Consider the following 115,343-nt stretch of genomic DNA (forward strand, 5'->3'; position numbering starts at 1 on the left):
GCCCCGCAGGGCCGGATCAGCCGCTCGGGCGACACGTGGACCTTCACGAGCGGCGTCGACCTGTCCCCGGGCGCGTCGGTGCCGCTGCGGTTCCACTTCGACCAGACGCGGGCCACCCGCCCGACGACCTGCACCGTCGACGGGGCCGGCTGCTCGGGCCTGCGCTGACCGACCCCTTCGATCGTCACCGGCCGTGGCCGGCTCCTTCCTGTGCCGTGCGCACGCGGCTGCCCGTCCCCCAGGGCCCGCGTGCGCATTGCCGTGCGCAGGTGCTTGCAAGATGACTGCTTTGTTGCGACTCCGTTTGCAAGGTATTGCAGAACGTTTCGGCAAGGGCTAGCGTGCGGGCCAATCACGACCAGAGGAAGGCCGTCGATGAAACCCCCGCCTATGCCCCGTAAGGCGCTGCTCGCCTTGGTCTCCACCCTCACCCTCGCCCTCGTCGGCGCCCCCGTCGCCGTGCGCCAGCTCGGCGGCGACGCCGCCGACGGCGGCACCCGCACCGACCCCCTCGCCGCCGCCGGCGCGGTGCAGTGGCGCGCCGAGCCCTCCGCCGAGGCCCTGCTCGCCGCCGGCAACGACGACGCCCGGGCCGAGCAGTTCTACTTCGTCCTGCCCGACCGGTTCGCCAACGGCGACCCCCGCAACGACGCCGGCGGTCTCACCGGCGACCGGCTGTCCACCGGCCTCGACCCCACCGACAAGGGCTTCTACCACGGCGGCGACCTCAAGGGTCTCATCGACAAGCTCGACTACATCCAGGGGCTGGGCACGACGGCCATCTGGCTCGCCCCGGTCTTCAAGAACCGGCCCGTGCAGGGCACCGGCGACGACGTCTCCGCCGGCTACCACGGCTACTGGATTACCGACTTCACCCAGGTCGACCCGCACTTCGGCACCAACGAGGAGCTGAAGAAGCTGGTGCAGCTGTCGCACCGGCGGGGCATCAAGGTCTACCTCGACGTCATCGTCAACCACACCGCCGACGTCATCAAGTACGCCGAGGACAAGTACGCCTACATCGACAAGAAGACCGCGCCGTACACCGACGCGCAGGGGCGGGCCTTCGAGGACCGCAACTACGCCGACGGCACCCGGGGCTTCCCCAAGGTGAACGCCGACTCGTTCCCGTACACCCCGACCTTCGACAGCCCGGCCGACGCGAAGGTCAAGGTCCCGGCGTGGCTCAACGACGCCACCATGTACCACAACCGGGGCGACTCGACCTTCGCCGGCGAGAACAGCGAGTACGGCGACTTCTTCGGCCTGGACGACCTGTGGACCGAGCGCCCCGAGGTCGTCGCGGGCCTCACCAAGGTCTACGGCGACTGGCTCGGCGCGACCGGCGTCGACGGGTTCCGGCTCGACACCGTCAAGCACGCCAACCTGGAGTTCTGGCCGCAGTTCAGCCGGGGCATCGAGCGCGCGGCCGAGAAGGCGGGCAAGAAGGACTTCTTCATGTTCGGCGAGGTCTACAGCGCCGACCCGGAGATCACCTCCACCTACGTGCGGCGCGGCGGCCTGCCCGCCACCCTCGACTTCGCCTTCCAGGAGGCCGCGCGCGGCTACACCGCCGCCGGCGGCTCCGCGAAGGCCCTCGCCGACGTGTACGCCCGCGACGACCTGTACGCCGCCCGCGACACCGACGCCAACCGGCTGACCACCTTCCTCGGCAACCACGACATGGGCCGGATCGGCTCCTTCGTCGCCGCGGCCGGCGGGGACGACGCCGCGCAGCTGCGCCGCACCACGCTCGCCCACGAGCTGATGTTCCTCACCCGGGGGCAGCCGGTGGTCTACTCCGGCGACGAGCAGGGCTTCACCGGCCCCGGCGGCGACAAGGACGCCCGGCAGGACATGTTCGCCTCGCGCACGGCCGACTACCTCGACGACGACCTGATCGGCACCGACCGCACCCACGCCGCCGACCAGTACGACCCGGCGCACCCGCTCTACCGCACCATCGCCGGGCTGGGCGCGCTGCGCCAGGCCCACCCGGCGCTGCGCGACGGCGTGCAGGTCACCCGGTACGCCGCCGACGGCCCTGGCGTCTTCGCGTTCTCCCGCGTCGACCCCCGCCAGCGCGTCGAGTACGTCGTCGCCGTCAACAACGCCGACACCGCGCAGACCGTCACCGTGGACACCTGGTCGCCCGGCACCGCCTTCGCCGGCATTTACGGCGGCACCGCCAGGCCGACCGCCGGGGCGGACGGCAAGCTCACCCTCACCGTGCCGGCCATGTCCGCCGTGGTGCACCGGGCCGCCAAGGCCATCCCGCAGGCCGCCGCGAAGCCGACGATCACCATCACCGCCCCCGCCCCGGGCACGCCCGTCGCCACCCGGGCCGCCGTCACCGCCCAGGTCACCGGCGATCCCCTCGCCACCGTCACCGTCGCCGCCCGGGTCGCCGGCGGCCGGTGGACCCTGCTGGGCAGCGCGCACACCGCCCCGTACACCGTGCACCACGACCTGACCGGCCTGGCCGGCGGCACGAAGGTCGAGTACAAGGCCGTCGTCCGCGACGGCCGGGGCCGCGTCGCCGCCACCCGCTCCACCGCCACGGTCGGCACCCCCGCCCAGAGCGCGTCGCGGGACTGGGTGGTGGTGCACTACCAGCGCCCGGCCGGCGGCTACGCCGACTGGGGCCTGTACGCCTGGGGCGACATCGACCCCGCGTACGTCACCGAGTGGCCCAAGGGGCAGCCGTTCGCGGGTGAGGACTCGTACGGCCGGTTCGCCTGGGTGAAGCTGAAGCCCGGCGCGAAGTCCGTCGGTTTCCTCGTGGTGGACTCCGCCGGCAACAAGGACGTCGCCACCGACCGCACCGTCGACGTGACGCAGACCGGCGAGGTGTGGGTGAAGCAGGGTGACGCCGCGCTCTACCCGAGCCGGCAGGCCGCCACCGGCGAGCCCGACCCGCCCGCCGCCGAGGACACCGCGCTGATCCACTACCGCCGCGCCGACGACAACTACGACGGCTGGGGCCTGCACCTGTGGGACGGCGCGGCCAACCCCACCGACTGGTCCAGCCCGCTCAGGCCGGAGAAGGTCGACTCCTTCGGCGCGGTCTTCCGGGTGCCGCTGGCCGCCGGGGCGACCGGCCTGAGCTACATCGTCCACAACGGCGACACCAAGGACCTGCCGGACGACCAGCGGCTCGACTTCGCCACCGCCGGCCGTCAGGTGTGGCTGCTCGCCGCCACGCCGGGCCGGCTACTGCCGACGACCTCGTCCGGGGTATCCAGGGACGTGGACATCACCAAGCAGCGGGCGCAGTGGATCGACCGGTCCACCGTCGCCTGGCAGACTCCCGACACCGACGGCCGGACGTACGCCCTGGTCACCGCCCCGGCCGGCGGGGTGAGCGTCGTCGACGGGGAGCTGTCCGGGACGTACACCTCGCTGCCGCTGCGGGCGCAGCGCAACGGGCTCACCGAGGCCCAGCGCGCGCGGTTCCCGCACCTGTGGGCCCACCGGGCCTTCACCCTCGACCGGGGCGACCTGGCGAAGGTGCCGGCGGCGCTGCGCGGGCAGCTCGTGGTCACCGAGCGGGACGCCGAGGGGAAGCTGCTCGGCGCGACCGGCGTGCAGATCCCGGGCGTGCTCGACGACGTGTACGCCGCCGCGACCGGCGCGAGGCTCGGCCCCACCTTCGCCGGCCGGGTGCCCACCCTGTCGGTCTGGGCGCCCACCGCCCGCACGGTGTCGCTGGAGCTGTCCGACGCCCCGACCGCCGCGCCGCGGGTCGTGGCGATGCGCCGCGACGACCGCACCGGCGTGTGGTCGGTGCGCGGCGAGCCGGGCTGGACCGGAAAGTTCTACCGGTACCGGGTGTCCGCGTGGCAGCCGGCCGCCCAGCGGATGGTCACCGCCTCGGTGACCGACCCGTACTCGCTGGCCCTCGCCCCGGACTCCACGCACAGCCAGCTCGTCGACCTGGCCGACCCGGCGCTCGCGCCGGCCGGCTGGGCGGGCCTGCGCAAGCCGGCGGCCGTGCCCCCGGCGAAGGCGCAGATCCAGGAGGTCTCCGTGCGGGACTTCTCCGTCGCCGACGCAGGCGTGCCGGCCGAGCGGCGCGGCACCTACCTCGCCTTCACCGACCCCGACACGGCCGGCATGAAGCACCTGCGGTCGCTCGCCGACGCCGGCGTCGACTACCTGCACCTGCTGCCCGCGTTCGACTTCGCCACCATCCCCGAGCGGCGGGCCGACCAGCAGCAGCCGGCCTGCGACCTGGCCAAGCTGCCCCCGGACTCCGCCGAGCAGCAGCGCTGCGTCGCGGCCGTCGCCGACACCGACGGCTACAACTGGGGGTACGACCCGCTGCACTACACCGTGCCGGAGGGCGGCTACGCCGTCGACCCGGCCGGGGCGGCGCGCACCGTCGAGTTCCGCCGGATGGTCGCCGGGATCAACGGCGCGGGCCTGCGGGTCGTCATGGACGTCGTCTACAACCACACCTCGGCCGCCGGCACCGACGCGAAGTCGGTGCTCGACCAGGTGGTGCCCGGCTACTACCACCGGCTGCTCGACGACGGGGCCGTCGCCAACTCCACGTGCTGCGCCAACACCGCCCCCGAGCACGCCATGATGGGCAAGCTCGTGGTCGACTCGCTGGTCACCTGGGCCAAGGCGTACAAGGTGGACGGCTTCCGGTTTGACCTGATGGGCCACCACCCCAAGGCGAACATCCTGGCCGTGCGTGCCGCCCTGGACCAGCTCACCGTCGCCCGCGACGGCGTCGACGGTCGCAGGATCCTGCTCTACGGCGAGGGCTGGAACTTCGGCGAGGTCGCCGACGACGCCCGGTTCACGCAGGCCACCCAGGCCAACATGGCCGGCACCGGCGTCGGCACCTTCAACGACCGGCTGCGCGACGCGGTGCGCGGCGGCGGCCCGTTCGACGCCAACCCGCGCGTGCAGGGCTTCGCCTCCGGCCTGTTCACCGACCCCAACGGCGACCCCGTCAACGGCTCGGCCGCCGAGCAGAAGGCCCGGCTGCTGCACGCCCACGACCTGATCAAGGTGGGGCTCACCGGCAACCTGCGCGGCTACCGGTTCACCGACTCGTCGGGCAGGCAGGTCACCGGCGGCCAGGTCGACTACAACGGCTCCCCGGCCGGCTACACGGCCGCGCCGGGCGAGGCGGTCACCTACGTCGACGCGCACGACAACGAGATCCTGTACGACGCGCTGGCGTACAAGCTGCCGCAGGCCACCTCGGCGACGGACCGGGCCCGGATGCAGGTGCTCGCCCTCGCCACGGTGGTGCTGGGGCAGGGCACCGGGTTCGTGACGGCCGGCTCGGAGCGGCTGCGGTCGAAGTCGCTGGACCGCAACTCCTACAACTCCGGCGACTGGTTCAACCAGATCCGCTGGGACTGCGCCCAGGGCAACGGGTTCGGCGCGGGCCTGCCCCCGGCGCAGGACAACCAGGACAAGTGGCCGTACGCGAAGCCGCTGCTGGCGGATCCGAAGCTGGTGCCGGACTGCGCGGCGATCGACCTGGCCGACGCCCGGTACGCGGAGCTGCTGCGCGTGCGCGAGTCGTCGCCGGTGTTCGGGCTGGACACCGCCGAGCAGGTGCAGAAGCGGGTGGCGTTCCCGCTGTCCGGCGTCGCCGAGACGCCGGGCGTGCTCACGATGACCCTCGACGCCCGGGGGTTCGGCGGGCAGTGGCGGTCGGTGACCGTCGTGTTCAACGCGACCCCGCAGGCGGCGAAGCAGACCGTGCCCGGCCTGCGCGGGTCGGACGTCGCACTGCATCCGGTGCTGCGTGCCTCCGCCGATCCGGTGCTGCGCACCGCCTCGTTCGACCGGGGCAGCGGCACGTTCACGGTGCCGGCGCGCAGCGTGGCGGTCTTCGTGCAGCGCTGACCCGGGGTGTACGGGGCCGGCCCCGCAGAGCGCGACTTGAGGTCGCGCCCGGCGGGGCCGGCTTCTTCGTTGTGGTGGAGCGGTTGCTCCGTGGTGGCCCGATCAGCCCTGGCAGTTGGTGATGGCGATGCCGCCGCAGTTGTTCGGGTTGTTGCGGAAGACCAGCGTCTTGACGTCGATGCTGGCGTTGCCCGCGTTGAAGATGCCGCCGCCGCCGTTGGTGGCGCCGGCCTGGTTCTCGGTGATCACGCTGCGCTGGACGACGAGCGCCCCACCGGCGGCGTTGTTGATGCCGCCGCCGGTGTTGGCGGCCTGGTTGCGCAGCACCACGCTGTCGGACATCGTGAGGACGCCGCCGTTGTTGATGGCCCCGCCGTTGGTGCCGGCGACGTTGCCGAAGAACGTGGTGCCGTTGTAGCGGTCCACCTTCTTCTCGTACTCCGCGCCGTCGCCGCCGGGCTGGGGGCCGTCGGGCTGCGGCTCGGCCATTCCGCCCTTGCCGCCCTTGTCCTCGCTGCCCTTGGCCCTGGTGCCATGGTCCGGGGCGCTCCCGCCGCGGTACTGCTCGGCCAGCTCGGACGTCCACTTGTCGTCGCCCGGCAGGATCGTGGTGGTGGAGCCGGCGAAGGTGTAGAGCCCGCCACCCGCGCCGAGCGTCGTGTTCTCCACGAACTTGACGTCGCGCAACTGCACGTTGCCCCCGGTGACGGCGATGCCGCCGCCGTTGGTCAGCGCGACGTTGAGCCGGAAGGTGCTGTCGGCGACGTCGGCGGAGCCGCCGGCCACCAGGAGGCCGCCGCCGCTGCCGGCGGTCTGGTTGCCGACGAAGGTGCTCTTGCGGATGGTCACCGCACCCGCGGTGCTGGCGATCGCGCCACCACCGGACACGGGCGGTTGGGTGTTCGTGCCGCTGGCCTTGTTCGCCTCGAAGTGGGAGTCGTGCACCGTCAGCGTGCCGCTGTTGAAGACCGCGCCCCCGCTGTTCCCCGCGTTGTTGAGGGTGAACTTGGTGTCCTTCAGCACGGTGGTGCCCAGGTTGGTGATCGCCCCACCGTTGACCCCGGTGGTGGAGGCGTTGTTCTGGGTCAGCTTCACGCCCTTCAGCTCGGCCCGGCCGCCGGCCTGCACCAGCATGGCCCCGCCGCCGGGGGCGGCGACGACCAGGCCGTTGCGCAGCGTGACGTCACTCAGCCGCAGGTTGCCCCCGGCGTTGACCTGGAAGATGCGGAACAGGGTCGGCGACGCGCTCGCCAGGTCCCAGGCCCGCTCCAGGACCGAGTGCTCCCCCAGGATGGTGATGTCGGTGGTGATCGGCGGCAGCGCATTGCTGCCGGTCGCCGTCGCGGTGCCGGTGCGCAGCTCGTACGTGCAGCCGCGGGCCAGCTTCAGGGTGCCCCCCAGGTGCTGGTTGGCCCGGTTGATGGCGGCGAACAGGGCGGTGACGTTGCACGGCACGGGCGTGATGCGCCGCGCGTCCTCTCCGGGGCGGCCGCCTTCGTGTCCGTCCCAGCCCTCGCCCCGGCCCGAACCGTCCTTCTGGCTCTGGTGTCCGCCGGAGTCATCGAGACGGGTGACCGCGCTGGCGTTGGTGGCGGCCATCATGCCCAGACCGACCACGCCCGCCATGCCGGCGATGCCGGCGGCGAGCCACTTCTTGCGGCGGTTCCTCGGCACCGGGTTGGCGGCGCCGCTCTGCTTAAGGTGATTGGACATCGGAGCTCTCTGCCCTCTCCTTGCATCAGACAAGGCCACTTCGCCGTGGCGAGGCGTCCTTGGCTACAAATCGGTTGTAGCTACTGAAAGTCACCGTAGGAGAGCTTTCTTCGCTTCGTGGGCTTATCCGAGGAAACCCCACATTTGATAACCGATGCCTCAGGCCAGATCAGACGGGACTCGGGGCGCGCGCCGCACGGTGCTGGAGGAAGGGTGCGTGCGGCCCTCGTGCGGCCTCCGTGCGGCAGATGCCGAACTGCGGGGCCACGGGCGGGCAGCCCCGGGGCACGCGTCGGGGCCTGTGTCCGGACTCGTCGTCCGTGGCGCAGGCCCCGCGCTATGTGGATCAGTCGAGCACCGGAGGTGGTGCCGACCTGGCTCGCCGGTTTGTGCCGACGACTGCGACCAGTGGATGGAATGGCGCCAACGGGATGTCGGCCCTGAACCCCACCGTAGCGGTCGAACCGCCCTCAGTCGGACGTATCCGAAGAAACCCCGTGTTCGGTGCCTTCCCGTCCGTCACCAGGACGAGCAGGAAGGCATGTCACAGTCAGCCGGGCAGGCGGAAGCCCACCTCGCGCTGCTCGGCGAGCCAGCTCTCCACCTCGTCGGCCCGGCGCGGCAGCCCCGCCGACAGGTTGACCGCGCCGGTCGCCGTGACCAGCACGTCGTCCTCGATCCGGATGCCGATGCCGCGCAGCTCCTCCGGGACCAGGTCGTCCTCGGGCTGGAAGTAGAGCCCCGGCTCCACGGTGAGCACGTAGCCCTCGCCGAGCGCGCCGTCGCGGTACGCCTCCTTGCGGGCGTTCGAGCAGTCGTGCACGTCGATGCCGAGCATGTGCCCGAAGCCGTGCAGCGTCCAGCGGCGGTAGACCGTCGACTTCTCGTCCATTGCCTCGTCCACGCTCACCGGCAGCAGGCCCAGCTCGTGCAGCCCCTCCGCGAGCACCCGCATGCAGGTCAGATGGACGTCCTTGAACTTCACTCCCGGCTTGATGAAGTCGATGCCGGCCTGCTGCGAGGCGTACACGATGTCGTAGACCTGGCGTTGCAGCGGGGTGAACCGGCCGCCGACCGGCAGCACCCGGGTGACGTCGGCGGTGTAGAGGTTGCGGTTCTCCACGCCCATGTCCATCAGCAGCAGCTCGCCCGGCCGGGTGGTGCCGTGGTTGTGCACCCAGTGCAGGATCGTGGCGTGCTCGCCGGCTCCGACGATCGAGCCGTAGCCGACGTCGTTGCCGTCGTGCCGGGCCCGCAGCGCGAAGACGCCCTCCAGCAGCCGCTCCGAGACGCCCCGGTCGGCCGGCAGCACCCGGGCCACGTCCTCGAAGCCGCGCACGGTGGCGTCGATCGCGTCCTGGAGCTGGGCGATCTCCCACTCGTCCTTGACGAGCTTCAGCTCGGAGATCGCGATGGCCAGCTCCCGGTCGCGGGCCGGCTGGCCCTCCTCCCGGGGCCCGTCGTACGGGCGCACGGCCGCGTCGACGCGGGCGTCGAAGCCGCGCAGCACCCGCGTGCGCCCCGGGGCCAGGTCGGCCAGCGCCGCGTCCAGCTCGGCCAGGTCGGCCGTGGGCAGGCCCAGCTCCGTCGACTTCTCCGCAAGGGTGTGCCGCCGGCCCACCCACAGCTCGCCGTGCCGGCTGCGGAAGAACTCGTCGTTGTCCCGCGAGGAGCGGGGCCGCATGTAGAGCACGGGGTCGTGCCCCGAGCCGTTCGGGCGCAGCACGAGCACGCTGTCCGGGTCGTGGTCGCCGGTCAGGTACGCGAAGTCGCTGCCCGGCCGGAACCGGTATTCGGTGTCGTTGGCGCGTGTCTTCTCCCCGCCCGTGGGGATGACCAGCGTCTCGCCCGGGAACGCCGCGGAGAGCGCGGCCCGCCGCTTGGCGTGGTTGGGCACCTCCACCCGGGGGCCCACCGGCAGGGTCGTGTCCCGCCAGCCCTGGCGCATGAACGACAGGAACGCCTCCGGGAAATCCGGGTCGTGCGACTCCGTGCCGTCCGCCGGCTGGCCGTCCGTCCGGTCCTCGCTCATGCTCCGCTCCCTCCGCCTCGTCGCTGGTCCAGACGGTACCCCGGCGCAGGCACGGGCGGAGACCCTGCGGTGCCCGCGACGGCCGCCCGCGCCGCGTGGAAAGATGACCACCATGTGCGGACTTCTGGCCTTCTTCAGCGCTAACGGCAACGCCGCCGCCCACCGCGAACACATCGCGGGGGCGTTGGAATGCCTGCACCACCGCGGACCGGACGAGACCGGGGTCGAGGTGGTCGGCGACGCGAGCGGCCAGTACGCCGACGGGGTCTTCGCGCACAAGCGCCTGGCGATCATCGACGTGGCGTCCAGCCACGAGCCGCTGCCGTACGCGGGCGGGCGCTACCTGCTGACCTTCAACGGCGAGATCTACAACTACATCGAGCTGCGCGACGAGCTGGTGCGCAACTTCGGCGCGCAGTTCGCCACCGCCGGCGACGGCGAGGTGATCGTCGCCGGCTACCACTACTGGGGCGAGCAGGTGCTCACCCGGCTGCGCGGCATGTTCGCCTTCGTCATCTGGGACCGGCAGGAGCGCCGCGCGTTCGGCGCGCGCGACAACTTCGGCATCAAGCCGCTGCACTACCTGGAGACCGCCGACGGGCTCTACCTCGCCTCCGAGAAGAAGGCGCTGCTGCCGTTCGCCCAGTCGGCGTACGCCGGGGACGCCGGCATCGACACGGCCAACCTCAGCCACTACCTGACCCTGCAGTACGTCCCGGAGCCCGGCACCCTGCACCAGGGGATCAGCCGCATCGGGTCGGGGGAATACCTCACCTGGACCCCGGGCGGCCGGATCGACGTGCGCCGGTGGTACCGCCCGGTGTTCCGGCCCACCCCGGTCGCCGACGAACAGCGGCTCTACCACCACATCCGGGAGACGCTGCGGGAGAGCGTCCGGATGCACATGCGCTCGGACGTGCCGGTCGGCTCGTTCCTGTCCAGCGGCATCGACTCCACCGCCGTGGTGGCCCTGGCCCGCGAGTTCAACCCGCACATCCTCACCTTCACCGTCGGCTACGACGTCCCCGGCTACTCGGAGATCGACGTCGCCCAGGACTCGGCCCGGCACCTCGACGTGACCACGATCCCGACCAAGATCGGGCCGCAGGACATGATCGACGCGCTGCCGAAGATCGTCTGGCACCTCGACGACCCGGTGGCCGACCCGGCGCTCGTGCCGCTGTACTTCGTGGCGAAGAAGGCCGCCGAGCACGTCACCGTGGTCCTCTCCGGCGAGGGCGCCGACGAGTTCTTCGGCGGCTACACCATCTACCGGGAGCCGCTGTCCCTCGGCGCGGTCAACGGCCTGCCCGGCGGGGTGCAGAAGGGGCTGCGCGCGGTCTCCAAGGCCATCCCGCAGGGCGTCAAGGGCAAGAGCTTCCTGGAGCGCGGCACCACCCCGATCGAGCAGCGCTACTACGGCAACGCCCGGATGTTCACCGAGGAGGAGAAGCAGCACCTGCTGCGCCGCTACGACCCCTCGGTGCGCTACACCGACGTCACCGCCCCGATCTACGCCGAGTGCACCGAGCTCGACGACGTCACCAAGATGCAGTACGTCGACCTCTACACCTGGCTGCGCGGCGACATCCTGGTCAAGGCCGACCGGATCTCGATGGCGCATTCGCTGGAGGTCCGGGTGCCGTTCCTCGACAAGGAGGTGTTCGACGTGGCGGCCACCATCCCGGTGGACCTGAAGCTCCCGCCGCGCTCCGACGCCACCAAGTACGCCATGCGCCAGGCGCTGCAGGGCGTCGTGCCGCCGGCCATCGTCAACCGCAGGAAGCTGGGCTTCCCCACCCCGACGCGGGTGTGGCTGCGCGGCGAGATGTACGAGTGGGCCCGCTGGGTGCTGTCCAACTCCGGCGCGGGCGAGCTGATCGACCTGTCGTACGCGATGCGGCTCCTGGAGGAGCACAAGCGGGAGGAGGCCGACCACTCCCGCAAGGTGTGGACGGTGCTGATCTTCTGCATCTGGCACGCGATCTTCGTGGCCAAGACGCTCGACCCGGGCATCCAGCGCAACCAGTCGGCGCTGCTGACGAAGCCGGTCGTCGGCTCCATGGTCCGCTAGGCCGGGCAGCGCAGACCGGGAAAGGGCCCCCGCCGTCGGCGGGGGCCCTTTCGTGCACCGCGCGTCGGCGGAGCCGACGCGCGGTCAGGTCACGCGCGGGTGCAGCTCACCGTCGGCAGCGAGCTTGTGCCGCTGGCGACGAAGCCGAAGGCGGTGGTCCCCTCCGGCGCGACCGTCCCGTTGTAGGGGCTGTTGGTGACCGTCACCGTCGACCCGGACGTGGTGTACGTGCCGTTCCACAGGCTGTTGATGGTCTGGCCGGTCGACCAGGTCAGGGTCGCCTTCCAGCCGGTGAACGGCGTCGAGCCGTGGTTCATGATGGCCACCTCGCCCTGGAACCCGCCGGACCAGGAGCTGACCACCTTGTAGGTCGCCATGCAGTCACCGCCGGCCGGCGGCGGCGTCGTCGACCCGGGCGTGGTCGGGGTCGGCCCCGGCGTGGTCGGGGTCGGCCCGGGGGTGGTCGGGGTCGGCGCCGGGGTGGTCGGGTTCGGGGTGCCGCCGATGCCGGTCACCTGGCCGTTGCCGCCGTCGAAGGTGACGTCCGAGCAGCCGAAGAAGTTCTCCTGGCTGTCCGAGCGGACCCAGCGCGAGTAGATGATGTGCCGGCCGCTCTTGCCCGACGGCATGTTGCCGCTGAAGTAGTAGTGCCCCTCGTTGGTGCCCACCGGGCCGTTCTGCGGCGGGTTGGTCACCGTGAGGAAGGGCTGCTCCTCCAGGTCGCTCCAGGCCAGGGCCCGGGTCGGGCTCCAGCTGTCCTTCGTCACGTAGAAGTAGAAGGTGCCCGGGTGGTGGGCCCAGTTGCTGTACTTGAAGTCGAACCGGGCGCCGGCGGTCAGGTGGGTCAGCGGCCAGTCGGTGCGGGGCGCGTCGTAGCCGCTGAAGCCGGGGTTGCCGCCGCTGCACAGCTTGCCGTCGGGGATGAAGCCGACGGTGCGGCCGCCGGCGTCCGAGCGCAGCACGCTGAACCAGTTGTACAGCGAGTTGGCCCCGTTCTCGGCGACCGCGGCCGAGCAGGCCGGGTTGATCGGCTTGATCTCACCCGTGGGGGTGAGGCCGTCCTTCCAGCACAGGTAGGTCCGGGCACCGGGGGTCATCGATGCGCCGTGGGCGGCGGCCGGGTCGGGGCTTGCCACGATGGTGGCGGCACCCGCGGCGAGGGTGGCGGCCGCGATGAGCAGCGCGGCCGTGCGGGAACGGGTCACGGGGTTCTCCTGACTCGCGGAACGACCGCACCGGCCGTTCCGCTGCGACGAGCGGATGTCACGATCGCGGTGCCGCGCCCCTGCCCGTGGGCCGACGGCGCGCGTCACCGACGGTCCGCCTCGGCGGACCGGTGTGCCCCTCGCGCTGGCTCTCTCCCGATGCCGGCGGACGCGACAGCCCCTCGCATCGACCGGCAGCGTCATCTCACCACGCCGATGCCGACCGCCGCAATAGTCGACCGTCGATGATATCCGGGCGTCGCCCGGGCCGTGGCCCCGTCAGGTGGGGGTTCGGTGCTGGCGTCGTCGCCAGGTAGGACAGGATCGGGGTACGGCAGCGGAGGCGACGGAAGGGCCACGATGGGATACGCGGTGGTGCTCGGCGAGGCACTGATCGACCTGCTCGACGCGGAGTGCGACGGGCAGCCCGTCTTCCGCCAGGCGATCGGCGGCGGCCCGCTCAACGTCGCCGTCGGGGTGGCCCGGCTCGGCGGGTCGGTGCAGTTCGTCGGCTCGCTCGGCGACGACGCGCTCGCCGCCCGGATCCGCGCCTTCCTGACCGACGCGGGCGTCGGGCTGGCCGGGGCGGTCACCGTGCCCGCGCCGACCACCCTGGCGGTGGCCACCCACACCGGCGCCGAGCCGGACTTCCGCTTCTACGGCGAACCGCCGTCCTACGGGCTGCTCACCGCCGACGCCCTGGACGCGGACCTGGTCGGGGGCGCCGACGTGCTCTACTGCGGCTCGATCGTGCTGCTGTCGCCGACCGTCCTGGCCGCCGCGCGCCGGGCCTGGTCCCTCGCGGGCGGGCTGCGCGTGTTCGACCCGAACGTCCGACCCCGGCTGCTCGACGGCCCCGCCGCGCTGGCCGCCCTGCGCCAGACGGTCGCGGAGTTCGCCGCCTCCGCCCACCTGGTCAAGCTCAGCGCCGCCGACGCGGAGCTGCTCTATCCCGGCGAGCCGGTCGAGGGGGTCGCGGCGTACCTGCGGGAGCTGGGGGCGGCCACCGTCGTGGTCACCCTCGGCGCGGCGGGCGCGGTCGTCGCCGCCGCCAACGCCGATCCGGTACGCGTGCCCGCGCCGAAGGTGCGCGCGGTGGACGCCACGGGCGCGGGCGACTCGGTGATGGGGGCGCTCGTCGCCGAGCTGCTGGTCGACGGGGAGCCCACCGATCCCGCCGACTGGCACCGCCGGGTCGCCTTCGCGCTGCGGGTGGCCGGCCTGGTCTGCGAGTCGCCGGGCGGCGCGGTCGCCATGCCCACCCGCCCCGAGGTCCTGACCCGCTTCCCCGCCTGACCCGGCGCGGGGCGGCCCGTGCCGGCGGGCGGAACGTCAGCCGGTGCCGTCCAGTTCGGCGTAGCCGCGGCGGGCGGCGGTGAGGGCGGCGCGGGCACCGAAGGGCGCCTCGGCGGCCACCCGCTCCGGCGGGGCCCCGCCGGTGTGGCCGGCCCGGATCAGCCAGGACAGCTCGGCCAGCTGCCCGTGCTGGACCCGGACGAACTCCGCGTCGACCAGCTCGCCGTGCCCCGGCACGACCACCGTGCCCGGAGTGGTGAGCCGGAGCACCTCGGCCAGCGCGTCCGGCCACTGCAACGGGTACGACTCCTCGAACGCCGGCGGACCGCTCTGCTCCACCAGGTCTCCGGCGACCAGCACGTCCGCGTCCGGCACGTGCACCACCAGGTCGGCGTCGGTGTGCCCGTGGCCCGGGTGGCGCAGCACCACCCGCCGTCCGCCCACGTCCAGCACCGTCTCCCCGCGTACGACGTGGGTCGGGGCCAGCAGCCGGGTGGTGGCCAGCTCGGCGGCCAGCTCCGGCCGGGCGGCGCGCATCTCCTCGTACGCGGCCCGGCGCACCTCGTCGGGGCGGTCCCGCAGCGCCACGGCGGCGACCTCGTGCGCGTAGACGGGGGCGGCCGGGTCACCGGCGACGACGGCGTTGCCGAAGCAGTGGTCGAAGTGGTGGTGGGTGTTCACCACCGTCCACGGGTGCGGGGTGACCGCGCGGGCGGCGGCGACCAGTTCGGCGGCCTGCCCGGCGGTGGAGAGCGTGTCCACCACCAGCGCCGCGCCGTCGCCGACGACCAGCGTGACGTTGACGTCGAGCAGCGGCTCGCGCAGCACGTACACCCGGTCGGCGACCTCGACGAACCGCGGCGTCACGGCGTGCCCGCCCCGGCCGGCGCGCCGGTGGCCCGCGCGGCGAAACGCCGCCGGTCGACCAGCACCCGCTCCACCCGTCCCCGCGCCACGCTCTGGCCGGCGTCGTCGGTGACCGTCACCTCGAAGCCCAGCCGCCGCCCGTCGACGTCGGTGAGCCGGGCCTGCGCGACCACCGTCCGCCCGACCGGCGTGGGGGCGAGGTGGTCCAGCTCGACCCGGGTCCCGACCGTCGTGCCGTCGGGCGGCAGCGCCCCGGCGGTCGCCGCCACCGTGGCCGCCTCGGCCAGCGCGACCACCCGGGGGGTGCCCAGCACCGCGACGTCGCCGGAGCCGACGGCCAGCGCCGTGTCGGCGTCGGTCACGGTCAGCTCGACGCGGGCGGCCCGGCCCGGCGCGAGGGAATGCTCCGACTGCTCCTGCATGGGCACAGCCTAGGTGGTCGACGTCCGCCGTTCCGGCCGCCGCCGCGCATCCGGCGAGGCCGCCGCCACGACCCGAGGGGGCCGCCGTCGCGCATCCGGCGAGGCCGTCGTCGACCGGCGAGGCCGCCGTCGGCGGGGAGGGCGCCGCCGCTAACCTGGACGGCGATGGCCGTCGTGACTGACCCCCAGCCCCCCGCCCCCACCGGACCACCGGAGCCCTCCGACGGCGGTCGTCGCCGTGTGGTCGCCATGGCGGCCTGGGCGGTCGCCTTCGTGGCCGGTTGGTTCGTCATCGGCCTGCCCACCGACCCGGCCTACGCGTTCCTGTGGATCTGGGCGGCCACCATCGCCTGGAACTCCCGCCGCCCGTGGCGCAGCCACCTGCGCTTCGCCCGCGACTGGGTGCCCGTGGTGCTGCTGCTCGCCGTCTACAACCTGTCCCGGGGGTTCGCCGACAACGGGGCCACCCCGCACGCGATGGAGCTGATCGTCGCCGACCGGTTCATGTTCGGCTGGGCCACCGGCGGCCAGGTGCCGACCGTCTGGTTGCAGGAGCACCTCTACCGCCCCGAGGTGCGCTGGTGGGACGTGGCGGCGAGCTGGGTGTACTTCTCGCACTTCGTGGTGGCGCTCGCCGCCGCCGCCGTGCTCTGGCTGCGCGACCGGCACCGCTGGGCGGCGTTCATGCGCCGCTGGGGGTTCCTGTGCGCGTCGGGGCTGGTCACCTACTTCCTCTACCCGGCGGCCCCGCCCTGGTGGGCGGCGCAGAACGGCCTGCTCACCGAGGTGGCGCGGATCTCCACCCGGGGCTGGAAGGCATTCGGCATGCACGGCGCCGGCAACCTGCTCAACGCCGGGCAGATCGCGTCCAACCCGGTGGCCGCGATGCCGTCGCTGCACACCGCGTTCGCCCTGTTCGTGGTGGTGTTCTTCCTCCGCTCGACCCGCCGCCGCTGGTGGCCGCTGCTGCTGGCGTACCCGCTGGCGATGACGTTCACCCTGGTCTACTCCGGCGAGCACTACGTCATCGACGTGCTGGTCGGCTGGGCGTACGTGGGGCTGACCTTCCTGGTCGTCGGCCTGGGCGAGCGCTGGTGGGCGGCGCGCCGGGCCCGCCGTACCCCCGGCTCGGAGCCGGCCGACGGCGGGCCGCGCGGCGCGGAGCCGGCCGACCCGGTCGCCGGACCGCCGGCGGTGCCGGCGACCCGCTGAGCCGCGCCCCCGCATCCGACCCGGCCGCGTTGCGGCTCAGCGGGCGCGGTGGGCGGCGTGTGCCCGGGCCGTCAGCTCCGCCGCCAGCCACCACGCCTCGTCGAGGTCGCGGTCGAGGGCGGCGGCGCCCGCGCCGCCCGCCGTGTCCGCGTGCACGGTGGCCAGCCGCAACCGCCGCTGCGCCGGGCCCTGGGTCACCCGCACGCTCTGGATCCGGGCGTACGGCACGACGGTGAGCTGCCGGGTGATCAGGCCGGACCGGGCGGCGAAGACCCGCTCGTCGAGCCCGGCGCCGACCGCGCGCCAGCCCAGCGGGCGCAGCCACCGGGCCCGGGCCGGCGGGAGGCCGGTCGCCAGCCCGCTCAGCCGCACCCCCGGCAGCACCTCGGCGACGATCCGCTCGCCGGTCTCCTGGTCGCCCACCGGCAGCAGCCGGTCCGGCCGGTTGCGGTCGTCGGCCTCGCCGCCGGAGTAGCCGGCGACCTCCAGGCGCAGCCGCAGCCAGCCCTTGGCCCGCCAGAGCAGCGGCCAGGTCACCCCGACGGTCTGCACCCGGTTCAGCGGCACCGTCTGCGCCCGGGTCTCCAACAGCCCGTTGCGGACCCGCAGGGTGCCCTCGTCGCGGGCCAGCCGGAAGTTCCAGTCGTCGAGCACCCGGCGGATCGGTTGCAGCAGCACGCCGGCCATCGCGGTGATCGTGCTCGCCACCGCGATGAACGACCACGAGCCCTCGGAGAGGAACTGCGCCACGACGAAGGCCACGCCGAAGGGGAGCAGGAACGCCTGCGGGGTGAGCAGCTGGCTGACCAGCAGGTCCCGGTTCGCCACGGCGTGCAGGGCCCGCCCGGGCGGCACGGGCGCGACCGTCGGCCCGGCCGAGGCGGACGGCTGCGGCGGGGCCGTCCCCGGGTGCGGCGCGGGGCCGGCGAGCGCGAGCAGCCGCTGTCGCAGGGCGGCGGCCTCGGCCACCCCCAGGTACGCCAGCGGCGCCTCGGTCTTGCCGCCGCCGACCACCTCCAGCCGCAGCTCGGCCAGGCCGGTGAGCTGGGCGAGCAGCGGGCGGACCACCTCGACGGCCTGGAGGCGCTCCAGCGGGATGGCCCGGGTGCGCCGCCACAGCAGCCCCTCGTACACGCGCAGCTCCCGGCCGACCACGTGGTAGCCGGTGTTGTACCAGCTCACCACCGCGAGCACCGTCGCGCCGAGGGCGAGCACGGTCGCCATCGCCGCGAACCAGCCGAAGCCGACCCGCGACAGCGTCGACCAGGACAGGCCCGCGACGACCACGACCAGCGACTTGGCCCCGTGCAGGGCCGGGCTCAACGGGTGCAGCCGCCGCCGGGGTTCCACGCCGCCGACCGCGTGGTCGTGCGGTGCGGGTGGCGCGTCAGAGGGTGGGCCGTCGTGCGGTGCGGGTGGCGCGTGGTCGTCCTGGGGTGCCGGCGGCGCGTCGGTGGCCGGGCGGGGCAGCTCGGGGCCGGGGTGGGTCACAGGCCCTCCGCGCGGTCCTCGCCGAGGGCGGTGAGCCGGTCGCGCAGCCGCGCCGCCTCCGCCGGGCGCAGGCCCGGCACGCGGGCGTCGCTGGCCGCCGCGGCCGTGTGCAACTGCACCGTCGCCAGGTCGAACGCCCGCTCCAGGGGGCCGGCGCTGACGTCGACGAACTGCATCCGCGAGTACGGCACGATGGACAGCCGGCGGACCAGCAGCCCGTGCCGGACGAGCAGGTCGTTCTCGCGCTCGGCGTACCCCCAGACGTGCACCGCCCGGACGGTCGTGACGACCCGCCACGCCCCGGCCAGCACGACCGCGCCGAGGGCTGCCCCGAACAGCCAGTGCCCGCTCACCGCCCAGCCGACCGCCAGCCCCAGCAGCACCACCCCGACCAGCGCCGCCAGGCGCAGCAGCTCGACCCAGATCAGGTCGGTGGAGACCGACTGCCAGCGCACGGTCGCCGGCCACGGCTCCAGGGGCCCGGGCGGGTACGCCGCCAGCGGCCCGGACGCCGGGTGACCCGCCACGGCGGGCGGGCCCGGCGGGGGCGCGGTGGGGGGTGGCCCGACCGGGTGCGGCCCGACCGGGTGCGGTGGGGGGCCGCCGGGGGGCTCGCCGGTCACCGGGGACGTCCGCTGCGCGCGCTCACCCGTCGAGCGTAGGCGATCCGGCCAGTGGCGCGACTTCCCGGAGGAAGCCCCGTGCGTCGAGGAAGTCGCCGAGCGAGGCACGGTGGTCGGCGCAGGCGAGCCAGGTCTTGCGCCGGTCGGCGGTGTGCAGGCGGGGATTGTTCCAGCGCAACGCCCACTGCGCCGGGGCGCGGCAGCCCCGTGCCGAACAGATCGGCGCGTCACCGGGGGGACGGGGGATGCTCATCCGGGCCAGTCTAGGGGCGCGGGGCGGAGATTGAGCGCCGGGCGGCCACGGGGGGAGCCGCCCGGCGACGGGGTGAATGGTACACACGCCGGACCCCCTGCTGTAAACCCGTGACCGGCGATTCTCCAACCCTAGGACGGCGTGGCGAAAAACGGCTTCTCCCCGCCTCGGCACTCAGCCGGGCATGCGAGTCTTGATACGCACCACGCACCACGCCGTGACGATCGACCAATGCTGTGGAGGACCGGTGGCCCAGCCGACCACGCCCGACGCCCCGACGCCGAACGGCAGCGCGCCGCCCCCGCCCCCGTCCGCCGCCGCGCCGCCGACGAGCACACCCGCGCAGGACGCGACGCTGCTGGAGAAGGCGCTGTTCGAGATCAAGCGGGTGATCGTCGGGCAGGACCGGATGGTCGAGCGGATGTTCGTGGCGCTGCTCGCCCGGGGCCACTGCCTGCTGGAGGGCGTCCCCGGGGTGGCGAAGACCCTGGCCGTGGAGACCCTCGCCCGGGTGGTCGGCGGGTCGTTCGCCCGGGTGCAGTTCACCCCGGACCTGGTGCCCGCCGACATCATGGGCACCCGGATCTACCGGCAGTCCAGCGAGAAGTTCGACGTCGAGCTGGGCCCGGTGTTCGTCAACTTCCTGCTCGCGGACGAGATCAACCGTGCCCCGGCGAAGGTGCAGTCCGCCCTGCTGGAGGTGATGAGCGAGCGGCAGGTGTCCATCGGCGGGCAGACCCACCGGGTGCCCGACCCGTTCCTCGTGATGGCCACGCAGAACCCGATCGAGCAGGAGGGCGTCTACCCGCTGCCCGAGGCGCAGCGGGACCGCTTCCTCATGAAGATCGTCGTCGGGTACCCGACCGACGCCGAGGAGCGGGAGATCGTCTACCGGATGGGCGTGGCCCCGCCGGAGCCGGCGCGGGTCTTCGACACCGCCGACCTGATCGCCCTGCAACGCAAGGCCGACCAGGTCTTCGTGCACAACGCGCTGGTCGACTACGCGGTGCGGCTGGTGCTGGCCACGCGTACCCCCGCGGAGCACGGCATGCCCGACGTCGCGCAACTGATCCAGTACGGCGCCAGCCCCCGCGCCTCGCTCGGCCTGGTGCGGGCGACCCGGGCGCTGGCGCTGCTGCGCGGCCGCGACTACGCCCTGCCGCAGGACGTGCAGGACATCGCGCCGGACATCCTGCGCCACCGGCTGGTGCTCAGCTACGACGCGCTCGCCGACGACGTGCCGGCCGACCACGTCGTGCACCGGGTGATGTCGACCATCCCGCTGCCGTCGGTGGCCCCGCGCCAGCAGGCCACCCCGGGCGGCGCGCCGCCGGCCGCCGCCGGGTGGCCCGGGCAGCGGCCGTGACCCCAGCCGACCCCCACCCCTCATCGGGTACGCGAACCCCGATCTCGCCCGCCGCCGCGCCCCGCAGCGAGGCGGTGCTGTCCCGACTCCAGTTGCTGGTCACCCGCAAGCTCGACGGCCTGCTCCAGGGCGACTACGCCGGCCTGCTGCCCGGCCCCGGCAGCGAGGCGGGGGAGTCGCGCGAGTACCGCCCCGGCGACGACGTACGCCGGATGGACTGGCCGGTGACCGCCCGCACGACGATGCCGCACGTGCGCCGCACGGTGGCCGACCGGGAGCTGGAGACGTGGCTCGCCGTGGACCTGTCGGCGAGCCTCGACTTCGGCACCGGCCGGTGGCTCAAGCGGGACGTCGTGGTGGCCGCCGCCGCCGCGCTGGCCCACCTGACCGTGCGCGGCGGCAACCGGATCGGGGCGGTGGTCGGCAGCGGCGCGGACCCGCAGGCCCCGACCGGCCGCCGTGGCGCGGCGCCCCCGCCCGGCCCGGGGCGGCTGGTGCGGCTGCCCGCCCGGGGCGGGCGCCGGGAGACGCAGGGCCTGCTGCGGGCGATCGCCGGCACCGAGATCCGGCCCGGGCGCAGCGACCTGGGCGCGCTGGTCGACGCGCTGAACCGGCCGCCCCGCCGCCGCGGCGTCGCGGTGGTGATCTCCGACTTCCTCGCGCCGCCGCAGCAGTGGGCGCGGCCCCTGCGCAAGCTGCGGGTCCGGCACGACGTGCTGGCGATCGAGGTGGTCGACCCGCGCGAGCTGGAGCTGCCCGACGTGGGCGTGCTGCCGGTGGTCGACCCGGAGACCGGCGAGCTGCACGAGGTGCAGACCGCCGACCCCCGGCTGCGCCGCCGGTACGCCGACGCCGCCGCCGCCCAGCGGGCGGAGATCGCCGCGCAGCTGCGCGGGGCCGGCGCGGCCCACCTGCGACTTCGCACCGACACCGACTGGCTGCTCGACATGGTGCGCTTCGTCGCCGCGCAGCGGCACGCCCGCACCCGGGGGACGACACGATGATCCGTTTTCTGCAACCGTGGTGGCTGCTGGCCGTGCTGCCGGCGCTCGCCCTCGCCGCGCTGTACGTGTGGCGGCAGCGCCGCCGCCGGGCGTACGCGATGCGGTTCACCAACGTGGACCTGCTGCGCACCCTCGCGCCAAAGGGGCTGGGCTGGCGGCGGCACGTGCCGGCGGTGGCGTTCCTGCTCTGCCTGCTGGTGCTGGCCACGGCGCTGGCCCGGCCGGCGATCGACACCCGGGAGCCGCTGGAGCGGGCCACCGTCATGCTGGCGATCGACGTGTCGCTGTCGATGCAGGCCGACGACGTCGCGCCGAACCGGCTGGAGGCCGCCCAGGAGGCGGCCAAGCAGTTCGTCGGCGAGCTGCCGCAGACCTACAACCTCGGTCTCGTCTCGTTCGCGAAGGCGGCGAACGTGCTGGTCCCGCCGACGAAGGACCGCGACGCGGTGACCGCCGCGATCGACGGGCTGGTGCTGGCCGAGGCGACCGCGACCGGCGAGGCGGTCTTCACCTGCCTGGAGGCGATCCGGTCGGTGCCGGCCGACGGCGCGGCGGGCATCCCGCCGGCCCGGATCGTGCTGCTCTCCGACGGGTTCCGCACCTCGGGGCGCTCGGTGGAGGAGGCGGCGGCGGCCGCGCAGGCGGCCAACGTGCCGGTCTCCACCATCGCGTTCGGCACCGACGACGGGCAGGTCGACATCGGCGGTCAGTTGCAGCGGGTGCCGGTGGACCGGATGGCGCTGGCCGAGCTGGCCGAGACGACCGAGGGCTACTTCTACGAGGCCGCCTCGGTGAGCGAGCTGAAGCAGGTCTACCAGGACATGGGCAGCTCGATCGGGTTCCGCACCGAGCCGCGCGAGATCACCCAGTGGTACGCCGGTCTGGCCCTGTTGCTGGCGCTGTGCGCGGGCGCCACCAGCCTGCTCTGGACGTCCCGGCTGATCTGAGGTCGGGCGGGCCGTAGCCCGCCCGGGACGGCCCCGGCGCGACCGCCGCGCCGGGGCTGCCGGCCCGGTGGCCGGTGCGTGGCCCTGAGCGCGGTGGCCTGGTGCGCGGCCACCGCCGCCGGGCGGGGTTTCCGTGGCGGCGGGGTTTCCGTGGCGGCGCGGTCAGTGGCCGGCGCTGGCCAGCACGAAGACGACGGCCACCCAGACGGCGGCGAGGGTGAAGCCCAGCGGTGCGACGTAACGGCTCATGGGAAGGCTCCGGTGGCGACTGGACGGTCCACGCTGCGTGGTGGACCGCGAGGGAAGACGGGGCGCGCACACGAAGTCGTGACCGGGGTGCCCCCTCCCCGTCCTGGGCGGACGGCGCTGCCCGGTCGCCGCCTTCGGCCGAGGGCCGTAGGCGCCACCCTCGGCTCTCGGCTGAGGGGCGGGCGGTGCGGAAGGAGCGGAGCTGGGTCAGCTCACCTGCTGAGTCGTGGCTCAGCGGGGCTGACGTTCGGCCCGGCCACGACTGGGAGGATCGCTATCTCGCACAGCGATCACCTCCTGCGGTCGGCCTGGCCCGGAACGCGGATCATCGTACATCCGCTCACGGCACGGCCCGCACTCGGCCGGACGGTCGGCGGATCCCGGAAACCGTTCCCCCGCAAGGGCTGCGGCCGTCCGCCGATCCGCCGCTGTTAAGCGGGGCACCTTTTACCTCGGAAAGCGTTAACAGGGGGCCCTTCCTTGCACCAGGTCCGCGTGGCGCGGGGGTGCGTTAGCGCTTACCTGCCGGTAACGCCTAGGCTCCGGACCGACGTGGATCAGCTGAGCAAGAGGGGGACCCGTGGCCCGTACCGTGCTGGTGACCGGCGGCAACCGGGGGATCGGCCTGGCCATCGCGCAGGCGTTCGCCAAGCAGGGTGACCGGGTGGCGATCACGCACCGTAGCGGCGACGCGCCCGAGGGGCTGTTCGGCGTCGTCTGCGACGTGACCGACTCCGCCTCCGTCGACGCCGCCTTCACCGCCGTCGAGGCCGAGCTGGGCCCGGTGGAGGTGCTGGTCGCCAACGCCGGCATCACCGACGACACGCTGATCATGCGCATGTCGGAGGAGCAGTTCACCCGGGTGCTGGACACCAACCTCACCGGCGCGTTCCGCTGCGCCAGCCGGGCGTCCAAGAAGATGCTCCGCGCCCGGTGGGGTCGCATGATCTTCATCTCCTCGGTCGTCGGCCTCTACGGCGGCCCCGGGCAGGTCAACTATGCGGCGAGCAAGGCCGGCCTGGTCGGCGTGGCCCGCTCGATCACCCGGGAGCTGGGCGGGCGCAACATCACCGCCAACGTCGTCGCGCCCGGCTTCATCGACACCGACATGACGGCCGCCCTGCCCGAGGAGCGGCGGGCGGAGTACGTGAAGGCCATCCCGGCCGGCCGGCTCGCCGCGCCCGAGGAGGTGGCCGCGGTGGTCACCTGGCTGGCCTCCGACGCCGCCGGCTACGTCACCGGCGCCGTGATCCCGGTCGACGGCGGCCTCGGCATGGGCCACTGACCGGCCCCGCCCGGGTCGTCGACGTCGCCACCGCGCCCACCGCACGAATCCCAACGGAGGAACTCGCACATGTCCGGACTGCTGGCCGGTAAGCGGCTGCTGGTCACCGGCGTCATCACCGACGCCTCGATCGCCTTCTCCGTGGCGAAGATCGCCCAGGAGAACGGCGCGCAGGTCGTGCTGACCGGCTTCGGCCGGCTCTCCCTGGTCGAGCGGATCGCCCGGCGGCTGCCCGAGCCGGCCCCGGTGATCGAGCTGGACGTGACCAACCCCGAGCACCTCGCCGGCCTGGCCGACAAGGTCCGGGAGCACGTCGACGGCCTCGACGGGGTGGTGCACTCGATCGGGTTCGCGCCGCAGAGCTGCCTCGGCGGCGGCTTCCTCGACGCGCCGTGGGAGGACGTGGCCACCGCCCTGCACGTCTCGACGTACTCCTACAAGTCGCTGGCGATGGCGGCGCTGCCGCTGATGTCGCCGGGCGGCGCGGTGGTCGGGCTCACCTTCGACGCCACCAAGGCGTGGCCGGTCTACGACTGGATGGGCGTGGCCAAGGCCGGGCTGGAGTCGGCGTCGCGCTACCTGGCGCTGCACCTGGGCAAGCAGGGCATCCGCAGCAACCTGGTCGCCGCCGGGCCGCTGCGCACCATGGCCGCGAAGTCGATTCCCGGCTTCGTCCAGTTCGAGGACGCCTGGTCCGCGCGGGCGCCGCTGGGCTGGGACCTCACCGACCAGGCGCCGGCGGCGCGCGCCTGCCTGGCGCTGCTGTCGGACTGGTTCCCGGCGACCACCGGCGAGATCGTCCACGTCGACGGCGGCTACCACGCCCTCGGCGCCGCCTGAGCCGAAGGAAGGGCCCCCTGTTAACGCATTCGGTATAGCAGGGGCCCCTTCTTAACGCCGGAGACCGGGGGACCTTACCGCCGGGACCAGGGGGCGTCGCAGGGCCGTCGCCGGGCGCGGGGAAGAATGGGCCCATGGTGTACGACGCGTTGGTGCTGGTCTCCTTCGGCGGACCCGAGCGGCCCGAGGACGTGCTGCCCTTCCTGCAGAACGTGACGCGGGGGCGCGGCGTGCCCCCGGAGCGGCTGGCGGAGGTCGCCGAGCACTACCTGCACTTCGGCGGGGTCTCCCCGATCAACCAGCAGTGCCGGGAGCTGCTCGCGGCGATCCGGGCGGACTTCGCCGCCCACGGCGTCGACCTGCCCGTCTACTGGGGCAACCGCAACTGGGACCCGATGCTCGCCGACACCGTGGCGCGGATGCGCGACGACGGTGTCACCCGGGCCCTGGCGTTCGTGACCAGCGCGTACGGCGGCTACTCGTCCTGCCGGCAATACCAGGAGGACATCGCCGCCGCCCGGGCCGCCGTCGGCCCCGACGCCCCCGTGATCGAGAAGCTGCGCCAGTTCTGGGATCATCCCGGCTTCGTCGAGCCGCACGCCGACGCGGTGCGCGCGGCGCTGGGCCAGCTCGACCCGGCGAAGCGGGCCACCACCCGGCTGGTGTTCACCGCCCACTCGATCCCCACCTCGGCGGCTGCGAACGCCGGCCCGCACGGCGGCCGGTACGAGGCGCAGCTCGCCGAGACCGCCCGCCTGGTGCACGCGTCCGCCGCGCCCGACCTGCCGTACGACCTGGTGTGGCAGAGCCGGTCGGGCCCGCCGCACGTGCCGTGGCTGGAGCCGGACGTCAACGACCACCTCGCCGCCCTCGCCGAGGCCGGGACCACGGGCGTGGTGGTGAGCCCGATCGGGTTCGTCTCCGACCACCTGGAGGTGGTCTGGGACCTCGACACCGAGGCGCTGGAGACCGCCAAGCGGCTCGGCCTGGAGTTCGCCCGGGCCGGCACCCCGGGCACCGACCCGCGCTTCGTGGCGATGGTGCGCGAGCTGGTCGCCGAGCGCACGGAGCCCGGCGGCGAGCGGCTGCGCCGCCGCCTCGGCGAGCTGCCGCTGTGGGACACCTGCCCCACGGTGTGCTGCGTGCCGGCCCGCCGCCCCTGACCCCGGGTCCCCCCGGTCCTGCCCCGCCACCCGACACCCCCTGGGACGACGAATGCACGAACGCAAGCCGGTGCAGAGCTGGCTGACAGACATGGACGGCGTGCTGGTGCACGAGGGCCAGCCGGTGCCCGGCGCGCCGGAGTTCATCAACAAGCTGCGCTCCTCCGGCAAGCCGTTCCTGATCCTCACCAACAACTCGATCTACACGCCGCGCGACCTGCAGGCGCGGCTGACCCGGATGGGCTTCGAGGTGCCCGAGCACGCGCTGTGGACGGCGGCGCTGGCCACCGCCCAGTTCCTCGCCGACCAGCGGCCGGGCGGCACCGCGTACGTGATCGGGGAGGCCGGGCTGACCACGGCCCTGCACGCCGTCGGGTACGTGCTGACCGACTTCGCCCCGGACTACGTGGTGCTGGGGGAGACCCGCACGTACAGCTTCGAGGCGATCACCAAGGCGGTCCGCCTGATCAACGACGGGGCCCGGTTCATCTGCACCAACCCGGACGTGACCGGCCCGTCGGTGGAGGGGGCGCTGCCGGCGGCCGGCTCGGTCGCGGCGATGATCTCGAAGGCGACCGGGGTCGAGCCGTACTTCGTCGGCAAGCCGAACCCGATGATGATGCGGTCGGCGCTCAACACGATCAACGCGCACTCCGAGTCGACGGCGATGATCGGCGACCGGATGGACACCGATGTCCTGTGCGGCCTGGAGGCCGGGCTGGAGACGATCCTCGTGCTGACCGGGATCAGCACCCGCACGGAGGCGGAGCGGTACCCGTACCGGCCGTCGCGGATCGTCGGCTCGGTGGCGGACCTGATGGACGAGATCTGACCCGAGCCCGCCCGACGGGGGCGGGACCGGTCAGGGGCGCAGCGGGGCGTTGCAGGCGGCGACGAGGGCCTGCCGGCAGGCCGTGGTGAGCGGGCGCAGCGCCGCGTCGCGCTGCTGGGCCTCGTGGTTGTTGACCGCCCCGCCGGGCGCGCTGTGCCCGGCCAACGCCAGCACCCGGTCCAGCACGGCGGCGCGGGCGAACAGCCGGCGCGCCCGCGGGTCGAAGCCCGGCGGCAGGTCGGTGGTGCCGTCGGGGCGGCGCAGCGCCTCCAGCGCCCCGGCCAGCTCGGGCCGCCACTGGGCGACGTCGAGCCGGGTCAGCGCGGCGGTGGTCTCGGCGAGCGCGGTGGCCAGCTCCGCCTCCGCCTCGGCGGCGCCGGGCGAGCCGAGCGACGCGGCGGGGGCGTCGGCGGGCAGCGGGTAGCACCGCCACAGCACCGTCTCCCAGGTCATGCCCGAGCCGGAGGTGTGCGTGCGGACCTCCGGGATCACCCCGATTCCCCCGGCGACGACCGCCTCGCCGGTGAGCAGCGCCGCGCCGGTGAAGTCGCCCGGGCCGGGCAGCCCCCGGGGGTCGCCGGGCACGGGCAGCACCAGCCGGATCTCGTCCGGCGAGAGCTTCGCCAGGGCGGGCAGCGCGTCGCGCAGCGGGACGTCGGTCCAGGTGCCGGGGGCGTCGGCGACGAGGTGCTCCTCGTCGCCGGCGATCTCCTCGGCGACCTCGTCGTACGGCACGAGCCCGGCGCGCCACGCGCGTACCCAGGCAACGAACCGGCTCGACCGGCGCGGCGCAACCTTGACCGCGCCCGTGGCGGGGGAGGACATGCAAGAGAGGGTACGTGGTGCGCGCCGTCCGTGTCTCGACTGCGGCTTGCCCGGCGCCCCCTGCCCCCGCCTACCCCCTACCGCCCGGCGCGTACCGCCGCCGGCGCGTCCGTCCGTTTTCCCTGCCCACTCCGGTGATCGGCGCGCCCCGTTGCCATGATCGGCGCGGCTGCCGCGCCGCCGGGCGCGGCGGGGGTTAGCGTGGCGGGCATGGTGGGGCGCTACGGCGAGGACGTGTTGGCGGGCGACTGGCGGCGGCGTCGGGTCGTGCCCGAGGTGGACGCGGAGGCCGACCTCGTGGTCGAGGACGCCGACTCCGGGTTCTGCGGGGCGGTGGTCGGCTTCGAGTCCGGCGCGGTGGTGCTGGAGGACCGGCACGGCCGGCGGCGTAACTTCCCGCTGCTGCCGGCGGCGTTCCTGCTCGACGGGAAGCCGGTGACGCTGCGCCGCCCGGCCCGGTCGCCGGTGCCGGCCGCCCGGCGGCGCACCGCGTCGGGCTCGATCGCCGTGGCCGGCGTGCGGGCGCAGGTCGCCAAGGCCAGCCGGATCTGGGTCGAGGGCGTGCACGACGCCGCCCTGGTGGAGCGGATCTGGGGCGACGACCTGCGGATAGAGGGCGTGGTGGTGGAGCCGCTGGACGGCATCGACGACCTGGAGTCGCGGGTCCGCGACTTCGGGCCGGGGCCGACCCGGCGGCTCGGGGTGCTCGTCGACCACCTGGTGCCCGGCTCGAAGGAGAGCCGGATCGTGGCCGGGGTGACGTCCGCGCACGTGCTGGTCACCGGGCACCCGTACGTCGACGTGTGGCAGGCGGTGAAGCCGGCCGCGCTGGGCATCGCGGCGTGGCCGGTGGTGCCACGGGGACGGCCGTGGAAGGAGGGGGTCTGCGCCGCCCTCGGGGTGGCCGCGCCCGCCGACATGTGGCGGCACATCCTGTCCCGGGTGGACAGCTTCGCCGACGTGGAGACCCCGCTGATCAACGCGATGGAACGGCTGATCGACTTCGTCACCGAACCCTCGGCCTGAGGCCGGGTCACCGCTCCCTTGGCCTGAGCCCGCCCGCCGGCCTGAGCCCGCCCGCCGGTCGGGGCGGGCCCGGGCCGGTGCGTCGGGTCAGGGCTCCTCGTCGGGGGTGCGGGTCAGCAGGAACGTGCCCATGTCGAGGGCGACCGGCCGCCCCGCGTCGTCGCGGACCACGGCGAGGATCTCGCCGTCCTGCTCGCCCGAGCGGCCCCGCCAGCGGTCCGGGTCCTGCGGGGTGAACCGCAGCACCGGCTCGCCGGCCGGCGGGCTGGCCCACAGGTCGCCGGTGGCCGGGTCGGCGCGGAACTCGAACTCCCCGCCCATCCACCACCAGCGGCCGGTCAGCTCCGCCACGTCGGCCGGGGGCGGGGCATCGGCCGGCAGCCACGGCGCGGCGGGCTCGGGCAGTTCGTCGAGCACGGTGGTGAGCACCTCCCGGGCGAGCGCGCCGAGGTGGCCGACGCGCAGCCCGTACGAGTTGGCGAAGCCGACGACGGCGGTGCGGGCGGGCCGGTGCACGGCCAGCGCGGCGACGTACCCGGGCATGGAGCCCCCGTGCCCGACGTGCACCCGCTCGCCGACGCGGTACAGCTCCAGCCCGAGGCCGTGCCCGCTGGTCCAGCCCTGCGGGTCGCTCATCGTCACCGTCGCACACATCTCGGTGAGCGTGTCCGGGTGCAGCAGCGCCGGGTCGGGGTCGGCCAGGAACGCGGCCCAGCGGCCGAGGTCGGTGACGGTGGACCAGAGCTGCCCGGCCGGCGCCATCGCCCCGGTGTCGGTGCGTGGCTCCTCGCGCAGCGTGTCGTGCCACGGGTGCACCACGTACCCCCGGGCGAACGGCTCGACGGGGTCGTAGGTGGTGCGGGTCATGCCCAGCGGCTCCAGCAGTCGCGCCCGCAGCAGGTCGCGCCAGGGCGTGCCGGTGACGGCCTCCAGCGCGCCGCCGAGCAGCCCGTACGCCAGGTTGGAGTAGTGGTAGACCCGGTGCGGCGGGTACGCGATCTTGTGCCCGTCCACCCCGGCCAGCACGGACGCCAGGTCGCCGACGCCGGCCCGTTCCCACCACGGCCCGTCGGGCTCGCGTTGCAGGCCGCTGGCGTGGCCGAGGAGCTGGCGCAGGGTGAGCCGCCCGACGCCGGTGCCCGGCAGGTGCCGCTCCAGGGGGTCGTCGAGGGCGAGCGCGCCGGCGTCGCGCTGCTGCATGATCAGCACGGCGGTCATGGTCTTGGTGATCGAGCCGAGCCGGTACTGCCGGTCGGCGTCCGGGCGGGGGCGCTCCCCGGCGGCGGCGACGTGGGTCAGCTCACCGTCGCGCACCACGCCGAGCACGAGCGAGGGGGCGCGCCCCTCGGACTGGGCGCGGGCGACCCGGGCATCGATGCGGCGGGCGGTCTCGGGCGGCAGCGACACGGGATCCTCCAGCTCTCGGGGCGGTTCCGCCGGGCTTCGCGGGGGCGGCCCCGCCGAGCCTACTGATCTTGCCGACGGGCCGCGCGTGCTTTGACGTGTCACCCTTGGGGGGTGGACGCGGTGTTCTGGGTCGTACTGGGTGTGGTGTTGGCGGTCGCCGAGATCTTCACGACGACGCTGTTCCTGATCATGTTCGCGGTCGGCGCGTTCGCCGCCGCGGGCGCGGCGGCCCTGGGCGCCCCGACCGCCGTGCAGGCCGTGGTCTTCGCGGTGGTCTCCGCGCTCACGGTGGCGGTGGCGCGGCCGGCGATCCGCCGGCACGCCCGCTCCACGTCCGACGGCGCCGAGCCGATCGGCCTGGCGGCGATCGAGGGCTCCACCGCGCTGGTGCTGGAACGGGTCGACGCCGAGCAGGGCCTCGTCAAGATCGACGGCGAGCTGTGGAGCGCCCGGTCGTACGACGCGACGCAGAGCTTCGACCCCGGCCGGCGGGTACGGGTGATCAAGGTCCAGGGGGCGACGGCCCTGGTGTGGGATGACGACGTTTCCACCTCGGGCGAGCTGCCCGAAGCGAGAGGGTGAAGGGTATGGAGTTTGTGTCGGTGCTGTTGATCGCCGTGGCGTTGATCGCCATGGTGACCCTGATCAAGGCGGTGCGGATCGTGCCGCAGCAGCGCCAGGACGTGGTGGAGCGGCTCGGCAGGTACAAGCGCACCCTCAACCCGGGCCTGAACCTGCTGGTGCCGTTCATCGACGCGGTGCGCACCAAGGTCGACATGCGCGAGCAGGTGGTCAGCTTCCCGCCCCAGCCGGTGATCACCTCCGACAACCTGGTGGTCTCGATCGACACGGTGCTCTACTTCAAGGTCGTCGACTCGGTCCGGGCCACGTACGAGATCTCGAACTTCCTCCAGGCCATCGAGCAGCTCACCGTCACGACGCTGCGTAACGTGATCGGCTCGCTGGACCTGGAGCGGGCGCTGACCAGCCGGGAGGAGATCAACCGGCACCTGTCGGGCGTGCTGGACGAGACGACCGGCCGGTGGGGCATCAAGGTGACCCGGGTGGAGATCAAGGCGATCGAGCCGCCGCCGAGCATCCGCGACTCGATGGAGAAGCAGATGCGCGCCGAGCGGGACCGCCGCGCCGCGATCCTGAACGCCGAGGGGCACAAGCAGTCGCAGATCCTCACCGCCGAGGGTGAGAAGCAGGCGGCGGTGCTGCGGGCCGACGGTGACCGGCAGGCCCGCATCCTGCAGGCGGAGGGCCAGGCGAAGGCGATCCGCACGGTCTTCGACGCGATCCACCAGGCCAACCCGAGCCAGAAGGTGCTCGCCTACCAATACCTCCAGGCCCTCCCGCAGATCGCCAACGGCACGGCGAACAAGGTCTGGATCGTCCCGGCGGAGCTGACCAAGGCCCTGGAGGGGATGGGCGGCGCGCTGGGCGGGCTGAGCCAGATGGTCGGCGACGCGCCGTCGCCGGAGGCCGCCGACGGGGCGAGCGCCGTCGAGCGCGAGGCCGCCGAGGCCGCGCAGGCGGCGGCGGCCGCGGCCCAGCAGATCCACGACGAGGTACGCGTCGCCGAGGCGCAGGCCACCGGTGGCACCGCCCCGCAGGGCCTGCCGGCCCCGGAGCCGGTCTCCCCGGCGAGCCTGCTGACCGACCCGGCCGACCAGCGCGAACGGGGCTGACGCCCGGCGCTCGCGTCGCCCGCCCGCCGGCCGGGAATGCGAATAATCCTCATGCGGCGCTCCGGTGCCTGACACGATCGGTCCGACAGGACGGGTCGTGACCAGGACCGGGGCGCCGCGGCGCGTCCCGCCCCGCCGACGAGCGCAGCGAGGTGTCGCATGAAGGATCCGCTGGACAAGTTCCTTTCCCGGCCGCCGGTGCCCGGCGCGCACGACCCGGCCGGTCCGCTCGGCACCCGCCGCACGGGCGGCGGGTTCGGGGTGCTGCCGTTCGTCACCGAGCCGGGCCCGGCCGCCCCCGCCACCAACGCCACCTGGGCCTGGTCGCTGCGCCGCTTCGGCCGCGCGTCGGTCTGGCTCCTGCCGGCGTACGCGCTGCTCTACGGCGCCGTCGCGATGGCCAGCGACGGCGGCGTCGGCAACGACCCGTACCCGGCCGACGGCGGTCAGCTCTACCTCGTCGGCTGGGTCGCCGCCGTCTGGCTCGGCCTGCTGGCCCTGCTGGCCCTGACCGGGTTGCTCGCCGCCACCCGCAGCCGCCGGGTGGCCGCCGCGGGCCTGCTGGCCAGCATCGCCGGCACCGTGCTCATGCTGCCCTTCGCCGGGCTGGCCGAGCAGGCCCCCGTCTTCGGCACCACCGCCCGCACGCTCGTCCTGGTCGGTGCCACCTGCTACACGGCGGGCTGGTTCCTCACCGGCTGGGCGGTGGCCCGCTCCGGCATGTTCAGCCTCGGCGACGGCACGATGATGATGATCGCCGCCCCGCTGCTCGGCATCGGTGGCGCGCTGGTCGGCTCGGTGCAGACCTTCGGGGCGATCTTCGTGCTGGTCGCGGGGATCGGCATCGGCTACCGGTCCGGCCGGCTCGTGCCCGCCGCCATCGCCCGGGACGCCGCTAGCGCCAGCGTCGCGACGGCGACCGGCCCTGGGCTGGGGCCGGCGGGCGGCCCGGCCTCCGGCGCCGGGTCGGCCGGCGGCCCGCTCGCCGCCGGCTGACCGATCGTCGGCTGCCAGCCAGCTAGCGCCAGCTCCACCGCTGGTTGTCGGCGGAGCCGCACGTCCAGAGGACGATCTTCGTGCCGTTTGCCGTGGCGGCTCCCGACGCGTCGACGCACAGGCCGGACTGCGCACCCCGGATCGTCCCGTCGGCGTTGACGGTCCACTGCTGGTTGGCCTGGCCGTTGCAGTCCCAGATCACCACCCGCGTGCCGTTGGCGGTGCCCGCGTTGTACGCGTCCAGGCACTTCGTTGTTAGCGCTAACATTGTTGAAAGTCAATGTCCCGTTCCGGATCGCGAAGCCGGACAGGGCCACCGAGCAGGGACGATCCGCACCCAGAACGCCGGCGGCCGCCGGTGAAATAGCCGACAACCCGCCGCCGGAGGTGGTCGGATCGCGGCTTTCGTGGCAACCCTTGGCTGCATGCCGCCACCCCGGTCGCCGCTGTCGCGGCTGTTCACCGTGCTGCTCGCCGGACTGCTCGCCGGCCTCGCGCTGGCCGCCGCCGCGCTGCCGGCCAACCTGCTGCTCGGCTACGCCGCCAAGTCGGCCGTCGGGTCCTACGCGGCCCTGCCCGAGGCGCTGCGCACCCCGACCACCCCGCAGCGGTCGTACCTGTACGCCAACGACGGCAAGACGCTGATCACCACGTTCTACGACGTCAACCGCACCGACGTGCCGCTGGCCGACATCGCCCCGGTGATGCGCGAGGCCATCGTGGCCGCCGAGGACCGGCGCTTCTACTCCCACGGGGGCACCGACCTGCGCGGCATCGCCCGCGCCCTGGTCGCCAACGTCACCGGCGGCGGCACCGAGCAGGGCGGCTCCACGCTGACCATGCAGTACGTGCGCAACGTGCTCAAGACCGACCCGAACCGCACCGCCGAGGAGCGGGCCGCGGCCACCGAGCAGACCGTCGGGCGCAAGCTCCAGGAGATCCGGTACGCCACGGCGCTGGAGCAGCGGCTCAGCAAGGACGAGATCCTCAACCGCTACCTCAACATCGCGTACTTCGGCTCCGGCGCGTACGGCATCGCGGCGGCCAGTCAGCGCTACTTCGCCAAGTCCCCGGCCGAGCTGACCCTGCCCGAGGCGGCGCTGCTCGCCGGCCTGGTGCAGTCGCCCGACGCGTACAGCCCGATCGACGGGGACGCCGACGCGGCCCTGGCCCGGCGGGCGTACGTGCTCGACGCGATGGCCGCCACCGGCAGGATCACCGCCGAGCAGGCGACTGCCGCGAAGACCGCGAAGGTGACCCTGCGCCCCACCCAGCAGCCCAACGGCTGCACCGCCGTCGCCGACGGCCACGACGACTGGGGCTTCTTCTGCGACTACCTGCGCCAGTGGTGGCTCACCCAGCCCGCGTTCGGCGAGACCGTCGCCGAGCGGGAGCAGGCGCTGCGCCGGGGCGGCTACACCGTCGTCACCTCGCTGGACCCGAAGCTCCAGCAGACCGCGCAGCAGCAGGCCACGGCCGTCTACGGGTACGACGACAAGCGTGCCCTGCCCATCGCGGCCGTGCAGCCCGGCACCGGCCGGGTGCTCGCCATGGCGGTCAACCGGCACTACGGCCTCGACGCCAACCCCGACGGGCAGACCAACCACCCCAACACCGTCAACCCGCTGATCTCCGGCGGCGGTGGCGTCGACGGATACCAGGCGGGGTCGACGTTCAAGCTGTTCACCATGCTCGCCGCGCTCGAGAACGGCAAGCAGCTCGCCACCGGCTTCGACGCGCCCAGCCGGCTGCCCACCCGGTACGCCGCCGAGGGGGAGGCCAGCTGCGGCGGCAAGTGGTGCCCCGCCAACGCCAACCCGCAGTGGATGGACGGCTACCGCACCATGTGGGACGGCTTCGGCCGCTCCGTGAACACGTACTTCGTGTGGCTGTCGGAGCAGGTCGGCCCGGCGAAGGTGGTGGAGATGGCCCAGCGCCTCGGCATCACCTTCCGCGCCGAGGCCGACGCCGCCTTCGCCCGCGACAACGCCGCCAACTGGGGATCATTCACCCTCGGGGTGGCGGCCACCACCCCCCTCGACCTCGCCAACGCCTACGCCACCGTGGCCGCCGAGGGGACGTACTGCACGCCCTTGCCCGTGGTGTCGGTGACCGCCGCCGACGGCGACGAGGTCGACGTCGGCGAGCCGTCCTGCCGCCGGGTGCTCGACGCCGACGTGGCCCGGGCGGCCACCGACGCGGCCCGCTGCCCGGTCGGCCAGCAGACCACCTACGGCCAGTGCGACGGCGGCACCGCCACCGCCGTGGACACGATCGTCGGGCGACCGGTCGCCGGCAAGACCGGCAGCTCGGAGGGGGCCGCCACGGAGACGTTCGTCGGCTTCACCCCGCAGGTCGCCGTCGCCGGCATCGCCGCCAACCCCGACGACCCGGGCGACGCGGTCGGCTCGGCCGTGCAGGCGAAGGTCATCGCCGCGGTGGCCCGGACGATCCGCGCCGCCGTGGACGGCCAGCCGGTGCGCGACTTCACCCCGCCCAGCCGGGAACTGGCCGGCGAGGTGCACCGCCCCGCCCCGCAGCCGACGCCCACCCCGAGCCCGCAGGAGACCCTCCCGCCGGACGTGCTGCGCTGGCTCAACCGCGCCCGCGGCTGAGGTGCAAGGAAGGGCCCCCTGTTAACGCTTTCTGTAGAGCAGGGGCCCCTTCTTAACCAGCCGCCGCAGCATCCGGGCCGGAGGAGCCCGCCGCCGCGCCCTGCCCGTCGACCAGCGGCGCGACCACCCCGTCCAGCGCGGCGGCCACCTCGTCGGGGTCGCCGTCGCCGGGCAGCACGACGAATCCGCCGAACTCCGGCAGCGCCCGGTAGGCGGCGTCCAGCGCGCGCAGGTGCGTCAGCTCCTCAGTGTCGATGCCGCGGGCCAGCACCCGCCGCTGGGCGACCTCCGGCGCGACGGCCAGGAAGCAGACCACCGTCGGCGCGGGAAACATCCGGTACGCCGCGCGCACCGCCCGCCCGAACCGGTCGCCCCGGGCCCGCATGATCACGTACTGGCAGTAGGTCCACCGGTCCAGCACCGCCGTGCGCCCGGTCGCCCACGACCAGAGCAGGGTGCGGGCCATCGCGGCCGCGCGCACCGCCGCCTCGACGACCGGATAGCAGGTACGCCCGAACAGCGCCACCCCGTCCGGCCGTCCGACCGCCCGGGCCAGCCTGTTCCACAGCGGCCGACCACCGGCGTTCTCGAAGTACGCGGCCGGTACGCCCCGCGCGGTCAGCCGCCGCGCCAGCGCCCGCGCCTGGGTGGTCTTGCCGGAGCCGTCGACGCCGACGAGCGCGATCAGCACGGGGCGTCTCATGCCCCGCCACCCTACCCACCGCGCGCGACCCGGCCCCCGCCTCACCCGCCCCGCGCGACGCCCCGCGCACCGCGCGACGGGCCGGCCGTCGCGCGGTGCGCGGGTGTGAGAAGGGAACCCTTCTCTACCGTATGCGTTAAGAAGGGGCCCTTCCTTTCACCGCAGGCGGGGGCGCCAGGTGGACACGGCGGCCGGCAGGCCGCGGCGGACGATGCCCGCCCGGTCGGGGTCGCGCAGCACCGCCGCCGCCGTCTTGCGCGCCTGCGCGGCGGTGAAGTGCGGCGGCAGCATCAGCTCGGCCGGGTCCACCATCGCGTTGATCACCGTCGGGCGGTCGGAGGCCAGGGCGCGCCGCCAGGCGTCCGGCACCTGGTCGGGGGAGTCGACCAGGATGCCGTGCAGGCCGAGCACCTCCGCCCACCGGTGGTACGCCACGTCGGGCAGGTCCTGGCTGGCCGGGAACATCGGCGTGCCCTCGCCGGAGCGCTGCTCCCAGCTGACGAACGCCAGGTCCCGGTTGTTGAGCACCAGCACCACGAACCGGGGGTCCGGCCAGCTCCGCCAGTGCTTCGCCACGGTGATCAGCTCGTTGACGCCGTTCATCTGCATCGCCCCGTCGCCGAGCAGGGCGATCAGCGGCCGGTCCGGGTGGGCGAGCTTCGCGGCGATCCCGTACGGCATGGCCCCACCCATCGACAGCAGGGTGCCCGAGAGGCTGGCCAGCATCCCGGGGCGCAGCCGCAGGTGCCGGGCGTACCAGGCGGTGCAGGTGCCGCAGTCCACCGCGAGCATGACGTCACCGGGGAGCTGGTCGTCCAGCGCTGCGAACAGCGCCTGCGGGTTCACCGGGTCGGCGGACTGGCCGGCGATCTCCCGCTGGGCGCGGTGCCAGCCGGCGGTGGCGTCGGCGATGCGCTGCCGCCAGGCGGTCGGGGCGGTGCCGGGGCCCAGCTCGCGCAGCAGCGCCCGCAGGGTGGGGCCGGCGTCGCCGGTGAGGTTGACCTCGGTGGGGTAGCGCAGCCCCAGCCGGGAGCCGTCCACGTCGATCTGCACGCCCCGGGCCTGCCCCTGCGGCGGGTAGAACTCCGAGTACGGCATGTTGCTGCCGACGATCAGCAGCCGGTCGCAGTCGCGCATGAGCTGCCAGCTCGGCCGGGTGCCGAGCAGCCCGATCGCGCCGGTGACCCACGGCTCGCGGTGGTCCACGGCGGTGAAGCCGAGCAGGGCGGTGGCCACGCCCGCACCGAGCCGGTCCGCGACCTGCCGCACCTCGGCCTCCGCGCCCAGGGCGCCCTGGCCGACCAGCATCGCCACCCGCTCGCCGCCGCGCAGCACCTCCGCCGCCCGGCGGACGTCCGCCTCCGGCGGCACGGTCGTGGCGCTGCTCGGCACAGCCGACGTGTGGTAGTAGCCGTGCGCGTGCGGCGGGTCCGGGACGGCCGGCTCGTCCTGCACGTCGGAGGGGAGGACCAGCGCGGTGACCGTGCGCCGGGCCAGCGCCGTCCGGCAGGCCCGGTCCACCAGGTGCCGCACCTGGGACGGGTCGTCGAGCTGGGCCAGGAACGCCGAGGCGACGTCCTTGTAGAGGGCGAGCAGGTCGACCTCCTGGTAGTAGCCGCCCCCCTCGGCGGTCAGCGCGGTGTGCCCCACCAGGGCCACCACCGGCTGGTGGTCGAGCTTCGCGTCGTACAGGCCGTTGAGCAGGTGGATCGCGCCCGGCCCGCTGGTGGCCAGGGCGCAGCCGAGCGGCCCGCCGCCGTACTTGACGTGCGCCGACGCGGCGAAGCCGGCGGTCTCCTCGTGGCGCACCTGGACGAACTCCGCCCGGTCGCCGGCGCGTTGCAGCGCCGAGGTCATCCCGTTGATGCCGTCGCCGGGGTAGCCGAAGTAGCGGCGTACGCCCCACTGGGCCAGCCGGGCCACGATGTGGTCGGCGACGGTGGCGTCCCTGGGCAGCCCGCCGTGCCCGTCCGGTGCCGGCTCGCCGGCCTGGTTCGCGTTCACCCGCAGGGTCCCTCCGGTCGCGTCCGCTGTCCCGGATCACCGTTCCCCGTCGTACGCCGGGAAAACGCCGACCGGCGACCGGCGCTCGGGGCCGGCGGCGCGGTCCGGCAGAATCGCCGGATGCCCGTGCAGCAGATCACCGACCCCGACGACGACCGGATCGCCGACTACCGCGCCCTCACCGACGTGGAGCTGCGCACCCGGTGGGAGCCGCCGCACGGCCTGTTCATCGCCGAGGGGGAGCTGGTGCTGCGCCGGGCGCTGCGGGCCGGCTATCCGGCGCGGTCGTTCCTGGTGGACGCGAAGCGGGTCGACCAGCTGGCCGACCTCGACACCGGCGACGCCCCCGTGTACGCGGCCACCCCGGACGTGCTGGAGAAGGCGACCGGCTTCCACGTGCACCGGGGGGTGCTCGCCTCGTTCCGGCGCAGGCCGCTGCCGGACGTCGCCGGGGTGCTCGCCGCCGCGCGGCGGGTGGCGATCCTGGAGGACGTCAACAACCACACCAACCTCGGCGCGATCTTCCGGGGGGCCGCCGCGCTCGGCGTCGATGCGGTGCTGCTGTCGCCCACCTGCGCCGACCCGCTCTACCGGCGCAGCGTGCGGGTCAGCATGGGCGAGGTCTTCGCGGTGCCGTACGCCAAGTTCGAGCGCTGGCCGGACGGCCTGGACCAGGTGCGCCAGGCGGGGTTCACGGTGCTGGCCCTGACGCCGGCGGTGGACGCGGTGCCGATCCAGCGGTTGACCCCGGCGCAGCGCGCCCGGGCGGCGCTGCTGCTGGGTGCGGAGGGGCCCGGCCTCACGGCGGCGGCCCAGGCCGCCAGCGACGTGCGGGTGGTCGTCCCGATGCGGCGCGGGGTGGACTCGTTGAACGTGGCCGCCGCCGCGGCGGTGGCGTTCTGGGAGCTGGGCCGCGACGACCCGCCGTTCGGCGGGTAGCCACGGGCGGGGAGTGACGCCCGTCGCGTCGGGCGCGTCCGCTTGCATGACCATGCGGCGTGATGAATAATCTTCCCCGTGTCCAAGGTTCTCACCTCCCTGCCCATCGGCGAACGTGTCGGCATCGCCTTCTCCGGCGGCCTCGACACCTCGGTCGCGGTCGCGTGGATGCGCGACAAGGGCGCCGTCCCCTGCGCCTACACGGCCGACATCGGCCAGTACGACGAGCCCGACATCGCCTCGGTGCCCGGCCGCGCGCTCAGCTACGGCGCCGAGGTCGCCCGGCTGGTCGACTGCCGCGCCGCCCTCGTCGAGGAGGGCCTGGCGGCGCTGACCTGCGGCGCGTTCCACATCCGCTCGGGCGGGCGGGCCTACTTCAACACCACGCCGCTGGGCCGGGCCGTGACGGGGACCCTGCTGGTGCGGGCGATGATCTCCGACGACGTGCAGATCTGGGGCGACGGCTCGACGTTCAAGGGCAACGACATCGAGCGGTTCTACCGCTACGGCCTGCTGGCCAACCCGCAGCTGCGCATCTACAAGCCGTGGCTCGACACCGACTTCGTCACCGAGCTGGGCGGGCGCAAGGAGATGTCGGAGTGGCTGCTGGAGCGCGGCCTGCCCTACCGGGACAGCACCGAGAAGGCATACTCGACCGACGCCAACATCTGGGGCGCCACGCACGAGGCCAAGACGCTCGAACACCTGGACACCGGCATCGAGACCGTCGAGCCGATCATGGGCGTCAAGTTCTGGGACCCGGCCGTGGAGATCCCCACCGAGGACGTCACGATCGGCTTCGACCAGGGCCGCCCGGTGACCATCAACGGCAAGGAGTTCGGCAGCCCCGTCGACCTGGTGCTGGAGGCCAACGCCATCGGCGGCCGGCACGGCCTGGGCATGTCCGACCAGATCGAGAACCGGATCATCGAGGCCAAGAGCCGGGGCATCTACGAGGCGCCCGGCATGGCGCTGCTGCACGCCGCGTACGAGCGGCTGGTCAACGCCATCCACAACGAGGACACCCTGGCCAACTACCACAACGAGGGCCGCCGCCTCGGCCGGCTCATGTACGAGGGGCGCTGGCTGGACCCGCAGGCGCTGATGCTGCGCGAGTCGTTGCAGCGCTGGGTCGGCGCAGCGGTCTCCGGCGAGGTGACCCTGCGGCTACGCCGGGGCGAGGACTACTCGATCCTCGACACGACCGGCCCGGCGTTCAGCTACCACCCCGACAAGCTGTCGATGGAGCGCACCGAGGACTCGGCGTTCGGCCCCTCGGACCGCATCGGCCAGCTCACCATGCGCAACCTCGACATCGCCGACTCGCGGGCGAAGCTGGAGCAGTACGCCTCCCTCGGCCTGGTCGGCGGCGCGGCCCCCCAGCGGATGATCGGCGCGGCGCAGGCGGCCTCGACGGGGCTGATCGGCGCGATGCCGCAGGGCGGCGCGGAGGCCATCGCCTCGCGGGGCGTCTCCTCCGCCGACGACGCGGCACTCGACCGCGCCGCGATGGAGCTCGGCGTCGACTGAGCCCCGTCGCGGCGGGGCCGGCGGGTCGCCCGGCATCGGCGGCCCGTACCCCGTCGCGGCCTGTTCAGGATCGGAGTCACGGACGGTAGCGTGTCGCCCGTGTTCCCTACCGTCCGTGAGATCCTCGCGCTCGACCCGATCCGCCACGGCGCGCCCCGCCTGGTGGCCGGGGAGGCCGGCCTGGACCGGCCGGTGCGCTGGGTGCACGTGGCGGAGGTGCCCGACATCGCGTCCCTGCTGCGCGGCGGTGAGCTGGTGCTCACCACCGGCATCGGGCTGCCCGGCGAGGACGCCGGGTTGCGCGCGTTCATCGGCGAGCTGGCCGACGTCGGCGTCTCCGGCCTCGTCGTCGAGCTGGGCCGCCGGTATGTCAGCGGCGTGCCCCGGGTGATGGCCGCCGCCGCGGCCCGGCGCGGGCTGCCCCTGGTCGAGCTGCGCCGGGCCACCCCGTTCGTGCGGGTCACCGAGGCCGTGCACGCGCTGATCGTCGACGCCCAGCTCACCGAGCTGCGGGCGACCGAGGAGATCCACCAGCGGTTCACCGAGCTGTCGGTCGAGGGCGCCGGCCCGGCCGAGGTGGTCCGGCAGGCCGCCGAGCTGTCCGGCTGCCCGGTGGTGCTGGAGAACCTGTCGCGGCAGGTGCTCGCGTACGACCCGGCGGGGCAGAGCGCCGAGCTGCTGCTGGACGGCTGGGAGCAGCACTCCCGGCGGATCAGCCCGCCGGGGCGGACCGCGTACGACGCGGACCGGGGCTGGCTGGTGACCACCGTCGGGGCCCGCGGGCAGGACTGGGGGCGGCTGCTGCTGCGCTGGCCGGGCGGCGGGGAGCTGACCACCGGCGCGCCAGTGCGCGACGGGGCGCCGGAGCCGGGCCCCGCCGACGTCGCCCCGCCGCCGCAGGCCCCGCCGACCCGGCTGACGATCCTCGTCGAGCGGGCCGCCTCCGCGCTCGCGCTGGGCCGGCTGATTTGGCGCGACGCCGAGGGGCTGGAGCGGCAGATCCACCGGACGCTGCTCACCGCCCTCCTGGACCACTCCCGCCCGGTCGACGAGGTGGCCCTGCGCGCGCGGGCGCTGGGGGTGGTGCTGGAGCGCCGGCACCTCGTCGGCGTGGTGGTGCGCTACCGCGGCGACGAGCCGGCCGCCGACGGGACCCCGCCGGAGGGGCCCGCACCGGTGGACCCGGAGGCGGGGCCGGCCCGGCTGCGGGACCTGTCGGAGGCGGTCGGGCAGGCCCTGCGCGAGGCGAAGCTGACCGGGCTGAGCAGCGCCGTCGACGACCAGTCGGTGGGCGTGCTGCTCGCCCTGCCCGACCCGGCGGCGGAGGAACGGGCGCTGGCCGGCTTCGCCGCCGCGCTGCGCCGCAACCGGGTCGACGCCGCCGGGCCGAGGGCCGCCGAGCCCGCACCGGCCCGGACGCCCGAGCCCGCCCGGGGGAACGGTGCGGGCGCGGTGATCGTCGCCGCCGGCTCCGGGGTGGGCAGCCTGCGGGAGGCGCGCCGCTCGCTGGTCGAGGCGCGGCAGGTCGCCGACGCGGCCCGCCGGGACCGCCGGGACCTGCCGATCTTCCGGCTGCCGCACGTCGGGCTGGCCGGCCTGCTGCACCTGCTGCGCGACGAGCCGCGCCTGCAGACGTTCGTTGAGCGCGAGCTGGGTGCCCTGCTGGCGTACGACGCCCGGCACCCCCGCGAGCAGCTGCTCGGCACCCTGCGGGCGTACCTGGAGCAGGGGCGCAACAAGTCGGCGGCGGCCGCCGCCGCGCACCTGTCCCGGCCGGCGTTCTACGAGCGGCTGGCCCGCATCGCCCGGATCCTCGACGCCGACCTCGACTCGGTGGAGGTGTGCCTGTCCCTGCACGTGGCCCTGCTGGCCCTGGACGCCGTCCGCGCCCCCTGATCAGCCGGGCAGGAGGGCCTTCGCGTAGGCGGAGGGGACGAAGTGGGGGCCGCCGGGGGTGAAGACGTCCGAGGTGGCCGCCGCCGACCAGGCCGTCTCCGGCACCGCGTCGACCAGGGCCCGCACGACCGGGGCGGCGCGCCACTGCTCCTGCTCGGCGAGGAGGCCCAGCGCCACCACCGACTCCTCGACCTCGCCGACGCACTCGAACGGCTTGTGCCCGTCCACGCCGAGCAGCTCCCGGTAGCCGGGGAGCTGGGACTCGTCGGCCAGCAGGTCGCCGCCGAAGATCCGCACGACCCGCTCGCGCGGCATGAACGGGGCCATGGCCAGGAACACGAACCGGCACTTCGGGCAGTCGCGGCACCAGCGCTCGCTCGCGTCGCGCAGCTTGAACGCGGCGTTGCAGCTGGTCACCACGTCGTCGTACCGGTCGATCTCGGCGAAGAGCCGGGCGATGTGCAGCTCGGACAGCGAGCGCAGCAGCGAGAAGTAGGGCTCGGTGAGCCCGGCGTGCTCGGCCAGCGCCGCCCGCAGCAGCCCCTCGGCCTCCACCCCCTTGGACCACTGGTGGTTGATCTCGTGGCCGTTCCAGACCAGGTTGGGGTCGGACGCGGACCGCTCGTTGGACATCACCACCGGGCCGAGCCCGTTGAGCACGGCCGTGGCGACCGCGATCAGCGAGTTGATCGCGGTGACCGGGATGTGCCCGTTGCGGGCCCCGGCGGCGTTGAGGTCGAACAGCACCGGGTCGATGCGCCGCCGCGCCGCGAGGGCGGCCAGCCCGGACGCCTCGTTGACCGCGACGATGACGTGGTTCGGGTTGACCGAGAACGGCACCGGGTCGAGTCCGGCGCGGCGCAGCGCCTCCAGGCTGACGATGGAGTCCTTGCCCCCGCCGACGGCCGACAGGGGGCGCAGGTCGGAGTTGTCGTACGCCCGCGCGGGCGACACCGAGCCCGCGGGGATCTCCGGGGTCAGCTCCAGCACGTGCGGGAGCTGGTTGCGGTAGGCGTACTCGGCGAGGCCCTTGGTGTAGACGGCCGTGACCAGCGCGGCGGCGGCCCCGCCCAGCGGCGCCGGCAGCACCAGCCGGCGGGGCGCGGCGGCCTTGTAGTAGCTGACGCCGGCGACGACGTGCAGCAGCTCCAGCACCCGGCCGAGGATGGCGACCGTCGCGTCGGACGGCGGTTCGGCCGGCAGGGGGAGGGTGATCGCCTCGGTGAACCGCTGCTCGCCGCCGGGGCCGGTGAGGGCGTAGTCGAACAACGCCTCGCCGGTGGCGAGGTCGATCGAGTAGGACGGGAAGGTGAAGGCGTCCATCCGCCGGAGCTGCTCGTTGGGCACACGCCATACTAGGCCCTGGTTCGTCCGGCCGTGCCCGGCTGCGTCGGACCGGCCCGCCGACGTGCCCGACCGTGGAGGAGATCCCCCGTGCGCCTGTCTGACCTGCGCGGACGTACCGTCGCCGTCTGGGGCGCCGGCCGGGAGGGCCGGGCGGCGGTGATCGCGATCGCCGCGCACGGCCCGGCGGGCCTGGTCGCGGTCGACGACAGCGCCAACTTCCTGGCCCTGCCCTGGGAGGGGCCGCTGGCCGAGGCGGCCCCGCTGGTCACCGGCGAGGAGGGCTTCGCCCGGCTGGCCGCCGCCGAGGTGGTGGTCCGCTCGCCCGGGGTGCCGAACACCCACCCGTGGCTGGTGGAGCTGCGCCGCCGGGGGGTCACCGTCACCCAGGGCAGTGCGTTGTGGATGGCCGACCACGCCCGGCGGACCGTCGGGGTGACCGGCAGCAAGGGCAAGTCCACCACGTCCAGCCTGATCAGTCACCTGCTCACGGCGGTCGACCGGCCGAACGTCTTCGGCGGCAACATCGGGGTGCCGCTGCTCGACCTGCCCGACGCCGACCTGTACGTGCTGGAGCTGTCCAGCTACCAGTGCGCCGACCTGACCGACTCGCCGCGCGTGGCGGTGGTCACCGCGCTCTTCCCCGAGCACCTGGACGCGCACGGCGGCGAGCGGGAATATTACCGGGACAAGCTCAACCTGCTGGCGCACGGGCCACAGACGATCGTGGTCAACGGGGCCGACCCGAGGCTCGCCGCCGAGCTGGGCGGCCGGCCGGCCGTGCGCGCCGGCTCCCCGGACACCACGCACGTGGCCCCGGGCCCGGACGGCACGCCCTGGTTCCACCTCGGCGACCGGCCCCTGTTCGCGCGCGCGGTGTTGCCCCTGGTGGGCCGGCACAACGAGGGCAACCTCTGCGTCGCCCTCGCCGTGCTCGACGCGCTGGGCGTGGACGTGGCGGCCCGCGCCGACACCCTCGCGGTCGCGGTGGCCGGGTTCCAGGGCCTGGCCCACCGGCTCACCGAGATCGCCGACCCGTCCGGGCTCACCTTCGTCGACGACACCCTGGCCACGAGCCCGTACGCGGCGATGCACGCCATCGACGCGTACGAGGGGCGGCCGTTGACGGTGATCGTCGGCGGCACCGACCGGGGGCTGGACTACGCCCCGCTGCGCGAGCACCTGGCCGAGCGGGAGATCACCGTGCTCGGCATCCCCGACAGCGGGGAGCGGATCGTGGCCGCCCTGGCCGGGCTGCCGAAGGTGCGGGCCGAGGTGGTGGACGGCCTGGTGGCCGCCGTGGGCCGGGCCCGGGAGGTGACCCCGGCCGGCGGGGTGGTGCTGCTCTCGCCGGCCGCGCCCAGCTACGGCCGGTTCCGCAACTTCGAGCACCGGTCCGAGGTGTTCGCCGAGGCGGTCCGGGACACCGCCGCCCACCCCGCCCGCTAACCGCTGCGGGCGGCCCCGGCCGGGCGGCGGTGCGCCTTGACCGGCGTCCAGGCGAACGCGAGGCAGCCGCCGACCAGCGCGAGCAGCATCCCGACGAAGAAGCCGCCCAGGTTGGACGTCAGCCAGGAGACCAGGGCGAGCACCAGGGAGACCAGCGCGTAGAACAGCCGCTGCGGCGGGTGGGCCAGCAGCAGCACGCCGCACAGCAGCAGGATGACCGGCACCAGGTAGCCGGCCAGCCCCTGCGGCCCGACGTGCAGGATCACCGGCAGCGGCGCGCGCAGCGTCACGAGGATCTCGGCGCCGCCGAGGGCGACGAGCAGGCCGCCCCAGAAGGGACGGCTGCGCCGCCAGGCCCGCCACCGGCCGGCCCAGCCGGCGGCCGACCCCCCGGCGGCCATGGGCGTCGCGTCACCGCCGGCCATGGGCGTCGCGTCACCGCCGGCCATCTCAGCAGCCTTCGGAGGAGAAGCTCATCCGCAGGTTCGGCAGGGTGAACACCGCGGCCGTGGTGGCGTAGTTGTTCTGCCGCAGACCGGTGATGGTCACCTTGTCGGCCTGCTGGCCGAAGACGCCCGGGTTGCCGCGCACCCCGGGCACCTTGTCCAGCGTGCTGGCGTCCTGGCCGATGTCGATCGACTGGAACGACGCGTTGCCGGAGATCTCGTCGGAGTCGACGACCATCGTGCGGGCGGTCACCGGCTTCCCGCCGGTGCCGGCGGTGAGCTTCATGTACATGCCGCCGAGGTTGATGCTCTGGCACAGGTTGGTCAGCTCGGCCTTGTCGATCGCCGAGACGAGCACGACGACCTGGCCGCCGGTGTCGCCCTGGTTGGGGCTGTCCTCGATCATCTGGTCGAGCGTGGCGAACTGCTCGAACCCGGTCCCGTCGAGCTTGTCGGCGGTGACGACGAAGGGCATTCCGGAGATCGCGAACTGCGCGCCGAGCACCCCCTGCGCGGTGAGCAGCACCATTCCGGCGGCGCCCACCCCGGCGGCGGCCAGGCTGACCGCGAACCGCCGCCAGCGCACGCCGCCGGAGGGCGGGACCGGCTCGGTGGATACGGTGTCGTCCGACATGACGGCTCCTCTTCGAGATCGATTCGTCCGCGACAATGCGGGGGCGCTGTGCGGAGCGGGGCGATGATCTGAATTGGTTCGCGTACGGCGTGTCGAGCCCGCCGCAGGGCGAAGTTACCGCTGAGTAAAGGGTGGGTCAAGATTGATGCCCAGTGGAGCCGGTCGATCTGCGAAAAATTGCCGATAGTGAGAAACCGCGACGGTTTCTGATCGCGCTGCGGCCCGGCGGCCCGCTCAGCCGTCCCCCCGGGCCGGGCGCGCCGGGTCGACCGCGCAGGGGGCGGTGACACCCGGGCCGCCCGCGTCGGCCGCCCGCGCCGCCCGGTCGCCGGCCCCGGGGCCGAGGAACGGCGCGGTCATCGCGTACGTCAGGACCGGCAGCAGCCGGGGCAGTTCGGCCGTGCGGCCCTGGCTCACCCGCAGCCGCAGGGTGCCGTAGATGCCGGCGACCACCGTCGTCACCAGCAGGTCGTCCTCCTCGGGCGACAGGGGTGACCGGGGCCGGGCGGGGTGGAAGAACCGGTGGAACCGCGACAGCAGCAGGTCGCGCTCGTCGCGGGCCGCCGGGCCGGCCGCGTCGATCTCCACGAGCGCCATCCGGGCGAACGCGGGCACGCTCGCCAGCACCTCCAGCAGGGTCCGCAGGGCGGCCCGGGCGGCGGTGGTCCAGTCCGGCCCCGCCGCGGCGTAGGCGTCGTCCATCAGGTGCAGCAGGACGGCCGTGCCGTGCCGGTAGGTGGCCAGGAAGGCGTCCTCCTTGCCGGCGAAGAGGGCGTAGAAGGCGGGGCGGGTCACGCCGGCCGCGCCGCAGATGTCGGTGACCCGGGCGTTGTCGTAGCCTCTGGCCGCCACCTCGTGCACGAGCCCGTCGAAGAGCCGGTCGCGCTGGGTCGCCGCGACCGCCTCGGCCGACTGGCGGCGTGGGCCCCGCTTGATCGCCCGCTCGGGGTCGCGCCCCGGCCGGGCCCCCGGCAGGGGCGTGGAGTCGGGCCGGGGCTCCGGCGGCGGGGGTGCGGATCCGGTCTCCGGGTGGGGCGCCAGCGACATTGACATCGACCTCCCTGAATCAACGATTGACTTTGCGACCCTCCGGGGTTTATAACTTCACCACGTTGGGTTCCGGTCGGGTCACTGATGGTCATCTGCGCCGGATGGCCGCACCGAGCAGCGCCGAAGGGGGGCTCGATGGTCGCCATTATCGCCGACCGCGCGGGTGCCCCCAAGGCCGGAAAGGTGCGGGTGACGCGGCTGCGCCGCAGTGCCCCACCCGGCACCGGCCGCTGACCGGCCGGACCCCGAGGGCCGCTCCGCCGGGTCACCGGTGACCGACCCGCACACCCCGCCCCGCCGCCGCCCGGCGGCGTCCGTCCCCGCCGCCGACCGTCCACCGGTGGCGGGCCCACGGCCACGGCGTCCCTCCGTGGCCACCCCCGCGGCCGCCCGGCCGCGCCCGGCCCGCCGGGCGCGGTGACCCGCCGGTCCGGCCGCCGCCGTCGCACCACCACCCGTCGAAAGGACCCACCATGCCCAGGTACGGACGCGCCGCCGTCGGCCTCGCCGCCGTCGCGCTGCTCGGCTCCCTCGTCGCGGCGGCCCCCGCCTCCGCCGCCGGCCCGGCCGCCCTCGCCAACACGGTGCTCACCACCGGCAGCGCCGGCGGGACCGCCGTCGCCGTCGGCGACACCCTCCAGGCCAGCCTCCAGACCGGGACCACCGCCAACTTCTACTCGTCGGCCACCGGCACGACCGGCGTCAAGTGCGCCGCGTCCACCTTCACCGCCAAGGCGGTCACCAACCCGGTCGCCCCGGGCACCGCCACCGAGAGCCTCACCGGGCAGACCTTCACCAGCTGCACCAGCAACGTGGTCGGCACCCTCGGGGTCAACAGCGTGACGGTCGACAACCTGCCCTACGCCGTCTCCGTCACCAGCGCCGGCGCGGTCACCCTCACCGGGTCGATCCAGAGCACCGTCTCGCTGCGCACCCTGCTGGGCAACGTCACCTGCGTCTACAAGGCCAACGGCGGCGTCGTGCGGGGGACGGCGTCCAACGCCACCACCTCCATCGCCTTCGCCAACCAGCCGTTCACCAAGTCCGCCGGCCCGGGTACCTGCTTCGCCTCGGCGTACTTCAGCGCGACGTACGCCCCGGTCCGGGACACCACCCAGGGCGGCGCGACGGTCTACGTGAACTGATCCTCCACCGGCCCGGGCGGCGTCCGATCTCCCCGTCGGACGCCGGCCGGGCCGCCCCCGGGTCTCCCGGCCCCGGCCGCTCAACCGTCCGCGACGGCGGCGTGCAGGGCGCGCATCGACCGGATCGCCGAGCGGATCTCCTGGAGGTAGCGCCCCGGCGTCGGGACCGGCTCGGGCAGCCGCGCCAGGCCGGGCAGGGCCGGGTCGACGCCGACGGTCTCGACCCCGCACCCGTACGGCACGGCCAGCGTGCGCAGCGCGTCGCAGTGCTGGAACGGCACGTAGACCGGCGCGGTGACCATCAGCACCGGGTCGCCCGGCGCGAGCCGGACGTGCTCGGCCCAGAACCGCTGCGTGTCGGCGGTGTGCGCGCGCCGCCGCCCGGGATCGCCGGACGGGGCGGCGAGCACCCGCACCGGCGGTGCTCCCGCCGGCCGCCAGGTGCGCGAGGACCAGGAGCGGTGCGGGTGGCCGCCGTCCACGCCGTCCTCCTCGGCCGGCCCGGTCACCCCGAAGGCGAGCCGGACCGCCGCGTCGAGGGCGTCCACCTCGGTGTCGCCGGCCACGACGCCCGCGTCGGCCAGCGTCCGGCGCTCCGCCACCGACAGCGGGCGGAAACTGCCCAGCACGGCCACCTCGCCGGCCACCGCCGTGCCCGAGCGCACCAGGTGCGCGGCGTACGCCACCCGGCGCAGGCAGGCGTGCGCGAGCCCGCCGAGGACGACCAGGTGCGCGTACGCCCGGCGGGCCGGTGGGACCGGGCGGGCCAGGCCCAGCGCGGACGCCGCGGCGAGCACCAGTCCCGCCGTGCGGGGATCGAACGCCGGCTCGGCGGCCTCGGGGCGTTCCCGGCCGCCCCGGAAGTCCCAGTGCCGGGCGGAGAAGTCGTCCAGCCAGGCCAGCGCCGCCGCCAGATCGCCGGAGAACGGGTCGCCGGAGAACGGGTCGCGGCCAAGCCGGTCGCCGGAGGGCGGATCGCCCGGGGGATCGTCGCCGCCGAACCGCGCGACGAGGTCCCGCAGCGGCGGCGAGGTCACCCACGCGCGCACCCCGTCGACGATCCGTGCCGGGGGAGCGCCCGCCGCCCCGTCGGGCAGCGGCACGTCCCGCATGATCCGCACGCCCCGGATCGTACCGTGCGGATCGCGTCGCCTCCGGAGCCCCGGGCGACGGGAAACGCGCGCCGAACGCGCCGGACGCCCCGGAAACCGCAGCCGATCGGTTGACGTGCTGTCAGCCGAAGGCCGCCGGTCCGCTACACAGTGGCAGTTGTCCCCGCCGCCGGTGGGTGGGAGCGTGCGGTGACCGCCAACGCGCTGGAGGGTGCGACGAATGACCGACGACCTGCTGGCCCGGCACCGGGCCGTGCTGCCGTCCTGGATGCCGCTCTACTACGCCGAGCCGATCGAGCTGGTCTCCGGCTCCGGTCGCCGGGTCACCGACGCGCAGGGCCGCACCTACCTGGACTTCTTCGGCGGCGTGCTGACCAACATGATCGGCTACGACATCCCCGAGATCCGCGAGGCCGTGCAGCGGCAGCTCGCCACGGGCCTCGTGCACACCTCGACGCTCTACCTGATCCGCCAGCAGGTCGAGCTGGCCGAGAAGATCGCCCGGCACTCCGGCATCCCCGACGCCCGGGTCTTCTTCACCAACTCCGGCACCGAGGCCAACGAGGCCGCCCTGCTGGCCGCCACCAACCACCGCCGCTCCCACCAGATCCTCGCCGTGCGCAACAGCTACCACGGCCGCACGTACGCGACGATGGGCGTCACCGGCAACCGGGGCTGGTCGGCCAGCGCCCTCAACCCGCTCCAGGTGGCCTGGCTGCACTCCGGCGAGCGGCTGCGCGGCCTGCTGTCCCGCCTCGACCCCGCCGACCGCCTCGACGCGGCGGTCGAGGACCTGCGCGAGGTCCTCGCCACCCAGACCGCCGGCGACGTCGCCTGCCTGATCGCCGAGCCGATCCAGGGCGTCGGCGGCTTCGTGCACGGCCCCGACGGCCTGCTCGCGGCGTGGCGGAAGGTGCTCGACGAGCACGGCATCCTGCTGATCTCCGACGAGGTGCAGACCGGCTGGGGGCGCACCGGCGAGCACTTCTGGGGCTACCAGGCGCACGGCGTCACCCCGGACCTGCTCACCTTCGCCAAGGGCATCGGCAACGGCTTCGCCCTCGCCGGGGTCGTCGGCCGGGCCGAGATCATGGAGTCGGTGCCGGCGATCAGCTTCTCCACCTTCGGCGGCAACCCGCTCGCCACGGCCGCCGGCAACGCCGTGCTGGACTACCTGCTCGACCACGACCTCCAGGCCAACGCGGCCCGCGTCGGCGCGATCCTCGCCGACGGGCTGCGGGCCGCCGTGGGCGGCCTCGACTGCGTCGCCGAGGTACGCGGCAGGGGACTGATGCTCGGCGTCGAGTTCGTCCACCCGGGCACCGTCGAGCCCGACCCGGCCCTGACCGCCCGGGTCTTCGAGGCGTGCCGGGCCGGCGGCCTGCTCGTCGGCAAGGGCGGCCTCTACGGCAACGTGCTGCGCATGGGCCCGCCGCTGACCCTCACCGAGGACGAGGCCCGCGAGGGGCTGGCCATCCTGGTCGACGCCGTCCGCTCCTGCGCCGACGGCGAGGTGGCGGCGTGACGTCCGAAGCGAACGCCGTGCACCTCATCGGGCACTTCGTCGACGGCAGGCGGATCGACGGCACCTCCGGCCGGCGCGGGGACGTGTTCGACCCGGCCACGGGACGGCGTACCGGGCAGGTGGCGTTGGCCTCCGCCGCGGACGTGGCGGACGCGGTCACCGCCGCCGGCCGTGCCGCCCGGACCTGGCGCGACGCCTCCCTGGCGAAGCGCACGGCCGTGCTGTTCGCGTTCCGCGAGCTGGTGCACGCCCGCCGCGACCGGCTCGCCGAGGTGATCACCGCCGAGCACGGCAAGGTGCTCGCCGACGCCGCCGGGGAGGTGCAGCGCGGCCTGGAGGTCATCGAGTACGCCTGCGGCATCCCCTCGGCCCTGCGCGGCGGGTTCAGCGAGAACGTCTCCACCGAGGTCGACTCGTACAGCCTGCGCCAGCCGCTCGGGGTGGTCGCGGTGATCTCCCCGTTCAACTTCCCGGTGATGGTGCCCCTGTGGTTCGTCCCGGTCGCCGTGGCCTGCGGCAACGCGGTGGTGCTCAAGCCCAGCGAGAAGGACCCGAGCGCGGCGCTGCTGCTGGCCGAGTGGTTCGCCGAGGCCGGCCTGCCCGACGGGGTGCTCAACGTGGTCAACGGCGACGCCGAGGCGGTCGACGCGCTGCTCGACCACCCGGGGGTGCAGGCGGTGTCGTTCGTCGGCTCCACCCCCGTCGCCCGGCACGTGCACCAGCGCGGCACCGCCGCCGGCAAGCGGGTGCAGGCCCTCGGCGGGGCGAAGAACCACATGGTCGTGCTCCCCGACGCCGACCTGGACCTGGCCGCCGACGCGGCGGTCAACGCCGGCTTCGGCTCGGCGGGGGAGCGGTGCATGGCGATCTCCGCGCTGGTCGCGGTGGAGCCGGTCGCCGACGCCCTGGTCGCCCGGATCGCCGAGCGGATGGGCCGGCTGCGCACCGGCGACGGCCGGCGCGGCTGCGACATGGGCCCCCTGGTCACCGCCGCGCACGCCGCGAAGGTCCGCGCGTACGTCGAGGCCGGGGTGGCCGCCGGGGCGGTGCCCGTCGTCGACGGGCGCGACGTCGCCCCGGACGGGGACCCGGCCGGCTTCTGGCTGGGCCCGACCCTGTTCGACCGGGTCACCCCGGACATGTCGATCTACACGGACGAGATCTTCGGGCCGGTGCTCGGCGTGCTGCGGGTCGGCTCGTACGACGAGGCGGTGGACCTCGTGAACGCCAACCCGTACGGCAACGGCACGGCGATCTTCACCAACGACGGCGGCGCGGCCCGGCGCTACCAGCACGAGGTGGAGGCCGGCATGGTCGGCATCAACGTGCCGATCCCCGTGCCGATGGCGTACTACTCGTTCGGCGGCTGGAAGGCGTCCCTCTTCGGCGACCTGCACGCCCACGGCGCCGACGGGGTGGCGTTCTTCACCCGGGGCAAGGTGGTGACCAGCCGGTGGCTGGACCCGCGCCACGGCGGGGTCAACCTCGGCTTCCCCACCCAGACCTGAGCCATCGCAGCAGCCCCGCCCCGGCCAGGTACGCCACCAGCGCCGGGGCGGGCAGCCCCAGCGGCTCGGGCGCGGCCTTCGGGGTGACGGTGTTGACCAGCAGCCCCGCGATCACGGCGGCGTACCCGGCGACCACCAGGCCGGTGGGGGCCGGCCGGCGGCGACGCGCGCCCTCCCCGGCGCGCCGCCGCCGGCCCGCCCGCGCCTCGACCGGCCCGAAGACGGCCACGAGCCCGGCCAGCACCACGGCGAGCAGCAACAGCCAGGGCACCCGCCAGGCCAGCCACGCGGCGGTCCCCACCGCAGGCGTGGGCAGCAGGCCGAGCGCGTCCAGCGCGCCGACCAGCAGCAGGGCCGCCGTGAGGTGCCAGAGGAAGACGGTCAGCACCACCGAGTTGACCGCGATGACCGCCTGCCACGGGCCGGGCCGGCGCAGCCACCGCTCGGCGGGGTCGCGCAGCAGCAGGACCAGCCCGAGCTGGGCGGTGGCCAGGGCGAGCAGCGCCAGGCTCGGCGGGCTCGCGTTGTCCAGCCGCTCGCCGGGCACGTGCAGCATCGCCACCGGGTACGGCCCGACGGCGGTGAGCAGCAGCAGCGCGCCGAGGCCGCCGGCGAGCAGCGCCACCGCCGCCGGGCGGGACGTCGGCAGCGGGTGCCGGGCGCCGTCGGCCGCGCCGCCCCGGCCGTCGGTGGCTGCGGCGTGGGCGTCGTACCAGGCGAAGCCGGCCTGGTGCACGGCGAGCCAGCCGGCCAGGTAGCTGCCGTACGCGAGCGGCGCGGGCCCGGCCAGCCGCCCCAGGTCGCCGAGGGCGACCACGCCGACCAGGGCCACCGGCACGGCGAGCCCGAAGCGGCGGTGCAGCGCGTGCATCGGCGGGGTGAGCGCGACGGCGGCCAGGTAGGGCACGAGGAACCACAGCGGGATGGTGGCGAACCAGACCACCGTGCGGATCCGCGCGTCCCCGGCGCCCCACAGGGACGACCCGCCCGCGCCGGCCGCCAGCACCAGCAGCAGGACGGTGGTCGGCGGCACCAGCCGGGCGCTGCGCGCCAGCAGCCAGCCGGTGGCGTCGCCGCCCCGGGCCCGGTTCGCGGTCAGCGACGCGGCGTTGGCGAACCCGCCGACGAGGAAGAACACCGGCAGCACCTGCCCCACCCAGGTCAGCGGGTACGCCCACGGCAGGTCGCCGAGCGCGGAGTGGCCGGTGGGCCGGCCGGCGGCGTCGCGGCCGATGACGGTGACGCCCCAGTGCCCGGCGACGACCATGCAGATGGCGACGGCCCGCAGCAGGTCGACGTAGCGTTCCCGCCCGGCCGGGGTGCGCTCGGCGAGCTGCCGCAGGCGGCGCATCAGCCCAGGCTAGGCCAGGCCGGGCCGCCCGGTGGCCGGATCGGTCAGCGCCGGGGCGTTCCCGGGCCGTCCGGGTCCAGCTCGGCGCAGATCACCGCGTCGAGGCTGGCCCGGACGTGGTCGGCCTTCGGGTCGCCGAGGTCGTCGAGGATGGCCAGCGCCTGCCGCCACACGGCGGCGGCCCCCTCGGGGTCGCCGACCTCGCACAGGGTGTCACCCAGGTTCGCCCCGGCCTCGGCCTCACCGTGCCGGTCACCGAGCGCCGCGAAGAGCCCCCGGGCCCGCTGGTACAGCTCGGCGGCGCGCGCGTGCTCGCCGAGCAGCCGGTGGACGTAGCCGAGGCTGTCGAGCGTCATGGCGACCCCGTCCAGGTCGCCCAGCTCGTCGAGCAGGGCCAGGGCCTGCTCGCAGTCCGCGATCGCCCGCCGGTGGTCGCCGAGCTGGGCGTGGCACCAGCCGACCGAGTTGAGCGACGCCGCCTCGCCGCCCCGGTGGCCGGCGTGCCGGAACAGCTCCAGGGCCCGCAGGTCGTGACCCAGCGCGGTGCGGTGGTCGCCCGAGCGCTCGGCGATCCAGCCCAGGCTCCGGTGCGTGAACGCCTGGTTGATCCGGTCGTCCAGCGACTCGAACAGCACCAGTGCCCGCGACTGGTGGGCGCGGGCGTCGAGGATCCGGCCGAGCCGGGTGGCCGCGCCGCCGAGGAAGCGGTGCGCGTGGGCCTCGGCGCTCCGGTCGCCCAGCCGGCGGGCGGCGCGCAGCGCGATCTGCTGCGTCGCCGTCCAGTCGGCCCAGTGCCCGCGCAGGTCGAAGAAGCTGACGCAGGCGGCGGCGAGCTGCCAGGCGTGCGTGTCGTGGCCGGTGCCGGCGGCGTGTTCGACGGCGGCGACGAGGCAGCGGTGCTCCGCCGCGAACCAGGCCAGCGCGGCGGCCCGGCCGTCCGCGCGCTCCGGGGCCGCCCCGGGCGCGGGGTCGGCCAGGGTGATCGGGCCCCGGGGCGGGACCAGGACCTGCTCGGTGGCGTGCGCGGTGTGCAGGTAGTGGTCGAGCAGCCGGTGGGTCGCGGCCGCCCGGCCGGCCGCCGGGTCCGCGTCGGCCAGTTCCCGGGCGTACGCGCGCAGCAGGTCGTGGCAGGTGAACCGGCCGGGCCGGTGCTCGGTGACCAGGTGCGCCCCGACCAGCTCGGCCAGCGGCGGCCGGACCTCGGCGACGGACGTCCCGGCGAGGCTGGCCACGGCGGCCGTGCCGACGTCCGGCCCGGGGGACAGCCCGAGCAGCCGGAACAGCCGGGCGGCCGGCGTGCCGAGGAGCGCGTACGACCAGGACAGCACGGCCCGCACGTCGATGCCCGGGTCGGTGCCGGCGAGCGGGTCGAGGCGGCGTGGGGCCTCCCGCAGCTCGGCGGCGATCGTGGCCAGCGGGAAGCGTGGGTGGGCGGCGGCGCGGGCGGCGACGACGGCGAGCGCCAGCGGCAGGCCCGCGCACCGCCCGACGATCTCGTCGACCGCCCCCGGCTCGGCGTCCACCCGCCCCGAGCCCAGCCGGGCGGCGAGCAGCGCCCGGGACTCGGCCGGGTCGAGCAGCTCCACCGGCACCGGCCGGGCACCCTCCACCGCGACCAGGCCGGGCAGCTGGCCGCGGCTGGTCACCAGCACCAGGCAGCCGGACGCACCGGGCAGCAACGGGCGGACCTGGTCGGCGTCCCGGGCGTTGTCCAGCACCATGAGCACGCGCCGGCCCGTCAGCAGGCTGCGCAGGAGAGCGGCCTGCGCGTCCGGGCCGGTCGGCACGCGGTGCCGGGGCACCTCGAAGGCGTCCAGGAAACCCCGGACCGCCTCGGCGGGCGGGACCGGCGGCTTGCGGGGGTCGAAGCCGCGCAGGTCGACGTGCAGCTGCCCGTCGGGGAAACGGTCGCGGACCCGCTGCGCCCAGTACGTCGCCAGCGTGGTCTTGCCGACTCCGGCGGTGCCGGTGACGACGGCGATGACCGGGGCGGCGGGGTCGGCGTCCGCATCGACGAGCAGCCCGTCGAGTTGCGCCAGCACGTCCTGCCGCCCGGAGAAGGCGCCGAGGGTGGGCGGCAGCTGCGCGGGCACCGGCAGCGCCGGCCCCGGGCGGTCGGCGGCCGACTGCGCCTGCGGCCCGTCCCCGGGCGTCGGGTCGACCGCCGGAGGCCCCGGTCCCGGCGAGGCGGGGCTGGTGGCCGCGCGTGGGGCGCCGCCCGGCGCGAGGCGCTCGCCGACGGCCCGTTCCCACCGGGTGGCCCACACGCCCGCCTCGGCCGGCGTCACGCCGAGGGCGAGCAGGAGCCGGTCGAGCACGTCCATCGGCATCGCGCTGCGCCCGTTGAGGTAGTTGGCCAGGCTGCTCCTGGGCACGCCGGTGGCCGCCGCCAGGTCCTGGAGGGAGAGCCGGGCCTTGCCCCGGGAGCGGGCGGCGCGGACCCGCAGCCGGTTGAGCTCCGCCAGCAGTTCGCCCTCCGTCCTAGGTGGACCGTGTGCGGACGGATCAGCGGGGCCATTGGTCACGGTCGCATCCTTCCATCGGCGTCCGACATCGTCCATGGACGTCCAGGATCGGGGGCGCGAGCGTGCCGGGTCGCCATCCTGGTCGAGGTAAGGGCGTCGGGAGCTGCCCAGACTGTGCGAGTGGCGACCGCTACGCGCCAGTCGTTTGGTCCGACGGGGGGTGCCGCCCGGCAATGGGCGGCACCGGGCCGAGCGTTCGGAGCACCGAGGGATGTCCAAGGCTGTCTGTCGAGAGGAGAAGAATGATGGATCTGGCGAGGCGGGCAACTGCGGGTGTGGTCGCGCTGACGATGGGTCTGTTCGCCGCCGTGTCGTGGTCAAGCCCGGCCCTGGCGGTCAGCTGGGAGCGGAACCAGGCCACCCGGGGAACCGTCGACAACGGCTACGACAAGGACTGCACGCCGGCGGACCCGTTCAGCAACTCCGTCGCCTGCTGGCAGCCGTACGGCGACGTGCTGTGGGTTTCCAACAACAGCTCGCTCGGTGACACGCCCACGGCGGTGTGGTGGAACTACTACCCCAGCGACAGCACGCTCTACCGGCAGGGCACCTGCACCTTCACGTCCGCCGGTTGGGGTTACTGCAACAAGGACATGCACGAGAACAGCCTGATCAAGCTGCGGATCTGCGACAGTCCTGACGCGGATCGGCAGTGTTGGACGTCGATCATCAGCACGCGCGCCTGATCGCGGGCGCAACGCGCGGACGCGCCCGTCGAGGAGATCGGGCCAGCGGGGTCGGGCTTCCCACCGTCAGGGGGCCCGACCCTTCAGCCTGTGTGGCCCACCCGGTGAGGGAAGTGTCGAGCTCGTGGCTCGCTGAGCGCGTCGAGAGTCCATTTAGCGTCGCCCGTGCGCGTGGTCGAGCTTGCCCGGTGACGATTCCGATCAGTGGAGTTGACTGTGCTCGAAAGCAGGTTCAGCACCGATGACCTCCCGCAAGCCGACCGGTGGCCAAGCTGGAACGAGTTCGGTGTCAGCTCTCACTACCCAGCACGAATACGCACCCCTCATCCGGACAGCTTCCAAGGCTCGGTACGCGTACTCGACCTCGGTTCCATCCAGGTGTCCACCCTCACCTACAGTCCGCTGGAGGTGATCCGGACCCCGAAGATGATCCGGCAGTCCGACGCTGGCCTGTACCAGCTCGTCCTCCACCTGCGCGGGCGGATGGGCGTCTCCCAGGCCGGCCGCGACAATAGCTTCGACTCCCGCAGCCTGGTCCTCCATGACACCTCACGGCCCTTCCACTCCTGGGCGGCGGCCGGCCGAGGCCCCATCGTCAGCTGCCTGGTCGTCCTGATCCCGAGGAAGCTGATCCCCCTCCGACCGCAGATACTCGACCCGCTCAACACCACACCCCTGCCAACACGGCGTGGTTTCGGCGCCATGCTCAGACGCCACCTCATCGGACTACAACAAGACGCCGCCAACTGGACGGCGGCCGACGCCGCACGCCTCGCAACCATCACCCTTGACCTGCTCGCCGCCACCTACGCCCACGAACTCCAAGCCACGAGAACGCTGCCGTCCGCCACATACCAGCGAGCCCTGCACACTCGAATCCACGAATTCATCCAACAGCAACTCGGCGACCCCGGTCTCACCCCTGAGGCGATCGCCGCAGCACATGCCATCTCTACCCGCTATCTGCACAAGCTATTCCAACAGCAGGGCCTGACCGTTGCCGCGTGGATACGCCAAAACCGGCTCGAACGCTGCCGCCACGACCTCGCCGACCCCCACCAACGTGACCGACCCATCCACGCCATTGCCCACCGGTGGGGCTTTACCAGCAACGCCCACTTCACCCGCCTTTTCCGCACCACCTACGGCACCGCCCCCAGCGAGTACCGGCACCACACCCACCACCGGTAGCCCGCCACGGTGTGCGCCCACAGTCAACCGTCGTGCGCCCGCTTTCAATGACATTCGCCGTGACACGCGAAAGTATCGGGATACGGCAAGTCCCTCCGGCGAGTCCGACCTGGAACACCCGGTGCCACCGGTCCATGAACGGACAAGTCAATCCCGAAGAGAGGAAGGGTATGAAGCGGAAGTTCCTGGCTGTCGCTGCTGCGGTAGTCCTATCGATCGGCGTGGCCGCCACCACACTGGCCGGCGCGCCTGACATCGCGCAGGCGCATGTGGATCGGTCGGCGTCGGCGTCGGCAGTCACCGATCCTGACCTGCGACCCGGTGCGCGACTGGCGTGCAAATCGGAGCCCTGGGGAGTCTACGATTCGGGCTACGCCTACACGGTTCCCGGAAAGACCACACCGATCAGAAGTGGCCCCTATTCGGACTGCCCTTTCACCGCTCTGTACCAGAACACGAAGTTCTGGGTCGACTGCCGCGACAGCAACGACCTGGGCAACCTCTGGTTTCACGGCTGGGCGATGAAAGACGGCACTCGCTATTCAGGCTGGGTCTACAGGGACAACCTGGGCGTCATCCAGAACTCGAACGGCGCCTGGTGCTCGTAGCTTCCTGACCAAAACAACTTTCACCCCTGGTCAGACGGCTTGAGATCCCTGGGGCACCAGGCGTTCGTGCACGAGGCCCCTGACCAGGGCCGGGTTAGGGCTGGGCGGGGCAGCGGCGGGCCCCGCCCGGCTGCGCCACCTCCGGCCATTCGCGTTCCACTGCCGGCGGCCGGGGCGTCGAGTTGGGCGAGCCGGCCGGGCTGACCGCAGGTGGTGTTCAGCCGGTCGGGGGTCAGGTTCGACCTGCCCCTCCGGTCGGCACGTCTTATGGGTTGGCACGTTCGGCCCTATCCGACGAGGTGGCCGGCCAGGGTATACGCCGGTGACCGGGCGAGTCGGGCGGAGGGGCTGCTACCTACCGCGAAACTGTCGGAAGGCCTTCAAGCAGGCTCAGGGCATAGGCCAACTCAAAGATTCTCGAACCGGCCGTCATGCCGTCGCCGGCACCAGCAGCGGGTGCAGGGCGGCCGGGTCGGCGACCTCGGGCAGGTCGCGGGCGGCGAGCCAGGCCGCCCCGGCCGCCCCGTCGCCGGCCGTGGTCAGCGGCGCGGCCGGCCACCGTCGGGCCAGCTCCGCCCGGACGGCGGCGGCCAGCGGGGTGTCGCCGGTGAGCAGCCCGCCGCCGAGGACCACCGGGTCCACCGCGCCGGCCGGGCGGATCCGCGCGGCGCTGTCGGCGAGGTGGCCGGCGGCCGCCCCGATCAGCCCCGCCGCGACCGGTTCGGCGTCGACGGCGGCGGCGACCACCAGCGGCGCGAGCCGGGACAGCTCGACCGGCGGCCGGCGGGTGACGACCTGCACCACGGCGTCCACGGTGTCGCGGGGCCGGTCGGCGACCCGCTCGTCGCCGAGCAGCTCGGCGAGCACCCGGCGGCCCAGCGGCCCCGGGGCGTGCCCCGCGTCCAGGTCGGCCAGGAGCCGACGGACCGCCTCCCGGCCCAGCCAGAACCCGGAGCCGGCGTCGCCGAGCAGCCAGCCGTGGCCGTCGGCGACCCGGTCCAGCCGCAGGTCGCGGACCTGCGCGGCGATCGCGCCGGTGCCGGCGATCAGCACCGTGCCGTGCGCGCTGGGCGTGCCGGAGGCGTACGCCACGAGGGCGTCGCCGTGCACCGCGTACGGGCAGCGCAGGCCCGCGTCGCGCCACGCCCCGTCGAACGCGGCCCGCCCGGCGGGGTCGGCGAGCAGCCGCCCCGCCCCGGCGAGCCCGATCGTGCCGGCCCGCACCCGGGCCGGGTCCACGCCGGACAGCGCGGCGCGCAGGGCGGTCAGGAGCTCCGCGGCGGCCCGCTCGGCGCCATGGCTGGTCGGGTTGCCGCCGCCGGCCCGGCCGGTGCCGAGGCGTTCCCCGGCCAGCGTCACGGCGAGCGCCCGGGTGGACGTACCCCCGACGTCGAGGCCGACCACGACGGTGTCGGACATCCGGTGGGCCTCCCCGGGTCGGCGGTGCGGGCGGATTCATGCTGGTCGGCCCGGCCGCGCGGGGCAAGATCCCCGGCCGGGCGGAGGGCCGCGCGTCAGGTAACAGTTTGAAAACTTCGACCACGGTCTTGACACGGAGGGCCCTTCAGTAAGAACTTTTACCACTAACAGTTAACACTCTTTTCCGAAAGGCGTCGCATGGTGGATCACGAGGTCGACACCCCCCGGGGCGCCGCCGTGGTCGACGCCGACCAGGCCGACCGGCGGGCCGCGCTGCCCACCGACGGCGTGCTCGCCCGCGTCCGGGCCGGCGCGGCGGAGCTCACCGGCGCGCTGCGCCGCGTCGCCGAGCACGTGCTCAGCGACCCGGAGGCCGCCGCGCGGGCCACCATCGTCGAGCTGGCCGAGCGCAGCGGCACCTCCCCGGCCACCATCACCCGGTTCTGCCGCGCGATGGGCTTCGAGGGGTACGCCGACCTGCGCCTCGGCATCGCCGCCGAGACCGGGCGGGCCCGCTCCGCCGGCTGGACCGTCGACATCGGCCGGGAGATCCAGCCCGGCGACCCCCTGGAGCGGGTGCTCGGCCAGATCATGGCCGCCGACACCCGGGCCATGCACGACACCGCCGCGCTGCTCGACCTCGCCCAGGTGGAACGGGCGGCCGTGGCCATCGCCGGGGCCAGCCGGGTCAACATCTTCGGCGCGTCCGGCAGCGCCCTCGTCGGCGAGGAGATGCAGTTCAGCCTGCACCGCATCGGGGTGGCCGCCTGGGCCTGGAGCGACGTGCACGAGGGGCTGGCCAGCGCCGCGCTGCTCGGCCCCGGCGACGTGGCGCTCGGCATCTCGCACACCGGGCAGACCCGGGAGACCATCGAGCTGCTCGCCGAGGCCGGCAGCCGGGGCGCGACCACCGTCGCGCTCACCGGCTTCCCCCGCTCGCCGCTGGCCGAGCTGGCCGACCTGGTGCTGCTCACCGCCAGCCAGGCCACCACGTTCCGCCCCGACGCGCTGTCGGCCCGGCACCCGCAGCTCGTCGTGCTCGACCTGCTCTACATCGCCGTCGCCCAGCGCACCCACGACCGCGCCCACGCGGCCTTCCGGCGCACCGCCCAGGCCGTCGACGGGCACAAGGCCGCGAAGGGGGCCACCGCATGATCAGCGCACAGGGATACGCCGAGGCCGTCCGGCCCGTCCTCGACCGGGTCGTCGACTCGCAGGCCGGGGCGGTCGGCCGGGCCGCGGACCTGATCGCCGCCGGCCTGCGCGCCGGCGGGGTGCTCCAGGCGTTCGGCGCCGGCCACTCCGAAGCGTTCGCCGCCGAACTGGTCGCCCGGGCCGGCGGGCTGGTCCCCACCAACCGGATCTCCCTGCACGACCTCGTGCTGCACGGCGACGCGCCCCGCGACGTGCTCGCCGACCCCAAGCTGGAACGCGACCCGGCCGTCGCCCACCAGCTCTACGCCCTCGCCGCCCCGCAGCCGGGCGACGTCTTCCTGATCGCGTCCCAGTCCGGCATCAACGGCTCGGTGGTCGAGCTGGCGACGCTGGTCACCGGGCACGGCCACCCGCTGATCGCGGTCACCTCGGTCGAGCACACCTCGCGGGTCGCCCCCCGGCACCCGTCGGGGCACCGGCTCGTCGACCTCGCCGACGTCGTGCTGGACAACGGCGCGCCGTACGGTGACGCACTGCTGCCGCTCTCCGGCGGCGGCGCGGTCTGTGCGGTCTCCTCGGTCACCGCCGCGCTGCTGGCGCAGTTGGTGACCGCGGAGGTCGTCCGACGGTTCCACCAGGCCGGGGAGGTACCCCCTATCTACCTCTCCGCCAACGTCCCCGGTGGGGACGAGCACAACCTCGCCCTCGAGTCGCGGTACGCCGGGCGTCTCCGGCGCACCGCCTGATTCGACACCTCAAGGAGAGACAACGATGTCGGTTACCCCCGAGCACCCGGCCGATCTGAGCCGCCGGACCCTGCTGCGCCGTGCCGCCGCGGCGGGCCTGCTCGTCACCCCCGCCGCGGGCCTGCTCAGCGCCTGCGCCGGCAGCGAGCCGAGCAAGTCCGACGACACCGGCGCCGCCAAGAGCAAGGACAACCCGTTCGGCGTCAAGGACGGCAGCGCCGTCAAGGTCGTCATCTTCAACGGCGGCCTCGGCGACCAGTGGGCCAACGAGGACAAGGCCGTCTTCGCCGCCAAGCACGCGGGCGTGACGGTCAACATGAGCTCCACCCAGAAGATCAAGACCGAAGAGCAGCCGAAGATGGCGACGCAGCCGAGCGACCTCGTCATGAACTCGGGCGCCGACATGATGGACATCAGCACCCTGGTCAACGAGGGCGCGATCGAGCCCCTGGACGACCTGCTCACCGCCCCGGCGTGGGACAGCGAGGGCACCGTCGCCGACACGCTGCTGCCCGGCACGGTCGAGGACGGCACCTTCCAGGGCAAGTTCTACGTCGTCAACGTGGCCTTCACCGTGTGGGGCAACTGGTACAACGGGGCGCTGTTCGCCAAGGAGGGCTGGCAGCCGCCGACGACGTTCGACGAGTTCTTCGCCCTCGCGCCGAAGATCAAGGCCAAGGGCATCGCCCCGTACGTGCACGACGCCGTGCACGGCTACTACCCGCGCTGGGCCCTGATGGCGACGATCTGGAAGTCCGCCGGCCGGCAGGCGGTCGTCGACATCGACAACCTGAAGGAGAACGCCTGGAAGGCCGACGGGGTGCTGCCCGCCCTCCAGGCGTGGGAGAAGCTGGTCAAGGACCGGCTGCTGCTGCCGGGCAACCTCAACCACACCCAGTCCCAGCAGGCGTGGCTCGACGGCAAGGCGGCGTTCATCCAGGTCGGCACCTGGCTGAAGAACGAGATGGCGGCGACGATCCCGCCGGGCTTCGAGATGAAGCTGTCGGACTACTGGGGCCTCGGGGCCACCGACAAGGCGCCCAAGGACGTCTTCGCCGGCGCGGGCGAGGGCCTCGTGGTGCCGAGCAAGGCCCCGAACAAGGCGGCGGCGAAGGAGTTCCTGCGGGCCGTGCTGTCGAAGTCCGGCTCCGCCAAGTTCGCCGAGCTGACCAAGTCGCTGGCCTCCACCAAGGGCTCCGGCGACGGCGTGCAGGACACGGCGCTGGCCAGCGCCAACGAGCTGATGCGCAACGCGCCGAAGGACCTGATCAAGACCAAGCTCTTCGACTTCTACGCCGACCTGGACAAGGAGAGCCAGAACCTCTCCGAGGAGCTGATGGCCGGCCGGCTCACCGCGCAGCAGTTCGTCGACAAGATGCAGGCGGCCGCCGACAAGGTCGCCAAGGACTCGTCGATCAAGAAGCAGACCCGCGCCTGATCCCGGTGGCGGCCCACTGATCCGTTCGAGAGAGTGAGTGGAATGCGGCACGGTGTCGCGCGCTTCGTCACGGGCTTCCTGGCCCTCCCCGTCGCGCTGTACCTCTTCTACGTGGTGTGGCCCTTCGCCCAGGCGGCCGGATACTCGCTGACCAACTGGGGCGGCTACTCCGACAAGCAGGAGTTCGTCGGGCTGGACAACTACGTCCGGCTGTTCTCCGACGAGCTGATCAGGAAGGCGTTCTGGCACAACGTGTTCTTCCTGGTCACCGTGCCGCTGTTCACCATCGCGCTGGCCCTGTTCCTCGCGTTCCTGCTCAACGTGGGCGGACGCGAGGACAGGGCCGGCATCCGGGGGGTCTTCGGCTCCGGGCTCTACAAGGTCATCTTCTTCTTCCCGCAGGTCCTGTCGCTCGTGGTGATCGCCGTGATGTGGCAGCAGATCTACCGCTCGGACAACCAGGGCCTGATCAACGGCCTGCTGATGAAGATCGGTCTGGTCGACGCCGACAACCCGATCGGCTTCACCGCCGACCCCGAGCCGTTCCTCGGCGTGCCCGCGGTGCTGTGGTGGCTGCTGTTCATCGCCGTGTGGAGCGGGGCCGGCTTCTACATGGTGCTCTTCTCGGCGGCGATGCAGTCGATCCCGAAGGACATCTACGAGGCGGCGCTCCTCGACGGGGCCAGCCGGTTCCACACGTTCTTCCGGATCACCCTGCCGCTGCTGCGGGACACCATCTCGGTGGCCTGGGTCTACCTGGGCTTCATCGCGCTGGACATGTACGCCCTGGTCTTCGTCATGACCCCGAGCCAGGGCGGGCCGAACCACGCCAGCGAGATCTTCGCGTCGGTGCTCAACTTCACCGCGTTCCAGAAGGGGCAGTTCGGCTACGCCTGCGCGATGGGCGTGGCGCTGGCCATCTTCACGATCCTGCTGGCCGCTCTCCAGCTCCGGATCACCCGCCGTGAGCGGATCGAGTACTGAGGAGACCCCGACGATGAGCACGGTGACCCACCCGTCCGGTGAGCGGGCCCGCCCCGGGCGTCCGGCCCCCCGCCCCGCGCCGAGCCGGGGCCTCGTCAGCCGCGGCCGGGAGCTGGGCGGACGCTTCTTCAACGGCTTCTCCCACCTGTTCCTGGTGGTCTGGGCCGTGATGGTGATCTACCCGCTGCTGTGGGTGGTGATGTCGGCGTTCAAGGACGACTCGGAGGTCATCCGCGAGCCGCTGTCGCTGATCCCCGACGAGCTGCACTGGGACAACTTCACCCGCGCCTGGGGCGAGGGGCACCTCGGCGCGTTCTTCCTCAACACGCTGCTGGTCCTGGTCGGCAGCGTCTTCCTGACCATGCTGCTCGGCTCGATGGCCGCGTACGTGCTGGCGCGTTACGAGTTCCCCGGCAACCGGCTGATCTACTACATGTTCCTGTCCGGCCTGACCCTGCCCATCTATCTCGCCGCCGTGCCGCTGTTCAAGGGCGTCTACAACACGGGGATCGTCCTGCCCCTGCTGGGCCCGAACCGGCACCTCATGCTGATCATGGTGTACGTCGCCTGGTCGCTGTCGTTCACGGTCTTCTTCATGCACTCGTTCTTCCGGACGCTGCCCGACTCGATCGCCGAGGCCGCGATGGTCGACGGGGCCTCGCACAGCCGGTTGTTCTTCAGCATCATGCTGCCGATGGCCAAGCCGGGCCTGATCAGCATCGGCATCTTCAACGTCCTCGGCCAGTGGAACCAGTGGTACCTGCCGACGCTGCTCATGCAGTCGGTCGCCGGGGAGCCGAAGAACCAGGTGATCGCCCAGGGGCTCATCGAGCTGTCGGTCAACCAGGGCTACAAGAGCGACTGGAGCGGGCTGTTCGCCGGGGTGACCATGGCGATGCTGCCGGTGCTCATCGTCTACATCGTGTTCCAGCGCCAGGTGCAGTCCGGCCTGACCGCCGGCGTGAGCAAGTAGCCGCCGCACGCCGAGCGTCGTACGGTGCAGGCAGAATCGCGTTCGTGCTGGTGGCGGTGGAGGCGGACGACCGGGGCGGGGGAGCGTTGCTGCCCCTCGACCAGGCCGGCCGTCCCACCGGCCCGGCCGAGCAGGCCACCGACCTCGCCGCCGCCGTCGCCGCCCGGGAGGCCGCCGCCCACCCCCGCTGGGTCTGGGGCAGCGGCGCAGGCGTCTACCCGGCGCTGCTGCGCGCCGGGGTCCGGCTCGACCGCTGCCACGACGTCGAGCTGACCGAGTCGCTGCTGCTCGGGCACGCCGGCCGCTGGGGCGAGCCCCGCTCGCCGGCCGCCGCGTGGGCCCGGCTGACCGGCGCGCCGGTGCCGCCGGATCCGCCGCCCCGCGCGGCCGAGCCGCCCGGCCACGGCCAGGGCGCGCTCTTCGACACCCTGCCCGGTCCGCCGGGCCCCGGCGTCGAGGCCCTGACCCGGGTGTACGCCGACCAGCTCGACCGCATGGCCGCCACCGCCCATCCCGGCCGGTTCCGGCTGCTGGTGGCCGCCGAGTCGGCCGGCGCGCTGATCGCGGCGGAGATGGGGGCGGCCGGCCTGCCCTGGCGGGCCGAGGTGCACGACGAGATCCTCACCGGGCTGCTCGGCGAGCCGTCCCCGGTCGGCGGCCCGCCCCGCCGGTTGGCCGAGCTGACCGCCCGCATCGCCGAGGCGTTCGGCCTGCGCCAGGTGCACGCCGACTCCCCGGCCGAGCTGCTGCGGGCGTTCGCCCGCGTTGGCGTGGAGCTGCCCAACACCCGGGCCTGGGTGCTGCGCGGCGTCGACCACCCGGCCGTGCCGCTGGTGCTGGAGCACAAGGAGCTCTACCGGATCTGGACGGCGCACGGCTGGGCCTGGCGCGACGCCTGGGTGCGCGACGGCCGGTTCCACCCGGAGTACGTCCCCGGCGGCGTCGTCTCCGGCCGGTGGGCCACCCGGGGCGGCGGCGCGTTGCAGATCCCCAAGGTGATCCGGCGGGCGGTGGTGGCCGACCCGGGTTGGCGGCTCGTCGTCGCCGACGCCGGCCAGCTGGAGCCGAGGGTGCTCGCGGCGGTCTCCGGCGATGCCCGGCTGGCCGCCGCAGGCGGGGCGGGCGACCTCTACGCCGCCCTGGCCCGGGACTCGTTCGGCGGCGACCGGCCCCGGGCCAAGGTGGCCCTGCTCGGCGCCATGTACGGGCAGACCGGCGGGATGGCCGTCCCCGCCCTCGCGGTGCTGCGCCGCAACTATCCGACCGCCTTCGCGTACGTGGAGGCGGCGGCGCGCACCGGCGAGGCCGGTGGCCTGGTGCGCTCCTGGCTGGGGCGCACCTGCCCGCCCGGCACGGCCGGTTTCACCGACGGCGACGACGCGGGGGTCGACCTGGAGGCGGCGGCCGACCCGCAGGGCCCCCGGGCGCGGGCGGCCCGGTCCCGGGGGCGGTTCACCCGCAACTTCGTCATCCAGGCCACCGCCGCCGAGTGGGCGTCCACGTTGCTGGCCACGCTGCGCACGGCGCTGGCCGGCAGCGACGCCGAGTTGGTCTTCTTCCAGCACGACGAGGTGATCGTGCACTGCCCGGCCGGGCAGGCCGACGCGGTGGCCGAGGCGGTCCGCGCCAGCGGCGCGCGGGCCACCGCCCTGCTGTTCGGCGACACCCCGGTCCGGTTCCCGCTGGACCTGTCGGTCGTGGACTGCTACGCGGACGCCTGACCTGGCCGGAAGCGGCAGCACGACGACGCGCAGCGGCTGGCTGGCCGACCCGAAGCGGCCGACGGTGCCCCGCCCCGCACCCAGAGTGCGGCAAATATCCTTTTCGCCCCGACACTCATTGCGGGGGTGCTCGTTGCACCCGGTGTGCGTATCGCAGGAATGATCATCGCGGCGGGCGGGGGACGCCGCCTCGGTGGCCCCGAGGCGTTGCTCCACCAGGGTGACCAACCCCTGGTGGACCGGATGATCGACACGATGACCGAGGCGGGCTGCGCGCAGATCGTGGTGGTGCTGGGCGCGGCGGCCGACCAGGTGCGGCAGACCGCCGACCTGACCCGGGCCACGGTGGTGGTCAACCGCGCCTGGGGCACCGGCGTCGGCTCGTCGATCCGGGCCGGCCTCGCGGCGCTGACCGACCAGCGGATCGAGGCGGTGGTCGTGGTCCCGGTGGACATGCCGGGGCTCACCCCGGCGGCCGTGCGGCGGGTGGCCGCGTTGCCGTACCCCGACGTGCTGGTCTGCGCCACCTACGACGGGCTGCGCGGCTACCCGATGCTGTTCGGCCGCCGGCACTGGTCCGGCATCGCCACCCTGGCCAGCGCCGACGTCGGGGCCCGGCCCTACCTGCTGGCGCACAAGGACCAGATCGTCGACATCTCCTGCGACTCGGTGGCCGACGGCAGCCGCGTCGACACCCCGGAGCTGATGGCCCTGTACGGGCTGACCGTCCCGCCCCAGCGCGTCGGCGCGTAGCGGCGTTCCTGTGGTCGATTCCTGGACGGTTACTGCTCGCTGGTGACAGGAACCGTCCAAGATTCAGAGCGACTCCGCCCTCCGAGGTGCCGGGCAGGTGCGCGATGTCCTCGGGGCCGCTCGTGAAACACGACACCGCCGTAGCGGCGACCAGCTCCGTTCTCGTGCCGCAGCGAGCGCAGGGCGACATCGTCCCCGCCTGCGGTGCCCTGACCGCAGCCGGCCCCCCACCAACACGCCGCCGCCCAGGAGCATCACACCACGCGATCGCACTCGCCCGCCCGCGCTCCCTTTCTGTCCCCCTTTGCTCTGCACCCGGATGCGCAACAGGCACGCGACGTGGTCGACCGCCGGATGCCCCCTTTTATTCGGATCGTTGAATGTCGCCACCTTATCCCCGGTGCTGCGTATCTGGGTGCAGAGCAAAGGGGGTGCGGGATGTCGAGTGGGGTCGAGGGGGTGTGACGAAGAGTCACGCCGCCGGGCCTGCGCCCAGACGCCAGCGATCGTTGCGCAGCGTGGTCGAGCTGCGAGTGGCGCGGCCCCTCGGTCGGGGCGATCAGTCGAGTCAGTCGAGGCAGAACTCGTTGCCCTCGGGGTCGGCCATGACGATGTGCCCCGCGTCGAGCGGTGCGGCGGGCTCGTGGCGGCGCAGCCGGGTCGCGCCGAGCGAGACGAGCCGCTCGGCCGCCGCCTCCAGGGCCGCCATCCGCGCGTCGCCGACCAGCCCCGGCGCGGCCCGTACGTCGAGGTGCACCCGGTTCTTGACCTGCTTGGGCTCCGGCACCCGCTGGAAGAACAGCCGCGGCGCGGCGCCGGCGGGGTCGACCACCGCCGAGGCGGAGTTGCGGCGCTCGGGCGGCACGCCCATCGCCTCCAGCGCCTGCTCCCACGACTCGAAGCCGGGCGGCGGGGCCTGCACCTGATGGCCGAGGGCCTCGGCCCAGAAGGCCGCCAGCGCGGCCGGATCGGCGCAGTCGAACGTGATCTGAACGTCGGTCATGGTGCCAGCCTCCGGCATATCGCGGACAGGTTCGTTCCTAGACCTGTGCAACGATCGACGGGTGACCGTCGAGGCGACGACCGAGCGGGTGCTGCGGCTGCTGGCGCTGCTGCAGCGGCGACCGTCCTGGACCGCCGCCGAGATCGCCGCCGAGCTGCGGGTCACCGACCGCTCGGTGCGCCGCGACGTGCAGCGGCTGCGCGCGCTCGGCTACCCGGTGCACGCGGCGGCGGGCGTCGGCGGCGGCTACCGGCTCGGCGCTGGCACCCGGCTGCCGCCGCTGCTGCTCGACGACGAGGAGGCGATCGCGACGGCGGTGTCCCTGCGGCTGGCCTCGGGTGGCACGGTCGCCGGGGCGCAGGAGGCGGCACTGCGGGCGCTGGCCAAGCTCGACCAGGTGCTGCCCGCGCGGCTGCGCGCCGAGGTGCGGGCGGTGCACGCCGCCACCGACACCCTGGTCGGCCCCGGGGTCGAGATCGACGCGGAGCTGCTGGTGACCCTCGCGCGGGCCTGCCGCGACGCCGTGCGGGTGCGGTTCCGTTACGCCGGCCGCGACGGCGCGGAGAGCGAGCGCACGGTCGAGCCGGTGCGGATGGTCACCACGGGCCGCCGGTGGTATCTGATGGCCTGGGACGTCGACCGCGGCGACTGGCGCACGTTCCGGCTGGACCGGATGCGCCAGACGACGGCGACGACGTGGCGCTTCCGGGCGCGGGAGCACCCCGACCCGGTCGCCCACGTGCGGCGGGCCGTGGCCGAGGCACCGTACCGGCACCTCGCACGGGTGCGGGTGCACGCCCCGCCGGACGCGCTGCGGGCGCTGGTGCCGCCGCAGGTGGGGCGGGTCGAGGGCGGCCGCGACGGCTGGTGCGTGCTCGTCGTCGGTGGGGACGACCTCGACTGGCTCGCCCTGCACGTGGCCCGGCTCGGCTTCGAGGCGGAGGTGCTGGAGCCGGCGGAGCTGCGGCAGGCCCTCGCCCGGCTCGCCCGCCGCCTCGCGGCGATGGCCGGGCCGGCTATCGCGTGATCGTCTGCTGATTCAGGAGACGACACGCCGGGCGGGTTCTCCAGAAACAGCAGACGATCATCATGCGTCGCCGGCGCGTCGGTGGTGGTGGTCCAGCAGCTTGGACAGCAGCTCGGTCAGTCGCTGGCGCTCCCCGGCTGACAGCGGGGCCAGCAGCTCGTCCTGGCATTCGGCCAGGCGCCTCTCCAGCCGCCGCAGCTGCAGCCTGCCCGCCGCGGTCAACGAGATGATGTTGCGCCGACGGTCGGACGGGTCCGGGGCGCGCTCGACCAGCCTGCGCTCGGCGAGTTCGTTGACCGCCGCCACCATGTCGCTGAGGTGGATGCCGCTGCGGCGGCCCAGCGTGGCCTGGCTGGCGGGACCGAACTCCTCAAGCGTCGCCAGCAGGCGGTAGTGGTAGCCGCGGGCCTGGGCGGCGGAGAACGCGTCGCCCACCAGGCGCTGCGCGTGGCCGGCGGTCTGGGTGAGCAGCCAGCTGGGCAGGCTCTCCCAGCTGGCGGGCGCACTGTCGGCTGGCTTCTCCATGTGACAACCCTAACAAATCGTTGGGCACACTAACGATATCGGTATCGTTAGTCGCGCAAACGTTAGAGCACCAAACGAATATCCCTGGAGTCAAGGCCATGATCAAGCCGTTCCGCATCGACGTCCCCCAGGCCGCTCTCGACGACCTCGACGACCGGCTCGGCCGCACCCGGTGGCCCAACGAGGTCGCCGACGCCGGGTGGGACTACGGCTTCCCGCAGGCGCGGCTGAAGGAACTGGTCGAACACTGGCGCACCCGCTACGACTGGCGCGCGCAGGAGGCCCGGCTCAATGAGCTTCCGCACCTCACCACCGAGATCGACGGCCAGAACGTCCACTTCGTCCACGTCAGGTCGGCAAAGCCGGACGCGCTCGCGCTGATCCTCACCCACGGCTGGCCCGGCTCGTTCCTGGAGTTCCTCGACGTGATCGAGCCGCTGTCGCGCGACTTCCACCTGGTGATCCCGTCCATTCCGGGCTTCGGCTTCTCCGGGCCGACCCACGAGCGCGGCTGGGACGTCGTCCGGGTCGCGCGGGCCTGGGCCGAGCTGATGCGCCGTCTCGGCTACGAGCGCTACGGCGCGCAGGGTGGCGACTTCGGCTCGGGCATCTCGTTGGCGCTCGGCGCGGTGGCACCCGAACGGGTCGTCGGGGTGCACGTCAACTACCTGCCGACCCGGCCGCTGCCGGACGCCGACATCCACCTGTCCGAGACGGACGAGGCCCGGCTGGACAAGGTCAGGCAGCTGATGGCGAACCGGCCGCCGTTCCAGGCGCTGCAGGCCGCCACCCCGCAGACCATCGGCTACGCGCTGACCGACTCGCCCGTCGGCCAGCTGGCCTGGATCGCCGAGCGCTTCGCGCAGTGGACGGACCCCCGCTCGCCCGTCAGCGACGAGCGGATGCTCACCGACGTCTCGCTGTACTGGCTGACCGCCACCGCGGCCTCCTCGGCGCGACTGCACCGCGAGGCCCCGCGTCGGATCGCGCCGTGCCCGGTGCCGGTGGGGGTGGCCGTGTTCCCGCACGACATCACGCAGTCGGTGCGACCGCTGGCCGAGCGGCTCTACGACATCCGGCACTGGTCGGAGTTCGAGCGCGGGGGCCACTTCGCCGCGATGGAGGTGCCGGAGCTGCTCGCCGGGGACATCCGGGACTTCTACCTGACCTCCCTCGCCTGACACGGCGTCGCCGCGCCGGTGCCGCCGGCCGCAAACGCGCCGGGGCTGCTCGCCCGAACGACGGACGAGCAGCCCCGGCGGGCACAGCTCACTCGCCGGCCGGCGGCTCCAGCCGACCCGTGGCGGTCAGGGCCCGGTACCAGTGGGCGCTGTCCTTCCAGATCCGCTCCTGCGTGTCGTAGTCGACGCGGATGATGCCGAAGCGGCGGTCGTAGCCCCACGCCCACTCGAAGTTGTCCAGCAGCGACCAGACGAAGTAGCCGCGCACGTCCGCGCCCGCGTCCATGGCCGCGCCGACCGCGTCGATGTGCCGGTACAGGTAGTCCAGCCGCCGCTCGTCGTGGACCCGGCCGTCGGGGGTGACCACGTCGTCGAACGCCGCGCCGTTCTCGGTGATCATCAGCGGCAGGCCGGGGTGCTCCCGGTGCAGCCGCAGCAGCAGCTCGGTCAGGCCGGCGGGCTCGATGTTCCAGCCCATCGCCGTGTACGGGCCCGGCTGCGGCAGGAAGTCCACGTCGTCGGCGCCGACCCACGGGGTGTGCGCCGAGCTGCCGTGCCCGTCGTTGTCCGAGCGGGCCGAGACGCCGTCCCAGGCCCGCACCAGGGTGGTCGAGTAGTAGTTGACCCCGAGCACGTCCAGCGGCACCGCGATCGTGCGCTCGTCGCCGTCGCGCACGAACGACCAGTCGGTCACCTTCGCGGTGTCGGCGAGCAGGTCCGCCGGGTACGCCCCGTCGAGCAGCGGCCCGAGGAACGCCCGGTTGGCCAGCGCGTCGATGCGGCGCACCGCGTCGGCGTCGGCGGCCGAGCCCGACGCCGGCCGGACCACGTGCAGGTTCAGCGTCACCGACAGCTCCGCCGCCGGCGCCAGCTCGCGCACCACCCGGCCGGCGAGGCCGTGGGCGAGGTTGAGATGGTGTACGGCGGCCAGCGCCCCGGCCGGCTCGGTGCGGCCCGGCGCGTGCACCCCGGAGCCGTAGCCGAGGTACGCCGAGCACCACGGCTCGTTGAACGTCGTCCAGGTGTGCACCCGGTCGCCGAGCGCCGCCACGATGCCGGCCGCGTACTCCTGGAACCGCAGCGCGGTGTCCCGCGCCGGCCAGCCGCCGGCGTCCTCCAGCTCCTGCGGCAGGTCCCAGTGGTACATGGTGGCCACCGGCCGCACGCCCCGCTCCAGCAGCCCGTCGACGAGCCGGGAGTAGAAGTCCAGCCCGGCCCGGTTGAACGCCCCGGAGCCGCCGGGCTGCACCCGGGGCCAGGAGATCGAGAACCGGTACGCCGACAGCCCCAGCTCGGCGATGTGCCCCAGGTCCTCGGCCCAGCGGTGGTAGTGGTCGGCGGCCACGTCGCCGGTGTCCCCGTTCAGGGTGCGGCCGGGGGTGTGGCTGTAGGTGTCCCAGATCGACGGGCCCCGCCCGTCCTCGGTGGCCGCGCCCTCGATCTGGTACGACGCCGTGGCCGAGCCCCACACGAAGCCCTCGGGAAACACTCGCGTCACCGGTTCGCCCCCGTTTCCAGCACGTCGCCGCCCGGCGACCCTGATCCCACCACGTCACAGTCGTAGCCGGACGACGCGCCGGCCACCACGTCCACGGCGGCGGTCCCGCCGTCGTACCGCACCTCGAACTCGGCCCCCGGACCGCCGCCGGGCGACGGGATCCGCACCCGCGTCCGCTGGCCCTCGACGGGCGCGAACAGCCGCAGCCGCACGCCGTCGGCCCACTCGTAGTCGGGCCGGTCGTGCGTCGCGCCGAACGGGATCACCGCACCGGGGCGGGCGAGCACCGGCAGGCTGTCGTAGTCGTGCTTCTCGGTCACCCACGCCGGCCCGGTGAGCTGCGCGCCGCTGACCAGGTTGGTCCAGGTGCCGGCGGGCACGTAGTAGGTGACCTCCCCGTCGGGGCTCATCACGGGCGCGACCAGCACGTCGGGGCCGAGCATGTACTGCCGGTCGAGGTACGCGGCCATCGGGTCGTCCGGGAACTCCACGATCATCGGCCGCATCACCGGCACCCCGTCGCGGTGCGCCTCCTCGGCCGCCGCCGCCAGGTAGGGCATCAGGCTCAGCTTGAGCCGGGTGAAGTGGCGCAGCACCTCCACGGCCTCGTCGTCGTACGCCCACGGCACCCGGTACGAGCCGGAGCCGTGCAGCCGCGAGTGCGAGGAGAGCAGCCCGAACGCGATCCACCGCTTGAACACGGCCGGGTCGGGGGTGCCCTCGAAGCCGCCGATGTCGTGGCTCCAGTAGCCGAACCCGGACGCCGACAGCGACAGCCCGCCGCGCAGCGACTCGGCCATCGCCACGAATGTCGACTCGCAGTCGCCGCCCCAGTGCACCGGGAACTGCTGCCCGCCGGCCGTGGCCGACCGGGCGAACACGACCGCCTCGCCGACGCCGCGCTCGGCCTCCAGCAGCTCGAAGACGGCCTTGTTGTAGAGGTAGGCGTAGTAGTTGTGCATCCGCTGCGGGTCCGACCCGTCGTGCCAGACCACCTCGGTGGGGATGCGCTCGCCGAAGTCGGTCTTGAAGCAGTCGACGCCCATGTCGAGCAGCACCTTGAGCTTGCTGTTGAACCAGGCCACCGCGTCGGGGTTGGTGAAGTCGACGAGCGCCATGCCGGCCTGCCACTTGTCCCACTGCCAGACCGACCCGTCGGGGTTGCGCACCAGGTAGCCGGCCTGGCGGCCCTCCTCGAACAGGTAGGAGCGCTGGGCGATGTACGGGTTGATCCACACGCACACCTTCAGGCCGCGCTCGTGCAGCCGGCGCAGCATCCCCTCCGGGTCGGGGAAGGTCGCCGGGTCCCACACGAAGTCGACCCAGTGGAACTGCCGCATCCAGAAGCAGTCGAAGTGGAACACCGACAGCGGCAGGTCCCGCTCGGCCATCCCGTCGATGAACTCGGTGACGGTCTTCTCGTCGTACGACGTGGTGAACGACGTCGACAGCCACAGCCCGTACGACCAGGCCGGGACGCGGGCCGGGCGGCCGGTGAGCGCGGTGTAGCGGCGCAGCACGTCCTTCGGGGTGGGCCCGTCGATCAGGTAGTAGGTCAGCGACTGCCCCTCGACGCTGAACTGGGCCTGCGAGACGACCTCCGAGCCGACCTCGAACGACACGTGCTCGGGGTGGTCGACGAAGACGCCGTAGCCGGCGCTGCTGAGATAGAACGGCACGTTCTTGTACGCCTGCTCGCTGGCGGTGCCGCCGTCGGCGTTCCAGATGTCGACGGTCTGGCCGTTCTTGACGAACGGGCCGAACCGCTCGCCGAGGCCGTAGATCGTCTCCCCGACGCCCAGCGCCAGCCGGTCGTGGACGAAGTGGCGGCCCTCGCCGTCGGTGACGACGCCGACGCTGCGCTCGGTGGACGAGGTGACCAGGCGGTCGCCGCGCAGGAAGTCGACCCGCCACCGGTCGACCAGCGTGACGCGGGCGGTCAGCTCGCCGGTGGTCAGGGCGGCGCTGACGCCGGTGACCTCGACGGTGACGGGGTGGTCGTCGCCGGCCGCGAGGGCGAAGCGCGGCTGCTTCGGCAGCCCGCCGCTGTGGTGCCCGACGGTCACCCCGATCACGCCGGGGGCGGGGGAGAAGAACTGCACGGTGACGACCGGGCGGTTGAGGGTGTCGCCCCGCCCGGTGATCTGACCGGTCGGCGCGAAGACGGTGAAGCCGCGTTCGTCCGGCTCCACCGATTCGACTGTGCCGGGGCGCAGCACGGTGACCCCCGGACGCAGTTGCCAGTACCCGTCGGTGAACTTCACTTCTCGGCTCCTACCGTGATGCCGCGGCTCAGCGTGCGCTGGAAGATGAGGAAGAACACGATCGCCGGGACGAGGCTGATCAGCGCCCCGGCGTTGGTGGTGGGGGCGTCCATCAGCCGGTCGCCCTGCAACGACGCGAGGGCCACCGGGATGGTCTGGGTCTGGTTGTCGATGAGCATCACCAGCGGGATGAGGAACTCGTTCCAGGTCCAGATGAAGAAGAAGACCAGCAGCACGGCGAGGGTGGGCCGGACGTTGGGCAGGACGACCCGCCACAGGATCGTCCACTTGCCGGACCCGTCCAGCGCCGCCGCCTCCAGCAGGCTCTTGGGGAACGTGCCGAGCACCGAGGCCAGCAGGTACGTGCCGAACGCGCTCTGGATGACCGTGAAGATGATGATCACGACGAGCCGGGTGTTGTAGAGGCCCACCTCCTTGGCGAAGTAGTAGAGCGGGTAGACCAGGGACTCCTGCGGCAGCATGTTGGCCAGCAGGAACGCCCCGACGATCCAGAGCCGGCCCCGGACCCGGCCGATGCCCAGCGCGTACGCGTTGAGCAGCGACACGGCGACCGCGAGCACCGCGACCGAGCCGGCGATGAGCGCGGAGTTCCACAGCTTCTGCGGGAAGTCGACCTGCGTCCAGTAGGTGCGCAGGCCCTGGGTGTAGAACTCCGACGGCCAGCTCAGCGGCCCGTCCGTGGAGTACTGCCCGGGCGTCTTGAACGCGTTGAGCAGCATGAACACGAACGGCACCAGCATGACCAGGGCGCCGACGGTGACCACGGCCAGCACGATCCAGCGGCCGACGCCCCGGTGGTGCCGGTCGCGAACAGGAGTGGCCCGGCCGGTCTTCGCGGGGGCCTCGGCGGGGGTGAGGGTGACGGACATCAGGCGCTCCCGTCCTGTCGCTCGGCGCGGTGCTGCGCGCGGATGAACAGCAGCGCCACCACCACGATGATCAGCGTCAGCACGGTCGAGATCGCCGACCCGTACCCGACCTGGAGTTTCTTGAAGAACGTGTAGTACGCGAAGTACGACGGCACGTTGGTGGCGTTCTCCGGGCCGCCCCGGGTCAGCGCGTAGATCGGCCCGAACACCTTCATCGCGGCGATGGTGCAGGTGAGGGCGACGACGAACGTCTCCGGCCGGATCTGCGGCAGGGTGATCGCCCGGAACCGGCGGGCCCAGCCCGCGCCGTCGATCTCCGCCGCCTCGTACAGTTCGGGGTCGACCCGCTGCAACGCGGCCATGAACACGACCACCGGGTAGCCGATCTGCACCCAGATCATCACGCCCATGACCGCCGGCAGGGCGGTGTCGGGGTCGCCGAGCCAGTCGTGCGACAGCGCGCCCAGCCCGACGGCGTCGAGCAGCCCGTTGAGGGCCCCGTCGGGGCGCAGGATCCAGCCCCACACGATGCCGGCCACCACGACCGGCAGGACCTGCGGCAGGTAGAACGCGGCGCGCAGCGCGTTGGCGGTGCGCGACTTGAAGCGCCGCCCGATGGTGTCGAACAGCACCGCCGCGAGCACGAGGCCGACGACGGTGGGCACCACGACCATCGCCACGATCATGGCGAGGGTGTTGCGGAACGACTGCCAGAAGACGGTGTCGTCGAGCAGGCGCTGGTAGTTCTCCAGCCCGACGAACGTCGGGTCGCCGATGCCGGACCAGCGGGTCAGCGAGAGATAGCCGGTGAACAGCAGCGGCCCGCCGATGACCAGCGCGAAGAGCACCGCGCCGGGGAGCAGGTAGAGCCAGTAGCCCGCGTCGCCGCGGCGACGCGGCCCCCGGCGGCCCTTCGGATCGGTGTCGCCCCGGCGTCGGGTGGCGAGGGCGTCGGTTGCAGCCATGATGGTCCCTCCGGTGCGCCGGCGGGCGCGTCGCGCAGGGCGCGCCCGCCGGGCGTCCTCGTCAGCCGCGCTTGATCTCCGCGACGCCCTCGTCGTACGGCTTGGCGATCGCGTCGAGCACCTGGTCGGGGGACTTCGACTGGTTGATCAGGCCCTGGAAGCCGGAGACCAGCACGTCGTAGTAGCCGGGGACCGGCCAGTCCGGGTAGAAGGCCAGGCCGTCGGTGGTGCTGATCGCGTTGAAGTTCTCGATCAGCTTCTTGTCCTTCGGGTCGGCGATCTTCGACGGGTCGGCGGCCACCGGGACGCCGCCGTTGTTGCCGATCAGGGCCTGGATCTCCGGGCGCATGGTGATGTCGATGAAGTCGTACGCCAGGTCCTTGGCCTTGCTGGTCGCCGGGACCACCCAGATGTTGCCGGACGAGCCGGCGTGCAGCTTGTTGCCGGGGAACAGGAAGCTGTCCCAGTTGGCCTTCATCTCGGCCTTGAACCGGCCGTACCACCAGCTCCCGGAGACGATCATCGGGGTCTTGCCGGCGATGAACGCCGTGCCCATGTCCTCGGCCTTGGCGCTGGCGGTGCCCTTGCCGACGTAGCCCTTCTTCACCCACTCGGCGAACGTGTCCGCGCCGTACTTGAGCGGGTCGGCCTTGAAGTCGACCGGGTTCTTGTAGAGCTGGTAGTTGTCGACGAACGCCCGGTCGGCCTTGGCGAGCGCGAGCTGGTAGAACAGCTGCCCGGCCGGGTACTCGGCACCGGCGGTGCCCAGCGGGGTGATGCCCTTGGCGACGAACGTGTCCATCGCGGCGGTCAGCTCGTCGAGCGTCGTCGGGACCTTGACGCCGTTGCGGTCGAACAGGTCCTTGTTGTAGTAGACCATCACGTACTCGCCGTAGTTGGGCACGCCGTACCAGTTGCCGGATCCCATCACGCCCTTGTCGTCGTACTTGGCGGTGGTCTGCAGGCTCGGGCTGAGCGCCTTGTCCCAGCCGCGCTTGGTCGCCTCGGCCGTGAGGTCGGTGAGCAGGCCCTGCTTGGACAGCAGGCCGGCGGTGGCGTTGCCCTTGTTGTACTCCATCACGTCCGGGCCCTCGGACGAGTTGATGATCATCCCGGCGTTCTGCTGGATCTGCTCGAACGCCTTGCGCTCGAAGCGCACCTCGACGCCCGGGTGCTCCTGCTTGAAGACCTCGATCGCCTTGTCCCACGCCACGCCCATGGCGCTGGTCTCGCCCTCGTAGTGCCAGAGCTTGAGCACCTTGGCACCGCTGGCGCCCTCGTCGGCGTCGTCACCGCAGGCGGTCAGGGACGCCGCCGCGGCGACGGCCAGGGTCACCGCCGCGACGACTGTGCGGAATCGTTGCATTACCATTCTCCTCGTGAGTATCGAGCCGGTACTCCTCTAGGCCCGTCGTCGCGTGGCAGCGCGGCGACGGGCTGTGTTCTTGCTCGTCGTGCCCGACGCCTCCGGGTCGGCCGCGTCGGCCGCTCCGGTGGTGTCCCCCGTCGGGCGACCGGGAGGGCCGCTGGATCCGCGGACCTCCAACGTGCACGGCAGCAGCTCCTGGTGGATCGGGGCGCTGTCGAGCTCCAGGTGGCGCAGCAGCGCCTCGACCGCGATGCGTCCCAGCGCCGAGCCGGGCGACGTCATCGCGGTCAGCGCGGGGGTGGCCAGCTCGGCGACCTGCGGCGAGGTGACCATGGAGACGACCGAGACGTCGTCGGGCACGGTGAGGCCCCGCCCGGCCAGCCCGCCGAGGATGCCGAACACGGCCCGCTCGTTCATGGCGAGCACGGCGGTCAGGTCGGGGGCCCGGTCGAACGCCGTGGCCAGGGCCGCCCGCCCGCCGGCCGCGCTGTCCTCGGCGGGGATCATCAGCGGCTCGACGCCGTGCTCGGCCATCGCGGCGGCGAACGCGTCGCGGGTGCGCAGCGCGGGGCCGTAGCCCTCGGCGATGGTCGCGGCGGAGTGGTTGACGTAGACGATCCGCCGGTGGCCCAGACCCACGAGGTGCGCGACGGCGTCGTGCACGGTGCGGTCGAAGTCGATGTCGACGTACGACAGGTCGGTGGTGTCGCCGGTGCGGCCGATGAGCACCAGCGGCACGCCCGCCTCGCGCAGCACGGCCACCCGGTCGTCGTCGAGCTGCACCTCCATCAGCAGCGCGCCGTCGAGCATGCGCTGGCTGGCCAGCCGCCGCAGGCCGTCGAGGTCGTCGGCGTCGACGGGGGAGAGCACCAGGTGGTAGCCCGCCGCGCTGGCCGCCGAGGCGGCGCCGGTGACGAAGGCCGTCTCGGTGGCGCCCAGGCCGCGGTCGTCGATCGGCAGGAGCAGGCCGAGGATGCGGCTGCGCCGGCTGGCCAGCCCCCGGGCCATCGCGTGCGGCTGGTATTCCAGCTCCGCCATCGCGGCGCGGACCTTGTCCCGGGTGGCCTGGGAGATGGGCCGCGCGCCGGTCAGCACGTACGACACCGTGCTGACGGAGACCCGCGCGAGCCGGGCGACGTCGTGCATCGTGGCCATCGCGCACCTCCCTCGGCGGCCCGGCGGGCGGGGTTCCGACCTGCGTCGAAACGCCTAGTCGAAACGGTTAGTCGAAGCGTTTCGACAGACCGTAGGGCACGTGTTACGAGGGCGTCAATAGCCGATGACAAAAATGGGTCGCCGGGCCGACCTGCGCCCGGGGGCGGCACAGCGCCGCGCTGGGGGCGGGGTCGGCCCGGCGACGGGCGGAGCCTCAGATGTCGATGTTGAACTTGCGCAGCACCGACGGGGCGACCAGGCCCACCGCCGCGAGCACGGAGATCGCGGTCAGCACGCCGCGCAGCACGACCACCTCGGTCTTGCTGCCGGTGCGCAGCGCGATGCTGTTCGGCAGGCCGACCATCGTCCACATCCGGCGCTTGATCGGGATCGGCCACAGGATCGGCACCCCGGCCCGCGTGATCATGTCGCCGAGGATGTGCACGAAGCAGCCCACCCCGACGGCCAGCCCGATCAGCGGATAACCCCGGTCGCCGGGCAGGTTGGCGAACGTGAACCAGGCGGCGGCGGCCGAGGCCAGGGTCACGATCACCCAGCCGGCGCGCTCCGCCCACCGGTCGAACAGCCCGCGCAGGGCCAGCCCGAACATGAAGAACAGGATGCCGACCACGGCCCACTTGCCGTACGCGGCGCACAGCGCGGTGGTGCCCCAGCCGACCAGCACGGTGAACGGGATCGTGTGGGTCAGGGTGCGGTGGCCGTTGTTGCGGCGCGGGTCCTTGCTCAGCTTGGTCGCGTAGTAGACGCCGAGGGAGATCTTCTCCATCACCTCGGCGACGAACAGGCTGACCACCCCGAACGTGCGGGCCACCGTGGCCCCGCCCTGGTTGCGGGTCACCTTGCCCGACAGGTCGAGGTCGGGGAAGAGCGCCCCACCGGCGCAGACCGCAGTGCCGACGGCGAGCGCCAGCGGTGACTGGTGGTAGTCGGCGAACTGGTCGAGCGCCCAGGAGCCGGTCAGCCACACCGCCGCGCCCGACAGTGCGTGGGACGGTCCCATCATGACGCCTCGCCCTCCCCAGGGTCTTGATCCACAAACTAGGCCACTCTGGCAGAGTCGCCGCCGGGGAGCAATCACCTGGACGGTCCACACCGGACGGTGTCGCGGTCCGGGCGCGTGGGGCGGCCCCGCCGGCTCAGGCCGTGCCGCCGGCCCGGAAGCTGGACCGCATCGTCTCCCGCTCGGCCGCGCCGGCGTCCCACTCCACCTCGGGGCCGCTCCAGGCCAGCGACCACGAGCGGGTGCCGAACGGGATCAGTTGCGCCCCGCGCAGGCGCGCCCCCATCGGCGCGTCCCAGGTGCACTCCCACTCCGCCCCCCGGCCCGCCACCTCCGCCAGCCGGATCTTCGCGTACCGGGGGAGGGCGCCCGCCTCCTTCGCCCGGCGCTCGTTCGCGCGCAGCTGCTCCAGCGGGGCGGCGGCCGGGTCGTCCGCCGGGGAGACGGTCAGGATCCGCCGGGCCGACGGGTCCTGGAAACAGACCGCGTTCCCGTCCCGGTACTGCCGCCAGCCGGGCGGCAGGGCGAGCCGGAACCCGGCCTGGTCGGCGTACCAGGACCAGTCCGACGGCGGGCGCAGCGACTCGTCCGGGGCCGGCGCGACGGTCGGGGGTGGCTCGCCGAACGGGTAGGGCCGCAGGCAGGGGAAGGGCGGGGGCGGGACACCCGCCCTGAGCGGCGGCAGCAGCGGCCCGGCCGACGACGGGCTCGGCGTGGCCCCCGGCGTGGCCGGTGGCGTCGCCTCGCGGCCGGTGTGGGGGCTGAACAACGCGAAGACGACGAGGTGCGCGACCACCAGCGTGACCGCCACGCCGGCCACGGCCAGCGGCCAGCGCCGCCGGGCCGGCGCGGCGGCGTCCGCCGGCCCGGCCGGCACGATGACGAACGGGACGTCGGCCGGCACCGGGGCGGTGGTGTCCGTGGGCGCGGTCGGCGTCGGCCCGTCCCGCGCCGGGCCCGTCCCCGCCGGCCTCCTGCCCGCCGTTGCGTCCCGCCGAGGCGGCCCAACCGACCAGCCCGGCACGACCAGCCGGTCCGCCTCGGCGGGCCCGGCCGGGCCGTCCGGCGGGACCGCGTCCGGCGGAACCACCGTGGCCTCCGGGGCGACCGTGACCGGCGAGGGCTCGGCGCCCGGCGCGGCGGCCTGGGCCAGGCGGCGCTGCGTCTCCTCGTGGTCGATGCGCTGCCGTGGGTCCCGGCGCAGCAGGCCGACCAGCACCGGCCGCAGCGGCCCGGCGTGCGGGGCCGGGTCCGGCGGCCGGGTGGCCAGGGCGCTCAGCGTCGCCATCGCGGTGCTCCGGGCGTACGGGGACTTGCCCTCCACGGCCGCGTGCAGCGTCGCGCCGAGCGACCACAGGTCGGCCTCCACGCTGGAGATCCCCTCGGCGGCGCGCTCCGGGGCGACGAACTGCGGGGAGCCGAGCACCAGCCCCGGCCGGGTCATCACCCCGTCCCCGCCGTCGAAGACGGCGAGCCCGAAGTCGGTGAGCATCACCCGCCCGTCGTGGGCGACGAGCACGTTGGCCGGCTTGACGTCCCGGTGCAGCACGCCGGCCTGGTGCGCGGCACGCAGCGCGGCCAGCAGCGCCAGCCCGATCGCCGCGGCCCGCCGCGGTGGCAGCGGCCCGGACGTGTCCAGGATGTGCTGCAACGACCGGGACGGTACGTACTCCATGATCAACCACGGGTCGCCGTCGACCGGCACCACGTCGTAGACCCGGACCACGTTGGGGTGGTTGAGCCGCGCCGTCGTGCGCGCCTCCCGCAGCGTACGCAGGCGCAACTCGTCGAGCTCGTCGCCGGCCAGCACGGCCGGCGGGACGACCTGCTTGACCGCGACGTCGCGGTGCAGCATCTCGTCCCTGGCACGCCACACCTTGCCCATGCCGCCGCGACCCACGAGGTCGAGCAGGCGGTACCGGCCGCCGATCACTACCTGCTGCACCGTTCTCCTCACCGCGGGCGGACGTACACCATAGCCAGCGGATCGGCAGGGACCAATCGGACGACAGGTCGACAACCCGTCAGCAGGCCGCGTGCCCGGCCGTCAGCAGGTTCCCCTCCGGGATGGCGATCCGGGGCCGACCCGCGCCCAGCCGGCTCGCCGCCCGACGGGCCTGGAACGAACCGTGCTCGCGGCGGGCGGCGGCGTAGCTGCTCGCGGTGTGGGCGGCGATGGTCGCCCAGCCGTACCGCTCGCTGACCATCGTGCGGGCCCGGCGGGCCACCCGGCGGGCGAAGACCTCGTCGCCGATGAGCCGGTCGACCGCGCCCGCCAGCGCGTCGGGGTCGCTGTGCGGGAACGTCACCCCGGTGACCCCGGGCTCGACGATCTCGGCGAGCCCGCCCGTCGAGGCGACGGCCAGGGGCGCGCCGGCCGCGGCGGCCTCCAGGGCGACCATCCCGAACGGCTCGTAGAGGCTCGGCACCACGGTCGCGTCGGTGGCGGCCAGCATGGCCGGGAGCTGGGTGGAGTCCAGGAAACCGGCGAAGCGCACCGTGTCGCCCAGGTGCAGCCGGTGCGCCTGCTCCACCAGCTCCTGCCGGTACGGGCCGTCGCCGGCGATCACCACCCGCAGCCCCGGGTGCCGCTCGCGCAGGTGCGGCACGGCGTGCATCAGGTGCTGCACGCCCTTTTCGTAGACGAGCCGGCCCGCGTACCCGACCAGGGGACCGTCACCGGCGAACCGGGCCCGTGCCGAGGCGACCGCCCGGGGCCGGGCCCGCCAGACCCGGTCGTCCACCCCGTTGGCCACCACGTCGACCCGGGCGGCCGGCACGTCGAACAGGCGGCCGATCTGGTCACGCATGTAGCCGGAGCAGGCGATCACCCGCGTCGACTCGCCGCTGATCCAGTGCTCGACGCCGTGGATGGTGCGGTTCATCTCCTCGGGCAGCCAGCCCTGGTGCCGGCCCGCCTCCGTCGCGTGGATCGTCGTCACCAGCGGCAGGTCCAGGTGCTCGGCGAGGGTGATCGCGGTGTGCGCGACGAGCCAGTCGTGGGCGTGGATGACGTCGTAGGAGCCGCTCTCGGTGGCGCGCAGGGCGGCGCGGGTGAGGGTGTGGTTGAAGGCCATGGTCCAGGCGAGGAGGCTGCCGGTGGCCAGGGGGAAGGCGACGGGGTCCTCGGCGGCGCGCAGGACGCGGACGCCGTCGGCGTACTCCTCCAGGGGTGCGCCGTCGGCGTGGCGGGTGACGACGGTGACCTCGTGGCCGGCGGCGGCGAGGGCGACGGAGAGGGCGTGCACGTGGCGGCCGAGGCCGCCGACGAGCACCGGCGGATATTCCCAGGAGAGGATGAGCACCCGCTGGTGCCGGGCCGGGTTGATGTCGATCACTTCGGCGTCAGGTGACATGCGGCCCCCTTGGAGTTGTCTCCGGCGCGCGGGCCGGCCGCACCCGCGGAAAACGGATGCCGCCGACCAGCCCTGGATCTCGGGCCCATCCTGCACCGGGCCGGATAACCAGCGGAGACGTCGCCGTTGCCGGGATGTAAAGCGCTACCGGCGGACCCGGAAGGGCCTACCGGCGCACCCGCCGGGCGCGCAGCACCTCCGCCACCGACCACGCCTGGAACGGGCAGCCCGTCGCCGCGTGCGGGGCCGCGCCGTCGGCCGTCTCGCTGACCGACCCCAGCCCGTGCTCGGTCAGGTGGGCCTCCACGCCGACGAACAGGTCGTCCACCGGCAGCTTCGCCCGGCGGGCCGCGTCCACGTACGGCCCGAGCAGCCACGGCCACACCGTGCCCTGGTGGTAGCCGCCGTCGCGCTCGGCCGGCCCGCCCCGGTGCCGGCCGGTGTAGCCGGGCTGGTCGGGGGCGAGGCTGCGCGGGCCCAGCGGGGTGAGCAGCCCGGCGGCGACCCGGCGCAGCGTCGGCTCGTCCGGCTCCAGCGGCGCGTACGGCAGCGACCAGGCCAGCAGCTGGTTGGGGCGCAGCAGGTCGTCGTCGTGGTACGGCGCGCCGCCCAGCGGGTACGCCGGCGCGGGCGCGTCCACCACGTCGTGCAGCCAGCCGACCGGGGACGGGAACCGCGCGGCGAACGACGCGGTGGCCCGGGCGTGCAGCCGCCACAGCTCGGCGGCGTCGCCGCCGGCCAGCTCCGTCAGCTCGGCCAGCCCCGCGAGCCCGTTGACCCACAGCGCGTTGATCTCCACCGGCTTGCCCGTGCGGGGCGTCACCGGCACCCCGTACACCCGGGCGTCCATCCAGGTCAGCGCCGTGCCCGGGGTGCCGCCCTGGGTGACCAGGCCGTCGGCCGGGTCGACGGCGATGCCGTACCGGGTGCCGGCCAGGTACGCGTCGACGATCCCACGCAGCGCCGGCAGCAGCTCGTCGCCGAGGTCGGTGTCGCCGGTGACGGTGACGTGCCGGCTCACCGCGTGCAGGAACCACAGGGCGGCGTCGACCGTGTTGTATTCGACCCGCCCCGTGTCGGCCGTGTTGGCGAGCATCCCCTCCGACAGCGTCGCCGCGTACGCCCGCAGCAGCTCCCGGCCCTCGTCGGCCCGGTTGGCGCACAGGAACAACCCCTCGTACGAGGTCATGGTGTCCCGCGACCACGCGCCGAACCACGGGTAGCCGGCGACGACGTCCGGGCCGGCGGCGGTGCGCACGACGAACGCGTCGGCGGCCAGCGCGAGGGTGGCCTCGACCGCGTCCGCCGTCCCGGCCCGCGCCACCACCTGCCGGTTGCGCCGCCGCGCCGCCGCGACGACCTCCTCCGCCGGGGGCGGCGTGGCGGCCAGGTCGCCCGCCCAGGCGAGCACCGACACCGTGTCGCCGGGGCGCTCCAGCACGCCGGAGAACCGCCCGGCGTGCCAGACGTCGTCGTCCGGGTGCAGGCCCCGGGCCGCCTCCTCGCGGTGGTGCACCCCGAGCCACCACTGCCCCTCCGGGGTCCAGTCCGGCCCGGCGAGGCGGAACGCGCCCTCCACCACCGCGCCGCCGTCCACCGGCTCGACCCGGGGCGCGGGGCCGTCGGCGCGCCGCTCGCCGTGCGCGTCGCGCCAGGTGCAGGCCGCCGACAGGTCGAGCCGGACCGGGCCGCCGGACACGAGCCGGTGCACCACCGCCACGCACGAGCGCCCGTACGCCATGGCCAGCTCGCGCTCGATGACCACGTCGCCGATCCGCCACCGCCAGCGCGGCAACCCGTCGGCGAGGTCGAAGCGCTCCAACAGCTCGAAGCCGCGCGGGTCGACGTCGCCGGAGGACCACTCGTGCGCGCCGAGGCGCAGCCGCGCCCCGGAGGGGAGGACGACCGCCGGATCGAGACTCACCAGTCCCACGTTCCGGGATGCCGGGGTGTGGCCGGCGACCACCAGCAACCCGTGGTAGCGGCGCGTGCGCAGCCCGCTCACGGTGCCCATGGCGTAGCCACCCAGGCCGTCCGGGACCAGCCACTCCCTGGTGGCCCCACCCGTCAGCTCCCCGCACACCTGCGAACCGAAACGAATGTCGATCAACTTTCCTCCAGCGGCGGCGAGGTGTAACACGCCACGACGAGAATGGCCGCTGTGGTGAAGTACCCCGGCGGCACCGAAGATAGGCACGTGATCACCGACGTGCCTCCCTCCCATGCGCCCGCACCCGACGCCGAACGGCTCCGGCTCGCCCAGGCCGACTCCGGGGAGCAGGACTGGCGCGCATGGGGTCCCTATCTGTCCGAGCGGGCGTGGGGGACGGTACGGGAGGACTACAGCGAGCACGGCACGGCGTGGGACTACTTTCCCCACGACCACGCGCGGTCCAGAGCCTACCGCTGGAGCGAGGACGGCATGGCGGGCGTGTGCGACGACCGACAGACGTTCTGCTTCGCCCTCGCCCTGTGGAACGGCCGCGACCCGATCCTCAAGGAACGGATGTTCGGCCTCGGCGGCGACGGCGGCAACCACGGCGAGGACGCCAAGGAATACTGGTGGTACCTGGACTCCACGCCCACCCACTCGTGGATGCGCTGGCGCTACCACTACCCGCAGGCCGCCTTCCCGTACGACGAGCTGGTCGCCGTCAACGCGCTGCGCGGCCGCGACGACACCGAGTACGAGCTGGTCGACACCGGGATCTTCGACGACGACCGGTACTGGGCGGTCACCGTCGACTACGCCAAGGCGTCCCCGACCGACATGTGCATCGTGGTGACCGTCGCCAACCGGGGCGACACCGACGAGCGGCTGCACGTGCTGCCGTCGCTGTGGTTCCGCAACACGTGGGCGTGGGGCCTGCCCGGCGGGGACCGGGTGCCCCGGCTCGTCGGCTCCGCCGCCGGGGCCGGCGTCGGCGCCCGGCTCGTCGGCGAGCACTGGGTGCTCGGCCAGATCCTGCTGGAGGGCGACGGCGACCCGGTGCCGCTGCTCTGCGACAACGACACCAACGCCGAGCGGCTCTGGGGGCTGCCCGGCCGCTCGCCGTACCCGAAGGACGGCATCAACGACCACGTGGTGAACGGCGCGGCCACGGTCAACCCCGACCGGGAGGGCACCAAGGGGGCGCTGCACTACGTCCTCGACGTGCCGGCCGGCGGGCACCGGCAGATCCGGCTGCGGCTGACCCGCACCGCGCCGCCGCCCGGCGGGACGCCGCCGCCGGCCGCCGACCTGACCGCCGGCTTCGACGCGGTGGTGTGGGCGCGGCGGGCCGAGGCGAACCGGTTCTTCGACGGCGTCATCCCGGCCGCCGCCACCGCCGACGAGGCCCTCGTCGCCCGGCAGGCCATCGCCGGGCTGATGTGGGGCAAACAGTTCTACCACTTCGACGTGAAGCGGTGGCTGGAGGGCGACCCCGGCTCCACGCCCCCCGCCGGCCGCCGGCACGGGCGCAACAGCCACTGGTGGCACATGACCAGCTTCGACGTGATCTCCATGCCCGACCCGTGGGAATATCCCTGGTACGCGGCCTGGGACCTGGCCTTCCACTGCGTCAGCATCGCCCGCGTCGACCCCGGGTTCGCCAAGTCCCAGGTGCTGCTCCTGCTCCGCGAGTGGTACCTGCACCCCAACGGGCAGATCCCGGCGTACGAGTGGGCGTTCGGCGACGTGAACCCGCCCGTGCACGCCTGGGCCGCGCTGAAGGTCTTCGAGATCGACGGCTCCCGCGACCACGAGTTCCTGGCCCGCGTCATGCACAAGCTGCTGCTCAACTTCACCTGGTGGGTCAACCGCAAGGACACCGGCGGCAACAACGTCTTCGAGGGCGGCTTCCTCGGGCTGGACAACGTCGGCCCGTTCGACCGCTCGGCGGCGCTGCCGGTGGCCGGCACGCTGGAGCAGTCCGACGGCACGGGCTGGATGGCCATGTACGCGCTCAACCTGCTCGACATCGCCGTCGTGCTCGCCGAACACGACCGCACCTGGGTCGACACGGCCACCAAGTTCTTCGAGCACTTCGCCTACATCGCCGCTGCCGCGTACGACCAGGGGCTCTGGGACGACGAGGACGCGTTCTTCTACGACGTGCTGCGGCTGGCCGACGGCAGCCAGGTGCCGCTGAAGGTCCGCTCGGTGGTGGGGCTGCTGCCGCTGGCGGCGACCACCCGGCTCTCCGCGCGTACGCTGCGCCGGCTGCCCGAGCTGGGGGCCCGGCTGCGCTGGTTCCTCACCCACCGCCCCGAGTACGCCGACGTGATCGGCGCCCGCCGCATCGGCCCGGACGGCCGCCAGCAGCGGCTGCTGACCATGGTCGGCCCGGAGAAGATCGTCCGGCTGCTGGCCCGGATGCTCGACACCGAGGAGTTCCTCTCCGAGTACGGCCTGCGCACGCTCAGCCGCGCCCACCTGGACAAGCCGTTCGCCGTCACCCTCGGCGGCCAGGAGTTCAGCGTCGGCTACGAGCCGGCCGAGTCGACCAGCGGCCTGTTCGGCGGCAACTCCAACTGGCGCGGCCCGATCTGGATGCCGACGAACTTCCTGCTGATCAGCGCCCTGCGCGACTACGCGGCGTTCTTCGGCGACGACCTCCAGGTGGAATATCCGACCCGCTCGGGGGTGAAGCGGACCCTCGACGAGATCGCCGACGACCTCTCCACCCGGCTGATCTCGCTGTTCACCCGGGACGGCTGGGGGCGGCGGCCCATCTACGGCGCCGCCCAGCTCTTCCAGACCCACCCCGACTGGCGGGATCTGATCAGCTTCCCGGAGTACTTCCACGGGGACAACGGCGCGGGCCTGGGCGCGTGGCACCAGACGGGCTGGACGGCCCTGGTCGCCGACCTCATCCTCACCCTGCGCCACCGCCGGGGGGCCGACCCGGCGTGAAACGGCGTGCCCGCGCCGCGCCGCCGGCAGTACGGTGTCCCGGGCCAAGGGGAGGGGAGAGGCATGCGACAGGACACGCCGGGCCGGCGGGACGCGCAGGTGCTGGTCTTCGACGCCGACGACACGCTGTGGGAGAACAACGTCGTCTTCGAGCGGGTCATCGACGACTTTCTCGGCTGGCTGGACCATCCGACGCTGGACCGGGCGCAGATCCGCGCCATCCTCGACGACATCGAACGGGCCAACGCGGCCGTCCACGGCTACGGCAGCAAGGTCTTCCTGCGCAGCCTGGGCGAGTGCCTGGAGCGGCTGCGCCAGCGGCCCGCCTCCGCCGCGGAGCGCCGGGAGATCGCCGCCCTGGCCGAGGCGCTGGTCAACCATCAGGTCGAGCTGATGCCCGGGGTGGCCGCGACGCTCGACGCGCTCGCCGAGCGGCACCGGCTGCTGCTGCTCACCAAGGGCGACCGGGAGGAACAGCAGCGCAAGCTCGACGCGTCCGGGCTGCTGCACCACTTCCACGCCGCGCACATCGTGCGGGAGAAGAACGTCGACACCTACCGGTGGCTCGTCGGGGATCACGGCTTCGACCCCGGGGCCGCCTGGATGATCGGCAACTCCCCGAAGTCGGACATCCTGCCGGCGCGGGCCGCCGGCATGTGGGCGGTGTTCATCCCCAACGAGAACACCTGGGTGCTGGAGGACGACGACCTCGACCCGACCGACCCGGGGGTGCTGCGGCTGGCCGCGTTCGGCGACCTGCTGCGGCACTTCTGAGGCTCCCGGCCGCCCGCCGGACGCACCCGCTCCCGAGGGGGAACAGCGCCCGCGCCGCTGCCCGTGTTACGCCCTCCTGCCGGATTTCGGCCTGGTCGGCAAACCCCGCCGTGGGTGGCCCGGACGGCTTGTTCCGCCCCGGCCGCGCTGCCTAACCTGACCCGGCGTTCGCGGCTCCTCGGGGTGAGTCGGGAACGCGCCGAAGTCCGGCGGTGGCGCACCGTGGAGCTGAGTGCAGGCGGGCCGCATCGCCGCCGGTGGGCCTGGCGTGGGCGGCGTGTCCCGCCCGCGCGCCCACCGGCGGCGATCCGCTGCCACACCGGACGGCTGGTGGGTCAGGACCGGGGAGTTGCGGACCCGGTCCTGACCGTGCCGGCGGGCGGCGGAGGTCAGGAGACCTCGCCGCGCACGATCGCCACCGCCACCCGGCAGAACTCGTCCATGTCCGGCTGGAAGCCGGCCGCGATGTCGGGGTGCAGCCCGGCCCGGGTCTCGTCCAGCAGCCGCTGGCAGACCTGCTCGACCGGCTCGCCCGCGTAGCTCGACCGCACCCGTCCCGTGGCCGCCTGCAGGGCCGAGGTCAGCTGATCCTCCAGCGGGCCCCGCAGCTTCTGCTGCACGGGGTCGAGCCCGCTCGGATCGAGCGTGACATGTGGCTCCGACATCGGCGCTCCCTTCGTCGGCGTCCGCGGTACCCCACCGCGGACGTCGGTCAAACCACGGCCGGCACGGCGGCCACCCGCACCCGGTAGGAGAACTCCTCCGCCGGTTCCTCCAGGTACGACAGCCGGCGGATCTGCCGGTCGTCGGTGTAGAGGGCGACGTCGGCGAGGACCCCGAGGTGGGTCAGGCCGATGGTGGCGACCCTCTTCTTGTCCTGCAGCACCGCGCAGATGCCGCCGAGCAGGGTGCTGGCGTCGGAGGTGCGGTGCCCCGGCGGACACCGCAGGGTCAACTCCACCTCCACCGGCCCGCCCAACGGGGTCCAGCCGGTGCGCTGGGCCGCCGAGCAGGCCGCCAGGAGCAGGGCCCGGACCCTCGTCGCCTGCCGGTGGCCGGCGGCGAAGATGGACAGGGCTTCGGTCTTCACCGGGGGCAGGCCGCTCACCTCGAACGTCAGGGCGAGAGCGCGGGTGTCCTGCACGACGGCACCTCCTCGTCGTCAACGATCCTGCCCAACCGGTGGACCGGCAGCGGGGGGTTCGCTCGATTACCCACCGTTCGGGCAGGCGGGGATGGGCCGGAGGCGTATCGACTTCGACGGCGACGCGCTGGCGGTTGAGTCCGGAGGAACTCCCGGCAAACGCTAGTCGAACGGGCCGACCCCCGGTAGCCTCCCCGCGCACGTGTCCGACGCGCCGGACGGGCCGGGTCACCCGGGTCACCCGGGCATCGGCCCGTGCAGGCCGCGCTCCGCGCCGGGCACCATCAGCACCGGCGAGCCCGGCCGCCGCGACGGCGTCGTCCACCAGCTTGTCCGACAGCGGGTTGCCCGCGTCGTGGGTGCGCCCGCCCAGCGCGGCGTAGAAGCGGCCGGCGTCGTCGTGGCGACCCTCGGCGCGCAGCGCCTCCACCAGCCGCAGCGCCCGGCCGGAGGCGGCCATCGCCCCGCCGCCCTGGTGCCGCCGCCCGGCCGGTCACCGGCGAGACGAACCGGACGAACGGCGATCGTGGGTCGCGGGCGTTGCCGCCAGGTTTCGCGGCTTCGCAGGTCGGGCAGTGTTGCCCGCACGAAACGCCCGGGGCGGGTCGGTGTGCGGTCCGCTCCCGACCGTCTCGCCGTGCGCCGGGGCACGGGTGACCTCCCCGGCTCTTCGCCGAAGAGAGGGGGAGGGCGATGACAGATCCGGCCCGACATCGGCGTCGGCCCGCGGCCCGGGCGGTGGCGGCCGCCACCGCGCTCGCGCTGGTCGCGCCGCTGGCCGCGTGCGGCTCCGGCGGCGACGGCGGCACGCCCACCATCAACCTGTACTACCCGCCCGAGCAGAACCTGCAGAAGGTCGTCGACGACTGCAACGCCCAGGCGCAGGGGCGCTACCGCATCGCCTACCGGGTGCTGCCGCGCCAGGCCGACGACCAGCGGGTGCAGCTGGTCCGCCGGCTCGCCGCCGGGGACACCGGGATGGACGTGCTCGGCCTCGACGTCACCTGGACGCAGGAGTTCGCCAGCGCCGACTGGATCCGCGAGTGGACCGGGCAGGACCGGGCCGAGGTGGAGGGGGGCACCCTCGCCGGGCCGCTGGACACCGCCCGCTACCAGGACAAGCTGTACGGGGCGCCGAAGAACACCAACGTCCAGCTCCTGTGGTACCGCACCGACCTGGTGCCGGACGCCCCGAAGACCTGGGACGACATGATCAAGCAGGCCCAGGACCTGAAGGCGCGGGGCAAGCCGTACCAGGTGCTCACCATGGGCGCCCAGTACGAGGGCCTCGTCGTCCTCTACAACACCCTCGCCGAGAGCGCGGGTGGCAAGATCCTCAGCGACGACGGCAAGCAGGCGGTCATGGACGCCGGCACCGTCACCGCGCTCGACCAGCTCCGGCGCTTCGCCACGTCCGGCGTGACGTCGCCGTCGTTCAGCAACGCCACCGAGGACCCGGTCCGGCTGGAGTTCCAGTCCGGCAAGGGCGCGTTCCAGGTCAACTGGCCCTTCGTCTACCCGGCGTTGCAGGAGGCCGACCCGGAGCTGGCGAAGAAGGTCAAGTGGGCGCGGATCCCGGGGATCGACGCCGACACCCCCAGCAAGGTCACCATCGGCGGCGTCAACCTGGCCGTCAGCGCGTACTCGACGCACCCGGCGGAGTCCTTCGAGGCCGCCAGGTGCCTGCGCAACGCCGAGAACCAGAAGTTCTCCGCCGTCAACGACGGCGTGCCGCCCACCATCGAGCGGGTCTACGACGACCCGGAGATGGCCGAGGCGTACCCGATGAAGGAGACCATCCTCGAGGAGCTGAAGGAGCCGGCGACGCGCCCGCTGACCCCGGCCTACCAGAGCATCTCCACGGTGATGTCGGCGATCCTGTCGCCGCCGTCGGCGATCCGCCCCGAGCAGACCGCCGACGAGCTGCGCGACGCCATCGCCGACGCCCTCGAATCGAAGGGGGTGCTGCCGTGAGCGGAAAGCTGAGCGAGAACAAGAAGGCCGAACGGAAGCTCGGCTGGCTGCTCTGCGCCCCCGCCGCGCTGGTCATGGTGCTGGTCACCGCCTACCCGATCGGCTACTCGATCTGGCTGTCGTTGCAGCGCTACGACCTGCGCTTCCCCGACGAGCGGAAGTTCATCGGGCTGGAGAACTACGCGACCGTGCTGACCAACGAGTTCTGGTGGACGGCGTTCGGCGTCACCATGCTGATCACCGTCGTCACCGTCGCCGTCGAGCTGGTCCTCGGCATGGGGCTGGCGCTGATCATGCACCGGACGCTGGTCGGCCGGGGCATCGTGCGCACCGCCGCGCTCATCCCGTACGGGATCGTCACGGTCGTCGCCGCGTTCTCCTGGCGGTACGCGTGGACGCCGGGCACCGGCTACCTGGCCAACCTGTTCGGCGACGGCGCGCCGCTGACCGAGCGGGCCAGCTCCCTGGCCATCATCATGCTCGCGGAGATCTGGAAGACCACCCCGTTCATGGCGCTGCTGCTGATGGCCGGCCTGGCCCTGGTGCCGGAGGACCTGCTCAAGGCGGCGTCCACCGACGGCGCGACCGCGTGGCAGCGGTTCACCAAGGTCATGCTGCCGGTGATGAAGCCGGCCATCCTGGTCGCCCTGCTGTTCCGCACGCTCGACGCGTTCCGGGTCTTCGACAACATCTACGTGCTCACCGCCGGCGGCAACGAGACCTCCTCGGTGTCGATGCTGGCCTACAACAACCTGATCCGGGGCCTCAACCTCGGCATCGGGTCCACGATGTCCGTGCTGATCTTCCTCACCGTGGCGGTCATCGCGTTCGTCTTCGTGAAGCTGTTCGGCACCGCTGCCCCCGGCAGCGACGACGGGGAGAGGCGCTGACATGGCCGACACCACCACGCGGGCGAAGCTGCGCTGGGGCCTGCTGGACGTCATCGTCGTCGTCTTCGCGCTGGTCCCGGTGCTCTGGATCGCCTCGCTGTCGTTCAAGACCCCGGCCACCCTCACCGACGGCAGGTTCTGGCCCCGGGAGTGGACGCTGGACAACTACCGGTCGATCTTCGACACCGACCAGTTCGTCCGCGCGCTGGTCAACTCGATCGGCATCGCCCTGATCGCCACGCTGGTCGCCGTGGTGCTCGGCGCCATGGCCGCGTACGCGATCTCCCGGCTGGACTTCCCCGGCAAGAAGCTGCTCGTCGGCGTCTCCCTGCTGATCGCGATGTTCCCGCAGGTGTCGCTGGTGTCGCCGCTGTTCGAGATCGAGCGGCAGCTCGGGCTCTTCGACACCTGGCCGGGGCTGATCCTGCCGTACATCACCTTCGCCCTGCCGCTGGCGATCTACACGCTGTCGGCGTTCTTCAAGCAGATCCCCTGGGACCTGGAGAAGGCGGCGAAGATGGACGGCGCGACCCAGGGCCAGGCGTTCCGGCGGGTCATCGCCCCGCTGGCCGCACCGGGGCTGTTCACCACGGCGATCCTGGTCTTCATCTTCTGCTGGAACGACTTCCTGTTCGCCATCACGCTCACCTCCACCGAGCGGGCCCGCACGGTGCCGGTGGCGCTGTCGTTCTTCACCGGCGAGTCGCAGTTCGAGGACCCCACCGGGGCCATCTGCGCCGCCGCCGTGGTGATCACCGTGCCGATCATCGCGTTCGTGCTCTTCTTCCAGCGCCGCATCGTCTCCGGCCTGACCTCCGGCGCAGTCAAGGGATAGGTGGTGTAGTGATGGCTGACATCGTGCTGGACAAGGTGAGCAAGTCGTTCCCCGACGGGACCGTGGCGGTGCAGGACGTCGACCTGGAGATCGCCGACGGCGAGTTCGTCATCCTGGTCGGCCCCTCCGGCTGCGGGAAGTCCACCACCCTCAACATGATCGCCGGGCTGGAGGACATCAGCTCCGGTGAGCTGCGCATCGGCGGCCAGCGGGTCAACGACAAGGCCCCCCGGGACCGGGACATCGCGATGGTGTTCCAGTCGTACGCGCTCTACCCGAACATGACCGTCCGGGAGAACATGGCGTTCCCGCTGAAGCTCGCCAAGCTCGACAAGGAGACGATCGACGCCAAGGTCGACGAGGCGGCCAAGGTGCTGGAGCTGACCCCGCTGCTGGACCGCAAGCCGGCCAACCTCTCCGGCGGCCAGCGGCAGCGGGTGGCGATGGGCCGGGCGATCGTCCGCCAGCCCAAGGCGTTCCTGATGGACGAGCCGCTCTCCAACCTCGACGCGAAGCTGCGGGTGCAGATGCGCACGGTCGTGTCCCGGCTGCAGAAGCAGCTCGGCACCACCACCGTCTACGTCACCCACGACCAGACCGAGGCGATGACCCTCGGCGACCGGGTGGTGATCATGCGGGGCGGCGCGATCCAGCAGGTCGGCCCGCCGCAGGAGCTCTACGACCACCCGCGCAACCTCTTCGTCGCCGGCTTCATCGGCTCCCCGTCGATGAACTTCCTGCACGCCGCCGTCGACGACGGGACGCTGCGCACCGCCGTCGGCGACGTGCCGATCGGCGACCGGATCCGCCGCGAGCTGGAGGCCGGCGACGCCCCGCGCGAGCTGATCCTCGGCATCCGCCCCGAGCACTTCGAGGACGCCGAGCTGGTCGACGACGACACCCGCCGCCGGGGCGCCGAGTTCACCGCGCCGGTCGACATCGTCGAGTCGATGGGCTCCGACAAGTACGTCTACTTCACGCTGGAGGGGGAGCGGGCCAGCGCCGCCGAGCTGGAGGAGCTGGCCGCCGACGCCGGGGCCGACTTCAGCGGCGGCGGGGCCAGCCTGGTCACCCGGCTGTCGGCCGAGTCGACCGTACGCGAGGGCGAGGACCGCCGGGTCTGGTTCAACCTGGAGAAGATCCACCTGTTCGACCCGTCCACGGGCCGGAACCTGACCCTGCACGAGGGGCGGTCGTCCGGGGCGCTGGCCGACTGACCGATTCGGGCTCGCGGGGCCGGTGGCGACTCGCCGCCGGCCCCAGGTGCGGGGCGATCGTTGGCTGGTTGCGGTGCAATCGCGTCGGCGTGTCGTGTAGCGGAGCCAGCCACCTTTCCCTGGGCGCGCCGAGCGGCGAGCAGTCTCAGTGACCCTTACGTCCCCGTGACGGCCTCGCCCTATGCCTCACGGCGGCCGCGTGACGACGGGCGGCCGGTCAGGCCCACTCCACCGCCGGCGGGAGCCCGACGAACGCCGCGTACGCCGCCAGCGCCGCGTCCACCTGCTCCCGGGTGGCGGCGTCGAGGTCGACCAGCGGGCGCACCGCCACCTTCACCTTCGTCTTGCCCAGCGTCCGCTTCCAGGTGCCGGCCACCCGGCCGCCGCGCACCACCGTCGACTGGAACACCCCGTTGCCGCCGGGGATGATCGCCTGCTTGTGCTCCGGGGCGACCATCAGCGACCGGTCCTTGAAGCCCAGCAGGTATTCGTCGAAGCCGGGCAGGGCGTGCACGTCGTCTACCGGGGTGCGGGGCGCGTCGAGCAGGGCCGCGTCGGCCACCGCCTCGACGCCGTCGACCGTCACGGTGGTGGGCGCGTCACCGGCGGCGGCGATGCCCCGCTTCGCGTCGGTGGCGGTCAGGCCCGTCCAGCCGGCGAAGTCCTGCCGGGTGGTGGGGCCGTGGCTGCGGAAGTAGCGCAGGGCGAGGATGCCGAGGGCCTCGTCACGGTCGGGGCGGTGCGGGTCGGGCACCCACTCGTCGAGCAGCGCGAACGTCTGCTCCGTGCCGACGTGCGGGGCGATGCAGGTGACGCCCTTCTGGGCCGCATACCACAGCAGGTGGTAGCCGCGCTGGCCGGTGGTGTCGATGCCGGCCGCGTTGAGGGTGGCCTGGCACTGCGACCGGGTCATCCGCGCCCCGCCGGCCAGCGCCTCGCCGAGCACGTCGGCGGCCCGGTCGGCCTCTTCCAGGCTGAGCCCGAGGACCGCCCGGCGGGGCCCGGCGGCGGCCAGGGTGCGCACGCCGGTGACGTCCAGCATCCAGCGGGCGTCGCGGGACGGCACGAGGTGCACGGTGCCCCGCATCGGCCAGGTGCGCAGCGCCTCCCGCCGCTCCAGGGCCTCCTGCACGTCGGCCTGCGTCCAGCCGGGCAGCCGTAGGCCGAGCGACCACAGGCCGCTCGCCGCGTCCTGCGCCTGCATCGCGCCGAACCACTCGACGATTCCGGCCACGTCCTTGGGCCGGGCCGTGGGGTGGGGGCACAGCAGCAGGGCCGTCATCCGCAGCGCGAGCGCCTCCGCGCCGGTCAGCTCCGCCGCGCCCACCGGTGCTTTCGCGCCGGCAGCCTGCTGCCGCCCGCCGCCCGCCGGTTCCCCCGCGCCGCCCGCCTGCTGCCGCACACCGCCCGCCGGTTTCCGCACGCCGCTCGTCGCCACGTCTCACGCCGCCTTCCGTCCACCTCGACGGCCAGCATAGAACCGGTCACCGACACCCGCCGGACACGCGACCGGGCGGGCGGATCACCAGGGATCCGCCCGCCCGGGGTCACGCCGTCCGGCGGAGGGTCACCGCCGGGGCGTCACGTCAGCGGCGGGACCGGGCCGACTGCGGGACGTCCGCCTCCACCTGCTCGCGGCGCAGCCGCTCGTCGACGGGCCGGTCCTCGACGACCTCGTCCTTGGTCAGCCGGACCCGCTCGACGGGGACCTGTTCCTTGCTGACCACCGGGTGCTCGGCGCGCAGCCGCAGCTCCTGCTGCTCGTCGCCGATCTCGGCCCGCGCCCGCCGGTCGCCCGGGGCGATCGGCTCGCGCTCGACGCGCACCTCGTCGTGCTCGACGGGGACGGTGGTGTGCACGTCCTCGTCGACGACGTGCTTACGCAGCCGCGCGGTTCCGGCCGGCTCGCTCTCGGTGCCCACCAGCAGCCGCTCCTCGGAGCGGGTCAGCTCCGGCCCCCGCGGGTAGCCGGCGGCCTGCTGGCGCGACGGGGCCGGCGGGGAGGGCGGCGGAAGCTGGTAGTGCGCGTAGAGCTGGGTGAGCTGCTGGGCGTCCAACGGCTCGTCGGTGCCCGTCTCGACGCTGGGCGCGCCGCGCACGGTCGCCTTGTCGTACGGCAGGCTCAGCTTGTCCTGCTGCATCCGGGCCGACTGGAGCGGGGCCATCGACTCGTGGTGGCCCATCACCCCGGTCTTGACGCTGACCCAGGTCGGCTCGCCGGCGGCGTCGGCCCACACCTGGCCCACGCTGCCGATCTTCGCACCCGAGCGGTCCTGGATGTCCTGCCCGTACAGCGAGCGGATCTGCTGCTCGGTCAGTCGCATTGGCTCGTCCTTCCTCTCGTGGGTCACGACGTGGCTACCCGAGCCGCTCCGGAAGCATTCCGGGGCCCGGCCGTGAATAGGAGCGCCGGCGGCGGCCCGCGCGGGCGGCGCAGGGGTTCCGGCTAGGGTGGGCCTCGTGCTCCGTCAGGTCACCGGAATCCGGTACGTCACCCCGCTGCGCGAGGGCGGCTCGCTGCCCGGTGTGGTCGAGGCCGACGACCTGGGCACGTACGTGGCGAAGTTCTCCGGCGCGGGGCAGGGGCCGAAGGCGCTGGTCGCCGAGGTGATCTGCGGTGAGCTGGCCCGCCGGCTCGGGCTCGCGGTGCCCCGGCTGGTGGTGCTGGACATCGACCCGGTCATCGGCCGGGCCGAGCCCGACCAGGAGGTGCAGGAGCTGCTGCGCGGCAGCGGCGGGCCGAACCTGGGGATGGACTTCCTGCCCGGCGCGCTCGGCTACGACCCGGTGGCGCACCCGGTCGACCCCGCCCTGGCCTCCCGGGTGCTCTGGTTCGACGCGTTCACCGAGAACGTCGACCGCAGCTGGCGCAACCCCAACCTGCTGATCTGGCACCGCGAGCTGTGGCTGATCGACCACGGCGCCTGCCTCTACTTCCACCACAACTGGCCGCGCGCCGAGGCGGCCGTGCGCCGGGCGTACCGGGCCGACGACCACGTGCTCGCCCCCTACGCGAGCCGGCTGGCCGAGGCCGACGCCGACCTCGCGCCCCGGGTCACCCCCGGCCTGCTCGCCGAGGTGCTGGCGCTGGTGCCGGACGCCTGGCTGGCCGGGCCCGACTTCGACTCCGCCGACGCGGCCCGCGCCGCGTACGCCGACCACCTCGCCCGCCGGGTGGCGCGCACCGCCGACTGGCTGCCGCAGGGGAGCGCCGCGTGAGAGAACCCTTCGAGTACGCGGTGATCCGGCTGGTGCCCCGGGTCGAGCGCGGCGAACGGATCAACGTCGGGGTGATCCTCTACTGCCAGGGTCGGGACTTCCTCGCGGCGCGTACCCATCTCGACGCCGACCGGGTCCGGGCGCTCGCGCCGGACGTGGACCTCGCCGAGGTGGCGGCGGCGCTGGGCTCCTGGGACCGGACGTGCGTCGGCGAGGGCCCGTCGGGGCGGATGCGGCGGGGCGAGCGGTTCCGCTGGCTGGCGGCCCCGCGCAGCACGATGATCCAGACCGGGCCGGTGCACACCGGGCTGACCGTCGACCCGGCGGCGGAACTCGACCGGCTGCTGGACGCCCTGGTCCGCTGACCACCCCGGCCCTTTGTCCGCGGGGCACATCGGCCGCTGGGAAGCAGGGCCCGCCGCCCCCTGATCGCGCTACGCCGGCCTCGTTGCCGACGGAGCGCGATCCCCCGTTCAGGTCGACCGGCGCACCGGCGGCGGCACGGGCCGCCGGAGCCGGTGCGATCAGGATGGCGCTCGGCGGCCCGGCCGGGACCGACCGGCCGTGGAACTTGCGCAAAACTTGAGCGAGCCGCCGCAGGCGGGGTCAGCCCCGCCGGGGCTGCGGGACGCGCACCGAGGCCATGCCGGCGGCGGTCGCGGCCTGGATGCCCAGGTCGGCGTCCTCGAAGACCAGGCAGGCCGCCGGCGGCACGCCCAGCAGCCGGGCGGCGAGCAGGAACGCCTCCGGGTCGGGCTTGGGCCGGGCGTAGTCGCCGGCGCAGACGAACGTGTCGAACCGGTCGAGGATGCCGAGCGCGCCGAGGGACGCCGTGACCGACTCCCGCGTGCTGCCGGAGACCACCGCGAAGGGCACCCGCCCGTGGGCGTCGTGGATGTGCCGCAGCACCCCGGGCACGCCGGTCGCCGTCGGCAGGAGCTCCTGGTAGAGCGCCTCCCGGCGGGCGGCGACGGCCTCCACCGGCATCGCCAGGCCGTGCCGGTCGTTGAGGTCGGCGACGATGTCGGCCACCGGCCGTCCGGCCCAGGCGTAGAAGAGGTCCTCGGGCAGGTCGCAGCCCCATTCGCCGAGGGCCCGCCGCCAGGCCGTGTGGTGCTGGGGCATCGAGTCGACGATGGTGCCGTCGCAGTCGAACAGGTACGCCTGGAACTCGCCGTCGGGCAGGGGCAGGATCACCGCACCAGGCTATCGCCCGGCGGACCCGGGCGGTCCACCACGTGCACCGGTCGACGTTTGACGCCGCAAGCAACGGGTAGTCGCGGGAGCTGACCGGAGAACGAGGAGGACCCGATGGAGGGCCGGATCAAGGTCGCGGTGATCTACTACAGCGCGACCGGCATCACCTATCAGATGGCGCAGTCCGCGTGCGAGGCCGCCGGCGAGGCCGGCGCGGAGGTCCGGCTGCGCAAGGTGCGCGAGCTGGCACCCGACGAGGCGATCCGGTCCAACTCGGGCTGGCAGGCGCACCGCCTCGAAACCCAGGACGTCATGGAGGCCGAGCCGGACGACCTGTCCTGGGCCGACGTGGTGATCCTCGGGTCGCCCACCCGCTACGGCATGGTCGCCGCCCAGCTCAAGCAGTTCATCGACACCACCGGCCCGCTGTGGGCGCGGGGCGCGCTGGCGAACAAGGTCTACTCGGCGTTCACCTCGACGGCGACCTCGCACGGTGGGCAGGAGTCGACGCTGCTGTCGCTGCTCACCGTCTTCTACCACTGGGGCGGCGTCGTCGTCACCCCCGGCTACACCGACCCGAGCCAGTTCGTCGCCGGCAACCCGTACGGCGCCTCGCACACCAGCAACAACGGGGAGGTCCCCCCGGACCACGTGGCGCTGGCGGCCACCGCGCTGACCGCGAAGCGGGCGGTGCAGATCGGCGCGGCGCTGAAGCGGGGCCTGGCCGCCGGCTGACCTCCGGCGGCCGGCGCGCTCCTCACCCCTCGGCGCGGGCCACGGCCGGGGACCGGCCCGGCGGCACCGACAGCAGGTGGCCCAGCAGGTCGGCCAGGACGGCCAGGCCGTCGCGGCTGAGCACCGACTCGGGGTGGAACTGCACCCCGGCGAAGCCGGGCCCGCGCAGCGCGTGCACCGCGCGGTCGACCGGGTCGCGGGCCAGCTCCACCGGCCCGTACGTGCTGGCGACCCGGTCGGCGGCGGCGACGGCCGTGAACGTGGAGTAGAACCCCACCCGGCGGCTCGTGCCGAACACGCTGACGTCGCGCTGCAACCCCTGGTACGGCGCGTCGCGCCGGTGCAGCGGCAGCCCGAGCAGCCCGGCCAGCAGCTGGTGGCTCAGGCACACCGCGAGGGTCGGCGCGCCGGCTGCGAGCCGCCGGGCGAGCAGCCCGCGCAGGGCGGCCATCTTCGGCTGGTCCACGGCCCTCGGGTCGCCCGGGCCGGGGCCGGCGACCACCAGGTCGTACGCGTCGTCGCCGGCGGGCCGGTGCCACGGCGTCACCTCGACGGCCAGCCCGAGGGCGCGCAGCTGGTGGGCGAGCATCCCGGTGAAGGTGTCCTCCCCGTCGACGATCAGCGCCCGCCGGCCGGCCAGCCCGGGCAGGGCCACCGCCCCCGGCGGGCGCTGGTCCAGCCAGAACCGGGCCAGCGGGGCGTTGCGGGCGGCCAGCGCGGCGCGTACCTGCGGGTCGTCGGCGAGCCGGGGCGCCGGACCCGGCCCGAGGTCGGGGGCGTCGGGGCGCAACCCGAGGGCGGCCAGCACCCCGGCCGCCTTGGCGTGCGTCTCGGCCACCTCGCCCTCGGGCGTGGAGTGGCGCACCAGGGTCGCCCCGACCGGCACGCGCAGCTCCCCGTCGGGGGAGATCTCCGCCGTGCGGATCAGGATCGGCGCGTCCAGGGTCTGCCGGCCGGCGTCGTCGCGGCCCAGCAGGGCCAGCACCCCGGCGTAGTAGCGCCGCCCGGTGCGCTCGTGCCGGGCGATGACCCGGCAGGCGTTCTCCATCGGGCTGCCGGTGACCGTCGGGGCGAACATCGTCTCCCGCAGCACGTCCCGCACGTCGAGGCAGCTCTGCCCGGCGAGCAGGTACTCGGTGTGCGCCAGGTGCGACATCTCCTTGAGGTACGGGCCGACGACCTGCCCGCCGCGCTCGGCGACGGTGGCCATCATCTTCAGCTCCTCGTCGAGCACCATGTACAGCTCGTCGACCTCCTTCGGGTCGGTGAGGAAGCGCAGCAGCGACGCGGTGTCGGCGGTGCCGCCGTGCCGGAAGGTGCCGCTGATCGGGTTCATCATGACCAGGCCGTCGTCGACGCTGACGTGCCGCTCGGGGCTGGCCCCGACCAGGGTCCGCGTGCCGGTGTGCACCACGAACGTCCAGTACGCGCCCCGCTCGCGCAGCAGCAGCCGGCGCAGCGCGGCCAGGGCCGCGACCAGCGGGGAGCCCTGCACGGTGGCGCGCATGGTGCGGTGGACGACGAAGTTCGCCCCCTCGCCCCGGCCGATCTCCTCGGCCAGCACCCGGGCGACGGTGTCGGCGTACTCGGTGTCGGGGATGTCGAACCCGGCGTCGGTGGTCACCACCGGCGCGTCGGGCAGGGCGGCGAGGACGTCGGCCAGGGGTAGCCGCTCGTGCCCGGCGATCTGGAGGCACTCCAGCGGGGTCCCGTCGTCGACGCAGGCGAACCCGCGCTCGGTGACCTGCCGGTACGGCACCAGCGCCAGGGTGCGCGGTCCGGCCGGGCCGTCGGGCAGCGGGACGTCGGCGAGCCGGTCGACCAAGCGTACGGTGCCGGTGAACAGCTCCAGGTGGTCGGCGCCCTCGCGGCGGACGAGCGCGAAGGGGCCGGGGTCGACGCCGTCGGCGACGGCGGCGAGCAGGTCGTGCGGGCGGGTCATCGGATTCTCCTGTGATGGCCGGGCGGCGCCGCCGGTGGCGGCCCGGGCCGGGTGGAGAACCGGCGGCCGCCTCGTGGGGCGGCCGCGTGGGAAGCTACGCGCGGGGGTGGGCCGCCGGGTCGGCGGGCCACCAGCAGGTCAGGTGCGCGGGCATGCCGTCACCCTACGCGCGCCGCCGCCGCCGGGGAACCCGATCCCGGGGTACGGGACCGACCGCCGCCCACCTGCGCCGACGGCCGACCGCCGGCTCGGCCGCGCACCCGCCCGGTACGGTGATCACGATGAACATCCTCGCCCTCGACCTGGGCACCTCCTCGGTGCGCGGCCTCGTGCTGGACCCGGACGCCGTCCCGCGCCCCGGCGCACTCGCCCGTCGGAAGGTGCGCGTCACGGTCGACGACGACGGCGCGGGCACCCTGGACGCCCCGGCCTACCTGGCCTGCCTCGCCGAGTGCCTCGACGAGCTGGCCGCCGGCGGGCACCTGCGCGACGTCGGTCTGGTCGCCACCAGCGCCCAGTGGCATTCGGTGCTGCCGGTCGACCGGGCCGGCGAGCCGCTGGGGCCGGTGCTCACCTGGCTCGACACCCGCCCCGAGCCCCCGGCGGGCGTGACCGGCCCGGCCGACGGGGCCGCGTTCCACCGGCGCACCGGCACCTGGTGGCACCGCTGCTACTGGTCGGTGCGGCTGCCGTGGTTGCGCGGGCGCGCCTCGACCCCGCCCGCCCGGTTCCTCGGCCTCGCCGAGTACGTGCTGGGCGGCCTGCTCGACGCCGCCCCGATGTCGGTCTCCCAGGCCTCCGGCACCGGCCTGCTCGACCTGAGCGCCCTCACCTGGGACGCCGAGGCGTGCGAGCTGGCCGCCGTGGGCCCGGGGGAGCTTCCCGAGCTGGCCGGCGACGGCTGGCGGGGGCGGCTGCGCCCCGAGCACGCCCGCCGCTGGCCGCAGCTCGCCGAGGCGGCCTGGGCGGCGCCGGTGGGCGACGGGGCCGCCTCGAACGTCGGCTCCGGCGCGGTGGACCCGGGCCGGGCGGCGGTGACGGTCGGCACCTCGTCGGCGGTCCGGCTGGTCCAGGCGGTGCCGGCCGGGGCGGAGCTGCCGCCGCTGCCCGACCGGCTGTGGCGCTACCGGGTCGACCACGACCACGTGGTCACCGGGGCCGCGTACTCCTCCGGGGGGAACCTGTTCGCCTGGGCGGACCGGGAGCTGCGGCTGCCCCGGGGCGCCGCGCTGGACGCCGCGCTGGCCCGGATCCCCCGGGGCGGTGGCGTCGCGGCGGACCCGCACTTCGGGGGCGACCGGCCGCCCGGTCACGCGCCGGCCGGCTCGGGCGGGCTGGGCGGGCTGAGCTTCGGCACCGGCGCGGTCGACATCCTCGCCGGCCTGATGTCCGGGGTCTGCCGGCTGGTCGCGGCCGACCTCGTCGAGCTGGAGTCCACCGTGGGCGGCCCCGTCGAGGTGGTGCTGGGCGGCGGGGCGGTGGAGGCCTCCGCGTGGTGGCGGGAGTCGTTCGCCGACGTCCTCGCGCCCCGCCGCGTGTACCACCACCCCGACCCGGAGGTCGGCGCGACGGGCGCGGCCCGGGTGGCGCTGGGCCGGCTGGACGCCGCGGTGCCACTCGTGGCCATCGGCCGGACGGATGAGCCGCCCTCACCGACCCCGTCAGGACAGCGCCACCCTCGGTATCCTTCCTGAGGCCCGCCTCAGGTCAGCCCGTTGACACCGCCGTCGGGACTGGTTGGATGGACCCCGCTGTCCGGTGCGGCGGACGCGAGGGACCTAGGAGGCAGGTGTGGGCGCAGGTCCCGACCCGGCGCGAAACGGGGTGTCGCACCACCGTAGGCGCCGGTTCGACGTCCGCGTCGTGCCGCACCGCCGCCGATCGCCGCTGCGGCTGCGGGACTGGCGGATGGGCACCAAGCTCGCCACCGTCCTCGTCATCCCCTCCGTGGCGTTCCTGGTGCTGGCCGGCGTGCAGACCCAGGGCCTCGTCGGGCGCACCACGGAGCTGAGCGACTTCGCCCGCCAGGTGGGCATCGGACGCCAGATCACCGACGTGGTGCACCAGCTCCAGCAGGAACGCGACCGCACCGCCGGCGAGCTGGCCGAGCTGCGTCGCAGCGGGGGCGGCGGCGCCGCCCGGGACGCCGCGATCGCCGCGCTGAAGCCGTTGCAGTCCAGCACCGACGCCGCCGTGCAGGAGCTGCGGCAGGCGGCCGGCCCGCTGGCCGACGCCGACGCCGCCTGGCAGGTGGCCTACTCGGCGGCGCTGGAGGCGTACGACCAGGTCGTCTACATCCGCGCGGCGGTGCCCCCGGCGGTGCTGGCCAGCGACACGATCCTCAGCAACTACCACCGGGCCGTCTCCGCCCTGCTGAACCTGCTCGCCCAGCCCTCGCCGGGGGAGGGCCGGCGGGCGCTCAACGAGGCGGTGCTGCGCTACGTCCAGCTCGCCCGGGTCAAGGAACTCTCCTCCCGGGTCCGCGCGGAGCTGTACGCCGCCGCCCGCGCCGGCCGGTATGGGGTGGAGGACCAGGTCGAGCTGACCGACCTGCGGGCGCAGCAGCTGACCGCCCTGGGCGCGTTCCGGGTCGCCGCCACCACCGAGCAGATCCGCCGCTACGACGCCGTCTCCGTCGACCCGGCGTTCACCGCCGCCGCGAAGCTGGAGGAGCAGAGCCTGCCCAGCGGCGGCGCGGAGCCGAAGGTGCTGCCCGCCCCGCAGTGGTGGGCGGCCAGCGAGCAGCGCCAGGAGCTGCTGCGACAACTGGAGGCCAGCGTCGTCGACGACGCGGTGGGCCGGGCCGACGAGGCCAGCGCCGGCCAGCTGCGCACCACCCTGCTGGTGGCCGGCGGGATCGTCGCGGTGCTGCTGGTGGCCCTGCTGATCTCGGTGCTGGTGGGGCGGACCATCGCCCGGTCGATGCGGCTGCTGCGCGGCCAGGCGCTGCGGATCGCCCAGATCGAGCTGCCCGACGCCCTCGACCGGCTCCGCCAGGTCACCGGCGGGGTGCCCGAGATCGAGGTGCCGGCGGCGGTCGTCCGCTCCCTCGACGAGGTCGGCGAGCTGGCCGAGGCGTTCGTCGCGGTGCACCGCAGCGCGGTCAGCGTCGCGGTGGAGCAGGCTACCATGCGCCGCAACGTCAACCTGATGTTCGTCAACCTCGCCCGGCGCAGCCAGGTCCTGGTGGAGCGGCAGCTGGAGCTGCTCGACGGCCTGGAACGGGAGGAGAGCGACCCCGACCAGCTGGAGAACCTGTTCAAGCTCGACCACCTCGCCGCCCGCATGCGCCGCAACGACGAGAGCCTGCTGGTGCTCGCCGGCAGCGAGTCGACCCGGCGGTGGAACCGTCCCGTGGCGCTGGGCGCGGTGCTGCTGGCCGCCAGCGCCGAGATCGAGCAGTACCAGCGGGTCCGCCACGAGCAGGTCGCCGACCTGCACGTCGTCGGGCACGTCATCGGCGACCTGGTGCACCTGTTCGCCGAGCTGCTGGAGAACGCCACCACGTTCTCCCGGCCGGACACCGCCGTGCTGGTCACCGCCCGGCCCGAGGGGCACGGCGCGGTGGTGGAGATCGTCGACCGGGGGCTGGGCATGGGCCCGGCCGCGCTCGCCGAGGCGAACGAGGTGCTGGCGACCCCGCCGGCGGCCGACGTGGCGGCGTCCGAGCGGATGGGCCTGTTCGTGGTCAGCCACCTGGCCGCCCGGCACGCGGTGGTCGTCCGCCTGCACTCCGCCCCCGACGGCCTCGTGGCCCGGGTGCGCATCCCGGCCCCCCTGCTCACCCCGGCCCCGCCGATGGTGGAGCTGGACCCGCCCGTGTCGCCACGGATGCTGACCACCACCCTGACCAACCTGCCCCGGGTGACCGCGCCCCTGGCCGACGACCCGGCCCCGGTGGCGGGCGGTCGGCCGCCGGGCGTCGCCGCCCAGGGCCCGGCTCGACCGCCGGGCGTCGCCGTTCCGCCGGGTGTCGCCGTTCCGCCGGACCCGGCGGAACAGCCGGTGGCGGGCCGCCGGCCGCGCAGGGTCACCGTGCCCCGGCCCCGGCCGGTGCCGGTGCGGGCGGAGGACGTGCTCACCCCGGCCGCCGGCCCGGTCGCCCCCGCCGGTGGCGGCTGGTGGTCGCGGCAGGGCCCGGCGGCCGGCGCGGCGACGCCCGATGCCGCACCGCCCACGGTGCCGGTGACCGGGGGCGTCAACGAGCGCGGCCTGCCGGTCCGGGTGCCGATGGCCCAGCTCGCCGCCGTGACGCAGCCGGCCCGGCCGCAGGAGCCCGCTCCCCGGCACGATCCGGACCCGGAGGCCGTGGGCGGCATGCTGACGCGGCTCTACAGCGGCGTACGGCGGGCCGAGGCCGAGGAGACCACCGAGATTTTCCTGCCGCCGGCCGGCGGGCGCACCGAAGGGGGACATCAGTGATGACGTTGAGCCAGGAGGCACGGGACGTGAGCTGGCTGGTCAGCGCGTTCGCGCAACGGGTGCCCGGGGTGGCGCACGCCATCGTGGTCTCCTCGGACGGGCTGCTGGTCGCCGTCTCCGACCACCTGCCGCGCGATCACGCCGACAAGCTGGCCGCCGTGACCTCGGGGGTGATGAGCATCACCGCCGGCGCGGCGCAGATGTTCGACGGCGACATCGTCAAGCAGACCGTCGTGGAGATGGGCCGCGGCTACTTCCTGGTGATGCAGGTGCGCGACGGCTCGATCCTGGCCACGCTGGCCGCCGGGGACGCCGACATCGGCGTGGTCGGCTACGAGATGGCACGGCTGGCCAAGCAGGCCGGCGAGATGCTCACCCCGGCGCTGCGCGCCGAACTCCAGCAGGCGCTGCCCCCGCTGGGCTGAGCGGCGCGACCGGGCGGGCCGGCGCCGGTTCGCCGCGACCCGGGGAACGCCCGCCGGGCGGTGCGGAGCGACCGTGCCCGCCCGGCGGGGAGTTCCCGGCTAAAGGCCGTTGGCCCGGATCACCTCGCGGTACCACAGCGCGCTGCGCTTGGGCACCCGGCGCTGGGTGGGGTAGTCCACGTAGACCAGGCCCCAGCGCTGGTCGTACCCCTCCGCCCACTCGAAGTTGTCCAGCAGCGACCAGACGTGGTAGCTCTCCAGCGGCACCCCGTCGGTGACGGCGCGGTGCGCGGCGGCCATGTGGTCGCGCAGGAAGCTGATCCGGCCCGCGTCGTCGACGGTCCCGTCGGGGGAGAGGGTGTCCGCCTGCGGCAGGCCGTTCTCGGTGACGGTGAGCGGGACGGGGCCGTAGTCGCGGGTCACCCGGGTCAGGATGTCGTACATGCCGTCGGGGTAGATCTGCTGCCAGTCCGCCTGCGAGGTGGGCCAGCGGGTGACCGTGCCGCCGGTGCCGGTCACGTAGTACGGGGTGTAGTACTGCACGGCGAGCAGGTCGATCGGCGCGGAGATGGTCTTCAGGTCGCCGTCGCGGATGCCGCGCGCCATCCGGCTGCCGGGCCCGAGGTCGGCCAGCACGTCCGCCGGGTAGCTGCCCTTGAGGATCGAGTCGAGGTAGAGCCGGTTCTCGTAGCCGTCGTAGAGGTGGCTGGCGCTGGCCGCCTCGGCGCTGTCGTCGGCCGGGTAGCAGGGGTGCAGGTTGAGGGCGGGCCCGATCCGGGCGGTGCTGTCGGTGGCCCGCAGCGTCTCCACGGCCAGCCCGTGCGCCAGCTGGAGGTGGTGGGCGACCAGGTAGGCCGCCTGCGGGTCCTGGAAGCCGGGGGCGTGGTGGCCGTGGAGGTAGCCGTTCTGCACGACGGTCTTCGGCTCGTTGATGGTCAGCCAGACCGGCACCCGGTCGCCGAGGCCGCGGAAGAGCACCTCGGCGTACTCGGCGAACCGGTAGGCGGTGTCGCGGTTCTCCCAGCCGCCGGCGTCCTGCAGCGTCTGCGGCAGGTCCCAGTGGAACAGGGTGGCCATCGGCGAGATGCCGCGTTCGTGCAGGCCGTCGACGAGGCGGCGGTAGAAGTCGAGACCCCGCTGGTTGGGTGTGCCGGTGCCGTCGGGCTGGATGCGCGGCCAGGAGATGGAGAACCGGTAGCTGCCCAGCCCCAGGTCGCGCATCAGGTCGAGGTCGTCGGCGTAGCGGTGGTAGTGGTCGGCGGCGATGTCGCCGGTGTCGCCGTTGCGGGTCCGGCCGGGGGTGCGACTGAAGGTGTCCCAGACCGACTCGCCCCGGCCGTCCTCCTTGGTCGCGCCCTCCACCTGGTACGCCGAGGTGGCCGCGCCCCAGCTGAAACCGGTCGGGAAGCGCAGGTCGCCCCGGGGCCCGCCGGTGGGGTCGGTGTCGGGGTCGGTGCCGGCGTCGCATCCGGTGGCCAGGCCGCCGGAGACGGCGGCGGTGGCGGCCGTGCCGCCCACGCGCAGGCCGGTGCCGGTGGCCCCGGCGGTGGCGGAGAGTGCGGCGCGGCTGAGTAGCCGCCGCCGGGTGAGCATCGACATGGGGCCTTCTCCTCGTGATGGGTGCCCACCGCCGCACGGCCGGGAGCGCTCCCAGCATAAGGCAGGCGGGGGCGGCCGAGCCCGCCTGTGGCGGGTCGGCTCTGTGGTGCGGGCTGGTCCGGCGCGTGGCCGGTCGCGCGAATGCGCTGGTGGGAGGCGATGTCGGGGCGTCGGTCGTGGCTGCGAGACGCCCGCCGGCTACGCCCATAGCGAGCGAGGCCGGCCGGGTGGCGTGATACGCCTGACCCGTCGGCCTCTTTTCCCATGGTGTCGGGGGGTTTAGTGTGGGGACGGGGGAGGGCAACCCCCGTCCCCACCTTTGTTTGCACACACGCACGAGCGGAATTGGCGTCCTGTCGTGCGTGTCGCGCGGGAGCCGGGCCACGCGAGTGGCTCTGGTTCCACCTCCCTCCATTGCCGGTGGGTGGTGGCTGGCGGCGGCGTCCGGGCTGGCCCGCCGTCAGCCTTCGGGCAATGTGCCGGGGACGTCGCGGGCACGACGCTCCCGGTCAACACCTTCTGTGACCTCCGTCGATGGAAGCGCTCCCATCGGCGATGCAGCGACTGTAACGCCCGTCACCGGTTTGTGAAAGCCCCAAAACGAGATCGAAACAAGTAGCTGCTCGTTCGTGGACTCTTCTTGTCGTGGGAGCGCTTCCATGCAAGACTGTCGAACACTGCGACGAGGAGCCAGCTCGCGTGAGTGCGGGTCGCCGAGGGCATCCGGGTCATCCGGACGGCACCCCCAGGAGGGCCGCGGCGCGGTCGACCAGCGTCGACGCACCGCACCCGAAACCCCGACCGGGCCGGATCGACCACCATTCCCGAGCGCCTCCGTCCCCCCGTGCCCCTGCGCGCGTGGAGGCGCCCCGCCGGGGCCCCGCGGCCCCGGCCTGGTCCGAGGAGACACCGCGCACATGAGACTCATGGCAAGACGTCGCCGGACGGCGATGCTCGCCGCCACCACGCTGGTCATCGGAGGCATCGCCCTGCCGGCCGGCGCCGCGCAGGCCGCCCCGGCCTGCGACGTGGTCTACGCCACCAACGACTGGGGCAGCGGCTTCACCGGCAACGTCACCATCAAGAACCTGGGCGACGCGGTCAGCAGCTGGACGCTCAAGTGGACCTTCCCCAACAGCAGTCAGCGGGTGGTCCAGGGCTGGTCGGCCAAGTGGAGCCAGACCGGCAGCGAGGTGACCGCGACCAACGAGTCGTACAACGGCAGCCTCGGCACCGGGGCGTCGACCACCATCGGCTTCAACGGCAGCTACTCCGGCAGCAACCCGAAGCCCACGGCGTTCACCCTCAACGGCACCCCCTGCAACGGCACCCCCGCCAACCAGCCGCCGACGGTCTCCCTCGGCGTGCCGAGCGGGCCGTTCGAGGCGCCGGCGGACGTGCCGCTGACCGCCGCGGCCAGCGACCCGGACGGGACCATCAGCAAGGTCGAGTTCTACCGCAACGGCCTGCTGGTCAACACCGACACCACCGCCCCGTACGGCTACACGCTGGAGGACCTGCCGGCCGGCAGCTACACCGTCCAGGCCAAGGCCTACGACAACGCCAACGGCATCGGCGTCGCCGAGAAGGCGTTCACCGTCAGCGCGGCCTCCGGCCCTCGCCTGGTGGCCACCCCGTCCGCGGTCAGCGTGAGCGAGGGCGGCACCGCCACCTTCAACCTCAAGCTCAGCGCGGCCCCGACGGCCAGCGTCCCGGTGACCCTGACCCGCAGCGGTGACACCGACATCACCGTCACGCCGGCCTCGGCGACCCTCACCACGGCGAACTGGAACACCGGCGTCACCGTGACCGTGGCGGCGGCGGAGGACTCCGACACCGTCGGCGGCACCGCCACCGTCACCGCCTCCGGCACCGGCCTGGCCCCCCTGGCGGTCACCGTCACCGAGGTCGACAACGACGTTCCGGGCGGGGACAACGCCTACGTCAAGAAGTTCCTCGACCAGTACGGCAAGATCAAGAACTCGGGCTACTTCAGCCCCGAGGGCGTGCCGTACCACTCGATCGAGACCCTGATCGTCGAGGCGCCCGACCACGGCCACGAGACCACCTCCGAGGCGTTCAGCTACTGGCTGTGGCTGGAGGCCTACTACGGCCGGGTGACCCAGAACTGGGCCCCGTTCAACAACGCGTGGACGGTGATGGAGAAGTACATCATCCCCACGCACGCCGACCAGCCCACCGCGGGCTCCGCCGGCACCCCGCAGTACGCCGCGGAGTACAACCTGCCCAGCCAGTACCCGTCGGCGCTGAACCCGAACGTCGCGGTCGGCCAGGACCCGCTGCGCTCGGAGCTGCAGAGCACCTACGGCACCGGCGACATCTACGGCATGCACTGGCTGATGGACGTCGACAACACCTACGGCTTCGGCCGCTGCGGTGACGGCACCACCAAGCCGGCGTACATCAACACCTTCCAGCGGGGCACGCAGGAGTCGGTGTGGGAGACCATCCCGCAGCCGTCCTGCGACACCTTCAAGCACGGCGGGCAGTACGGCTACCTCGACCTGTTCGTCAAGGACACCGGCGCCCCCGCCAAGCAGTGGAAGTACACCAACGCCCCGGACGCCGACGCCCGCGCCGTGCAGGCCGCGTACTGGGCGCTGACCTGGGCCAAGGCGCAGGGCAAGCAGGCCGACGTCGCCGCCACCGTGGCCAAGGCCGCCAAGATGGGCGACTACCTGCGGTACGCGATGTACGACAAGTACTTCAAGAAGATCGGCAACTGCGTCGGGGCCAGCACCTGCCCCGCCGGCAGCGGCAAGGACTCGGCGCACTACCTGCTGTCCTGGTACTACGCCTGGGGCGGCGCGTACGAGACCAGCCAGAACTGGTCGTGGCGGATCGGCTCCAGCCACAGCCACTTCGGCTACCAGAACCCGTTCGCGGCCTGGGCGATGACCAACGTCAACGAGCTGAAGCCGAAGTCCCCGACCGCGGTCGGCGACTGGCAGAAGAGCCTCGACCGGCAGCTGGAGTTCTACACCTGGCTCCAGTCCGCCGAGGGCGGCATCGCCGGTGGCGCCACCAACAGCTGGGACGGCAACTACGGCACCCCGCCGGCCGGCACCGCCACCTTCTACGGCATGTTCTACGACGTCGACCCGGTCTACAACGACCCGCCGTCGAACCAGTGGTTCGGCATGCAGGTCTGGTCGATGCAGCGCATCGCCGAGCTGTACCTGGAGACCGGCAACACCAAGGCCAAGGCGCTGCTCGACAAGTGGGTGCCGTGGGCGATCGCGAACACCACGCTGGGCACCAACTGGTCGGTCCCGTCCGAGCTGAAGTGGACGGGCCAGCCCGCCAACTGGAACCCGAGCAGCCCGGCGGCCAACACCAACCTGCACGTCGAGGTCTCCTCCACGGGCCAGGACGTCGGCGTCACCGGCTCCCTCGCCCGGACCCTGATCGCGTACGCGGCGAAGTCCGGCAACACGGCGGCCAAGACCACCGGTAAGGGCCTGCTCGACGCCCTGTCCGCCTCCGCCGACAGCAAGGGTGTCTCGACGACGGAGAAGCGCGGCGACTACAAGCGCTTCGACGACGTCTACAACGCCGCCGACGGCCAGGGCCTCTACGTGCCCCCGGGCTGGACCGGAAAGATGCCCAACGGCGACGCCATCGCCGCCGGCAAGAGCTTCCTGGACATCCGGTCGTTCTACAAGAACGACCCGGACTGGCCGAAGGTGCAGGCGTACCTCGACGGCGGCCCCGAGCCGACGTTCAACTACCACCGGTTCTGGGCCCAGTCCGACATCGCCATGGCGTACGCGGACTACGGGATGCTCTTCCCGAACGGGTGACCCGACCCCTCCGGGTGGGCGGCGCGGCCCGTCCACCCGGAGCCCGGCCGGGCCCGGGGGAACTATGAGCCCGGTCGGCGGACGGCCTGACTCCCACGGTCAGGCCGGGGCGGGCCGGCCGTCCGGTCAACGCAGCGGACCGGCCGGCCCGCCCCACCGCCCGAAGCTGAACTTGCCGCGAAAAAGCCCCGGAAAAAGTGACCGTCCAGGGATCACGTGACGGTCGCGGACGGAGTAACGTACGTCACCGGAGAGGCCGCTCCCCCCGTGGCGGCCTCTCCCTTTCTGTCCCCGCACCGGGCTCTGTCCCGGGCCCCGTCCCCGCCTCCGGCGCGGGGCCGGGCACGGTCACCGGGTGCCGCAGCCCCGGATGCCCGGCCGGCAGCGACCGGCGGATCACCAGCCAGCTCACGGCCAGCGCGGACGCCACCAGCGGCCAGGTCAGCGCCACCCGCGCCACCACCAGGGCCACCACCTGCCCGCCCAGGTAGAGCGGCACGAACACCGCCACCCGCAGCGCGTACGTCGCCGCCCACACCCAGCTGCCCCGCCCGTACGCCCGCAGCAGCGCCGGGTCGCGCCGCCACCGGCCCCGCTGCCGCAGCGCCACCCCCACGAGGACGCCCAGCAACGGCCAGCGGACCACGATGCTCACGGCCCAGGCGAGCGCGCTGGCCACGTTCGACAGCACCTGGACGAGGAAGAAGTCGGTGGCCCGCCCGGTGCGCAACGCGATCAGCGCGGCCACGCAGACCGCGAGCAGCCCGATCAGCACCGACCGCGGCCGGTCGCCCCGGCGCAGCCGCCACGCCGCCACCGCCGTGCCGGCCACCACGGCGGCGGCCACCCCGCCGACCAGTGAGTGACCGGTGGCCAGCCAACCGATCGCGAACGCCACCGGCGGTGCGGTGGCGTCCACCGCACCGCGCCGCCCGCCGAGCAGGTCGGCGAGGGACTCGGGCCGGTCGGCCGGGGGCGACGGAACGGGGTGCGAAGGGCCTTCGGGCCCGGGTGCGGCGGTCACCGGCAACCTCCTGTACGTCTGCCCCAAACTAACCGCAGGGCCGCGGCGGGCCACCGGGGGACGCTCCGGCGAGTGCCGCTACGGTGTGCGGGTGCGCGCGACGGCGAGGGGTTGGACGGCGGTCTGGTTGGTCGTACTGGCCCTGGCCCAGACAGCCGCCTTCCTCGTGGTGTGGCGCGCCGCCCTGCACACCGAGCTCGGCCAGTGGCTCGACACGGTCGCCCTCACCGGCAACCAGATCGGCCAGGACCGCATCGCCGAGCCGGTCAACCGCATCCTCAACACGATGTCCGCGCTGTCGCTGCTGGCCGCGACGGCGATGATCGGCTTCATCGCGCTCATCCGGCGGCGGGTCGCCCTGGCCATCACGGCGACCCTGCTCATCGCCGGGGCGAACGTGAGCACCCAGCTGCTCAAACACTTCCTCGCCCGGCCCGACTTCGGCATCGACCCCGAGCGGTCGGCCGCCGGCAACAGCCTGCCCAGCGGGCACACCACCGTGGCCGCGTCGGTGGCCCTCGCGCTGATCCTGGTCCTCCCGCCCACGGTCCGGGTGCTCGGCGCGTACCTCGGCGCCGCGTACGCGGCCGTGGCCGGCGTGGCCACGCTCTCCGCCGGCTGGCACCGGCCCAGCGACGCCGTCGCGGCGTTCCTCGTCGTCGGCGTCTGGGCGGCGCTGGCCGGGCTGCTGCTCCTGGTCACCCAGCGGGAACAGGCCCAGGTGGAGCCCGCCGACGCGCACCGGGTCGCCGCCGTCGTGCTCGGCCTGGGCGGGGCGATCGCCGTGGTGGCCTCGGCGCTGGCCCTGTCCTGGCTGGTCGA

The 115,343-nt window shown here is 73.8% G+C and carries 91 protein-coding genes (2 of these 91 running past the window's edge); 50 read left to right on the top strand and 41 right to left on the bottom strand.

Translation table 11 applies throughout. From position 1 onward, the window contains the following. Together GA0070558_RS12085 and pulA are read left to right on the top strand one after the other, a co-directional pair. Window positions 1-168, top strand: partial view of a cellulose binding domain-containing protein gene (locus GA0070558_RS12085; RefSeq protein ID WP_256091892.1) — the 3' portion only. Its footprint begins 528 nt before the window's first position; only the last 168 of its 696 coding nucleotides appear in the window; its start codon lies beyond the left edge, outside the window; the stop codon is at window positions 166-168. A 207-nt stretch (window positions 169-375) separates the two neighbouring features. Continuing rightward, the gene (pulA, locus tag GA0070558_RS12090; protein ID WP_091278585.1) at window positions 376-5,877 is read left to right on the top strand and encodes a pullulanase-type alpha-1,6-glucosidase; all 5,502 of its coding nucleotides are present in this window, start codon (window positions 376-378) and stop codon (window positions 5,875-5,877) included. Window positions 5,878-5,979: 102 nt separating this feature from the next. Here the strand turns inward: pulA and GA0070558_RS12095 are convergent, their stop codons facing one another. Then, window positions 5,980-7,590 (bottom strand): hypothetical protein, encoded by a 1,611-nt coding sequence (locus GA0070558_RS12095; RefSeq protein ID WP_091278588.1) that lies wholly within the window; start codon window positions 7,588-7,590, stop codon window positions 5,980-5,982. Window positions 7,591-8,140: 550 nt separating this feature from the next. Further along, window positions 8,141-9,622: an aminopeptidase P family protein gene (locus GA0070558_RS12100; protein ID WP_091278591.1), complete on the bottom strand. Its 1,482-nt coding sequence runs from the start codon at window positions 9,620-9,622 to the stop codon at window positions 8,141-8,143. 112 nt (window positions 9,623-9,734) lie between these two features. Between GA0070558_RS12100 and asnB the strand changes: the two genes are divergently transcribed. Continuing rightward, window positions 9,735-11,696, top strand: a complete 1,962-nt coding sequence (gene asnB, locus GA0070558_RS12105) for an asparagine synthase (glutamine-hydrolyzing) (RefSeq protein WP_077939220.1) — start codon at window positions 9,735-9,737, stop codon at window positions 11,694-11,696. A gap of 89 nt (window positions 11,697-11,785) precedes the next feature. On the opposite strand, the gene GA0070558_RS12110 is transcribed toward asnB, so the two are convergent. Beyond that, window positions 11,786-12,901 carry a lytic polysaccharide monooxygenase gene (locus GA0070558_RS12110; protein ID WP_091278595.1) on the bottom strand — a complete coding sequence of 372 codons (1,116 nt, stop codon included), beginning with the start codon at window positions 12,899-12,901 and terminating at the stop codon, window positions 11,786-11,788. Between the two features lie 360 nt (window positions 12,902-13,261). On the opposite strand from GA0070558_RS12110, the gene GA0070558_RS12115 reads away from it, so the two are divergent. Then, window positions 13,262-14,197 carry a carbohydrate kinase family protein gene (locus GA0070558_RS12115; protein WP_091278598.1) on the top strand — a complete coding sequence of 312 codons (936 nt, stop codon included), beginning with the start codon at window positions 13,262-13,264 and terminating at the stop codon, window positions 14,195-14,197. Window positions 14,198-14,233: 36 nt separating this feature from the next. Here GA0070558_RS12115 and GA0070558_RS12120 read toward each other — a convergent pair whose 3' ends face one another. Further along, complete coding sequence (locus GA0070558_RS12120; protein ID WP_091278602.1) at window positions 14,234-15,064, bottom strand: MBL fold metallo-hydrolase; 831 nt, start codon at window positions 15,062-15,064, stop codon at window positions 14,234-14,236. Beyond that, window positions 15,061-15,486 (bottom strand): thioesterase family protein, encoded by a 426-nt coding sequence (locus GA0070558_RS12125; protein WP_077939217.1) that lies wholly within the window; start codon window positions 15,484-15,486, stop codon window positions 15,061-15,063. The genes GA0070558_RS12120 and GA0070558_RS12125 overlap by 4 nt, the downstream gene beginning before the upstream one ends. Window positions 15,487-15,651: 165 nt before the next feature. Between GA0070558_RS12125 and GA0070558_RS12130 the strand changes: the two genes are divergently transcribed. After that, the gene (locus tag GA0070558_RS12130; protein WP_091278605.1) at window positions 15,652-16,698 is read left to right on the top strand and encodes a phosphatase PAP2 family protein; all 1,047 of its coding nucleotides are present in this window, start codon (window positions 15,652-15,654) and stop codon (window positions 16,696-16,698) included. Between the two features lie 36 nt (window positions 16,699-16,734). Here GA0070558_RS12130 and GA0070558_RS12135 read toward each other — a convergent pair whose 3' ends face one another. The 3 genes from GA0070558_RS12135 to GA0070558_RS12145 form a co-directional block, all read right to left on the bottom strand. Beyond that, the gene (locus GA0070558_RS12135) at window positions 16,735-18,189 is read right to left on the bottom strand and encodes a PH domain-containing protein (protein ID WP_439709587.1); all 1,455 of its coding nucleotides are present in this window, start codon (window positions 18,187-18,189) and stop codon (window positions 16,735-16,737) included. Continuing rightward, entirely contained in the window at window positions 18,186-18,716 is a 531-nt protein-coding gene (locus GA0070558_RS12140) for a PH domain-containing protein (protein WP_077939221.1), read from the bottom strand. Before GA0070558_RS12140 ends, GA0070558_RS12135 begins: the two co-directional genes overlap by 4 nt. 118 nt (window positions 18,717-18,834) lie before the next feature. Then, window positions 18,835-19,065, bottom strand: coding sequence for a hypothetical protein (locus tag GA0070558_RS12145; RefSeq protein ID WP_091278608.1), 231 nt, complete (start codon window positions 19,063-19,065; stop codon window positions 18,835-18,837). 247 nt (window positions 19,066-19,312) lie between these two features. Here GA0070558_RS12145 and GA0070558_RS12150 point away from each other — a divergent pair, with 247 nt between their 5' ends. From GA0070558_RS12150 to GA0070558_RS12180, 7 genes are all read left to right on the top strand, one after another. Continuing rightward, window positions 19,313-20,431 carry an AAA family ATPase gene (locus GA0070558_RS12150; protein ID WP_077939223.1) on the top strand — a complete coding sequence of 373 codons (1,119 nt, stop codon included), beginning with the start codon at window positions 19,313-19,315 and terminating at the stop codon, window positions 20,429-20,431. Beyond that, complete coding sequence (locus GA0070558_RS12155) at window positions 20,410-21,435, top strand: DUF58 domain-containing protein (RefSeq protein ID WP_396787951.1); 1,026 nt, start codon at window positions 20,410-20,412, stop codon at window positions 21,433-21,435. Before GA0070558_RS12150 ends, GA0070558_RS12155 begins: the two co-directional genes overlap by 22 nt. Continuing rightward, window positions 21,432-22,382 carry a VWA domain-containing protein gene (locus GA0070558_RS12160; RefSeq protein WP_043967613.1) on the top strand — a complete coding sequence of 317 codons (951 nt, stop codon included), beginning with the start codon at window positions 21,432-21,434 and terminating at the stop codon, window positions 22,380-22,382. The genes GA0070558_RS12155 and GA0070558_RS12160 overlap by 4 nt, the downstream gene beginning before the upstream one ends. An 829-nt stretch (window positions 22,383-23,211) precedes the next feature. Then, window positions 23,212-23,916: a beta-ketoacyl-ACP reductase gene (fabG, locus tag GA0070558_RS12165; protein ID WP_043967618.1), complete on the top strand. Its 705-nt coding sequence runs from the start codon at window positions 23,212-23,214 to the stop codon at window positions 23,914-23,916. 69 nt (window positions 23,917-23,985) lie between these two features. Then, window positions 23,986-24,756: an enoyl-ACP reductase FabI gene (gene fabI, locus GA0070558_RS12170; protein ID WP_077939225.1), complete on the top strand. Its 771-nt coding sequence runs from the start codon at window positions 23,986-23,988 to the stop codon at window positions 24,754-24,756. A gap of 134 nt (window positions 24,757-24,890) precedes the next feature. Further along, window positions 24,891-25,919, top strand: a complete 1,029-nt coding sequence (locus GA0070558_RS12175; RefSeq protein WP_077939226.1) for a ferrochelatase — start codon at window positions 24,891-24,893, stop codon at window positions 25,917-25,919. Window positions 25,920-25,971: 52 nt separating this feature from the next. Beyond that, a complete protein-coding gene (locus tag GA0070558_RS12180) occupies window positions 25,972-26,751 on the top strand; it encodes an HAD-IIA family hydrolase (RefSeq protein ID WP_091278611.1) in 780 nt (259 codons plus the stop codon). Window positions 26,752-26,781: 30 nt separating this feature from the next. On the opposite strand, the gene GA0070558_RS12185 is transcribed toward GA0070558_RS12180, so the two are convergent. After that, window positions 26,782-27,576 (bottom strand): Rv1486c family protein, encoded by a 795-nt coding sequence (locus GA0070558_RS12185; protein ID WP_077939227.1) that lies wholly within the window; start codon window positions 27,574-27,576, stop codon window positions 26,782-26,784. Between the two features lie 210 nt (window positions 27,577-27,786). Between GA0070558_RS12185 and GA0070558_RS12190 the strand changes: the two genes are divergently transcribed. Further along, window positions 27,787-28,602: a DUF3097 domain-containing protein gene (locus GA0070558_RS12190; RefSeq protein ID WP_091278614.1), complete on the top strand. Its 816-nt coding sequence runs from the start codon at window positions 27,787-27,789 to the stop codon at window positions 28,600-28,602. 87 nt (window positions 28,603-28,689) lie between these two features. Here GA0070558_RS12190 and GA0070558_RS12195 read toward each other — a convergent pair whose 3' ends face one another. Continuing rightward, complete coding sequence (locus GA0070558_RS12195; RefSeq protein WP_091278617.1) at window positions 28,690-30,009, bottom strand: serine hydrolase domain-containing protein; 1,320 nt, start codon at window positions 30,007-30,009, stop codon at window positions 28,690-28,692. Window positions 30,010-30,120: 111 nt separating this feature from the next. Between GA0070558_RS12195 and GA0070558_RS12200 the strand changes: the two genes are divergently transcribed. From GA0070558_RS12200 to GA0070558_RS12210, 3 genes are all read left to right on the top strand, one after another. Then, complete coding sequence (locus GA0070558_RS12200; RefSeq protein ID WP_077939230.1) at window positions 30,121-30,591, top strand: NfeD family protein; 471 nt, start codon at window positions 30,121-30,123, stop codon at window positions 30,589-30,591. A gap of 5 nt (window positions 30,592-30,596) precedes the next feature. Further along, window positions 30,597-31,703 carry an SPFH domain-containing protein gene (locus GA0070558_RS12205; protein ID WP_077939231.1) on the top strand — a complete coding sequence of 369 codons (1,107 nt, stop codon included), beginning with the start codon at window positions 30,597-30,599 and terminating at the stop codon, window positions 31,701-31,703. A gap of 159 nt (window positions 31,704-31,862) precedes the next feature. Beyond that, complete coding sequence (locus GA0070558_RS12210) at window positions 31,863-32,699, top strand: hypothetical protein (RefSeq protein WP_091278621.1); 837 nt, start codon at window positions 31,863-31,865, stop codon at window positions 32,697-32,699. 22 nt (window positions 32,700-32,721) lie between these two features. Here the strand turns inward: GA0070558_RS12210 and GA0070558_RS12215 are convergent, their stop codons facing one another. Continuing rightward, window positions 32,722-32,967: a ricin-type beta-trefoil lectin domain protein gene (locus tag GA0070558_RS12215; protein ID WP_091278623.1), complete on the bottom strand. Its 246-nt coding sequence runs from the start codon at window positions 32,965-32,967 to the stop codon at window positions 32,722-32,724. A gap of 157 nt (window positions 32,968-33,124) precedes the next feature. Between GA0070558_RS12215 and GA0070558_RS12220 the strand changes: the two genes are divergently transcribed. Next, entirely contained in the window at window positions 33,125-35,314 is a 2,190-nt protein-coding gene (locus tag GA0070558_RS12220; RefSeq protein ID WP_256091893.1) for a transglycosylase domain-containing protein, read from the top strand. 52 nt (window positions 35,315-35,366) lie between these two features. Here GA0070558_RS12220 and GA0070558_RS12225 read toward each other — a convergent pair whose 3' ends face one another. Then, window positions 35,367-36,017, bottom strand: coding sequence for a dTMP kinase (locus GA0070558_RS12225; RefSeq protein ID WP_256091894.1), 651 nt, complete (start codon window positions 36,015-36,017; stop codon window positions 35,367-35,369). A gap of 156 nt (window positions 36,018-36,173) precedes the next feature. Further along, window positions 36,174-38,021 (bottom strand): thiamine pyrophosphate-requiring protein, encoded by a 1,848-nt coding sequence (locus GA0070558_RS12230; RefSeq protein ID WP_176734191.1) that lies wholly within the window; start codon window positions 38,019-38,021, stop codon window positions 36,174-36,176. 120 nt (window positions 38,022-38,141) lie between these two features. Here GA0070558_RS12230 and GA0070558_RS12235 point away from each other — a divergent pair, with 120 nt between their 5' ends. From GA0070558_RS12235 to GA0070558_RS12245, 3 genes are all read left to right on the top strand, one after another. Further along, a complete protein-coding gene (locus tag GA0070558_RS12235) occupies window positions 38,142-38,960 on the top strand; it encodes a TrmH family RNA methyltransferase (protein ID WP_091278897.1) in 819 nt (272 codons plus the stop codon). A gap of 78 nt (window positions 38,961-39,038) precedes the next feature. Further along, the gene (argG, locus tag GA0070558_RS12240) at window positions 39,039-40,490 is read left to right on the top strand and encodes an argininosuccinate synthase (RefSeq protein WP_077939237.1); all 1,452 of its coding nucleotides are present in this window, start codon (window positions 39,039-39,041) and stop codon (window positions 40,488-40,490) included. Window positions 40,491-40,589: 99 nt separating this feature from the next. Continuing rightward, on the top strand, window positions 40,590-42,386 hold the full coding sequence (locus GA0070558_RS12245) for a PucR family transcriptional regulator (RefSeq protein WP_091278630.1): 1,797 nt from the start codon (window positions 40,590-40,592) through the stop codon (window positions 42,384-42,386). On the opposite strand, the gene GA0070558_RS12250 is transcribed toward GA0070558_RS12245, so the two are convergent. After that, window positions 42,387-43,733 (bottom strand): MurL-like N-terminal domain-containing, encoded by a 1,347-nt coding sequence (locus GA0070558_RS12250; protein WP_091278633.1) that lies wholly within the window; start codon window positions 43,731-43,733, stop codon window positions 42,387-42,389. A gap of 87 nt (window positions 43,734-43,820) precedes the next feature. Between GA0070558_RS12250 and murD the strand changes: the two genes are divergently transcribed. Next, on the top strand, window positions 43,821-45,179 hold the full coding sequence (murD, locus tag GA0070558_RS12255) for a UDP-N-acetylmuramoyl-L-alanine--D-glutamate ligase (RefSeq protein WP_091278636.1): 1,359 nt from the start codon (window positions 43,821-43,823) through the stop codon (window positions 45,177-45,179). Here murD and GA0070558_RS12260 read toward each other — a convergent pair. From GA0070558_RS12260 to GA0070558_RS12270, 3 genes are all read right to left on the bottom strand, one after another. Then, a complete protein-coding gene (locus tag GA0070558_RS12260) occupies window positions 45,176-45,628 on the bottom strand; it encodes a DUF6114 domain-containing protein (protein WP_256091895.1) in 453 nt (150 codons plus the stop codon). The genes murD and GA0070558_RS12260 overlap by 4 nt on opposite strands. A 1-nt stretch (window position 45,629) precedes the next feature. Continuing rightward, window positions 45,630-46,259 carry a DUF6230 family protein gene (locus tag GA0070558_RS12265; RefSeq protein WP_043967660.1) on the bottom strand — a complete coding sequence of 210 codons (630 nt, stop codon included), beginning with the start codon at window positions 46,257-46,259 and terminating at the stop codon, window positions 45,630-45,632. Window positions 46,260-46,493: 234 nt separating this feature from the next. Further along, window positions 46,494-47,312, bottom strand: a complete 819-nt coding sequence (locus tag GA0070558_RS12270; RefSeq protein ID WP_256091896.1) for a TetR/AcrR family transcriptional regulator — start codon at window positions 47,310-47,312, stop codon at window positions 46,494-46,496. Window positions 47,313-47,782: 470 nt separating this feature from the next. Here GA0070558_RS12270 and GA0070558_RS12275 point away from each other — a divergent pair, with 470 nt between their 5' ends. Beyond that, window positions 47,783-48,454 (top strand): Tat pathway signal sequence domain protein, encoded by a 672-nt coding sequence (locus GA0070558_RS12275; RefSeq protein ID WP_091278643.1) that lies wholly within the window; start codon window positions 47,783-47,785, stop codon window positions 48,452-48,454. An 80-nt stretch (window positions 48,455-48,534) separates the two neighbouring features. Here the strand turns inward: GA0070558_RS12275 and GA0070558_RS12280 are convergent, their stop codons facing one another. After that, complete coding sequence (locus GA0070558_RS12280; RefSeq protein WP_256091905.1) at window positions 48,535-49,566, bottom strand: hypothetical protein; 1,032 nt, start codon at window positions 49,564-49,566, stop codon at window positions 48,535-48,537. A gap of 220 nt (window positions 49,567-49,786) precedes the next feature. On the opposite strand from GA0070558_RS12280, the gene GA0070558_RS12285 reads away from it, so the two are divergent. Beyond that, the gene (locus tag GA0070558_RS12285; RefSeq protein ID WP_077939241.1) at window positions 49,787-51,091 is read left to right on the top strand and encodes an aspartate aminotransferase family protein; all 1,305 of its coding nucleotides are present in this window, start codon (window positions 49,787-49,789) and stop codon (window positions 51,089-51,091) included. A 17-nt stretch (window positions 51,092-51,108) separates the two neighbouring features. Continuing rightward, the gene (locus GA0070558_RS12290) at window positions 51,109-52,599 is read left to right on the top strand and encodes a CoA-acylating methylmalonate-semialdehyde dehydrogenase (RefSeq protein WP_091278907.1); all 1,491 of its coding nucleotides are present in this window, start codon (window positions 51,109-51,111) and stop codon (window positions 52,597-52,599) included. Here GA0070558_RS12290 and GA0070558_RS12295 read toward each other — a convergent pair. Both GA0070558_RS12295 and GA0070558_RS12300 read right to left on the bottom strand, forming a co-directional pair. Beyond that, the gene (locus GA0070558_RS12295) at window positions 52,571-53,950 is read right to left on the bottom strand and encodes an acyltransferase family protein (RefSeq protein WP_091278647.1); all 1,380 of its coding nucleotides are present in this window, start codon (window positions 53,948-53,950) and stop codon (window positions 52,571-52,573) included. The genes GA0070558_RS12290 and GA0070558_RS12295 overlap by 29 nt on opposite strands. 44 nt (window positions 53,951-53,994) lie before the next feature. Next, window positions 53,995-56,475 (bottom strand): ATP-binding protein, encoded by a 2,481-nt coding sequence (locus tag GA0070558_RS12300; RefSeq protein ID WP_176734192.1) that lies wholly within the window; start codon window positions 56,473-56,475, stop codon window positions 53,995-53,997. A gap of 245 nt (window positions 56,476-56,720) precedes the next feature. Here GA0070558_RS12300 and GA0070558_RS12305 point away from each other — a divergent pair, with 245 nt between their 5' ends. From GA0070558_RS12305 to GA0070558_RS12315, 3 genes are all read left to right on the top strand, one after another. Further along, window positions 56,721-57,161: a hypothetical protein gene (locus tag GA0070558_RS12305; protein ID WP_141722207.1), complete on the top strand. Its 441-nt coding sequence runs from the start codon at window positions 56,721-56,723 to the stop codon at window positions 57,159-57,161. A 204-nt stretch (window positions 57,162-57,365) separates the two neighbouring features. Next, the gene (locus GA0070558_RS12310) at window positions 57,366-58,352 is read left to right on the top strand and encodes an AraC-like ligand-binding domain-containing protein (protein WP_218106986.1); all 987 of its coding nucleotides are present in this window, start codon (window positions 57,366-57,368) and stop codon (window positions 58,350-58,352) included. Window positions 58,353-58,522: 170 nt separating this feature from the next. Continuing rightward, window positions 58,523-58,960, top strand: a complete 438-nt coding sequence (locus GA0070558_RS12315; RefSeq protein WP_091278657.1) for a hypothetical protein — start codon at window positions 58,523-58,525, stop codon at window positions 58,958-58,960. Window positions 58,961-59,389: 429 nt separating this feature from the next. On the opposite strand, the gene GA0070558_RS12320 is transcribed toward GA0070558_RS12315, so the two are convergent. Continuing rightward, the gene (locus GA0070558_RS12320; RefSeq protein WP_091278660.1) at window positions 59,390-60,379 is read right to left on the bottom strand and encodes an N-acetylglucosamine kinase; all 990 of its coding nucleotides are present in this window, start codon (window positions 60,377-60,379) and stop codon (window positions 59,390-59,392) included. Between the two features lie 198 nt (window positions 60,380-60,577). Here GA0070558_RS12320 and GA0070558_RS12325 point away from each other — a divergent pair, with 198 nt between their 5' ends. From GA0070558_RS12325 to GA0070558_RS12355, 7 genes are all read left to right on the top strand, one after another. Beyond that, a complete protein-coding gene (locus GA0070558_RS12325) occupies window positions 60,578-61,534 on the top strand; it encodes a MurR/RpiR family transcriptional regulator (protein ID WP_077939248.1) in 957 nt (318 codons plus the stop codon). Next, the gene (locus GA0070558_RS12330) at window positions 61,531-62,280 is read left to right on the top strand and encodes a sugar isomerase domain-containing protein (RefSeq protein ID WP_077939249.1); all 750 of its coding nucleotides are present in this window, start codon (window positions 61,531-61,533) and stop codon (window positions 62,278-62,280) included. The genes GA0070558_RS12325 and GA0070558_RS12330 overlap by 4 nt, the downstream gene beginning before the upstream one ends. Window positions 62,281-62,305: 25 nt before the next feature. Then, on the top strand, window positions 62,306-63,718 hold the full coding sequence (ngcE, locus tag GA0070558_RS12335; RefSeq protein ID WP_043967674.1) for an N-acetylglucosamine/diacetylchitobiose ABC transporter substrate-binding protein: 1,413 nt from the start codon (window positions 62,306-62,308) through the stop codon (window positions 63,716-63,718). A 42-nt stretch (window positions 63,719-63,760) separates the two neighbouring features. After that, window positions 63,761-64,702, top strand: a complete 942-nt coding sequence (locus GA0070558_RS12340; protein ID WP_043967675.1) for a carbohydrate ABC transporter permease — start codon at window positions 63,761-63,763, stop codon at window positions 64,700-64,702. 13 nt (window positions 64,703-64,715) lie between these two features. Continuing rightward, window positions 64,716-65,675 carry a carbohydrate ABC transporter permease gene (locus GA0070558_RS12345; RefSeq protein ID WP_091278662.1) on the top strand — a complete coding sequence of 320 codons (960 nt, stop codon included), beginning with the start codon at window positions 64,716-64,718 and terminating at the stop codon, window positions 65,673-65,675. Between the two features lie 35 nt (window positions 65,676-65,710). Beyond that, window positions 65,711-67,396, top strand: coding sequence for a bifunctional 3'-5' exonuclease/DNA polymerase (locus GA0070558_RS12350; RefSeq protein WP_439709590.1), 1,686 nt, complete (start codon window positions 65,711-65,713; stop codon window positions 67,394-67,396). Between the two features lie 159 nt (window positions 67,397-67,555). Beyond that, window positions 67,556-68,149, top strand: coding sequence for a nucleotidyltransferase family protein (locus GA0070558_RS12355; RefSeq protein ID WP_074474259.1), 594 nt, complete (start codon window positions 67,556-67,558; stop codon window positions 68,147-68,149). A 568-nt stretch (window positions 68,150-68,717) separates the two neighbouring features. Here the strand turns inward: GA0070558_RS12355 and GA0070558_RS12360 are convergent. After that, complete coding sequence (locus GA0070558_RS12360) at window positions 68,718-69,152, bottom strand: VOC family protein (RefSeq protein WP_077939263.1); 435 nt, start codon at window positions 69,150-69,152, stop codon at window positions 68,718-68,720. A gap of 61 nt (window positions 69,153-69,213) precedes the next feature. Here GA0070558_RS12360 and GA0070558_RS12365 point away from each other — a divergent pair, with 61 nt between their 5' ends. Beyond that, complete coding sequence (locus tag GA0070558_RS12365) at window positions 69,214-70,179, top strand: helix-turn-helix transcriptional regulator (protein WP_176734193.1); 966 nt, start codon at window positions 69,214-69,216, stop codon at window positions 70,177-70,179. A gap of 60 nt (window positions 70,180-70,239) precedes the next feature. Here the strand turns inward: GA0070558_RS12365 and GA0070558_RS12370 are convergent, their stop codons facing one another. Then, entirely contained in the window at window positions 70,240-70,704 is a 465-nt protein-coding gene (locus tag GA0070558_RS12370; protein WP_091278671.1) for a MarR family winged helix-turn-helix transcriptional regulator, read from the bottom strand. A gap of 98 nt (window positions 70,705-70,802) precedes the next feature. Here GA0070558_RS12370 and GA0070558_RS12375 point away from each other — a divergent pair, with 98 nt between their 5' ends. Further along, the gene (locus GA0070558_RS12375) at window positions 70,803-71,885 is read left to right on the top strand and encodes an epoxide hydrolase family protein (protein ID WP_091278674.1); all 1,083 of its coding nucleotides are present in this window, start codon (window positions 70,803-70,805) and stop codon (window positions 71,883-71,885) included. Between the two features lie 88 nt (window positions 71,886-71,973). On the opposite strand, the gene GA0070558_RS12380 is transcribed toward GA0070558_RS12375, so the two are convergent. The 10 genes from GA0070558_RS12380 to GA0070558_RS12425 all read right to left on the bottom strand — a co-directional run bounded on the left by GA0070558_RS12380 (window position 71,974) and on the right by GA0070558_RS12425 (window position 86,513). Then, window positions 71,974-73,383 (bottom strand): GH1 family beta-glucosidase, encoded by a 1,410-nt coding sequence (locus GA0070558_RS12380; RefSeq protein ID WP_091278676.1) that lies wholly within the window; start codon window positions 73,381-73,383, stop codon window positions 71,974-71,976. Further along, window positions 73,380-75,647 (bottom strand): alpha-xylosidase, encoded by a 2,268-nt coding sequence (yicI, locus tag GA0070558_RS12385; RefSeq protein WP_091278679.1) that lies wholly within the window; start codon window positions 75,645-75,647, stop codon window positions 73,380-73,382. Before yicI ends, GA0070558_RS12380 begins: the two co-directional genes overlap by 4 nt. Next, window positions 75,644-76,537: a carbohydrate ABC transporter permease gene (locus tag GA0070558_RS12390; protein WP_077939258.1), complete on the bottom strand. Its 894-nt coding sequence runs from the start codon at window positions 76,535-76,537 to the stop codon at window positions 75,644-75,646. The genes yicI and GA0070558_RS12390 overlap by 4 nt, the downstream gene beginning before the upstream one ends. Beyond that, complete coding sequence (locus GA0070558_RS12395; protein WP_091278682.1) at window positions 76,537-77,502, bottom strand: carbohydrate ABC transporter permease; 966 nt, start codon at window positions 77,500-77,502, stop codon at window positions 76,537-76,539. Before GA0070558_RS12395 ends, GA0070558_RS12390 begins: the two co-directional genes overlap by 1 nt. A 61-nt stretch (window positions 77,503-77,563) precedes the next feature. Next, window positions 77,564-78,868, bottom strand: coding sequence for an ABC transporter substrate-binding protein (locus GA0070558_RS12400; protein WP_091278685.1), 1,305 nt, complete (start codon window positions 78,866-78,868; stop codon window positions 77,564-77,566). 36 nt (window positions 78,869-78,904) lie between these two features. Beyond that, the gene (locus tag GA0070558_RS12405; RefSeq protein ID WP_091278688.1) at window positions 78,905-80,026 is read right to left on the bottom strand and encodes a LacI family DNA-binding transcriptional regulator; all 1,122 of its coding nucleotides are present in this window, start codon (window positions 80,024-80,026) and stop codon (window positions 78,905-78,907) included. A gap of 214 nt (window positions 80,027-80,240) precedes the next feature. After that, window positions 80,241-81,050 (bottom strand): metal-dependent hydrolase, encoded by an 810-nt coding sequence (locus GA0070558_RS12410; RefSeq protein ID WP_091278690.1) that lies wholly within the window; start codon window positions 81,048-81,050, stop codon window positions 80,241-80,243. A 133-nt stretch (window positions 81,051-81,183) separates the two neighbouring features. After that, window positions 81,184-82,992: a serine/threonine-protein kinase gene (locus GA0070558_RS12415; RefSeq protein ID WP_091278695.1), complete on the bottom strand. Its 1,809-nt coding sequence runs from the start codon at window positions 82,990-82,992 to the stop codon at window positions 81,184-81,186. Between the two features lie 79 nt (window positions 82,993-83,071). After that, the gene (locus GA0070558_RS12420) at window positions 83,072-84,403 is read right to left on the bottom strand and encodes a glycosyltransferase family 4 protein (RefSeq protein ID WP_176734194.1); all 1,332 of its coding nucleotides are present in this window, start codon (window positions 84,401-84,403) and stop codon (window positions 83,072-83,074) included. 166 nt (window positions 84,404-84,569) lie between these two features. Next, window positions 84,570-86,513 carry an amylo-alpha-1,6-glucosidase gene (locus tag GA0070558_RS12425; RefSeq protein WP_091278774.1) on the bottom strand — a complete coding sequence of 648 codons (1,944 nt, stop codon included), beginning with the start codon at window positions 86,511-86,513 and terminating at the stop codon, window positions 84,570-84,572. A 42-nt stretch (window positions 86,514-86,555) separates the two neighbouring features. On the opposite strand from GA0070558_RS12425, the gene GA0070558_RS12430 reads away from it, so the two are divergent. Both GA0070558_RS12430 and GA0070558_RS12435 read left to right on the top strand, forming a co-directional pair. Further along, the gene (locus GA0070558_RS12430; protein WP_091278776.1) at window positions 86,556-89,300 is read left to right on the top strand and encodes an MGH1-like glycoside hydrolase domain-containing protein; all 2,745 of its coding nucleotides are present in this window, start codon (window positions 86,556-86,558) and stop codon (window positions 89,298-89,300) included. A 63-nt stretch (window positions 89,301-89,363) separates the two neighbouring features. After that, entirely contained in the window at window positions 89,364-90,074 is a 711-nt protein-coding gene (locus GA0070558_RS12435; protein ID WP_091278779.1) for an HAD family hydrolase, read from the top strand. Between the two features lie 389 nt (window positions 90,075-90,463). On the opposite strand, the gene GA0070558_RS12440 is transcribed toward GA0070558_RS12435, so the two are convergent. After that, window positions 90,464-90,739, bottom strand: coding sequence for a hypothetical protein (locus tag GA0070558_RS12440; protein WP_043967697.1), 276 nt, complete (start codon window positions 90,737-90,739; stop codon window positions 90,464-90,466). A gap of 47 nt (window positions 90,740-90,786) precedes the next feature. After that, a complete protein-coding gene (locus GA0070558_RS12445) occupies window positions 90,787-91,218 on the bottom strand; it encodes a RusA family crossover junction endodeoxyribonuclease (RefSeq protein WP_043967698.1) in 432 nt (143 codons plus the stop codon). Between the two features lie 693 nt (window positions 91,219-91,911). Between GA0070558_RS12445 and GA0070558_RS12455 the strand changes: the two genes are divergently transcribed. Genes GA0070558_RS12455 through GA0070558_RS12470 form a run of 4 tightly spaced genes read left to right on the top strand, consistent with a single transcriptional unit; the run spans window position 91,912 to window position 96,134 of the window. Continuing rightward, window positions 91,912-93,192, top strand: a complete 1,281-nt coding sequence (locus GA0070558_RS12455; protein ID WP_091278783.1) for an ABC transporter substrate-binding protein — start codon at window positions 91,912-91,914, stop codon at window positions 93,190-93,192. Continuing rightward, window positions 93,189-94,082 (top strand): carbohydrate ABC transporter permease, encoded by an 894-nt coding sequence (locus tag GA0070558_RS12460; RefSeq protein ID WP_256091897.1) that lies wholly within the window; start codon window positions 93,189-93,191, stop codon window positions 94,080-94,082. Before GA0070558_RS12455 ends, GA0070558_RS12460 begins: the two co-directional genes overlap by 4 nt. 1 nt (window position 94,083) lies before the next feature. Next, window positions 94,084-94,917 (top strand): carbohydrate ABC transporter permease, encoded by an 834-nt coding sequence (locus GA0070558_RS12465; protein WP_043967705.1) that lies wholly within the window; start codon window positions 94,084-94,086, stop codon window positions 94,915-94,917. Between the two features lie 11 nt (window positions 94,918-94,928). Further along, window positions 94,929-96,134, top strand: a complete 1,206-nt coding sequence (locus GA0070558_RS12470) for an ABC transporter ATP-binding protein (protein ID WP_091278787.1) — start codon at window positions 94,929-94,931, stop codon at window positions 96,132-96,134. 217 nt (window positions 96,135-96,351) lie between these two features. Here the strand turns inward: GA0070558_RS12470 and GA0070558_RS12475 are convergent, their stop codons facing one another. Together GA0070558_RS12475 and GA0070558_RS12480 are read right to left on the bottom strand one after the other, a co-directional pair. Continuing rightward, window positions 96,352-97,416, bottom strand: coding sequence for a winged helix DNA-binding domain-containing protein (locus tag GA0070558_RS12475; RefSeq protein WP_091278918.1), 1,065 nt, complete (start codon window positions 97,414-97,416; stop codon window positions 96,352-96,354). A 304-nt stretch (window positions 97,417-97,720) separates the two neighbouring features. Beyond that, complete coding sequence (locus GA0070558_RS12480; protein ID WP_091278790.1) at window positions 97,721-98,458, bottom strand: YsnF/AvaK domain-containing protein; 738 nt, start codon at window positions 98,456-98,458, stop codon at window positions 97,721-97,723. 136 nt (window positions 98,459-98,594) lie between these two features. On the opposite strand from GA0070558_RS12480, the gene GA0070558_RS12485 reads away from it, so the two are divergent. Both GA0070558_RS12485 and GA0070558_RS12490 read left to right on the top strand, forming a co-directional pair. Further along, window positions 98,595-99,353, top strand: coding sequence for a HipA family kinase (locus tag GA0070558_RS12485; RefSeq protein WP_043969357.1), 759 nt, complete (start codon window positions 98,595-98,597; stop codon window positions 99,351-99,353). Beyond that, window positions 99,350-99,718, top strand: a complete 369-nt coding sequence (locus tag GA0070558_RS12490) for a DUF3037 domain-containing protein (protein WP_077939270.1) — start codon at window positions 99,350-99,352, stop codon at window positions 99,716-99,718. Before GA0070558_RS12485 ends, GA0070558_RS12490 begins: the two co-directional genes overlap by 4 nt. A 241-nt stretch (window positions 99,719-99,959) precedes the next feature. Here the strand turns inward: GA0070558_RS12490 and GA0070558_RS12495 are convergent, their stop codons facing one another. Next, window positions 99,960-100,550 (bottom strand): HAD family hydrolase, encoded by a 591-nt coding sequence (locus GA0070558_RS12495; RefSeq protein WP_077939271.1) that lies wholly within the window; start codon window positions 100,548-100,550, stop codon window positions 99,960-99,962. A 114-nt stretch (window positions 100,551-100,664) separates the two neighbouring features. Here GA0070558_RS12495 and wrbA point away from each other — a divergent pair, with 114 nt between their 5' ends. Next, window positions 100,665-101,285, top strand: a complete 621-nt coding sequence (gene wrbA / locus GA0070558_RS12500; protein WP_091278793.1) for an NAD(P)H:quinone oxidoreductase — start codon at window positions 100,665-100,667, stop codon at window positions 101,283-101,285. Window positions 101,286-101,307: 22 nt separating this feature from the next. On the opposite strand, the gene GA0070558_RS12505 is transcribed toward wrbA, so the two are convergent. Then, window positions 101,308-103,227: a chorismate-binding protein gene (locus GA0070558_RS12505; protein WP_091278795.1), complete on the bottom strand. Its 1,920-nt coding sequence runs from the start codon at window positions 103,225-103,227 to the stop codon at window positions 101,308-101,310. Between the two features lie 281 nt (window positions 103,228-103,508). Between GA0070558_RS12505 and GA0070558_RS12510 the strand changes: the two genes are divergently transcribed. The 3 genes from GA0070558_RS12510 to GA0070558_RS12520 all read left to right on the top strand — a co-directional run bounded on the left by GA0070558_RS12510 (window position 103,509) and on the right by GA0070558_RS12520 (window position 108,074). After that, window positions 103,509-104,921, top strand: a complete 1,413-nt coding sequence (locus GA0070558_RS12510; RefSeq protein ID WP_091278921.1) for an FGGY family carbohydrate kinase — start codon at window positions 103,509-103,511, stop codon at window positions 104,919-104,921. A 97-nt stretch (window positions 104,922-105,018) separates the two neighbouring features. Beyond that, window positions 105,019-107,649, top strand: coding sequence for a sensor histidine kinase (locus GA0070558_RS34865; RefSeq protein ID WP_091278798.1), 2,631 nt, complete (start codon window positions 105,019-105,021; stop codon window positions 107,647-107,649). Next, window positions 107,649-108,074 (top strand): roadblock/LC7 domain-containing protein, encoded by a 426-nt coding sequence (locus tag GA0070558_RS12520; RefSeq protein ID WP_043967724.1) that lies wholly within the window; start codon window positions 107,649-107,651, stop codon window positions 108,072-108,074. Before GA0070558_RS34865 ends, GA0070558_RS12520 begins: the two co-directional genes overlap by 1 nt. A 99-nt stretch (window positions 108,075-108,173) precedes the next feature. Here GA0070558_RS12520 and GA0070558_RS12525 read toward each other — a convergent pair whose 3' ends face one another. Further along, a complete protein-coding gene (locus tag GA0070558_RS12525) occupies window positions 108,174-109,673 on the bottom strand; it encodes a GH1 family beta-glucosidase (protein WP_091278801.1) in 1,500 nt (499 codons plus the stop codon). A 926-nt stretch (window positions 109,674-110,599) separates the two neighbouring features. Here GA0070558_RS12525 and GA0070558_RS12530 point away from each other — a divergent pair. After that, complete coding sequence (locus GA0070558_RS12530; protein WP_176734200.1) at window positions 110,600-113,497, top strand: glycoside hydrolase family 48 protein; 2,898 nt, start codon at window positions 110,600-110,602, stop codon at window positions 113,495-113,497. A 244-nt stretch (window positions 113,498-113,741) separates the two neighbouring features. Here the strand turns inward: GA0070558_RS12530 and GA0070558_RS12535 are convergent, their stop codons facing one another. Next, complete coding sequence (locus GA0070558_RS12535; RefSeq protein WP_439709591.1) at window positions 113,742-114,440, bottom strand: DUF3159 domain-containing protein; 699 nt, start codon at window positions 114,438-114,440, stop codon at window positions 113,742-113,744. Window positions 114,441-114,606: 166 nt separating this feature from the next. Between GA0070558_RS12535 and GA0070558_RS12540 the strand changes: the two genes are divergently transcribed. Beyond that, on the top strand, window positions 114,607-115,343 hold the 5' portion of the coding sequence (locus GA0070558_RS12540; RefSeq protein ID WP_091278808.1) for a phosphatase PAP2 family protein. It continues 151 nt past the right edge of the window; only the first 737 of its 888 coding nucleotides appear in the window; the start codon lies at window positions 114,607-114,609; the stop codon falls past the right edge of the window.

Source organism: Micromonospora haikouensis, from assembly GCF_900091595.1.
Classification (GTDB): Bacteria; Actinomycetota; Actinomycetes; order Mycobacteriales; family Micromonosporaceae; genus Micromonospora; species Micromonospora haikouensis.

What these genes read in the sequence shown, in the direction of transcription:
- GA0070558_RS12275 (WP_091278643.1), top strand. Translation starts at nt 47,783, where the DNA reads ATGCCCAGGTACGGACGCGCCGCCGTCGGCCTCGCCGCCGTCGCGCTG.
- GA0070558_RS12375 (WP_091278674.1), top strand. Translation starts at nt 70,803, where the DNA reads ATGATCAAGCCGTTCCGCATCGACGTCCCCCAGGCCGCTCTCGACGAC.
- GA0070558_RS12370 (WP_091278671.1), bottom strand. Translation starts at nt 70,704, where the DNA reads ATGGAGAAGCCAGCCGACAGTGCGCCCGCCAGCTGGGAGAGCCTGCCC.
- GA0070558_RS12295 (WP_091278647.1), bottom strand. Translation starts at nt 53,950, where the DNA reads ATGCGCCGCCTGCGGCAGCTCGCCGAGCGCACCCCGGCCGGGCGGGAA.
- GA0070558_RS12280 (WP_256091905.1), bottom strand. Translation starts at nt 49,566, where the DNA reads ATGCGGGACGTGCCGCTGCCCGACGGGGCGGCGGGCGCTCCCCCGGCA.
- GA0070558_RS12360 (WP_077939263.1), bottom strand. Translation starts at nt 69,152, where the DNA reads ATGACCGACGTTCAGATCACGTTCGACTGCGCCGATCCGGCCGCGCTG.
- GA0070558_RS12420 (WP_176734194.1), bottom strand. Translation starts at nt 84,403, where the DNA reads ATGTCACCTGACGCCGAAGTGATCGACATCAACCCGGCCCGGCACCAG.
- GA0070558_RS12210 (WP_091278621.1), top strand. Translation starts at nt 31,863, where the DNA reads ATGAAGGATCCGCTGGACAAGTTCCTTTCCCGGCCGCCGGTGCCCGGC.
- wrbA (WP_091278793.1), top strand. Translation starts at nt 100,665, where the DNA reads ATGGAGGGCCGGATCAAGGTCGCGGTGATCTACTACAGCGCGACCGGC.
- GA0070558_RS12395 (WP_091278682.1), bottom strand. Translation starts at nt 77,502, where the DNA reads ATGGCTGCAACCGACGCCCTCGCCACCCGACGCCGGGGCGACACCGAT.
- GA0070558_RS12510 (WP_091278921.1), top strand. Translation starts at nt 103,509, where the DNA reads ATGAACATCCTCGCCCTCGACCTGGGCACCTCCTCGGTGCGCGGCCTC.
- GA0070558_RS12215 (WP_091278623.1), bottom strand. Translation starts at nt 32,967, where the DNA reads ATGTTAGCGCTAACAACGAAGTGCCTGGACGCGTACAACGCGGGCACC.
- GA0070558_RS12235 (WP_091278897.1), top strand. Translation starts at nt 38,142, where the DNA reads ATGCCCGTGCAGCAGATCACCGACCCCGACGACGACCGGATCGCCGAC.
- GA0070558_RS12305 (WP_141722207.1), top strand. Translation starts at nt 56,721, where the DNA reads ATGGATCTGGCGAGGCGGGCAACTGCGGGTGTGGTCGCGCTGACGATG.
- GA0070558_RS12530 (WP_176734200.1), top strand. Translation starts at nt 110,600, where the DNA reads ATGGCAAGACGTCGCCGGACGGCGATGCTCGCCGCCACCACGCTGGTC.
- GA0070558_RS12465 (WP_043967705.1), top strand. Translation starts at nt 94,084, where the DNA reads ATGGCCGACACCACCACGCGGGCGAAGCTGCGCTGGGGCCTGCTGGAC.
- ngcE (WP_043967674.1), top strand. Translation starts at nt 62,306, where the DNA reads ATGTCGGTTACCCCCGAGCACCCGGCCGATCTGAGCCGCCGGACCCTG.
- GA0070558_RS12185 (WP_077939227.1), bottom strand. Translation starts at nt 27,576, where the DNA reads ATGTCCTCCCCCGCCACGGGCGCGGTCAAGGTTGCGCCGCGCCGGTCG.
- pulA (WP_091278585.1), top strand. Translation starts at nt 376, where the DNA reads ATGAAACCCCCGCCTATGCCCCGTAAGGCGCTGCTCGCCTTGGTCTCC.
- GA0070558_RS12330 (WP_077939249.1), top strand. Translation starts at nt 61,531, where the DNA reads ATGATCAGCGCACAGGGATACGCCGAGGCCGTCCGGCCCGTCCTCGAC.
- GA0070558_RS12190 (WP_091278614.1), top strand. Translation starts at nt 27,787, where the DNA reads ATGGTGGGGCGCTACGGCGAGGACGTGTTGGCGGGCGACTGGCGGCGG.
- GA0070558_RS12270 (WP_256091896.1), bottom strand. Translation starts at nt 47,312, where the DNA reads ATGTCAATGTCGCTGGCGCCCCACCCGGAGACCGGATCCGCACCCCCG.
- GA0070558_RS12225 (WP_256091894.1), bottom strand. Translation starts at nt 36,017, where the DNA reads ATGAGACGCCCCGTGCTGATCGCGCTCGTCGGCGTCGACGGCTCCGGC.
- GA0070558_RS12440 (WP_043967697.1), bottom strand. Translation starts at nt 90,739, where the DNA reads ATGTCGGAGCCACATGTCACGCTCGATCCGAGCGGGCTCGACCCCGTG.
- GA0070558_RS12095 (WP_091278588.1), bottom strand. Translation starts at nt 7,590, where the DNA reads ATGTCCAATCACCTTAAGCAGAGCGGCGCCGCCAACCCGGTGCCGAGG.
- GA0070558_RS12390 (WP_077939258.1), bottom strand. Translation starts at nt 76,537, where the DNA reads ATGTCCGTCACCCTCACCCCCGCCGAGGCCCCCGCGAAGACCGGCCGG.
- GA0070558_RS12405 (WP_091278688.1), bottom strand. Translation starts at nt 80,026, where the DNA reads ATGGCCACGATGCACGACGTCGCCCGGCTCGCGCGGGTCTCCGTCAGC.
- GA0070558_RS12265 (WP_043967660.1), bottom strand. Translation starts at nt 46,259, where the DNA reads ATGTCGGACGACACCGTATCCACCGAGCCGGTCCCGCCCTCCGGCGGC.
- GA0070558_RS12175 (WP_077939226.1), top strand. Translation starts at nt 24,891, where the DNA reads ATGGTGTACGACGCGTTGGTGCTGGTCTCCTTCGGCGGACCCGAGCGG.
- GA0070558_RS12220 (WP_256091893.1), top strand. Translation starts at nt 33,125, where the DNA reads ATGCCGCCACCCCGGTCGCCGCTGTCGCGGCTGTTCACCGTGCTGCTC.
- GA0070558_RS12520 (WP_043967724.1), top strand. Translation starts at nt 107,649, where the DNA reads ATGACGTTGAGCCAGGAGGCACGGGACGTGAGCTGGCTGGTCAGCGCG.
- GA0070558_RS12410 (WP_091278690.1), bottom strand. Translation starts at nt 81,050, where the DNA reads ATGATGGGACCGTCCCACGCACTGTCGGGCGCGGCGGTGTGGCTGACC.
- GA0070558_RS12475 (WP_091278918.1), bottom strand. Translation starts at nt 97,416, where the DNA reads ATGACGGCCCTGCTGCTGTGCCCCCACCCCACGGCCCGGCCCAAGGAC.
- GA0070558_RS12320 (WP_091278660.1), bottom strand. Translation starts at nt 60,379, where the DNA reads ATGTCCGACACCGTCGTGGTCGGCCTCGACGTCGGGGGTACGTCCACC.
- GA0070558_RS12505 (WP_091278795.1), bottom strand. Translation starts at nt 103,227, where the DNA reads ATGACCCGCCCGCACGACCTGCTCGCCGCCGTCGCCGACGGCGTCGAC.
- GA0070558_RS12480 (WP_091278790.1), bottom strand. Translation starts at nt 98,458, where the DNA reads ATGCGACTGACCGAGCAGCAGATCCGCTCGCTGTACGGGCAGGACATC.
- GA0070558_RS12345 (WP_091278662.1), top strand. Translation starts at nt 64,716, where the DNA reads ATGAGCACGGTGACCCACCCGTCCGGTGAGCGGGCCCGCCCCGGGCGT.
- GA0070558_RS12470 (WP_091278787.1), top strand. Translation starts at nt 94,929, where the DNA reads ATGGCTGACATCGTGCTGGACAAGGTGAGCAAGTCGTTCCCCGACGGG.
- GA0070558_RS12260 (WP_256091895.1), bottom strand. Translation starts at nt 45,628, where the DNA reads ATGGCCGGCGGTGACGCGACGCCCATGGCCGGCGGTGACGCGACGCCC.
- GA0070558_RS12435 (WP_091278779.1), top strand. Translation starts at nt 89,364, where the DNA reads ATGCGACAGGACACGCCGGGCCGGCGGGACGCGCAGGTGCTGGTCTTC.
- GA0070558_RS12145 (WP_091278608.1), bottom strand. Translation starts at nt 19,065, where the DNA reads ATGAGCATCCCCCGTCCCCCCGGTGACGCGCCGATCTGTTCGGCACGG.
- GA0070558_RS12285 (WP_077939241.1), top strand. Translation starts at nt 49,787, where the DNA reads ATGACCGACGACCTGCTGGCCCGGCACCGGGCCGTGCTGCCGTCCTGG.
- fabI (WP_077939225.1), top strand. Translation starts at nt 23,986, where the DNA reads ATGTCCGGACTGCTGGCCGGTAAGCGGCTGCTGGTCACCGGCGTCATC.
- asnB (WP_077939220.1), top strand. Translation starts at nt 9,735, where the DNA reads ATGTGCGGACTTCTGGCCTTCTTCAGCGCTAACGGCAACGCCGCCGCC.
- GA0070558_RS12100 (WP_091278591.1), bottom strand. Translation starts at nt 9,622, where the DNA reads ATGAGCGAGGACCGGACGGACGGCCAGCCGGCGGACGGCACGGAGTCG.
- GA0070558_RS12125 (WP_077939217.1), bottom strand. Translation starts at nt 15,486, where the DNA reads ATGCAGGAGCAGTCGGAGCATTCCCTCGCGCCGGGCCGGGCCGCCCGC.
- GA0070558_RS12315 (WP_091278657.1), top strand. Translation starts at nt 58,523, where the DNA reads ATGAAGCGGAAGTTCCTGGCTGTCGCTGCTGCGGTAGTCCTATCGATC.
- GA0070558_RS12115 (WP_091278598.1), top strand. Translation starts at nt 13,262, where the DNA reads ATGGGATACGCGGTGGTGCTCGGCGAGGCACTGATCGACCTGCTCGAC.
- GA0070558_RS12205 (WP_077939231.1), top strand. Translation starts at nt 30,597, where the DNA reads ATGGAGTTTGTGTCGGTGCTGTTGATCGCCGTGGCGTTGATCGCCATG.
- GA0070558_RS12430 (WP_091278776.1), top strand. Translation starts at nt 86,556, where the DNA reads ATGGCCGCTGTGGTGAAGTACCCCGGCGGCACCGAAGATAGGCACGTG.
- GA0070558_RS12160 (WP_043967613.1), top strand. Translation starts at nt 21,432, where the DNA reads ATGATCCGTTTTCTGCAACCGTGGTGGCTGCTGGCCGTGCTGCCGGCG.
- GA0070558_RS12525 (WP_091278801.1), bottom strand. Translation starts at nt 109,673, where the DNA reads ATGTCGATGCTCACCCGGCGGCGGCTACTCAGCCGCGCCGCACTCTCC.
- GA0070558_RS12325 (WP_077939248.1), top strand. Translation starts at nt 60,578, where the DNA reads ATGGTGGATCACGAGGTCGACACCCCCCGGGGCGCCGCCGTGGTCGAC.
- GA0070558_RS12455 (WP_091278783.1), top strand. Translation starts at nt 91,912, where the DNA reads ATGACAGATCCGGCCCGACATCGGCGTCGGCCCGCGGCCCGGGCGGTG.
- GA0070558_RS12355 (WP_074474259.1), top strand. Translation starts at nt 67,556, where the DNA reads ATGATCATCGCGGCGGGCGGGGGACGCCGCCTCGGTGGCCCCGAGGCG.
- GA0070558_RS12340 (WP_043967675.1), top strand. Translation starts at nt 63,761, where the DNA reads ATGCGGCACGGTGTCGCGCGCTTCGTCACGGGCTTCCTGGCCCTCCCC.
- GA0070558_RS12180 (WP_091278611.1), top strand. Translation starts at nt 25,972, where the DNA reads ATGCACGAACGCAAGCCGGTGCAGAGCTGGCTGACAGACATGGACGGC.
- GA0070558_RS12400 (WP_091278685.1), bottom strand. Translation starts at nt 78,868, where the DNA reads ATGCAACGATTCCGCACAGTCGTCGCGGCGGTGACCCTGGCCGTCGCC.
- GA0070558_RS12130 (WP_091278605.1), top strand. Translation starts at nt 15,652, where the DNA reads ATGGCCGTCGTGACTGACCCCCAGCCCCCCGCCCCCACCGGACCACCG.